82 protein-coding genes and 3 tRNA genes (1 of these 85 running past the window's edge) are annotated in these 92,565 nt (G+C 69.4%); 22 read left to right on the forward strand and 63 right to left on the reverse strand.

Annotated elements, in window-relative coordinates; all coding sequences use genetic code 11:
- From ACFU5F_RS04390 to ACFU5F_RS04510, 25 genes are all read right to left on the reverse strand, one after another.
- Window positions 1-1,495, reverse strand: the start of a protein-coding gene (locus ACFU5F_RS04390) for a hypothetical protein (protein WP_383881732.1). The gene continues 1,655 nt to the left of window position 1, outside the view; only the first 1,495 of its 3,150 coding nucleotides appear in the window; its start codon is at window positions 1,493-1,495; its stop codon lies beyond the left edge, outside the window.
- On the reverse strand, window positions 1,492-2,595 hold the full coding sequence (locus tag ACFU5F_RS04395; RefSeq protein WP_383881734.1) for a hypothetical protein: 1,104 nt from the start codon (window positions 2,593-2,595) through the stop codon (window positions 1,492-1,494). Before ACFU5F_RS04395 ends, ACFU5F_RS04390 begins: the two co-directional genes overlap by 4 nt.
- Before the next feature lie 57 nt (window positions 2,596-2,652).
- Window positions 2,653-3,582 (reverse strand): hypothetical protein, encoded by a 930-nt coding sequence (locus ACFU5F_RS04400; RefSeq protein WP_383881737.1) that lies wholly within the window; start codon window positions 3,580-3,582, stop codon window positions 2,653-2,655.
- A 15-nt stretch (window positions 3,583-3,597) separates the two neighbouring features.
- Window positions 3,598-4,494, reverse strand: coding sequence for a phage distal tail protein (locus ACFU5F_RS04405; protein WP_383881740.1), 897 nt, complete (start codon window positions 4,492-4,494; stop codon window positions 3,598-3,600).
- Window positions 4,494-9,311, reverse strand: a complete 4,818-nt coding sequence (locus ACFU5F_RS04410; RefSeq protein ID WP_383881742.1) for a phage tail tape measure protein — start codon at window positions 9,309-9,311, stop codon at window positions 4,494-4,496. Before ACFU5F_RS04410 ends, ACFU5F_RS04405 begins: the two co-directional genes overlap by 1 nt.
- Before the next feature lie 3 nt (window positions 9,312-9,314).
- On the reverse strand, window positions 9,315-9,620 hold the full coding sequence (locus tag ACFU5F_RS04415) for a hypothetical protein (RefSeq protein ID WP_383881745.1): 306 nt from the start codon (window positions 9,618-9,620) through the stop codon (window positions 9,315-9,317).
- A 26-nt stretch (window positions 9,621-9,646) separates the two neighbouring features.
- Window positions 9,647-10,249 carry a hypothetical protein gene (locus tag ACFU5F_RS04420; protein ID WP_383881748.1) on the reverse strand — a complete coding sequence of 201 codons (603 nt, stop codon included), beginning with the start codon at window positions 10,247-10,249 and terminating at the stop codon, window positions 9,647-9,649.
- A gap of 14 nt (window positions 10,250-10,263) precedes the next feature.
- The gene (locus ACFU5F_RS04425; RefSeq protein ID WP_383882074.1) at window positions 10,264-10,755 is read right to left on the reverse strand and encodes a hypothetical protein; all 492 of its coding nucleotides are present in this window, start codon (window positions 10,753-10,755) and stop codon (window positions 10,264-10,266) included.
- Between the two features lie 154 nt (window positions 10,756-10,909).
- Window positions 10,910-11,344: a hypothetical protein gene (locus ACFU5F_RS04430; RefSeq protein ID WP_383882076.1), complete on the reverse strand. Its 435-nt coding sequence runs from the start codon at window positions 11,342-11,344 to the stop codon at window positions 10,910-10,912.
- A gap of 75 nt (window positions 11,345-11,419) precedes the next feature.
- On the reverse strand, window positions 11,420-11,857 hold the full coding sequence (locus ACFU5F_RS04435; protein WP_383881751.1) for an HK97 gp10 family phage protein: 438 nt from the start codon (window positions 11,855-11,857) through the stop codon (window positions 11,420-11,422).
- Window positions 11,858-11,861: 4 nt separating this feature from the next.
- Complete coding sequence (locus ACFU5F_RS04440) at window positions 11,862-12,128, reverse strand: hypothetical protein (protein WP_383881754.1); 267 nt, start codon at window positions 12,126-12,128, stop codon at window positions 11,862-11,864.
- Between the two features lie 212 nt (window positions 12,129-12,340).
- Window positions 12,341-12,763 carry a DUF6093 family protein gene (locus tag ACFU5F_RS04445; protein WP_383881757.1) on the reverse strand — a complete coding sequence of 141 codons (423 nt, stop codon included), beginning with the start codon at window positions 12,761-12,763 and terminating at the stop codon, window positions 12,341-12,343.
- Window positions 12,760-13,203 carry a DUF6093 family protein gene (locus ACFU5F_RS04450; RefSeq protein ID WP_383881760.1) on the reverse strand — a complete coding sequence of 148 codons (444 nt, stop codon included), beginning with the start codon at window positions 13,201-13,203 and terminating at the stop codon, window positions 12,760-12,762. The genes ACFU5F_RS04445 and ACFU5F_RS04450 overlap by 4 nt, the downstream gene beginning before the upstream one ends.
- Window positions 13,204-13,990: 787 nt before the next feature.
- Window positions 13,991-15,874, reverse strand: a complete 1,884-nt coding sequence (locus ACFU5F_RS04455; RefSeq protein WP_383882066.1) for an ATP-binding cassette domain-containing protein — start codon at window positions 15,872-15,874, stop codon at window positions 13,991-13,993.
- A gap of 277 nt (window positions 15,875-16,151) precedes the next feature.
- Window positions 16,152-17,285: a hypothetical protein gene (locus tag ACFU5F_RS04460; protein ID WP_383881762.1), complete on the reverse strand. Its 1,134-nt coding sequence runs from the start codon at window positions 17,283-17,285 to the stop codon at window positions 16,152-16,154.
- On the reverse strand, window positions 17,269-18,099 hold the full coding sequence (locus ACFU5F_RS04465) for a thiopeptide-type bacteriocin biosynthesis protein (RefSeq protein ID WP_383881765.1): 831 nt from the start codon (window positions 18,097-18,099) through the stop codon (window positions 17,269-17,271). Before ACFU5F_RS04465 ends, ACFU5F_RS04460 begins: the two co-directional genes overlap by 17 nt.
- A complete protein-coding gene (locus tag ACFU5F_RS04470; protein WP_383881768.1) occupies window positions 18,096-18,998 on the reverse strand; it encodes an endonuclease/exonuclease/phosphatase family protein in 903 nt (300 codons plus the stop codon). The genes ACFU5F_RS04465 and ACFU5F_RS04470 overlap by 4 nt, the downstream gene beginning before the upstream one ends.
- Before the next feature lie 37 nt (window positions 18,999-19,035).
- Complete coding sequence (locus ACFU5F_RS04475) at window positions 19,036-20,280, reverse strand: lanthionine synthetase C family protein (RefSeq protein ID WP_383881770.1); 1,245 nt, start codon at window positions 20,278-20,280, stop codon at window positions 19,036-19,038.
- A complete protein-coding gene (locus ACFU5F_RS04480) occupies window positions 20,277-23,180 on the reverse strand; it encodes a lantibiotic dehydratase (protein WP_383881773.1) in 2,904 nt (967 codons plus the stop codon). Before ACFU5F_RS04480 ends, ACFU5F_RS04475 begins: the two co-directional genes overlap by 4 nt.
- A 75-nt stretch (window positions 23,181-23,255) precedes the next feature.
- Complete coding sequence (locus ACFU5F_RS04485; RefSeq protein WP_383881776.1) at window positions 23,256-23,441, reverse strand: FxLD family lanthipeptide; 186 nt, start codon at window positions 23,439-23,441, stop codon at window positions 23,256-23,258.
- 66 nt (window positions 23,442-23,507) lie between these two features.
- Complete coding sequence (gene fxlM, locus ACFU5F_RS04490) at window positions 23,508-24,713, reverse strand: methyltransferase, FxLD system (RefSeq protein WP_383881778.1); 1,206 nt, start codon at window positions 24,711-24,713, stop codon at window positions 23,508-23,510.
- A 104-nt stretch (window positions 24,714-24,817) separates the two neighbouring features.
- Window positions 24,818-26,155: a glutamine synthetase family protein gene (locus ACFU5F_RS04495; protein ID WP_383881781.1), complete on the reverse strand. Its 1,338-nt coding sequence runs from the start codon at window positions 26,153-26,155 to the stop codon at window positions 24,818-24,820.
- A 32-nt stretch (window positions 26,156-26,187) separates the two neighbouring features.
- The gene (locus ACFU5F_RS04500) at window positions 26,188-27,777 is read right to left on the reverse strand and encodes an amino acid permease (protein ID WP_383881784.1); all 1,590 of its coding nucleotides are present in this window, start codon (window positions 27,775-27,777) and stop codon (window positions 26,188-26,190) included.
- Entirely contained in the window at window positions 27,774-28,706 is a 933-nt protein-coding gene (locus ACFU5F_RS04505; protein WP_383881787.1) for a hypothetical protein, read from the reverse strand. The genes ACFU5F_RS04500 and ACFU5F_RS04505 overlap by 4 nt, the downstream gene beginning before the upstream one ends.
- A gap of 217 nt (window positions 28,707-28,923) precedes the next feature.
- Window positions 28,924-29,313, reverse strand: a complete 390-nt coding sequence (locus ACFU5F_RS04510) for an ATP-binding protein (RefSeq protein ID WP_383881789.1) — start codon at window positions 29,311-29,313, stop codon at window positions 28,924-28,926.
- 416 nt (window positions 29,314-29,729) lie between these two features.
- On the opposite strand from ACFU5F_RS04510, the gene ACFU5F_RS04515 reads away from it, so the two are divergent.
- Complete coding sequence (locus ACFU5F_RS04515; RefSeq protein ID WP_383881792.1) at window positions 29,730-31,067, forward strand: hypothetical protein; 1,338 nt, start codon at window positions 29,730-29,732, stop codon at window positions 31,065-31,067.
- A 10-nt stretch (window positions 31,068-31,077) separates the two neighbouring features.
- Window positions 31,078-31,641, forward strand: a complete 564-nt coding sequence (locus ACFU5F_RS04520; protein WP_383881794.1) for a GNAT family N-acetyltransferase — start codon at window positions 31,078-31,080, stop codon at window positions 31,639-31,641.
- A 42-nt stretch (window positions 31,642-31,683) separates the two neighbouring features.
- Here the strand turns inward: ACFU5F_RS04520 and ACFU5F_RS04525 are convergent, their stop codons facing one another.
- From ACFU5F_RS04525 to ACFU5F_RS04545, 5 genes are all read right to left on the reverse strand, one after another.
- On the reverse strand, window positions 31,684-32,502 hold the full coding sequence (locus ACFU5F_RS04525; protein ID WP_383881797.1) for a hypothetical protein: 819 nt from the start codon (window positions 32,500-32,502) through the stop codon (window positions 31,684-31,686).
- A 6-nt stretch (window positions 32,503-32,508) separates the two neighbouring features.
- A complete protein-coding gene (locus tag ACFU5F_RS04530) occupies window positions 32,509-32,835 on the reverse strand; it encodes a hypothetical protein (RefSeq protein WP_383881800.1) in 327 nt (108 codons plus the stop codon).
- Between the two features lie 360 nt (window positions 32,836-33,195).
- A complete protein-coding gene (locus ACFU5F_RS04535) occupies window positions 33,196-34,239 on the reverse strand; it encodes a major capsid protein (RefSeq protein ID WP_383881803.1) in 1,044 nt (347 codons plus the stop codon).
- Between the two features lie 12 nt (window positions 34,240-34,251).
- Window positions 34,252-34,665, reverse strand: a complete 414-nt coding sequence (locus ACFU5F_RS04540) for a head decoration protein (protein WP_383881805.1) — start codon at window positions 34,663-34,665, stop codon at window positions 34,252-34,254.
- Window positions 34,666-34,851: 186 nt separating this feature from the next.
- Entirely contained in the window at window positions 34,852-35,538 is a 687-nt protein-coding gene (locus ACFU5F_RS04545) for a hypothetical protein (RefSeq protein ID WP_383881807.1), read from the reverse strand.
- A gap of 186 nt (window positions 35,539-35,724) precedes the next feature.
- On the opposite strand from ACFU5F_RS04545, the gene ACFU5F_RS04550 reads away from it, so the two are divergent.
- The gene (locus ACFU5F_RS04550) at window positions 35,725-36,048 is read left to right on the forward strand and encodes a hypothetical protein (protein WP_383881809.1); all 324 of its coding nucleotides are present in this window, start codon (window positions 35,725-35,727) and stop codon (window positions 36,046-36,048) included.
- A complete protein-coding gene (locus ACFU5F_RS04555) occupies window positions 36,045-36,377 on the forward strand; it encodes a hypothetical protein (protein WP_383881812.1) in 333 nt (110 codons plus the stop codon). The genes ACFU5F_RS04550 and ACFU5F_RS04555 overlap by 4 nt, the downstream gene beginning before the upstream one ends.
- Window positions 36,378-36,455: 78 nt before the next feature.
- Here ACFU5F_RS04555 and ACFU5F_RS04560 read toward each other — a convergent pair whose 3' ends face one another.
- From ACFU5F_RS04560 to ACFU5F_RS04580, 5 genes are all read right to left on the reverse strand, one after another.
- Entirely contained in the window at window positions 36,456-38,291 is a 1,836-nt protein-coding gene (locus tag ACFU5F_RS04560; RefSeq protein ID WP_383881815.1) for a hypothetical protein, read from the reverse strand.
- Window positions 38,292-38,367: 76 nt separating this feature from the next.
- A complete protein-coding gene (locus tag ACFU5F_RS04565; protein WP_383881818.1) occupies window positions 38,368-39,024 on the reverse strand; it encodes a TIGR02391 family protein in 657 nt (218 codons plus the stop codon).
- 60 nt (window positions 39,025-39,084) lie between these two features.
- On the reverse strand, window positions 39,085-39,426 hold the full coding sequence (locus tag ACFU5F_RS04570; protein ID WP_383881821.1) for a hypothetical protein: 342 nt from the start codon (window positions 39,424-39,426) through the stop codon (window positions 39,085-39,087).
- A gap of 164 nt (window positions 39,427-39,590) precedes the next feature.
- Window positions 39,591-41,129 (reverse strand): terminase large subunit domain-containing protein, encoded by a 1,539-nt coding sequence (locus ACFU5F_RS04575; protein ID WP_383881824.1) that lies wholly within the window; start codon window positions 41,127-41,129, stop codon window positions 39,591-39,593.
- Window positions 41,126-41,662, reverse strand: coding sequence for a hypothetical protein (locus tag ACFU5F_RS04580; protein WP_383881827.1), 537 nt, complete (start codon window positions 41,660-41,662; stop codon window positions 41,126-41,128). Before ACFU5F_RS04580 ends, ACFU5F_RS04575 begins: the two co-directional genes overlap by 4 nt.
- Window positions 41,663-41,885: 223 nt before the next feature.
- Here ACFU5F_RS04580 and ACFU5F_RS04585 point away from each other — a divergent pair, with 223 nt between their 5' ends.
- Window positions 41,886-42,476 carry a hypothetical protein gene (locus tag ACFU5F_RS04585; RefSeq protein ID WP_383881829.1) on the forward strand — a complete coding sequence of 197 codons (591 nt, stop codon included), beginning with the start codon at window positions 41,886-41,888 and terminating at the stop codon, window positions 42,474-42,476.
- Between the two features lie 249 nt (window positions 42,477-42,725).
- Here ACFU5F_RS04585 and ACFU5F_RS04590 read toward each other — a convergent pair whose 3' ends face one another.
- The 9 genes from ACFU5F_RS04590 to ACFU5F_RS04630 form a co-directional block, all read right to left on the reverse strand.
- Entirely contained in the window at window positions 42,726-43,172 is a 447-nt protein-coding gene (locus ACFU5F_RS04590) for a hypothetical protein (protein WP_383881832.1), read from the reverse strand.
- Window positions 43,173-43,258: 86 nt separating this feature from the next.
- Window positions 43,259-44,704 carry a ParB N-terminal domain-containing protein gene (locus ACFU5F_RS04595; protein WP_383881835.1) on the reverse strand — a complete coding sequence of 482 codons (1,446 nt, stop codon included), beginning with the start codon at window positions 44,702-44,704 and terminating at the stop codon, window positions 43,259-43,261.
- Window positions 44,701-45,363, reverse strand: coding sequence for a ParB N-terminal domain-containing protein (locus ACFU5F_RS04600; protein ID WP_383869447.1), 663 nt, complete (start codon window positions 45,361-45,363; stop codon window positions 44,701-44,703). The genes ACFU5F_RS04595 and ACFU5F_RS04600 overlap by 4 nt, the downstream gene beginning before the upstream one ends.
- 54 nt (window positions 45,364-45,417) lie before the next feature.
- Window positions 45,418-45,699, reverse strand: coding sequence for a hypothetical protein (locus ACFU5F_RS04605; RefSeq protein ID WP_383881839.1), 282 nt, complete (start codon window positions 45,697-45,699; stop codon window positions 45,418-45,420).
- An 85-nt stretch (window positions 45,700-45,784) separates the two neighbouring features.
- Entirely contained in the window at window positions 45,785-45,994 is a 210-nt protein-coding gene (locus ACFU5F_RS04610; protein WP_383881842.1) for a hypothetical protein, read from the reverse strand.
- A gap of 236 nt (window positions 45,995-46,230) precedes the next feature.
- Window positions 46,231-47,148: a class I SAM-dependent methyltransferase gene (locus tag ACFU5F_RS04615; protein WP_383881845.1), complete on the reverse strand. Its 918-nt coding sequence runs from the start codon at window positions 47,146-47,148 to the stop codon at window positions 46,231-46,233.
- A gap of 10 nt (window positions 47,149-47,158) precedes the next feature.
- Window positions 47,159-47,476 (reverse strand): hypothetical protein, encoded by a 318-nt coding sequence (locus ACFU5F_RS04620; RefSeq protein ID WP_383881847.1) that lies wholly within the window; start codon window positions 47,474-47,476, stop codon window positions 47,159-47,161.
- A 60-nt stretch (window positions 47,477-47,536) separates the two neighbouring features.
- Window positions 47,537-48,712, reverse strand: coding sequence for a ParB/RepB/Spo0J family partition protein (locus tag ACFU5F_RS04625; RefSeq protein ID WP_383881850.1), 1,176 nt, complete (start codon window positions 48,710-48,712; stop codon window positions 47,537-47,539).
- Between the two features lie 163 nt (window positions 48,713-48,875).
- Window positions 48,876-49,046: a hypothetical protein gene (locus ACFU5F_RS04630; protein ID WP_383869434.1), complete on the reverse strand. Its 171-nt coding sequence runs from the start codon at window positions 49,044-49,046 to the stop codon at window positions 48,876-48,878.
- 338 nt (window positions 49,047-49,384) lie between these two features.
- Here ACFU5F_RS04630 and ACFU5F_RS04635 point away from each other — a divergent pair, with 338 nt between their 5' ends.
- Both ACFU5F_RS04635 and ACFU5F_RS04640 read left to right on the forward strand, forming a co-directional pair.
- Window positions 49,385-49,912, forward strand: coding sequence for a hypothetical protein (locus tag ACFU5F_RS04635; protein ID WP_383869431.1), 528 nt, complete (start codon window positions 49,385-49,387; stop codon window positions 49,910-49,912).
- A gap of 5 nt (window positions 49,913-49,917) precedes the next feature.
- On the forward strand, window positions 49,918-50,688 hold the full coding sequence (locus ACFU5F_RS04640; RefSeq protein WP_060904679.1) for a hypothetical protein: 771 nt from the start codon (window positions 49,918-49,920) through the stop codon (window positions 50,686-50,688).
- Here the strand turns inward: ACFU5F_RS04640 and ACFU5F_RS04645 are convergent.
- On the reverse strand, window positions 50,677-51,636 hold the full coding sequence (locus tag ACFU5F_RS04645; protein ID WP_383869428.1) for a recombinase family protein: 960 nt from the start codon (window positions 51,634-51,636) through the stop codon (window positions 50,677-50,679). The two genes, ACFU5F_RS04640 and ACFU5F_RS04645, sit on opposite strands and share 12 nt — an antisense overlap.
- 491 nt (window positions 51,637-52,127) lie before the next feature.
- Here ACFU5F_RS04645 and ACFU5F_RS04650 point away from each other — a divergent pair, with 491 nt between their 5' ends.
- Window positions 52,128-54,017 (forward strand): tyrosine-type recombinase/integrase, encoded by a 1,890-nt coding sequence (locus tag ACFU5F_RS04650; RefSeq protein WP_383881854.1) that lies wholly within the window; start codon window positions 52,128-52,130, stop codon window positions 54,015-54,017.
- Window positions 54,018-54,209: 192 nt separating this feature from the next.
- Here the strand turns inward: ACFU5F_RS04650 and ACFU5F_RS04655 are convergent.
- The 3 genes from ACFU5F_RS04655 to ACFU5F_RS04665 all read right to left on the reverse strand — a co-directional run bounded on the left by ACFU5F_RS04655 (window position 54,210) and on the right by ACFU5F_RS04665 (window position 54,610).
- Window positions 54,210-54,283, reverse strand: a tRNA-Ile gene (locus ACFU5F_RS04655).
- A gap of 175 nt (window positions 54,284-54,458) precedes the next feature.
- Window positions 54,459-54,531: transfer RNA gene (locus tag ACFU5F_RS04660), tRNA-Asn, on the reverse strand.
- A gap of 6 nt (window positions 54,532-54,537) precedes the next feature.
- A tRNA-Asn gene (locus tag ACFU5F_RS04665) sits at window positions 54,538-54,610 on the reverse strand.
- A 174-nt stretch (window positions 54,611-54,784) separates the two neighbouring features.
- Between ACFU5F_RS04665 and ACFU5F_RS04670 the strand changes: the two genes are divergently transcribed.
- The 4 genes from ACFU5F_RS04670 (at window position 54,785) to ACFU5F_RS04685 (ending at window position 60,452) form a co-directional block, all read left to right on the forward strand.
- Entirely contained in the window at window positions 54,785-55,090 is a 306-nt protein-coding gene (locus tag ACFU5F_RS04670) for a hypothetical protein (protein ID WP_037726468.1), read from the forward strand.
- 69 nt (window positions 55,091-55,159) lie between these two features.
- The gene (locus tag ACFU5F_RS04675; protein ID WP_383881858.1) at window positions 55,160-56,614 is read left to right on the forward strand and encodes an FGGY family carbohydrate kinase; all 1,455 of its coding nucleotides are present in this window, start codon (window positions 55,160-55,162) and stop codon (window positions 56,612-56,614) included.
- A 170-nt stretch (window positions 56,615-56,784) separates the two neighbouring features.
- Window positions 56,785-58,518, forward strand: a complete 1,734-nt coding sequence (locus tag ACFU5F_RS04680; RefSeq protein WP_383881862.1) for an ABC transporter ATP-binding protein — start codon at window positions 56,785-56,787, stop codon at window positions 58,516-58,518.
- Window positions 58,518-60,452: an ABC transporter ATP-binding protein gene (locus tag ACFU5F_RS04685; RefSeq protein WP_383881865.1), complete on the forward strand. Its 1,935-nt coding sequence runs from the start codon at window positions 58,518-58,520 to the stop codon at window positions 60,450-60,452. Before ACFU5F_RS04680 ends, ACFU5F_RS04685 begins: the two co-directional genes overlap by 1 nt.
- Window positions 60,453-60,586: 134 nt before the next feature.
- Here the strand turns inward: ACFU5F_RS04685 and ACFU5F_RS04690 are convergent, their stop codons facing one another.
- From ACFU5F_RS04690 to ACFU5F_RS04710, 5 genes are all read right to left on the reverse strand, one after another.
- Entirely contained in the window at window positions 60,587-61,912 is a 1,326-nt protein-coding gene (locus ACFU5F_RS04690; protein WP_383881868.1) for an RNA polymerase sigma factor, read from the reverse strand.
- 214 nt (window positions 61,913-62,126) lie between these two features.
- On the reverse strand, window positions 62,127-64,028 hold the full coding sequence (gene dnaG / locus ACFU5F_RS04695; protein WP_383881871.1) for a DNA primase: 1,902 nt from the start codon (window positions 64,026-64,028) through the stop codon (window positions 62,127-62,129).
- A 113-nt stretch (window positions 64,029-64,141) separates the two neighbouring features.
- A complete protein-coding gene (locus tag ACFU5F_RS04700; RefSeq protein WP_383881874.1) occupies window positions 64,142-65,407 on the reverse strand; it encodes an NAD(P)/FAD-dependent oxidoreductase in 1,266 nt (421 codons plus the stop codon).
- A gap of 125 nt (window positions 65,408-65,532) precedes the next feature.
- Window positions 65,533-66,858, reverse strand: a complete 1,326-nt coding sequence (locus tag ACFU5F_RS04705) for a deoxyguanosinetriphosphate triphosphohydrolase (RefSeq protein ID WP_383881877.1) — start codon at window positions 66,856-66,858, stop codon at window positions 65,533-65,535.
- Window positions 66,859-67,034: 176 nt separating this feature from the next.
- On the reverse strand, window positions 67,035-67,892 hold the full coding sequence (locus ACFU5F_RS04710; RefSeq protein ID WP_383881880.1) for a sirohydrochlorin chelatase: 858 nt from the start codon (window positions 67,890-67,892) through the stop codon (window positions 67,035-67,037).
- A 335-nt stretch (window positions 67,893-68,227) separates the two neighbouring features.
- Here ACFU5F_RS04710 and ACFU5F_RS04715 point away from each other — a divergent pair, with 335 nt between their 5' ends.
- The gene (locus ACFU5F_RS04715) at window positions 68,228-68,893 is read left to right on the forward strand and encodes a vancomycin high temperature exclusion protein (RefSeq protein WP_383882068.1); all 666 of its coding nucleotides are present in this window, start codon (window positions 68,228-68,230) and stop codon (window positions 68,891-68,893) included.
- 22 nt (window positions 68,894-68,915) lie between these two features.
- Here the strand turns inward: ACFU5F_RS04715 and ACFU5F_RS04720 are convergent, their stop codons facing one another.
- Window positions 68,916-69,443 carry a hypothetical protein gene (locus tag ACFU5F_RS04720; protein WP_383881883.1) on the reverse strand — a complete coding sequence of 176 codons (528 nt, stop codon included), beginning with the start codon at window positions 69,441-69,443 and terminating at the stop codon, window positions 68,916-68,918.
- A gap of 316 nt (window positions 69,444-69,759) precedes the next feature.
- Here ACFU5F_RS04720 and ACFU5F_RS04725 point away from each other — a divergent pair, with 316 nt between their 5' ends.
- Entirely contained in the window at window positions 69,760-71,874 is a 2,115-nt protein-coding gene (locus ACFU5F_RS04725; RefSeq protein ID WP_383881886.1) for a molybdopterin oxidoreductase family protein, read from the forward strand.
- 31 nt (window positions 71,875-71,905) lie between these two features.
- Here the strand turns inward: ACFU5F_RS04725 and ACFU5F_RS04730 are convergent, their stop codons facing one another.
- From ACFU5F_RS04730 to ACFU5F_RS04745, 4 genes are read right to left on the reverse strand one after another with little or no spacing between them, the layout of a single operon-like run.
- Window positions 71,906-72,346: a gamma-glutamylcyclotransferase family protein gene (locus ACFU5F_RS04730; RefSeq protein ID WP_383881889.1), complete on the reverse strand. Its 441-nt coding sequence runs from the start codon at window positions 72,344-72,346 to the stop codon at window positions 71,906-71,908.
- Window positions 72,347-72,394: 48 nt separating this feature from the next.
- Window positions 72,395-73,288 (reverse strand): TIGR03943 family putative permease subunit, encoded by an 894-nt coding sequence (locus ACFU5F_RS04735; RefSeq protein ID WP_383881892.1) that lies wholly within the window; start codon window positions 73,286-73,288, stop codon window positions 72,395-72,397.
- Window positions 73,285-74,439: a permease gene (locus tag ACFU5F_RS04740; RefSeq protein WP_383881895.1), complete on the reverse strand. Its 1,155-nt coding sequence runs from the start codon at window positions 74,437-74,439 to the stop codon at window positions 73,285-73,287. The genes ACFU5F_RS04735 and ACFU5F_RS04740 overlap by 4 nt, the downstream gene beginning before the upstream one ends.
- A 60-nt stretch (window positions 74,440-74,499) precedes the next feature.
- Window positions 74,500-74,940: an SsgA family sporulation/cell division regulator gene (locus ACFU5F_RS04745; protein WP_383881898.1), complete on the reverse strand. Its 441-nt coding sequence runs from the start codon at window positions 74,938-74,940 to the stop codon at window positions 74,500-74,502.
- Between the two features lie 310 nt (window positions 74,941-75,250).
- On the opposite strand from ACFU5F_RS04745, the gene ACFU5F_RS04750 reads away from it, so the two are divergent.
- A complete protein-coding gene (locus ACFU5F_RS04750) occupies window positions 75,251-77,014 on the forward strand; it encodes a sigma-70 family RNA polymerase sigma factor (RefSeq protein WP_383881901.1) in 1,764 nt (587 codons plus the stop codon).
- Between the two features lie 224 nt (window positions 77,015-77,238).
- Here the strand turns inward: ACFU5F_RS04750 and ACFU5F_RS04755 are convergent, their stop codons facing one another.
- Window positions 77,239-77,886 carry an NADPH-dependent FMN reductase gene (locus ACFU5F_RS04755; RefSeq protein ID WP_383881904.1) on the reverse strand — a complete coding sequence of 216 codons (648 nt, stop codon included), beginning with the start codon at window positions 77,884-77,886 and terminating at the stop codon, window positions 77,239-77,241.
- 310 nt (window positions 77,887-78,196) lie between these two features.
- Between ACFU5F_RS04755 and ACFU5F_RS04760 the strand changes: the two genes are divergently transcribed.
- Both ACFU5F_RS04760 and ACFU5F_RS04765 read left to right on the forward strand, forming a co-directional pair.
- Complete coding sequence (locus ACFU5F_RS04760) at window positions 78,197-78,727, forward strand: hypothetical protein (protein ID WP_383881907.1); 531 nt, start codon at window positions 78,197-78,199, stop codon at window positions 78,725-78,727.
- A 154-nt stretch (window positions 78,728-78,881) separates the two neighbouring features.
- The gene (locus ACFU5F_RS04765; RefSeq protein ID WP_383881910.1) at window positions 78,882-79,556 is read left to right on the forward strand and encodes a class F sortase; all 675 of its coding nucleotides are present in this window, start codon (window positions 78,882-78,884) and stop codon (window positions 79,554-79,556) included.
- Window positions 79,557-79,592: 36 nt separating this feature from the next.
- Here the strand turns inward: ACFU5F_RS04765 and ACFU5F_RS04770 are convergent, their stop codons facing one another.
- Window positions 79,593-80,381, reverse strand: coding sequence for a sulfite exporter TauE/SafE family protein (locus ACFU5F_RS04770; RefSeq protein WP_383881913.1), 789 nt, complete (start codon window positions 80,379-80,381; stop codon window positions 79,593-79,595).
- A 362-nt stretch (window positions 80,382-80,743) separates the two neighbouring features.
- Here ACFU5F_RS04770 and ACFU5F_RS04775 point away from each other — a divergent pair, with 362 nt between their 5' ends.
- Genes ACFU5F_RS04775 through nirD form a run of 3 tightly spaced genes read left to right on the forward strand, consistent with a single transcriptional unit; the run spans window position 80,744 to window position 84,921 of the window.
- Window positions 80,744-81,970 carry an NAD(P)/FAD-dependent oxidoreductase gene (locus ACFU5F_RS04775; protein ID WP_383881916.1) on the forward strand — a complete coding sequence of 409 codons (1,227 nt, stop codon included), beginning with the start codon at window positions 80,744-80,746 and terminating at the stop codon, window positions 81,968-81,970.
- Entirely contained in the window at window positions 81,971-84,574 is a 2,604-nt protein-coding gene (gene nirB / locus ACFU5F_RS04780; RefSeq protein WP_383881919.1) for a nitrite reductase large subunit NirB, read from the forward strand.
- A complete protein-coding gene (nirD, locus tag ACFU5F_RS04785; protein ID WP_383881921.1) occupies window positions 84,571-84,921 on the forward strand; it encodes a nitrite reductase small subunit NirD in 351 nt (116 codons plus the stop codon). The genes nirB and nirD overlap by 4 nt, the downstream gene beginning before the upstream one ends.
- An 18-nt stretch (window positions 84,922-84,939) precedes the next feature.
- Here nirD and ACFU5F_RS04790 read toward each other — a convergent pair whose 3' ends face one another.
- The 3 genes from ACFU5F_RS04790 to ACFU5F_RS04800 form a co-directional block, all read right to left on the reverse strand.
- Entirely contained in the window at window positions 84,940-85,872 is a 933-nt protein-coding gene (locus ACFU5F_RS04790) for an oxidoreductase (protein ID WP_383881925.1), read from the reverse strand.
- 285 nt (window positions 85,873-86,157) lie between these two features.
- Window positions 86,158-87,972 carry a SulP family inorganic anion transporter gene (locus ACFU5F_RS04795; RefSeq protein WP_383881928.1) on the reverse strand — a complete coding sequence of 605 codons (1,815 nt, stop codon included), beginning with the start codon at window positions 87,970-87,972 and terminating at the stop codon, window positions 86,158-86,160.
- The gene (locus tag ACFU5F_RS04800) at window positions 87,969-88,610 is read right to left on the reverse strand and encodes a carbonic anhydrase (protein WP_383881932.1); all 642 of its coding nucleotides are present in this window, start codon (window positions 88,608-88,610) and stop codon (window positions 87,969-87,971) included. Before ACFU5F_RS04800 ends, ACFU5F_RS04795 begins: the two co-directional genes overlap by 4 nt.
- A gap of 274 nt (window positions 88,611-88,884) precedes the next feature.
- Here ACFU5F_RS04800 and ACFU5F_RS04805 point away from each other — a divergent pair, with 274 nt between their 5' ends.
- Entirely contained in the window at window positions 88,885-90,543 is a 1,659-nt protein-coding gene (locus tag ACFU5F_RS04805; protein ID WP_383881935.1) for a winged helix-turn-helix domain-containing protein, read from the forward strand.
- Entirely contained in the window at window positions 90,540-92,207 is a 1,668-nt protein-coding gene (locus tag ACFU5F_RS04810) for a sensor histidine kinase (RefSeq protein ID WP_383881938.1), read from the forward strand. Before ACFU5F_RS04805 ends, ACFU5F_RS04810 begins: the two co-directional genes overlap by 4 nt.
- Window positions 92,208-92,565: the final 358 nt, after the last annotated feature.

The raw sequence follows: 92,565 nt of genomic DNA on the forward strand, positions 1-92,565 counted from the left end.
TACCGCCCGCGACCACCAGTTTGTCCGTGGAGATCGAGGCTGCCGCGATCTCGGTCGCCGTGACCGAATTCGCTGCGATCTCACGGCCCGTGATGACATCGGCCGCCACCTTCCCAGCGATCACCGAGTCAGCCGCGAGCGCGGCGGCGGTCACCGAACCGCTCACGAGGTTGGTCGCGTCGACGATCCCGGTCTTCAGCGCCTCGATGGCAACGGCGTCGACCTGCATGACGGCCGGGGAGCCGGAGACACCCATCGAGGCGTAGTTGAGCCACAAGTAGGGGGTGATGTATCGGACGGCGTCGTGCACGGTGCCGGGTGAGCGCGGGTCGTTGTTGGGGCCGGCGGAGCCCGCGGCTGCGCGGTCCTTGAGGTAGCCGACGACCGTGACCCAGCCGTCCGTGGTCGGCAGCGATCGATACGACGCCGCGATGTAGAAGTGGCTGTTCGGGGTGTTCGCCCCGGCGCGGTTGACCAGGGTGGTCTGGTCTGCGCCCACGCCGAGCACGCCGACGTAGAACGCGTCCGGGCCAGCCGCGAGTTGGGCTGTAGCTCTGATCCGGGCGCTGATCCGGTACAGGACACCGGGCTCGTACGGGACAAGGGTCGTGCCACGAAGCCGGATGAAGCCGCGGGCCTCACCGACGTTCCGGCCGGTGGGAGCGTCCGGTACGCCGGTAAGGTGCGCCCACGTGGCGTCGCTGCCCTGATCGGTGGTCTGCCAGACGGCGGCCTCGCCCATCATGTCGACGAGGCGCTGGCTGGTGGCGTCCGCGAGCGTGCCGCCGAGCGCGCTGAGGGTCACCGCGCCGCTCGCGACTTTGCCCAGCGTCACGGAATTGGCGGCGAGTTTCTCGGCGAGCACCGCGCCGTCCGCGAGCGCGGTGGAGTTGACTGCCCCGAGGGCGAGCGCGGCTTCGGTGACCGCGCCGCGGGCTAGCTTATTTTCGTCGATGATCGCGTTGACGAGGTCATCGGGGACGGCCTTGCGGGCTTGGACCTGCACAGCGGCCGAGGGCTCTCCGGCCGTACCGGAGGTGTTGACCGCGATCAGGCGCACCCACACCGGGTCGTAGGTGTCGGTGGCGAGGGTGACGCTTCCGCCGGCGGCCGTGTGGAAGGCGGCTACTGGGCTGCTGGTGTCCGGTTCGGCGTCGGCGGTCGTCGACAGGTGGACCTGGACTTCAGCCAGGTCGAGCGGAGCAGTCTCCGCGTCCGTCCACGTTCCGGGCCAGGTGACGGTGAGCCCGGACAACGCGGACTCCACCACAGGCGGCCTGGGGGTGGGAGGCGGCGGTCCGTTGTGGGCGACGAAACCGACGGTGCCGTCGTTCTGGAGGCCCAGGCTGCCGCGTAGAGAGCCGTCCTGGTCGTAGACCTCGATCGCCCCGTCCTCGATCGACGAGTACGCCATGCGGGCGGTGCGGGTGGTACGGGCCAGCTGCCGTTCCAGGACGGCGACGCGGGCGGCCAGGCGGGCGATGTCGCTGCTCACGCGGTGCCTCCCCCGTAGGTGAAGCGGTCCGCGCGCTGGAGTTGGATGACGGCCTGCTCCTGGTCCTCGCCGGAGGCGGGTCGGATCTGCCAGCCGACGATGCGGCACCAGGCGTCGAAGTCGGTCCACTGGTCGTGGACCCGGGCCCGTACGTCGTCACCGATCTGCCAGGATCCGAAGCGGGCCGACGGGTGATCGCGGACGGTGATCTCGGTGACCTCGCCGATGACCTGGCGGGAGATGCGTTCCGTGCGGGCGCGGGCGGCCAGCCGGTCGTTCGCCTTCTCTTCCGGCACCTCGAGTAGGTGCTCCAGGCGCAGCCGTCCGTCGCGCACGGCGTCCACGGCGCGGCGCCGGTTGCGGCCCTCGCCCGCGCCGAGGGCGATGACGACCTGGGCGAGGTTGTCGGCGTCGTACTCGACAGGGACGGACTTGACGATGTTCACGCCGGACTCGAAGTGGATGTCTGTGCGGCGGCGGCCGAGGCGGGGCCAGCCGATGCGGATGCGGCCCCGCGGGGTTCCGTTCTGCCAGGCGGCCTCCTCAGTCCACTCGGGGCCGCCTTCGACGGCGACCATGTCCTCGATGACGTCGCCGAGCGAGGGGGTGTCCCACCAGTCGATCCGGTAGGGGTCTTCCGGGGTGCCGACGGTGGCCTTGGAGGTGGTGGCGTCGACCTGGATGCCGAGCTGGCCGTCCGGCTGTTCTTGGCAGTACGCCCACACGTCGCGAATGACCTTGCACGGGTCGGCGTAGGTGTAGGGGCCGCGTCCGTTGAGCTGGCCGTGGAGGTCGTAGCGCCGGTATGGGTAGGAGCCCCAGCCGGAGGCCTCGATGCTCAGCTGCTGGCCCTCAGGGTCGGCTCGCCAAATCAGGCCGCCCCACAACAGTCGTCCGTCACGCTCTGCGTAGATCTTGGTGTTGCCGGGGCCGAGCTGGGAGCGGACCAGGTGGGCCAGGCGAGGTTCTACGGCTCCGGTGAGGCTTCCGGTCGCGGACAGTGCGGGACCGAACTCGACACCGGTCAGCGGCAGATCCCAGGCCAGGACCTTGTTGGTCAGCGCGTCGGTGGTGAGATAGCGGTACGACTGCGACGCCATCGGGCGCGTCCTTGCTCTCCCCCGCGCCGTGATGGGCTTGTGGTGGTGCGCGTCGTGTTAGAGGACGCCTTCAGTGAATTCGACGTCGGCGATGATCGATGTCGAACCGTCGACCGATAGGTCACCGGTCTCGGCCTTGGACATGTAGGTCTGCAGTGACAACGTCTGGGTGGTGCCGCGCTGCGCCCAACTGATGGTGATGTTGTCGGCGATGACGACGGTTTGGCGGCGGACGACGGAGCCCTGGTTGTCGTCGATGACCGTGTTCTCGCCGAAGTCGGAGCCGAGCTTCGTCTGCATGGCGGCGAATACGTCGGCTCGGGCCATGCGAAGCCCGGCGATGGTGACGACGACCTTGGCCGAGATGGCCCAGGCGGGGATCGGGACTGACCAGCTCGCCGCGGTCGGCCAGTTGCGCCACTTGTTGTCCTGGTACTTCAGCTCGCTCAGGGCGGACGGGTAGGCGGTGTAGAGCTTCCGATCACGCCGCGGGTTCGCGATCTGCCGCAGATCCGTGATCATGGCGTTGGTGATCGTGGCCGTATTCGCCGGGAGGTTGAGTCGTGCCAGCGGGATCGCCGTCATGCCGGACGGCACCGTCTTCGTGGAGGCGGAGACGCCGGACACCACGTGGAAGTAGCCGATGTCGTCGGCGGCGGGGTTCCGGTTTCCTTCGTACTCCGGGTCCTCGACGCGCAGGCAGATCAGGTCGGATCGAGCCGAGGAGCCCGTGGGGGCGATCGGCACGATGGCGTCACCCACGTTGTACTGGGTGTAGGAGCCCTGGCCCCAGGCCGCTCCTCCCACCACGGCCGAGCCGTCGCCGACACGCACGCCGGCACCAGGGGTGGCCCACTCTCTGACCTTCAGGTCGTTTCCTTCGGTCACGCCCGAGTTCCCGGACGCGAGGTCGCGGACCATCATCCGGAATGCGCGCGCGGGGTGGGTGCCGCCATGGGTCAGCATGGGCGGTTGGATCAGTGCCATCTGGTGGTGCTCTCCTTACAGGGCTGTGTAGGCGTCGCGCCACGCCACCGTGAGGCGGGTGGAGTTGGTGTAGTCCGCGCCGATCCACCGGACCTCGCTGGTTCCGGACGGAATCTGGAACAGGTCCAGGCGGGATTCCGGGGACAGCGCCGAGGCGGCGTTGCCGCCGTTGCGCAGGACCCAGCGCGTGCCGGGACGCGTGTCGATCTGAAGGGTGTCGTTCTCGCCGAGGGTCAGCGCGAGGTCGAGGATGCGCCCGGTCTCTGTGATCCAGATGCGGGGGTTCACTACCGGGCCCTTGATCTTCAAGGAGGGCCAGGCCGGCATGTCCCCATAGTTGGTGACCCAGCCCCTGCGGTCGGTCGGGTCTGCCACGCCGGTCGTGATCGGAGCGGCTACGGGGGCCTTGAAGCCGGTGCCTCCCGTGTAGGCCAGAGGCAGGGTGACCTGCTGTTCGGGCTCTCCGTGCCACCGCGGGTCGGTCGCCGCGAACTCCAGGGTTACGGGGATCCAGCCGTAGACGGCCTGCGCCATGGTCACGGCCTCGACTCGGCGGACCCGGCCGTAGAGCCGCTTGGTGCTGTCGCGGCCGGGCCACCGCAGCCGTAGGGTCTGCAAGGCACCCGCTGTCTTCCGCACCACGGGGTCGGCGGCGGCCTGGTCGAGTGCGGCGAGCGCGTCGGCGGCGGCCCGCGGGTCGCCTGGTGTCCGGATGCCGGCCTCGATCATCACCATGCGAGGGCTGTAGTAGTCCACGCCGGGGAACGAGCCGTCGTCCGTGGGCAACTCGACGTCCTGCGCGCGGACTTCGGGAGTGCCCAGTCCGGTGACCTCGCTTACCGGGTACGGCGTGCCGGGGCCCATGAGGACGCCGGCGAAGTCGATCTGCCACTCCTGGGTGATCGTCGCCATCAGATACGGCCTCCTCGCTGGGCGTTCCGCAGCCGCCGCATGATTTCCGTACCGACACGGTCCGCTGCCTTGGCGTCGGCGGCGCCGTTGACGGTCACCGGCATGGAGCCGACGAGTGCCGCGGGCTGCTCTCGTATGACGACGACCTGGACGGCGCTCGTCGGCTTGGCGTCGACGAGGCGAGCCGGGCCGGTGACCCCGTGGGGGGTGAGGACGTAGCCGAACCGCTGTGCAACATCGCTGAGGACGGCGGTGGCCGACCCCCGCTTGTCGGCGCCGAGCGGGACGAAGGCTTCGCCCCCGGTCTCCGGCTCGGCGAACTTCACGATGCCGTTCGACGTGGCGTAGATGCCGGGCGTGAGAATGCCGCCGTTCGCGTATGCCAGGTGCTTGGATGCCTTCGCAAGGTCAGACAGGAACTTGTCTGCCTTCTTGCCGAGGGCGCTCTTGATGCGGGCCTTGCCCGCGTTAGCGACGTCGATGATGTGGTCCTCGTCCATCTCGGTCGCTTCGGCCACGGCATGAATGCCCGTCTTCGACGACTTGATGGCACCGATGATCTTCACGAGGTCGGCCAGCTCCTCGTCTGACATCGTCGTGCCTGCCGACTTCGCCGCTATGTTGGCGTCTTTCGCCTTCTTCGGCGACTTCACGGCCTGGGCCGCCAGGTCCTCGGCGTCCTGGTCGCCCTGCTCAGCCAGCATCCGGGCGAGGTCTGTGTAGCCCATGGCGGCGAGCTGGGTGATGTTCTTCTCGAAGGTCTGCTGATCCTTGACCGCGGCCTTCAGCTGGCTCGTGTACGACGACAGGGACGCCTTGGCCGTTGCGGCAAGCGCCTCCAGGTCCTTCGCCATCGCCTTGACGTACTTGGAGCTGCCGGTCGCCATCTTGTGGGTCAGGTCGATACCGTCCTCACCCATCTCGGCGAGGGCGTCGGCAACGTCCTGGCCGGCGCGCCGGGCGACCGTGTCGAGGTCGCTGCGCCAACGGCGGGCTACTGCCACGGACTTGTGGAGGTTCTTGGCGAACTTGGAGAGGCTGAAGCGGTCCTTCTTGTCCCTGGAGTCGCTCGCGATCCCGGACAGGCTGAACAGCTCCGGCGTACTGTACGACCAGTCGGTCAGGCCGCCGTCGGCGTACCACTCCACCTGTCCGCCGAAGCGCCGGACGACCTCTCCGACGATCGCCTTGCTGCGATGCCGCTTGGACTCCGCCAGCGGTACGTACGCCTCTCCGCCCGTCTCCTTCTCCGCCCAGATCCGCATGCTCCCGGCCGGGGCGATTTGGGCGACGTGCTGTTCCTTGCGCACGCCACCATTGGCGTAGAACTCAAGTACCGAGCCGTTGGCCTGGGCCTTTGGCGCCTGGATCGAGTCGGGGACGCCGTTGGCGTCGCGGTCCCAGGAAGTGGCTTGGCGCTGGAGGAGGAGGGGAACGACGACGGGGGGCGGCTGGTTCGCGGTGACGCTGACGGTGACGGACTTGTGGCCCGGAATGTTCTGGACGGACACCCCGATGGCGTCGAGCTGAGTCTTCACAGCGTCCATGTCGCCGGACAGCAGGGCGGAGGTGAGGGCTGTGGCGGCCTCGCTGCCCTTGGTCTTCGCGACGGCCGCGATCAGGGTGAGCATCCCGGACCATTCGGAGTTCGCCTGGCCGCCCGCCGTTCTGAACGCGGCGACGACCCTGGAGAGGTCTGGCCCCTCGATGGGCTTGTCAGCGCCCCAGGTCGCCGACAGCTCGTCCATGACCTTGTCGACGTTCCCGGACAGGAGGGCATCGCGCAGGGCGTTGGCGGCGTCCCGGCCGCGCTTGCGGGCCACCTGGTTGATCAGGTCCATGCCGCGCGCGAACTCGTCACGGGCGTCTCGGCTGGACTCGCGTATCGCCCCGCCGAAGTCCTGCAGGGCCATCTGCTCGGTGACGTTCTTGAACTGGGCTGGGTCGTTGGTTTCGGAGGCCCGCGCCCATGCCCGCGCGGTCTTCTCGCCGTACTTCGCGGCGATCGCGGGCAGTTGCTCCAGGCCCACCCGGTACGCCTCCGTCGAGCGGCGTGCGTCCTCCTCGACGATGCCCTGCATCTCGTCGGCGACGTTCGTCCTGCCCTTCTTCAGCTGTCCGACGAGTTCCGCGAGCATGGGTGCGGAGTCCACGCCGAGTTCGGCGAAGTGGTCGACGAGGGGCGAGTATCCGGCCAGCCCCAGCTCGGACAGGTTCGTCTGGAAGTCCCGCTGTGCCTTGGCCTGTTCACGCAGCTCGCGCATGTAGTCGCGCAGGCTGACCTTCGCGTCATCGGCGCTCTTGCCCGCCTTCCGCATGGACTCGGCTGCCTCGGACTGGGCGTCCTTGAAGGCACGGGCCGGGTCGACGACATCGCCGACGGCCTTCGCCAGGGCCTCCATCTCCTTCGTGTACTGAGGGGCCCCGTTCTTGTCGAGCGGCAGCATCATGTCGAGGTTCCAGGCCGCAGCCATACCCGCCCGCGACTGCTTGATCTTGGACTCGATGATGTCCATCTGTCGAGCGAGCTCGGCTTCCTTCTTCACCGCGCTCGACCAGACCTTGTGCTGCTTGTCGAGCACTTCGACCGCGTCTTCGGCCTCGACCGATACGGCGCTGCCGAGGCTTCCACTGGGGTCGGTGACCGCGAACGATCCCTCGTTGCGGATGCGTCGGCGCAGTTCGGACAGCTTGCGTCCACCGCTGGCGACAGCGTCGATGGCGTCCTCGATGTCGACGCCGACCTTCTTCAGCTTCCCCGCATCATCGGAGTTCGTCAGCTGCTCGGTGAGAGTCCGAAGCGCAGCGCCGGACTCGCCTTCCTCACGCTCGGACTTGAGCGCACTGACCAGCTCCTCGGTGGCCTGCTTCGCCTTCTGCTTGGACGCCGCGTACGCGGCGTAGCCGATCGTGCCGACAGCGAGCAGCGCGGTCAGGCCCGACACTGCGAGCCCGGCCCCGGCCATGACTGTCGGCATGACCGTGCCGCCGGCGCGGGTCGCGGCGAGCGCCGTGCGGAACGCGAGAAGCTGCGCGTTGATCTTGGTGATCCCCGCGCTTACCAGGAGACTCGCCACCGACACGGCCATCAAGGCTCCGGCGAAGCTTTTGACGGGACCAGGCAGGTCATTGATCGCGCCAGCGAAGACATTGAGGGCGCCGCCGATCTCCTTCAATGCCGGCAGCAGCGCGCGGCCCAAGTCGATCCCGAGAGCGCGGGCCTGGTTGCTGAACAGCTGCCACTGGCCCGCGGTCGTGTCCATCTGGATCGCGTACGCCTTCTGCGTGGCGCCGGCTCGCTCGACCTCGTTCGCGATCCCCTCGTAGGTATCGGCGTAGTTCGCGCCATCGGCGGCCGCCAGGGCGAGAGCGGCCCTGGTGGCGCGGATGTCCCTCCACATGTTCGCAAGGTTTTCGGCGGTCCCTCCGGCGGCCCGGTTCAGCTTGTTGACCACCACGTACAGGCCGTCCTGCTCGACGGCGGACGCGGTCGACTCGTAGCCCAGACCCCTGATTTCCTCCCGCAGCTCCTTGGTCGGCTTCATCAGCCGGGTCATGAGCATGTTGAGGGCCGTGGCGCTCTCGGCGGCCGGGATGCCCGCCAGCGTGATCGCAGCCAAGGCGCTCGATAGGTCATCGAACTCGACGCCCGCCGCCGCGGCCATGGGAACGACGTCGCCGAGCTGCTGCGCGAGCTCCTCGTAGGAGATGACCCCCAGGTTGACCGTCTGGAACATCACGTCCATGACGTCGCTGGCGTCTTTGGCCTCCAGCCCATACGCCTTCAGCACGCCAAGCAACGCTCGGGCGCTGGTCTCGGTGGTGGTGAGACCTGCCGCCGCGCCCTGCGCCGCGACCTGGAGGATGTCCATGGCCTCGGCACCGTCGAAGCCGGTGGAGACAATCTGGTAGAGGCCGTCGGCCAGTTGCTCGGCGGTTTGCGGCAGCTTCGTGCTCAGCTCGACGATCTGATCGGTGAAGACCGCGATGTTGTCGCCGGTGATCTGCTGGGAAATCGTCATCACGTTGGCCATCGCCCGCTCCAGTGCGATGGCTTCGGCCACTCCCACACCCAGCGCAGCACCGAGCACGAGGCCCGTCTGCGCAAGCGACTTCGCCCGGGTGTTCATCGCGGTGATGACTTCGCCCTGTGCCCGGGCCACCCGCGCGGCGGACACTTGCGCGTTCCGGGCTGCGGTCCGCTGGGCCTCGTCGCGCGTGGCGACCGCAGAACGAGCACGAGTTTCTGCGTCAGCGAGACCGGTCGACGCCCGCGCCGCGAGCTGGTTGGCGCGAGTCGCGGCTCCGGCGGCGGAGGCCGCACGCAGCTGAGAGACGGCCGTGCCCTGTGCGTACCGGTCGGCGATGGCCTGCGCCCGCGCGGCACGCTCGGCAAGCTGCCCGGCGTTCGCAGCACCGCGCGCCTGCGCGGCCTGCGCTGCGGCAGCCGTACGCGCGGCGGTCGCCTGCGCGGCAGCCGCGCTCGTGGTGGCGGTGGCCTGCGCCATCTGAGCACGGGCCGCGAGCGACGAGGCGAGCTGCTGAGTGCGCTGGATGCGGGTGACCTGTTGCTGCGCCTGCCCAGCTCGCTGCGTCGCTCGGGTGACCTGCGTCTGCGCGCGCACCATCTGTGCGGACGCCTCAGCTTGGGCACGGGCAAGCCGCTGGGTGGCGGCCTGCACCGTGCCCATCCGGTTGCCGACGGCAGCGAGCTGCCCGTCGAAGGACCGCAGTTGTCCCGCTGACTGTCGCAGCCCGGACGTGAGCGCACCGTAGTTGGCAATGAGGTTGACGTAGAGGTTGTAGGCGCCGGCCACGTGCTAGCCGTCCTTCCGGGGCCGCAGCCCGATCTTGATGCCTCGCCCCTCCGCGCCTTCTGGTACCTGCTCCCGCTCCATTTCGATCAACTCGCACCCCGAGCAGCGGTACGTCTCGGGAACGTAGGCGAACCGGTCGCCGCCCTTCTCCTCACTCCACTCAGCCGCGCGGGTGCCACAGCCGTCGCACACCGCCTTCGTGAAGGCGAGGTAGGCCAGTGCCTTCGCCCGGTCCAGCGCCGACCAGCGCCCGTCACCGGCACCGACCAGTTGTGAGTGCGCGATGCCGTATCGATCGCACAGCTCCATCTCCGCCCGGAAAACCGGATCGGAGATCAGCCTTTTCCCAGATCCGACCTGAGCGTCTGGTTCACCAAAAGGGCCGCCGTGAACAGTGCCTTGGCTTCCGCGTCCGGCCAGGTGTCAAGCAGCTCCTGCGCGTCCGCCTCGGTCATGCCCTCGACGACCGTGCCATCCGCGTCGCGCTCGATGTGGCAGGCAGAGATCAGGGCCGCAGGGAACGTCTCGACGTTGTACTCCATGCCCTGCTCGGCCTGGGACTCCGTCGGCGGGTGATCCCGCAGCAGCTGTTCCCACACCGGGCGCGGAAGCGCCCGGAAGGTGAGAGTGATCGTGGCATCGTCCTGGGCTCGCTGCGCGGCATCAAGCGCACTGTCGGCAGCCAGGACATCGGGCTGCGAGGTGACCCATTCCTCGCGCTGCGCCTCGGGAACGCCTTGCTCGATCCCTTCGGCCGTCGCTCTCGTGCGAGCCTTCGCAAGGGCGAGCGCGGCGTCTGTGACGTCGCGCTTGACCCCCGTGTCGTCGCAGATCGACAGGGTGCGCTCGGGCAGAGTCCTGGCGCGCAGGCGGGCCATCTTCGCAGCCCAGTGCGCGTCCTTGGCGACCGCCGCCGGCGGCGGGGTGATGGTGGACATGCGGCACTCCTCCCTCAGGCTGCGGCCGGCACGGCCGCGTCGAGGGTGGGCAGTTCCGTGATCGAGAAGCTGACCTTGAACTTCGCCGGTTCGGCGCTGGTGGTGTAGCTCGGGCTGCGCGAGCCCACGCGGACAGGGAAGACGTCCATGCTCTTGGAACCCGGTACATCGCCCTTGCGCAGGATCGCGATGTACCCCTCCACGCCCTTGCTCAGGAGCGTTTCCAGGGTGTCGTCGACCTTGTCCTCGTAGAGGGTGAGGGCGCTGCCGTCGGCCTTGTCCTCGCCGGGGATGTTCGGCGTGAACGTGCTGGCCATGTCCGGGGTTTCCAGCGGGGTGTTCTCCAAGGAGAAGCCCTCGACGTCGGATACGGCACCGGATACGTCGGTGGCGTTGGCTCCGGTCAGCTCGGGCCGGGTCGGGATGTTGGTGGCCGCTTGGATGGTCTTGCAGAAGATGAACTTGGTGACGCCGCGGCGCATGAACCGCTGCTGGGTGGTGCCCACAGATTCTCGCTCTCCGGGGACGGCCCGGAGTACGCACCGGAGGCCCGTCCCCATCAGGTCGCGCGGGAGTGCGTGCGCGATCGGTGAGGGAATCGGCCCGTGCCGGTCGGCCGGGCGTCCGCGAGGGGGCCTCCGCGGTGAGGTAGCTGGTACGTCAGGACCCGAGAGTGGTCACGGTGAGGACGTACCGCTGGACATAACTGTATACGCCGCCGCTGACAGAGATCCCTTCCTCCTTGTCCAGCTCACGGCCCATCACGGCGCAGCCGGTGATCGTGATGGCGTTGGTGTAGGTCCCGTTGGAGCGCCCGAGGAGGGCGGTACGGACCTTGTCAGCCATCCACTCGACCTGTTCGGCGGTCGAGGCAACGGACGTGACCTGGATGAGCACGCGGGCGTCAGCGTCCCCATCGCCGTACGGTGGCCCGCTGGTGGTCACGCCCAGCGGGTAGAGCACGCTGTAGGGAATCGTGGCGCCGGTGGGTGTATTTGATGCTGTCGGGGCTGTCCCGTAGCCGCAGCTTCGGCCGGTTGCCGTGGCGAGCGTCTTCTGGGCTGCGAGGGAGACTTCTCGGCCGGAGACGGGCACCTACTCCTCCTCTTCTTTGGTGACGCGTCAGCTGACGAAGCCGACGTCCAGCCCCGCCATTTGGGTAGCTGCCGCTCACGGATCATCGCCGATGGTGTCGCCGAGCGCCGCGATGAACAGCGGCCGGATCTCTTCAACAGCTGGACCCACGTGCGGGTAAGGGGGCTGGTTGTAGACGCGCCCCAGAGTGTCGGCGCCGACGAAGCCGTACTCCAGGCGTCGCGCTTGGGGTTTGTTTGTGCCGACAACAGCCGTGACAGCGACCCCGTCCGCAGACACCTCGTGCGTCCAGGAGCGCCGATAGTCGCCCGTGGGGGCGTTCGGTCCCGGCCTGCCGCTGGCCTTGGCTTTGATCCGGGTCTCCAGCAGCATCGCGTAGTGCTGCACCGTGGCCGTGACCTCGGGCAGCGTGCGTGCGGCCCTGGCGTCGAGCTGCGCGGCGATCTGGGCTGCGTTGGAGTAGGCGCCCGCGAGCGGGTGGGCGTTGGGATGCGGGTTCAGCGAGGATGCCAATGGTTCACTCCCCGTCCTCCGGTTCCGGGCCGTCCCACTGGCCAAGGGCCCATTCCCGTAGCAGGGCGAGCGTGGCGCGGGTCAGCTCGTGCGGGCGGCCGTCCATGAGGTCGTGGCGGTCGAGCGCGGCCTTCTCCAGTTCGGCGGGACTGATCGCGGAGAGGAAGGCAGCCGCTGCCGGGCCAGGGCCCGGCGGGTCGCCGATGACGATGTGGGCCAGGCCCTCGAACACACCGGTCGCTGTGGATGCCGGGGAGAGCTCGATGACCATTCGCGGTACCTCGCCCGCTTGGTGGACCAGCGAGTACGAGGCAAGGTTCCGGGAGACGTCGTGACCGCCGATCTCCACTATGGCCGTACGGCCGCACCCGGTGACACGGACTGGCAGGGGTTCACCCTCAAGCAAGGTGCGTTCTGAACTCTGATGTGTTGGCACCTATATAAGCCTACGGGTATCCCCTGACAATCCAGCTCGCCGACCGCCTATGGAGGGGTGATCTCGTCGAGGCGGGTCACCCGAACGATCTCGACCGTGGACGCCTCCGACGGGTCGAGGACCTGCCATATCCGGTTGACTGTCGCTGCGTGTTCGCCCGCTGCGGCCACAACTTCCACACGGTCGTAGCGCGCCGGAACCGGCGCCGAAACCGGCGTGAGGAGCCGATACCAGCTGACGGTGTCGTCCAGCCATTCACGCCCGAGTACGTGCTGCGCGGTCACTTGGCCGTGGCCAGACAGGACAGCTCCCCGCCCCTCGTAGACCATTTCCGCCGGCACCGGCCCCAGGAGACCGGTCGAGGGGTCGAGTTGAGGGGTCCCCATCGGCCGGATGATCCGCACCGTGTCCACCAGCAGCGTCGACTCCAGCTTCTCCCGTTCAGCCCCGGTGTCGATCGGCGTGCTCACGAGGGGCTACTTGAAGTGCTGGACTGCGTGTTCTGGTCCAGGAAAGTCGTCCTGACGACTGCCAGGGTAGAAGTCTGCCCGACGTCGAGGACCCGCCACATGCGGCCGACCGCTGCGGGGTCTGCAGCGTTGACGACGCTCACCGTGTCATCGCGGGAAGCCACTGGGGCCTCCAGAGGTGTGATCAGCTTGTATTTGGATGTGGAGTCGTCTACGTACGCCTGGCCTTCCAGGTGCAGCACGATCCCCGGATCGCCGTTCGGGAAGATGCCGCCATGTCCTTCATAAAGGATGACGGGCGGTCCGGGCTCGTATTGGCCGGTGTCGGGGTTGAAGACCGGCTCACCCTCCCGGCTGATGCGTACGGTGTCGGTCAGGATCTTGCGCTGGATCAGTTCGCTGACAGCCCCCAGAGTCAGCCCCTCAGCAGGAACGCTCATGTGTTCGATCATAGGGCGAAGGGGGCCACTCCGGTGCGGCGAGGCGACCTTCGAGGACGTTGCACCGGTACTGGAGCTGGCGAAAGCGCGCCGGACGCCGGCGATCAGGTCCTCCGGATCGGCGAAAGCGCGGCGGCCGTACGGGCGGGCTTCGGGCCCAGACGGACGGGGCCCTCGAAACCACCGAGGACCCCGCAGCGTTACCTACCCGCCTCGTCCCTTTGCCGATAGGACAGAGGGTGCCCCTTGAGTAGACGAACGGCACCCTTCCGGCGAGCCGGGTCCCCGTGGAACAGGGCAACCAGGACGGCCAACAGGTAGACGATGACGTAAGCCCCCACGATGACAAAGATCATCAACATGGGGACTTCAGCGGTCATCTCGGACAAAGTGGCCTTGTGCACGCGTACCTCCCATTTTCCGCCCACCCGGTCGGAGATTCCACCGGGCGTTTAAGGCCCGTGGCTCCTGGGGTTTTGGGAGATGAGAGAACACATACCGACGAGGGACATGAAAGCCAGCCCGGCCTGCCTGGCGAGCAGTTCGCATATCCGGAGCTGACCCCGTGCCGCCCGACACCAAGTCCTGGGACGACCATAGAACTTTGGCGTCACTTGTACCACCGCGCCTGGAAGATGACCTTTCCTTCCAACTGCCGCCTCCCCGGCACGGGACTGAGGCCCGCCCCGCACCATGACGACATCACGCATGGGAGGTCAGTGGGATCCGTTGCCCTTGAGGTTGACAACAAGCAGCCCGGCCAGGTAGGTAGCGAAGTCCGTGGATGTTACCGGTCCTTGGCCAGGGCGACGAGTTCTGCGAACAGTCCTCCGGCGTTTACAAGGTCCTCGTACCTGCCCTGTTCGATGACTCGGCCTTTGTCCATGACGAGGATGCGGTCGGCGAGCCGTGTGTTCTCGAGTTGGTGGGTGACGACGATCGTCATGCGCTCGGCGGCGATCCGTTTGATCTCCAGGAAGATGGCGTGCTCACCGCGGGCATCCATCTGTGAGGTCGGCTCATCCAAGATCAGGAGCGGCGTTTGCCTGTAGAGCGCGCGGCCGCACACGAGTCGCTGCCACTGCCCTCCGGACAGCTCGGCGCCGCCGAACAGCTCCTTGGCGAGGAGGGTGTCGAGCTGGTGGGGCAGTTTCTCGATCGCTTCCCGCATACCGACGGCGTCGACGACGTCCCACACCGGCCCATCGTCGTACGTCTTGGGCTGACCGAGGGTGATGTTCTCGCGGACGCGCAGGGGCCAGCACGCGAACCCCTGCGGGACGAGCGCGGTGCGTTTCCACACGGCCTCGGGGGCGGCCCGGGCAAGGTCGATGCTGTCCCACAGGACGCGCCCCTTGTCGGCGAGGAGAATGCCGGTGATGAGCTTGGCCAGGGTTGACTTGCCCGAGCCGTTCTCACCGACGATAGCCAGGATCTCGCCGCGGCGCAGCGTGAGCGAGACCCCCGCAACGGCTGGTTCCTCCTTGCCGGGGTACTGGTACACGACCTCGTCGAGGCGGATCTCGTCCACGCGTTCCGGGATGGTCAATTCCCCGCGCTTGGGGGCTCGTTCGATGGCCATGTCGAGGAAGGACCTCATGTCGGCCAGGTAGAGCGAGGTGTGGAACATCGCGGCGCCGTGGATGACGAACTGGGAGAGCGAGGCCAGTGTGGTCTGGACGGCCACCAAGGCAGTGGCCGCGACGGGCAGGGCGACCCGGCCGGTGGTGGCCAGCCAGGCGAGGGTGGCCCAGGTACCCAGTTGAAAGATTCCGCCCAAGGCGCTGGTGGCCAGGACGATGCGGAGCATCCGCGGGGCTGCGGTCACGGTGCGCTGGTCGATCCGGTCGGACAGAGCGCGATACCAGTAAATGAGGTAGTCGGTCATGCCGTTGGCGCGGACCTCGTCGCCGTAGCGGGAGTAGGTGGCCCACCAGCGCATCATGGAGCGCACGTTGCGGTCGCCGACGTTGAGGTAGTGGGTCTCGTAGTCCACGCGTGCGGACAGCACTGCGCCGGCGCCGGCCGGGAGCACGGCCAGCAGGAGCAGAGGCAGCATCAGCGGGTGCAGCGCGGTGATGACCCCGCTCGCGGCGATCATGCGGATCAGGGCGGACATGAACCGCTGGGCATCCTGCACCATCATCCGGGTCCGGGTGACGCCGACTTCGGCGGCCTCCTGCCGGTCGGCGAACCCGTCCTCGCCGTACGCGGCTGACTCCACGCGGCACACGGCGGCGACGAGGGCAACGTCCGCCTCGGTCATCAGCAGAGGTGTGATCCGTCCGTCGGCGTAAGAGGACAGAGCTCCACAGATGCGGCCAATGCCCGCAGCTGTTGTCACCACTACCAGAGCGGGCAGTGCGGCGTGCAGACGTCCGGAAACTGTGCCGGTGGCGAGGAGGTGGGTCATCGCCTGGGCGGTGAAAGCTAGGACGACACCGGCCGCGATGCCGGTGAGCAACTGGCAGACCAGGAGCAGCACGACGCCGGCCCTGTCGACGGCCCACGCCATCCGCGCGGTGTGCCCGAGCACGGAGGGAAGGCGTCGGCACATTGCTCCGAAACTGGCATCTGCAAGCGGGTTCTTCCCGTACTTGCCCTCGAAGGTGATGCTGGCCGGGGGTGGAGGGGGCGGCGTCTCCTCGTTTGCAGTCGAGGCGTCAGTCACAGTCACCTGTATCCCTCCTTGGGGGCTGTGCCGCACCTGGATGGCTCGGCATGCACGGCATAACGACATGCCGCGGGATTCGAACGCGCTCGCTTTCGGACGTGCAGGGGCCCTTGAACCGCAAGGGGTGAACCTGTGACCGCCGTGCCGGGGCGGCCCAGGGCCGGTGCAGATATGACCGAATCGCCGATGCCTGTGGCGCATGTGACGCATGTGACGCATGAGTTTCGGGCGGTGATCGGCTCGCGATGGCACCAAGGGCCTCGGCAAACCAAGATCAATCTTGCCCAATTGGGCAAGATTGATCTTGGAGGGTAACGCTTTCCCGGATTGCGTGATCGCTGGCACGCACCGCATGGTCCAGTTGGTCACGCAACTCATCGGGGATGGTTCCTGCTCGGAGTGCGCAGGCGGCGAGGAGAGTTCGGACTTCCTGTGCCTCTCGATCGGTAGCGAGGGCGGCACACAGGGGGTGTGCCAGGATCTCTCGGGCGGCATAGCCGTCGGAGGTTTTGATCGCCCTTCGGTGCAACTCCTCGACCGCGAGGCGTGCTTCAGGCCCTTCGGGCAAGGTGAACAGGTCCAGCGTGGCGAGCCCGAGCCGCGTGTTGAACACGGTCAGGTCGTCACCGTCTAGAGCCCCGAGGTGCTTGGTCACCAGGTTCTGCAGGGTGTGTTGCCAAGGCAGTCCTGAAGTTCGGTGGCACACGATGCTCAGGCAGTCGGTCACGGCGACTTCCCAAGGTTCACCAGGCTTCGTGTCGGCCAGGAGGCTGTTGGCGCGGACGGTGTCTCCGACGGTGAGAGCGGCGAGGACGGCGACCTGGCGGCCGTCGAGCATGCGCTGTCCGACTCCGTGGTGTGCTTCGACGTGGGCGAGTGCTTCAGTCCAGCGGCCGGCAGTGGTCAGGGCGCGCGTTCCGTCAGCGAGTAGGACTCGCCATAGCCAGGCGCGGACCTCTTGGCGGTCTCTGGCTGTTGAGGTGAGGCCGGATGGCACGGCCACGTCCTCGAACAAGGTGGTAGGGGTGTTGGTGCTGACCGCATCGAACAGCTGGAGGAGCGTACGACGGCCGTCGTCGTATTGCCCGGCGCGGATGGCGAGGCGGGCGAGGTTGATGATGGGTTCTAGGGCTCGGATCGCGGCCTTGCCGGGCAAGGGAGCGGCGTCTAGGTAGGCGGCTGCGTGCTGGCGGCACAGCGTGTGGGCCATGTCCGGCACACCAGTGTCGGAGGCGATCAGCGCGGCCTGGTTGTAGACCGTGGAGGCCATGCTCGGGTCGCCCGTCTTTGCCGCGCTGTCGGCGAGTTCGACGAGCGCACGAACACGCTGGGGCAGGGGGAGGCAGGCCGGGCGGGGGCGAGCGATGAGGGGGAAGCGCCGAGCCAGGGCGTCAGGGATTTTCCACACGGACCGCGACGCTCCTTTCCGTGGTGGGGTCCGGGCCGAAGACAACGGTCTTCGCGGCGGCGGCGAGGGCGGCCTGGGTCGCGTAGGGCAGGCCGATGCGGTTCCAGGCAAACAGCGCGTGATGGGCGAGCACGTCGCGCAGCCCGCGGTGAAGCAACCCCAGCTCCATGAGGTGGACCAGATCCCGCCCGGCGTCGCGATAAGCGCGGGCCCAGTCCGCAAGGTGGGCCAGCGGCCCGCCGGTACGCATCAGCTCCTCCCCGTTCACGGAGATCAACCGGTGTACGGCAGCTTGGAGTTGCTCGCGGCTCTCCGGTGTGGCACCTGGGGGCGTCTCGCGGTGGGCGCCGACGCGGGCCCAGACGTCGCCTTGTTCGTACCAGTCCAGCCCGGCGGAGCGCATCAGGATGCTGCACAGCATCAGGGACGTCTCACGCCGGTGCGGGCCGCCCTTGCGCTGAAGGTGTTCGAGCAGACTGCGGCTGTCGTGGTGGAAAAGGCGGTGCGCGCTGGCCATGGCTTCGGTGCCACCGAAGGCATGCTCTTCGGGTTCGTAGACGATCTCTGTCCACGCAGTGATGGCCCCCTCGGCAACCAGCGTGTCGAGGCCCTGGGCTATGTGCTCTGCTCCTCCGGCGGCGGACAGGTAGCGCACCCGCCAGCACGGGTGCTTGCGGATGATGAACCACCGGGCCAGGGCGCCTTCGTCCTCGCCCACGCGCAGTATGGGGGCGAGTCGGGACACAGCGATGGTCTCGGCGTTCTCCCATTCCGGGAACACGAGATTGGCCTGGCGCCAGGCCGACAGGGTCATCGGAGGGCCTCCGCGGTGTGTGCAGCGGCCAGAGGCAGTGTCAGCACGCGTTCGAGGCGCACCCGGTAGAAACGCAGGATCAGCAGGGAGTGGTCGGAGGCTTCTCGGGTGTCGTCGTTGTCGACGACTTCGACGCTGTGCAGAGCGGAGGCGAGGCCGCCTGTCCCGTAGGCGCGGTCAATGCGCTGGGGACCGCCTTGGTCGGGCTTGCACTGTCCAGCGGTGGCGTTGAGGGCCTCGGGCTGGCCGAGATGGTCGGCTGAATAGCGGGCGAGGTCGAGGTAGCCGGCGTCGGTCAGGGCGGCGTCGGGGCGGGTGTCGCTGCGGCGGTGTCCGTCGGCATCGAGGTAGGTCCGGTGGACCATGTGTGCTCGATCGGTCACCGCGGCCCAGTCGGGCAGGGCGAGGCGTTCGGGATTGCGCGGGTAGCTGTTGGTGTCCCCGGCGGCGAGAGTGACTGCTCCCGCGTGCATGGCCGTCCAACACGCCTCCGTTAACCGCTGGTTGGCGTCGAAGCAGCACATGTGGAGGGAGATGAGATTGAGTGGCACCGGACAGGTGCCGAGCCGCGCGACCACGTGGCAGGGGTGCAGCCACCACGGCTTGGCGCGGGGGCGTGCTTCGACGACGTCGAACATCGTGGGGCGGAGGTAGACCGCGGTCGCGATGTCGGCGTCCGCGTACGGGTTGCGCGCGGAGAGGAAGCCTCGCAGGCTCAGCCGCTTCTCCGTGGCGTGCAGGAGTTCACTGCCCCGCTCGCGGCTGAACTTGGCCTCCTGCTGGAGGAAGATGTCCGGCTCGTACTCGGTGAGGACGTCGAGTGCGAGATGCCGGCGTTCGCCGTTGCGGCCGCCGTCACCGTCGATGTTCCACACGGCAGCGGTCACGAGGTCGGTCACTTCAGACCTTTCGGTATCGGTACGGATCGGCGCGGTATCACGCCAGAGCGAGGAAGGTGTCCCAGTGCGGGGCGGGCGCACGGCCCGTGCCAACGGTGTGCAGAGCGAGTGCTGCTCCGGCTTGGCCATCGAGGAGTTCCGGGTTGGGGTCGCTCTGGCTGAGCGCGGTGATCAGGCGATCGGTCAGCCGCGGCAGCTCGGCGCTGATCTCGGGGTTGTCCGTCTCTGTGGCCATCCGCCATGTCGCGTGCAGGAGTCCCGCCATGCCGTGGCACAGCCCGGTCTCGGGGAGCGTGTCCAGTTGGAGGGGGTCTTGCAGGGCAGCAAGAATGGCGTTCTCAGCCATCGCGACGCGTGCCGGGTCTCCGAGGGCGAGTCCGGCCAGCTGCTGGGCACGGGCGGTGCCGCTGACGCCGTAGCACCAGGACGGCCGGGGCCGAAGCGAGGAATGGACCTGGTCGTCGGTCACCTGCTGGATCGAGAGGTGTCCCGGCCACCAAGGCGCGGACTCGTCGTCTTGCCGCCACTGGTCCGTCCAGGAGCAGATCCTCGTGATCGCGTCGGCCGTGCCCGGCACGGTCAGTCCGCCGAGCAGGGCCTGCGAGAGGACGGCGAGGGTGGAGCCGATGCCGTGAGCGAGCCCGATGTTGCCGTGCCCGCCGGGGTAGTCGTGGTGAAGGACCCCGCTGGGGGCGACGTCTGTCCACCACGGCGGCAGCCCGGCCGGGTCGGGGATGGGCTCGGTCAGGCGTACCAGGTAGGCGATTACGTCCGAGGTGATTGCGTGGTGCGGGTGGCGGCTGAGGTGATAGGCGCCCAGGCCGGACAGGCCGCGGATCAGGTCGAACTCTTCCATGAGAGGGCGCTCGGCACGGGTGATGCGCTGGTGGGCGGCGGCCAGCCGGTTGCGGGTAAGGGTGAGAGTGGCGGTGTCCAGACGGGCAAGGACTGGCAGGTAGCGGCTCGATGCGCTGGCCGCCCGATGCATCACGTACGCGAGGGCGGGAGCGCCGAAGTACAGGTTCGCGTTGGCTGCGGCGCTGACTTCACCGTGCACGGCCGCCTTCAACCAGGCGTGTGCGGTGGACCAGTCTCCGTGCCCGGTCCGGGCGCGCTCGATGTGCAGCAGGGCGATGCCCGAGGCTCCTCCGGCCAGCGACTGGGGCCAGGACCGGCCGCCATCGGGACGTCCGCCGGGCCACGCGGTGCTCGGATCGGCCAGCGCAGCGGCCAGACGGTCGACGGTTTCCAGTGCGGTGAGGGCGGGAGCGGTGGTGATCACGGTGTACTCCTTGCGCGGGCCGTCCAGCTGAGGGCAGCGGCTCTGGCCAGGTGAAGGTGGGTGCGTTCCTCGGGCAGTCCCGGCCCGCGCATCCGGACGTGGTGGAGGTGCAGCAGGTCGGGCAGCAGCTCGTCCGGACGGAAGGCCGTGTCCGTGAGCGCGCGGCGGTAGTCGGCCAGTGCCCCACGCCGTGCGGACCAGGCAGCGGTGACGTGCTCGCTCAGGCCGGCCGAGGGCATGTTCACGAGGTCGACGGCTTGGCGGTAGACGGTGCGGGGCGGGGCGTCCGGATCTGTGCGCGTGTGTTCGATCAGCCAATGCATCGCCGCGGTGCTGTCGCCGAGCACGCCCACGGCGATGTCCACCATGCTCGCGGCGGTCACCGCGCGAAGTTCGGGGACCTCTGTTCCGGTCTGGGCGGCGAGCTGGGCTACGGCGGCGGCCGAGTCGGCGGCGAAGTACCGTTCGGCCGCGTCGAGGGCGGTGGGGCCGCCGAATCGGGCGGTCTCCGGGTGGTAGGTCTCCACACCGGCGTGCGTGATCAGACCGTGTTGCCGCAGGCGGCGCGTCCACTCGCCGATCGACTCGAAGACAGCGCCGAGGGTCCCGGGCTGGCAGGTCAGGCGCACCCGAAGGTGGTCGCCGGGGTCGCGGTAGCGGATGAACCACCATTGGGGAGCACCCAGTTCGTCCAGCAGGGCCGCCAGGTGCCGGGTCAGGATGGCGTTCTGCCGGTCGCGATGGCCGTGGAGGTGAAGAGAGATGCGGTTCTCGCATCCGGGCAGGTGACCCTGCTCCCGGTTGACCGCGCCGCCCGCCACGCGGACGGGGATGATGTTCTGCTCGGTGCTCAGGGGGATGACGACTTCGTGGGCACGGCCTCCGGTCCAGCCCAGGTCCTTCGCACGTGGTGCCGGGCACAGCGTCACGGTGCCGTCGCGGTCCAGGTGGGCGCGCAGCAGGGCCCGGTGGGACGGCTCCGCCAGGTCCAGGGCCATGCGCTGGTCGTCCTCGCTCAGATACACCCGCTCAGGCAGGTGGACCTCGCAGCGCCATCGGGTCAGGGCCTCGTCCCACTGCGGCCATGGTGCAAATGCGGGAGGCAGGTCCTCTCGCGTCAGGAGCCAGCGGGCCGGGGACAGGATCGTCCGGCCGTAGCGCAACGCGGGCAGGAACGGCAGGCTGGACGCGGCCGTCCCCCACCTGAATCCGGTGCACGGGACTGCCAACGCAGCGGGCGCCTCCGTCAGGAACCGGCACAGCGGGTGGGAGTGGTGGCCCAGGTCCACGGCGTTGAGCAGCAGCGTGTGGACGGGACGGCGGTGGGACAGCGAGACGAGGTGCAGCTGTTCGGCGTCGGCGGTGACTGCGAGGTCTGTGACGGGAACGAGGCGGGTGTCCGGGCTGTGGTAGTCGCCGAGCGAGATCACCCACTCGGTCGCCTGCGGGGCGCGGGCGACGTTCTCGGTTGGCGCCGACAGAGGGGTGGAGCTGATCTGCGCGCTGAGCGCGCCTTGATGCACTGGGGGTAAAGCGTCGTAGGTCTCGGTCATGCGGCGGCGGTCTTCGTAGTCGAGCAGATGCAGAAAGCGGCCGGTGGTCGCTCCGGCCGAGCGCGCCACCCCGACCACGTTCAGGGTGAACTCCCCCTGGTGGAGGGCGGCGACGCTCTCGGCGTCAATACGGACGGTCAGCTCCGTGCTCGGCTGGACGGGACGGCCCGGATCGACGGTGGACAAGTCCTCGATCGCCGCATCGTCGAGCTGGATTTCAAGGCGGCGCTGCATGCCGGCGGTGTGCGCGAGTTTGATGAGGCGGCCGACACGGTCGGGCAGCGGGGAAGCCGTCGGCGCGGTGGTGGCACCGAGGTAACCGGGCGGATAGCCGAGCACGTCGATCGCGTCCAAAACGGGGACGGCCGCCCGCGGCCCGTACCGCTCCAGGAAGCGGCGATGCCACTCGGTCCAGCCGGTCAGGGACGCTTGTGGCGCGAGGCGGATGAGCGCCTTCGCCGCCGCTGCCGCCTCCTGCACGACGGCCGTAGGTACGGTCAGGTCCCAGTCCACCCGCAGGTCGGGCGCGGACCTGGGGGTGGACCGGATCTCTGCTGCCTCCGTGGGCGGGAGGTGGGCTGCCTGTTCGACGAGGGCGGTGAGCGGGTCGGTGACCGTCATCGCCGGGCGGAGACTCGTGAGCAGGACCCGTTGCCTGACCAGGTCTGCGATAAGGCGGTCGATCACGGAGGGCGGCGCGCTCGGGAAGCTGGTCGACAGCTTCACAGCGAGGTCGCTCCACAAGACCGGAGTCTGTGCCCCGCCCAGGGCCTCGCGGACCGGTGCGGTCAAGCGGACCTGCACGTGGTCTGGGCGTCGATCGAGGGTTCCGCTCGGGCGGTGCTCGATCACCACGTACCCGTCGCGTTCGACGAGGAGGCTGGAGGCGAGCAGCATCAGGCGGGGCCGCAGCGCCGGGTGCTGCTCGAAGTAGTCGATGAGGGCCGTACTGTGTGCCGCGTCTGCTCTGGCGGTGGCGCGGTGATCGGTGCCGACGCGGAGCGCGGGCACCGTACCTATTCGTACGGCCGCAATGCCGGCGAACAGGCCGAACGGAGTTGCCCGAGTGCGAGCACGCAGCAGATAGCGCAGCACGGCGACAACCGTGCGCCGCACGGCAGGGACCGGGACCAGCTGGCCGGCGCAGATCTGCTCCACCCGGGTCGCAAGGTCGGGGCTGGCTGCCCTGACGGCGGCCGCGAAGTCGGTGTCGTTCCAGGTCCGTTGGAGCCATGCCTGCCAGGACGTCGGGTCCGCGAACGCGCCGGTAAGGTCCGGCCATACCGTCGGGCGGTCGGGATGCCATGCAGATGCCCGGACCAGTGCCGCATCAACGTGGCGATACATACGCCCCTCCTGGGACTGCGCGGTGCCCGGCCGCGCTCATGGTGCGGCCGGGCACTGCGGTGGACGCGGTCGGTGTTACGCCGGGCAGCTCGTGCACGCGGTCGCGCACGTGGAGTTGCAGCCGTCGTCCGTCATCCTGATGAGCTGGTCCGCGGAGGGACCGCCCTCGACGATGGAGATGTCCAGGGCGAAGTCAGCGAACTCCTTCGCTTCGGCGGCCGGTTGCGTGGATATGGCCGGTCGCTCCAGTTGAACGGTCATGTGTGCCTCCTTGAGGTAATGGGGGATGGTGCAAAGGTCCCGGAGCCCTCGCTGGGCCCCGGAGTCTCAGGTCCAGGACGCGGTGACGATCCCGTGCCGCCGCAGTACGGCGTCCTGCGGCAGAGGCGACGGAGCGGGGCCCGGCAGGTACCGGAACGTCGCAGCTCCCCGCCGACGGTGATGTTCGGCCCAGCGGCGCAGCAGCTCCGCGTACTGGTCGGCGAGGGCTTCGGCCTGCGGACCGTGGGCAATGACGCCGCTCTCGAAGCCGCCGGTGGCCTCGTTGTCGCGGCGGGTGCGGTAGGCGATGCTGTCCTCGCTGACCAGGGCGGGCACCCCGAACTGGACCGCCGGTGTCACCAGCCCTCGCTCGACCACGTCCTTGGCCGCGTGCAGCCGCACCGCACGCGGCAGGTTGAGCGTGAGGTACAGATCCAGCTCGTCTGGCAGGTCCCATGCCGCACCCGACCAGCGCACCAGCTGGGGGGTGTCCAGGGCATGGTTCAGCGCCTGCGCGTTGAGGGGCACCCGCACGTCATCGGTCTGCACGACGACGCCCTCCCGCAGCAGCACCTTGCGTTCCTCGGCGGCGCCCTCGCCCTGCATCGGCACGAAGTGCGCCAGACGGTAGGAGCGGCTGAGCAGGCCCGCACCGTCACGGTCGAAGGCGATCGAGCGGGTTGTGCCGCACACCGTGAGCGGAACGACGAGCCTGCCCTTCTCCGTGAGCCCGTCGATCCACGACGGGGGGACGTCCCACGCCGCCGCGGTGACGATGATCCGGTCGTAGGGCGCTCCGTCGGGGACACCCCTCTCGCCATCGGCGAGGACCGTCTTCACCTGCCGGTATCCGGCCTCGTCCAGGCACAGGCGGGCACGGTCGACGATGTCGCGGTCGATGTCGACCGTGGTGACCTCACCGTCGCTGCCCACGAGTTCCTGGATGTAGGCGGCATTGACGCCGCCCGAGCCGATCTCCAGGACCTTCATCCCGGGCGCGATGTCGGCCTGCTCCAGCATCACACCCTGAAGGTGGGCAGCGGACATGACGCTGACGTTCAGGCCGCTCTCGTCCTTCTTGACCGGCACAATCCGGTGGAGATCGTAAACGACCTCCAGGGACGCCTCCGGCGCGAACCGGTGCCGGGGCACGGCGGCGAAGGCCGCAGCAACCGAGTCAGAGGTGATCGCGTCCTGGTCACGAAGCGCGCGGACCATCTCCGCACGCCACGCGCCGGGATCGCGATCGGTCGAGTCATCGATAACAGGCATCCGTTTACCTATTTCTGTTGAGGGGTGGGGCTTGCGAAGGCACAGATGGGCTTGGTGGTCAGCGAGGACGCTAACCAGAACGCCATCGCTTACGCGCCGGTCACTCAGGCACGGTCGAACCACCGTTCCCGCTCGATGTCGGTGACTTGTCTGCGCTGTTCGGCGATCTCGACCTCGGCTGCGATGGCGTAGTGCCGCACTACCTCGGCTCCGAGCGCGCTCGTCGCGAAGTTGCTGCCGTCGAAGTACGCCAGCGCCTCGGCGAGGTCACGTAGAACAGGCACCGCCTGCCGGTCTGCGTAGGCGTCGCCCCGGCAGGGTGCGGGCGGGGTCAGCTTCTCGGTCAGGCCGTGCACGATCGCAGCGATCGAGGCAGCCAGCGCGAGGTACGGGTTGGCGTCGGCGCCAGGTAGGCGGATCTCCAGGTGGGTGCCCTCGCCGTGACCGGTTACCCGGACGGCGCACCCGCGGTTGTCGTGGCCCCAGTTCATGTACTGAGGTGCGAAGGAGTGCGCCGTCGCGTACCGCTTGTAGGAGTTGGGGTTGGGCGCGTACAGCGGGGCGAGGTGCGGCATTCCGGAGAGCAGTCCGGCGATGCTGTGGCGCATCGTCTCGGGCAGCTCCTCGCCGGGGACCGCGTCGAAGGCTGGGGCGCCGTCTTTCCAGAGGGACAGGTGCAGGTGCAGCCCGCTGCCCACGCCGGTGAACGGTGCGCTCATGAACGTGGCCGACAGAGCCTGGCGTCTGGCCAGGTGCTGCACGGTCTGCTTGTAGACGGTGTAGGCGTCGCAGGCCTGAAGCGCCGGGCCGTAGGGGAACGTGATCTCCACCTGGCCGGGAGCGCCCTCTGTCTTGGTCGCCTCGATCGGTACGCCGGCCTCGGGCAGAGCGTCTTCCAGGTACCGGAAGAAGTCGCTCAGTGCCGGCGGATGGTCGAGGGCGTAGTCGAGGTTGTGCTGCACCATGGGCTGAAGGCCGTTGCAGAGAACGAACTCACTCTCCAAACCCACGCGCGCTGCGAAGCCGAGCTCCCCCAGCCGATCGAGCTGAGTGCGGAGCATGCGGCGCGGAGCGATCTCCAGGGGCGTCCCGTCAGGTTGGACGGCCTCGCAGTGAACCAGCGCCAGGCCGGGCATGTAGGGCAGGACACGCAGCGTGTTCAGGTCGGCGATCATGCCGAGGTCCTGAAAGCCTTTGTCCCAGCCCGTGAGGTCGAAGCCGCCAAGGGGGTCCATGCCCACGTTGGTGGCCAGAATGTAAGCGCAGGCTTCCGACACGTTGAGCCCGTCGGTGATCCGGTCGAGAAACACCCGGGCGCTGAGCCGCTTGCCTTTGAGACGCCCCATCATGTCGGGGACGCACACCATGACGGTGGTGATGTCCTCACGATCCACCGCGGTCCGGAAGTCCTCGGCGGAGATGAGACCGGCGAGCCGGGACATCTCGTAGTTCGGGTCAGTGTGCTGGCTGCTCATCAGACCACGTCCTCCGCCAGAGAGGCGTGCGTGGCGGTGTCGCCCAGGGCCGGGATGCGGTAGTTGCGGCGGCCCTGAGTGGTCCACAGGATCCAGGCCAGCGTGAGCACGGCGATCAGGGCGACGCCCGCGTAGTTGAACGATGAGGTGGTGATCGGGGACACCTGCGGCAGGCAGAACAGGACGGTGACGACGCCGACCCAGGTCACAGCCGTCCAGCCGATGGGCTTGCTCCACCGGCCAAGATTCCACGGTCCGGGCTTGAAGTGGTCCCCCGCGCGCAGCCGCAGGTAGACGGGGATGGCGTAGGCGGGGGTGATGCCGATGACGTTGATGGCCGTAACTGCGGCGTACGCGGTCGGCGAGTACAGCGACGGTGCCGCCAGGACGAGCGCGACTCCTACCGACAGCCACACGGCGGCAACCGGCGTCTTGGTGCGGGTGCTGACGCGGCGCCAGGTGGCGGCGAACGGAACTGCGCCGTCGCGGGAGAACGCGAACACCATGCGGGAGGCAGCGGCGGTCTCTGCGTTGCCGCAGAACAGTTGGGCCACGATCACGATCAGCAGAAGGGCCTTGGCGCCGGAAGGGCCGACGACGTCAAGGAAGATCTGGGCGGGCGGCACGCCGGTGGCGCTGCTCTGCGTGCCCGCGTAGTCCTGGATGGAGAACGTGAGCCCGGCCAGCAGGATGAACCCGGCGATCCACGAGACCCAGATCGAGCGGACGATCCCCCTCGGCGCCGATATCTGAGCCTGAGTGGTCTCCTCGGACAGGTGGGAGGAGGCGTCGTACCCGCAGAAGGTGTACTGCGCCAGCAGAAGCCCGAGCGCGGTCACGTACAGGCCGTTGCTGAAGCCGGTGTCGTTGTTGAACGTGGTGAACACGAAGTTGGCGCTCTGGTGATCGGCCGAAGCGAGGATCAGGACGCCGACGATGACTGCGACGCCGACGAGGTGCCACCACACCGAGACCGAGTTCAGGAGGCTGACCAAGCGGACGCCGGCCACGTTGAGCAGGGCGTGCAGCAGCAGGATCCCGGCAAAGATCATCATGGTCTTCTCGGGTGTCGGCGTGAAGCCCCACTGGAGGTTCGCGAACGCGCCGACGAACGTGGCGGCGCCGTAGTCGATGCCGGCGATGGCTCCGAGCAGCCCGAGCAGGTTCAGCCAGCCGGTTACCCAGGCCCAGCGGGGCCCGCCGAGCCGGTGCGCCATGTAGTACAGCCCGCCCGAGGTGGGGTAGGCGGAGGTGACCTCGGCTAACGACATACCGAGCAGCAGGACCATCAGACCGACGCCGACCCAGCCCCACATGATCACGGCCGGTCCGCCGGTGTTCAGGCCGAAGCCGTAGAGAGTCATGCATCCGGACAGGATGCTGATGACGGAAAAGGAGATCGCGAAGTTGCCGAACGGGCCCATGCGACGCGCCAGTACGGTCTGGTAGCCGAGCCCGGTCAGGACGACATCGTCGTCGACCAGCCGGTGGGCGGCACTTCTCGGAGACACCGAAAGAATCCTCTGGGTCGAAAGGGAAACAGGGGGGTGGTGCTGGGAACCGCCTCGCGGTGGGGGTGCTCGACTCATCTGCTGTACCGCTCGCGCTTCATCGCGTAGTTGCGCGCCTGCAGGAAGTCGTCCTGCCACCACCGGCTTTCGCTGACGTGCTGCCAGGGCGCGGGAGTGGCGAAGGGGCCGATCGCCGTGAACACCTCTGCCGCGCCGGGCAGGCCACAGGCAGTCAGCGTGTAGGCCAGATAGTTAAGATCCAGCAGGGAGCAGGTGCTCATGTCGGTGACGTGGGCGAACCATCCGTCTCTCGCCAGCTCGACGTAGTGCCGGACCTGGTCGTTGGTCCAGAACCCCAGCGTGCTGGCGACCTGTCCGCCTGCCGTCCGCATCCGGTAGTCCTCGACGTATGCGTACAAGGGGAGGTTCAGCAGTACGGCTCCCGGCTTCGCCTGGGAGGCCACCCACCGCGTGAAGTCCACGGATCCGTTGCCGCGGGCCTGGAAACACTGGAGCATCCGGTGATACGCCTCCCTGTTGGACCAGTCCCGCCGGTCTACCTGCCACAGCAGCGGCCACGGTCCCCGCGGCAGCATGGCCTCCGGCGGATTCGCCCAGTGGTCAACGGAGTGCCACTGCCTGTGGTCGACGTCCAACTGAGCGAGTGCCAACAGGCACACCCACGGAACGGGGTCAGCCGGCCAGCGGCGTGCGGCGTCCCCGCATGCCGCACGCGCGGCGCTGACCCTGGGAAGCAGGGTGTGACGGTCTGTCGTGCTGCGGTGAGCCGCCAGAACCCGGTGGGTCATGACCCGGGCCCGCATCATCAGGGCGTTCGCGTCTCCGGGTTCCTCTGCGCACCAGGCCGCGACGGCGTCACCTTTGGCGGCGCCTGCCGCCAGGACCTGACTGCGGGACGTGCGCAGCGCCCAACTGCGGGTGTTGGCGAGCAGAGCCTTGGCGGAGAGCCACCGGTCGAGAAGGAGGTCTTCCAGAGCCAGGCGCAAGTCTTCGTCGTATCCCGCAGGATGAGGGGTCAGGGGCATGTCAGTGCTCACCATCGGAGCACCCCGCGTTGTGGAGCTGGTGGTGAGCAGGGTGAAGAGCAGGCGTGCCTTGAGCACGTAAGAGGGACATCAACGCCTCGTGTGGGGGTTGGAAGACCGCCGGGCGGCAGTCGGGCACAGACCTTGGGGAGGTAGGCGGCTGCGGCCCGGCGGCCGCTCAGGGGGCCTCGACGGTCGGGAACGTCGGGCTGTGCTCGCCGGGCTGCATTCGGACCCGGATGGTCTTGCCGCTGCCGGACTCTGCGGGGAACCAGGCGACCTCGCCGCCCAGTTGTCGCACGAGCCACAACCCCGTCCCGTCGCTTCCGGCAAGGGCTTCGTCGAGGCCATCGCGCCCGGGGCGCGGGTCTGTCACGTCAAGGAGCAGCACGTCGTCCTCGTCAACGTGCATGGTCAAGGTGACCATGCCTCTGCCGACGTGGTGGACAGCGTTCCGGACGATCTCCGTGATGACCCGTACGGCGGCCTCTTGTGTCCCCGACCAGCCCATCATGCCAAGGCGGGTACGGGCGTGCAGGCGAGCAAGCCTGGGGACGCAAGACTCCATGGCCCAACTGTGCGTCCAGATCTGCGGACGGACAGGGGCCGGCTGCGCGTCGGAAACACGTGCCCGACCACGCTCTCGCTCGGCGTTGAAGGACTGAGCCTCGGTTGTGCGTGCGTCCGCTGGGGGAAAGGCGAGAGCGGCGCTCACCATCTGCGCGTTCACGGGGACCTCTGTTTCCACGATTGTGCTCGCTCGGGCACTCTCTGCGAGGGCTGGTACGAGCGTTGCAGCCGTGGCCTTGCGGATCCATCCCCGTCTGCCTCTCGGATCTTGGTACAGCGGTGACCTGGCTTCTCGCCTGTTTCTCGGATCCTTCTCGGATTAGCTAAGTACCGTCTGTACTGGGCAAGTTGTTGGGGCGGAGCACTTACCGTCGTGCTTGAGACGTGCTGAATGAAGCGGATGGGAGGCACCAGGTGGTCACGTTCTTCCAGCATTGGCTCAACGAGCGCGAACTGCGTGACTGCAAGGACTTCCTCCCCCCGTTCAGCAAGGCGGCCGAGGGGCTGGGGCTGAAGGGCCTGGAGCCCGCCCAGTCGACCTTTTTGGCCTGGTACTACGGGAAGCGGAAACCTCAAGGCGACTTCCGCAGGGTGATCGTCGCCATGACCAACTACAGCATCGACACGCTGTGGACGGAGGTCCCCGAGGGAACCACGCCGGACTTCGCCCCGCTGGCTGGCACGTCGTCCACTGCACATGCCAAACCCGGCATGGACCTGAGAGACATGAAAAGGAGCGGCGAGATGGCCGTTCGACGTGCGAGGCAGTACGTTCTCCACACGGATCGGGACAGGCTGGGAGAGAACACGCTCCCCTTGCTTCACGACCAGGTGGCGCAGCTCGTTACCGACTACCCCCGGGTACCTCTCTCGGAGATCTGGGACTCCCTCCTGGACGTGCAAGACGAGATCATCTGCAACCTGGAGACCGGTAAGCACCGGCCGTCTCAACTCCGCGACCTCAACTTCATGGCCGCTATCACGGCGTTCCTCGTGGCCAAGGGCTTCAACGACATGGAGGACCGCGATCAGGCGCGGACGATGAGTCTCCTGGCTGCGGCATTCGCCAAGGACGCCGAACACACGGGACTCATGGCCCTCGTCAGTGGACTGCAGTCCCTCATCGAATACTGGGCAGACCGGCCCGGCGACGCCCTGTTCTACGCCCAGAAGGGCGCGGCCCTTGCCACGGACCTCCGAAGCACGGTCGGCCTGTGGCTCCATGGCCTCCAGGCTCGCGCGGCAGCCGCCCTCGGCGACAACGAGACGGTCCAGGCGTCGAACCGAACGGCTGACGACCTACGAGAGCACGTCATACCCGACGAGCTCGATCAACTCGGCGGCCTCCTCACCTACTCTCTGGAGAAGCAGCGGTACTACGCCGTGGAAGCCTCGGCCCTCCTCGGCGACGGCAACGCGAACCTCACCGCCCAAGCGGAGCTGGCCGTGCAAGGCTTCCGCAACCCTGAGAACCCCAACTGGGCGTTCGGCGATCTGGCCGGCGCGCAGTGCAACCTGGCCCTCATCCACATCCACAGCGGCGACGTCGACGGAGCCGCGCAGGCCATCCGCCCCGTGCTGGACCTCCCTGCCAGTTTCCGGAACAACGGCATCGTCGTCTCGGCCCTGCGCGTCCGCCAAGCCCTGACGACGAGCGGCGCGCGCACCGCTCTCACGGCCCGTGACCTGCGAGAAGAGCTCGCGGTTTACCCGCCCCGACGACCAGCACTCCCCGGCGGAACACAGCGGTAGGGTTCCTGCCATGTACCCGGTCCAGCGTTCCAGCCAGCGTCTCGGCCTCCGCGAACTCACCATGGATGATGTGGACGGGGTCTTCGCGATCTACGGCAATCAGGAAGCGACAGAGCACCTGTCGTTCGAGCCGCGGACCCGCGAGCAGGTGGGCAACATCGTGGCCCGGTCCATCGGTGCCGCAACCGAAGATCCGCGCGGCGAGTACGCGCTCGCCGTGGTCGAGCGAGACACGAACAAGCTGATCGGGTTCGGCAGGATCGCAACAGACCCCCACCAGCAGCGCGCAGCCACAATGGGCTTCGCGCTGCGCCCGGATGCCTGGGGCGTTGGCTACGGACTGGAAACCGTGCGGCTACTCCTCGGTCTCGGGTTCGAAGACCTCGGCCTACACCGCATCTGGGGCGCACGCTCTCCGCGCAACGAGGCCTCGGCGAAGACCATGTCCGCCGCCGGCATGGTCGAGGAAGGCACTATCCGCGAGCACATCCAGAAGGCCGGTAAGTGGCGAGACTCCATCGTCCACTCGATGCTCGACCGCGAATGGCTCGCCATCCAGGCAGCAGGGTCCTAAACAGCCAGCCGCCCACCGCAGAACTTGGCGGCTCGAACGGGCTCACTCCGCTTCTGTGACGTCTGGACGAGGCCCGAAGCCGCGCCGACAGCGCGGATGGGAGATCGGCCACTCCGCAGCATCTTCGATGGTCCGCAGTGTGCGGTTGGCCTTGTCGGTGTCCTGATGGGTGGTCCAGCCGCAGTCGAGCCCATCGAAGACTTCGACCATCGTGACGCCCGCCTGGCGGGTCCGGTTGAGGGTGCCGGCGTTGTAGGCGACGGCGGACTTGGCGAGGGTGGCGGCCTCGGCCCAGGCGCGTACTGGGACGCGAGCGCCGTTGCGGTAGACGACGTGGGTCAGGTTGTGCTCGGCGGCGAGTCTGACCGCCAGATTCTTCGCGGCCTGCTTCGCCGTCATGTTGCCCGCCGCGAGCAGCGGTATCTCTCGGCGGGCCGCCTCTCGCACCGCCCGATAGAACTGGTTCGCCATTCGCTCGGCTTCCTGGGAGCGGCGCAGGAAATCGGCGTAGGAGTCGGACGCGAGCGACTGTAGGGCGTCCCGGTGGAAGGTGGTCCAGGTGAAGGTCACGTCGAGGGCGTCAGCGGCGGCTTGAGCGCCGACGGCGTACAGGTGGGGTAGCTGCCGTTGGACGAACTGCCAGGCCTCTTGGTCGACGCGCTGGCGGAAGGCGCGGATCGCTTGCTTGAACTCTTCCAACGTCGCCACGGTGTGCGGCGTTCTCGGGTTGTCGGCGAACTGACTGAGGACGGCGCGCTGTTTGGCGGCAAGTCGCTGCCAGGCGTCCTCGAGTACGGCCGCGACGCGGCGCGCGATCTCGTCCGGATTTCCGGGCACCAGCGGTGACCACTTGTACGGCATGCCGGTCTACCTGCCCCGGCGAGTGCGCAGCAGCGGCGCGGTCACGAGGTCGGTGCTTTCCTCTCCCTCGGCCAGTTCGTCCGGCGCAACTAGGTCCACGAGCGCGGTGATCTGGCGTTCGAGTCCTGCGAGGTTGTTGCTCTGGTCGATGGTGACCACGCCGTCCACCGTCATGCGGAGCGGGTCGGCGAGCAGCTTCGCGCGCCGCTCGGCTAGGACCTCGTTCGCGACAGCGCGAGCCGACGTGAGCCGCGCGTAGCGTGCGTCAAGGTCGGAGGTGTCAGTGGTGGGGCCGAGCTGAGCCAGCAGCCAGGCGCGTACTGCGACATCCACGGGTTGCTCCTGTCGTACGGTGTGAGGCTCGGCGGGGTGGCGGTGCCGAGCCTCACTGGTGATGTGCCGCTACCTACGCGCCTGCGCCGGCTGTCTTCGCGGCGCGTCGCCTCGGGGTCTTCGCAGGCTCCGGCTCCGGCTCCGCCACTGTGGGCGTGTCTCCGGCCTCACCGTCCGGGCCGGTCGGATTCGGCGTGTCCTCGCCCCCAGGAGAGGGAGCCTCCCCCGACCACGCGGCCGGATTCGGGATGAGCGGGGCGAGCCGCTCGGGAACCTCCTCCCCCGCCTCCAGCCGGATCGGGCCCTGCTCGGGGTCTCGCAGGAATACGGTGCTCGCCAACTTCGCCATGACCGCTCCCGTTAGAAGACCGTCGCGGCGATGTGGATGTCCGGCACGTACAGCACGGGCATCGCAGCAGCGGCGGAGATCGTGGACAGCTGGACGGGGGTACGCGTCTGAACGTGGGTGGTGATCACGATGCCGGGGGCCTCCTCGGCAGTGATGACTCCCTTGCCGCGCAACTCGATCGCCTCGGCGGTCAGACCGTACTGGGTCTCGCCCCACTGTTCGCGGCGCGGCGGGATCATCGCCCACAGCGACTCCGGGGTCGTGCGCACCAGCGTGTCGCTGCTGTCGTACGCCTGCACGTCGTAGGTGGTCACGGGCGGCAGGTTGTACTTGGCGCGGACCCGGTTGACCTCCTCCGGAGCGAGCATCCCGCTCGGGATCTGCTCGGTGGACGGCGAGTTGTGGAACGCGGCCCGGTACTCCGCAGTGGACCCGAGCAGCGACAGCGCCTTCTCCGAAGAGATGACCCGCTCGGGGCGCGGCGCCCCGATGCTCTTCAGGTACTGGATCCACGCCAGCTCGTCGGTGATCGGGGTAGCCGCATCCGATTGGGACCACGGCACCGCCACCATCGGCCGGTTGGCGGCCGGCACCTTCCAGTCCACGTCGAGGGCGACTCCGGGCAGGGACACCACACCGGTGGACAGCATCTGTCCGGCGGCGATCTCCATGGCGGCCTTCGTGGCTTCCACGTGCTGTTCGAGGTCGTCGTAGAGCAGGTCGAGGAACTCGCTGGTGTCCTGACCGCGATCGACGGCAGCCAGGATGATCTGAAGCTCGGAGAAAGGCAGTTCCTGGCCGACCCAGGGCAGCATGCCTTCGTTGATGACCTGCTCGGCACGCCGCCTGGCGAGCGTCGGCGCGGCTTCCCACGCTCGGAACTTCGCCGCGTTGACGCGCCGCTTGCTGCTCTTCGTACGAAACTTGACGTTGTCGATGTTGCGTTCGGCGAACACCTCCCGCGTGAGGAGGTAGTCCTCCGGCGTGGTGATCGCTCGAATGAACGCCTGGATGTCTTCGGGAACGATCGCCTCAAGAAGCTTCTCAAGTGCCATGGGGCTGCCTCCTTACCGGTAGTGGATGAATGCGGTCGTGTTCGCGGCGGCGGGGGGCGCGAAGGTGACGGGCAGCTTCGACGCCTGCACCTCGCCACGCCACAGCAGTGCGCCCGCGGTCTTCGTAGAGCCGGGGGTGAACGCGGTCTCAGCAACGAGGAATCCGGCGAGGATCTGCGTGCCGTCACTGGCTGCGGAGTTGTAGGGCGCGTACAGGCCGGACGCGGTGATCTTGCCGAGCGGGATGCCGGACTTGATGATGTGGCGGGGCTGGTTCTGCGTGCCCGTCGTGTAGTGGGTGCCTGCCGTCAGCTTGCTGGTGTCGATGGGGATCGTCTGGGCTTCGTGGACGCCGTCCAGTGAAGCGAGCCATGTCCGGTCGTCGGTGACCGTCGTGACCGTGGTGAGGACCTGGTAGTCGCTCACGATGTCTCCCTCGTGGGTGCGGATCGGATTCCTCCCGCACCCGGCGCAAGTTGCAAGGGGCGGTGTCCACGAAATGACGACGGCCGAGCCGCGCCAGGGCGTGGTCCCTGATCAGCCCGACCAGCGTCCGGAAGGGCGTCCACGGTTTGAAGGGCGTGGTCCCGGAGCCATGTCTCGTTGGCGTGGTCAGTCGCTGATGAGCCCTCGCCGCCGGGCCATTTCGAGACCCGCCGCTCCACGCCTACGTGGAATGCCTCCGCGCTTCGGCGGGCCGCTGGCGGGAGATCCGCCCGGAGCGGGCGGCACGGTCTCCCGGGCAGGGCCGAACAACTCGGGGCGTCGCTCCTTGAGTTGCTCAGCGGCAGTGGTGACAGCTGCCTCGTCGGCATCGGGCTGGTCGTGCAGGGCACGGTCCATCAAGAGGACCGCGTCATCAAGGTCGTCCCCCGTCGCGCCGAGCCCTCCGAGAGCGGCACGCCGGATGGCGGCACGCTCCTTGGCCAAGGCCTGCGCCTCGCGCGTCTCCGCTGACCTCAGCTTCTCCTCGGCGGCCTGCTCACGGCGTTCGATCTCGGTCAGCGCAGCCTGCTCGGCGTCGCGCTTCGTGGTGATGAACTCGGTCAGGGCCTCGGAGCTGTCGAACCCGAGGTCGCCGAGCAGCTTCTTCACGGCCGCCCGGCCGCCCTGGGTCTTCTCGCGGGCCAGCAGCCGCGCGAGGTCTTCCTGCGTGACACCGCCGTTCGGGGCGCCGCCCTCGTCACCGGGCTTGTTGGAGTCGTCGTCGGGCGAGGCCCCGAGGATCGGAAAGATCGGCCGCCCGTCACGACGGTGCCCGACCGGTTCGAGCGGGTTGCAAAGCGAGGGGCGCGTCATGCGTGAACCATCCACAGGTCTCCAGCGCCCCCGCGCCGTTGATCAGTCTAGCCAAGCCGTGCCATGAGCCAAGTCGTCTTGACCGGGAGAGGTCGACCGTCCTCGTTCCGGTCGCGGCGGGCCCTCAGAACACATAACGTTGGTGTGGTCTAACCTCAGCATATTTCGCGTCATTCAGGAAGTGAAATGGCGAAGAAGCTAAGACCTCGCCCGAAGGTGAACCTACTTCTGACGAGCGTAGGAGTGATCCTGGTTGCAGTGGCAATCGTAGGTTTCTTCAGGAATGGCGGGGCGACGACAATTGGCGTATTCGTGGTGCTCGGCGCGGCGCTCATTCTCATGGGCGTCTTTGAGCCTCGAATGGAGGGACAAGCCTCAATTTCACTAACCGGCGCAAAATGGACCCTCAGATCGATTGAGGCAACGCCGGAAGCCAAGCAGAGGATCGACGAGGCAGAAGTAGAGATTGCTGCTGGAGAACTCGTAAGTGCTGAGGATCTGACACCATGAGCAACGTCGATATTCGCTTTACTTCCCGGGCTGTGGAAGCCATCCGGGAACTCGCCCCGGAGACGGTAGCAAGGAAGTCCATCCTTCACGAGCTGGAGGAAGGTCTATCCCAGCTACACGATCCAGAGGATGCAGAGCGACCAGCCTTCCGTATCGAGGGAACAGATCCGCAGTATTTCGCCATGCAATCCGGTGATCGCGTAGCTGTTTTCCGCCCACTTAGTCGCGTTGAGCGTGAAAGGTTCGACACGCAGGCTGATCAAGCGTTTATTGTCGTGGATCTGCTCACACCGGAGTCTCTTATTGTTCCCGAAGGGGAAAGTAACTGATACGGTTGAACTAACGGCAAGTCCGTCTTTCGCAGACCGGCGATGGTAGGGCAACCGCACGCACAGAAAGCCCGCGCCCTACTCGGTATCCCGGTTCTCAACCTCGACAAGCGGCGCAGACAGGACCCCGCTCTCGGCCTCTGGCAGTCCAAGGAAGGTACGGACAGCTGCATTGTCACCAGTCGCATCGGCGAGACGGGCTGCGGCTTCGAAGGAGCGAGCCTGTATTCGGACGATCTCCGCCTGCGCGTCGTCGATCGGATACCCGGCGTCGATGAGCATCCGGACGCCAGTCTCGACGGACAGCACCCCTGCCTGAACGCCCGTGACCACCTCGTCGAGGACGGCGGCGCGGTCGGTCGGAGTGTGCGGGCCCCACATCAGCCGGGCGGGCAACGACTCCCCCGCGGGCCAGCCTTCAGCCTGTCCGGCTTGATGGAGGCGCTGCACCATGCGCAGCAGCACGGCGTACTTGTGATTACGGACCAGGCGCATGGCGGCAACGAGCGAGTCGAGCGGGCCCAGTGCAAGCTGTAGTGCGTACCCGGATGGTAGGGCGGTCGGGTCCAGAGTGCCGAGGCCGGCGGCGGTGAGACGGCTGTTCGCTGCAATCCGGTCGAGGATGTGGTCGACGCGGGCACGGAGTTCGGCGAGTTGGGCCGACGTGTCGAGGACGTCCATGCGTCCGTTGTCGTTGAGCTGCCAGACCGTCCCCGCCCGGACTTTCACCGGTAGCGGTTGGCCGGTCGCTCGGTCGATGGGCAAACGGGCTCCGGCCAGGCCGATGATCGGCGAGCCGGTGGTGGCCGACGCGCCGGATCCATCGGTGTCGGTCGCGGACAGTTCGTCCAGGGCCTGGAGGACGGTGGCCACGGTCGGCTTCCCCCAGTGTTCTCCGCTGGCGGGGATGCTGTTCGTGATGTGGACGACGGGTATGAAGTCCACCATCAGGTCGAGCCTGTCGAGGACTTCACCGTCCGAGCGGATCCGGTAGCGGGCCTTGTGCATCGGCAGGTCGTACAGCAGGTCGGCGTGCGTGAGGTCGTCCAGGTCCCATTCCGCGTCGGTGAGGAAGCACGTCCACGGGGAGGGTCGGTTGGGTGCCCAAGGGTAGGTGCGGGTGATGATGCCCGTGTCGGCGTTCCGCGCGTCGCCGCTCACCAGGATCGGGTCGCCGCTGTCGGTGTACAGGTACTCGCGTGCCGGGCTGCCGTCCTTCGCTGCGCCGCGACGACTGGCCGGAGTGATCGGGCCGAGTTCATAGGTAACCCGCCGAAGCCTCGTCTTGAGCCCGCGCCGTTTGTCATCGGGCAGCTCCCACGCCAGGTGAACACGTAGCGGGAACTCGGCGCCGTCCTGCTCGCCGTCCTCGGGCCACTCCGGGAAGTACAGACCCGGATCCCACGTGCGCAGCACGGCCCGTCCCTTCGCGGGATCCCAGGCCAGGGTGTAGACGGCGTCGCCCAGCAGGATCGCGGTTCGCTCGGCCTGTTGAAGACGCAGCGGCAGCAGTTCCTTCTCCGCCCACGTCCTCAGCTTGTCCTGAACGGCCAGCGCGGCAGCTGCTTCGGCAGTCGGCTCGTCATCGGTGTGCTCCGCACCAGCGACGCTGATGACCTGCTCGGATCCGAGGAGGTAGCCGAGCGCGGTGTCGACCAGCTTGGAAGCATCACCGAGTTCCCTTCGCTCGACGCCCGCTTCGTCATCGCCCGTCACCGCGGCGAACTGGCCAGCCTGGTTGGAGTCGTACGCGGCCAGGAGCCGGTAGGCGGCCAGGCGTCGCAGGTCCTCGTCGGGCACCCAGGATCGGGTCAGTTCCGCCCAGGTGTTACGGCCCGGTCGGCGCGGGTCGGCCATGGCTGGCTTGTAGTCCAGCCAGCTCCAGACGTCGGTGATCAGCTCGCGCAGGCCCACAGTGCCCCTCCAGGCAGTCGGCCCCGCGCCGCAGGATCAGGTTACGGGGTCGGGGAACCCTGAGCCGCCTTAGCCTTCAACTCGGCCTTTGCGTGGTCCAGCCGGCGCATAAGGAGGCTCGCGAACGTGAGCATTTCCTGCGCTTCCTCCGGATCATCCACGTAATGGGACCGTGAGCCCTCGGATTGCGCAGACCTGCCATGGCGCCCTTGAACAAGTCACGGAAGCCATCGCGCTCGCTCGGCAGCGACGGACCGGTGGCCCGCGTCACCACGAGCTTCGGACGCTCCGACCCCAGCGCCGCCCCCATCAGCTTCACCCCGATTTCGGAGGACCCAATCAGGCTCTGCACCCGGTTTTCGACAGCTTGGAACGCGCGCATCACCGCGTCAGCGTACTGATCATTCTCGAAGCGTGAAGCGGCTGCAGCAGCCACTTCGGGGTGGAGAGAGACCGACACAACGAGCGAGGGCACGGTCGGAGCCGGAGGCGGCTCAGGAGCCGGAGGCGCCAACAAACCCTGTCGCGTCTTCCAATAGGCCTCCGGCGAGTCTGTTACGCCGAGGAAAGCACGGATGCGACGGTCGAAGGCAAGGTCCCAACTGTTCTCCTGTGCGATATCACCGACCTGAGCGGGCTGAACAGTCGTACCGCTGAAGGCGGGTTCCTGGCGGGCCAAGAGAACGGCGCGGTAGACAACACGAGGGTCACTAGACGCAGCGTTCTGCCCCATCCACCACACTGGAAGGCTCTTAATGTTGATGTTGCGGATTGTAAGTTCGGTGCGGAGACCTCACTCCAAATCGACAGCCAATTCCACCAGTCGAAGGTAGATAGCGGTCTCCGGTCCGGAGTCCTTGCAATTGAGGGCGCCCGCGAAGGTGAGACTTAGGCGTTGATCAGCGTTGACGCTAACGGGCACATTCCAGCTGATGCCGTGCACCAGATCACTGGACAGTTCGGCCAGAGCGTCTTCCAAGTGAACTCCCGCCCGGAAGAGGAGTGTGTCGATTTGGTCCGTCGGCGGCCAGTCGTCGAACGCCTTGAAGTACGCCCACACGGCTTCGAGGAGTGCCTTGCCCTTGTCACCGGTCGGCTCAGACACTCCTGCCGCGGTCGCCCCTGTCTGGCTCATGCGCACCCCCACGGCTGTTCACGACGGTTCGCAGGTTAGCTGCTGCCCGTGCTGGCGGCCTACCGATTAGTGACCTTGGGAGAGATAAGGCCACAGAACAGGACTCCAGCAGGTGGTCCGTGTCTCCCCGCCGGGCAGTTGCCTCTACGGGCAGTTTCCCTCGTTCAACGGCGGCCGTCGAAGCGGTCGTCGTCGGTTTCGTTCGGCAGGGTGTCAAGTTGGTCGGGGTCCGCTAGTTCCGTCAATCCGTGCACCGCCGCGTCCATGCGGTCCGGACTGTCCATGCCCTCGACCCAGGTGACCATCTGGCCTTCCAGGTCGGGGTATTCGCCAACGTGGTGCACGAGCTGCTGTTCGTACAGCTGGGCCACGGGGGCGGCCCGCAGGCGTTTGCCGACCTTGGCGGTGACCTCCAGGATCATGGGCATGAGGAGCCCCTTGGTGACGCCCTCGCGGCGCAGCTGCTCCCATGCCTGGGTGACGATCTGCCGCGCCATGTCTCCGCCGTAGTTCTTCTCGACCACGATCGCGTCGGCCTTGAGTTCGAGGGCGAGACGGCATGCGGCCAGGCCCCAGTCGTTGGCGCCCATTGAGCCGGATCGGTCTGCCAGTACGTACAGCTGCCGGTCGAAGTCGCGGCCGACGCCGATGACGCCCGTCTCGTCGCCGATGGTGGACTCTCCGCCGGCGGGGTCGACGGCGACGACGATGCGCGCCATGTCGAGGCCGGAGAACTGGACGGCGTTGATGCGGGCGGTCTCTATCCACTCCCGCCTCCAGACGCCCCCCTCCGGCGGCCGGGGCTTCTGCAAGTACAGGGCGGCCCAGACGCGTTCGCCGACTCGCTTGCGGGTCTTGGCATGGTGAGTGACGTCGAAACGTTCGGGCCACAGTGCTTGACCGGGTATGCGGCCGAGCGGGTCGTCGGGGCTGTCGGAGATGGCTGGGAGGTCGATGACCCGCCAGGCGTCGCGCTCGGTGGCGAGGATGCGTCCGGCGAGGTCGTCTTCGTGCCAGCGGGTCTGGATGAGGCAGATGGCGCCGACTGGTTCGAGTCGGGTCTGGAGTACGGAGGTCCACCAGTCCCAGGCGCGCTTGCGCATGGTGGGGCTGTCGGCGTCGGCCATGTCCTTGACCGGGTCGTCGACGATGGCGATGTGTGCGCCGCGTCCGGTGAGGCCGCCGCCGATACCGGCCGCGAGGAGGCCGCCTTCGCCGCCGACGATGTCGAACCTGTTGGCGGCCTGGCTGCCTGCCTTGAGCTGGATGCCGAGGTCGTCGCCCCAGGTGTTGATGGCGTCCCTGATCCACCGGCCGTGGTCGTCGGCCAGGTCGGCGGAGTAGCTGGCGATCATCATGCGGTGGCCGGGGTTGCGCCGCAGGTACCAGAGGGGCGCCCAGCGAGAGGCCCGTCGGCTCTTGCCGTGCCGCGGGGGCATGGTCAGCATGACGCGATCGCATCGGCCTGCGGCCATGTCGATGAACGCCTGGTCGATGAGATCCAGGTGCGGGGCCTGCATCTCGCGCCCACCGGTGAGGACGGCGGCGAGTGAACCTGGGGAGCGGTCCATGGCGAGTTCGCGTTCGACGCGCACCAACTCAGCGCGCAGAGTGGGAGATGCGGCCCGCGCGATGGTGCGACGCTGCGCTGGTGGAAGGGTCTTGTAGTGGGCGATGACGCTTTCGTGGTCGCGCGGGGTCATGCGCCGTCCGGATCGGTGAGCGCGATCAGGGCGTCGAGTTCGTCGACGGTCACGTTTTCGACCTGGACCGGTCCGCCGTCGGGGCCGGACAGTTCCGTGCGGACGGGCATGTCAAGGCCGAGCAGCCGTGCGCGGCGCTCCATGATTCGCAGGGTACGGTCGATGGCGGCGAGGTCCTGGTCGCGGACGGCTTTCTTGTAGGCGACGAAGAACAGCCGGTCGAGCCGGTCGGCTTCCAGGGCGCGCAACTCGTCTACGTCATCGTTGAGTTCAGCGCGGCGGTCGGCGAGTGCGGTGCGGACGTCCCGGCAGGCGGCGTGAATCAGGGCTTCGTTGGTGGGCGGGTCCTGGTTCTTGCGGTACCGCTCGACTCCGTAGCCCTGCGGGTAAGCGATGCCGTCGGAGTTGACGGTCGGGTCGGCGGCGAGCTTGCGGGCGATCGTCAGCCAGTCCACGCCGGCGAGACGTAGATCGATGGCGTCCGAGCGGCGGCGCGCGATGGCCGCACGCGCGGCTTTGTCGGGGCGTCCCACGGCGGGCTCCTCCACAGCTCGGGTGCGCCCCCGCGCCCATAGCCATGATCGCGCATTGAACAGTGGCCAGCGACACCCAGCACGCCTGGCCAGCGTCAATTTGCTTCTTATGAAGGACAGTTGTGTGCCCGGCCGGTACGCTCGCCTCGTGCGGGCGGTCAACTTGGGTTCGGGTTCTGGGGTTCTGGTAGCGCCAGGCCTGGTCTTGACCTGCGCTCATGTTGTGACTGCGGACATGACGGTGGTCCATTCAGCGCCCGAGTACGACGTCGCGCTGATCAGGTGGACACAACCGGAGCATGATGCGCCATTCGAACAGCGTCTAGCCGTCCGGCTATTTCAGCTCAAATCGCTGACCGATGCGCTTCAGCCCCAACTGCCAGGGCAGGATTGGGGCGTTCTCGCGGAGAGCGACGGATGCGAGAAGCTGCGTCTTTCTTCGGAGAAGGACCTCGGCGTACCCGCGATGGTCGCTGCACCAGCGCCTGTCGAAATGATTCGGCTCGCCGTAGCCCTGTCAGGCGAGGGGCCCTTTGAGGCTCAGCACATCCAGCAGCTGATCACCGAGATCATCCGTGATCTGCAGGATGCGTTCGCGTGGATACGGATCAAGATCTCACTTCTCTTCCTTTGTCCTCCTCGCCCGCCAACGGCGAAGCCCTGCATCGCGTCCGCCCCCTGCGGTCTCGCGCGCCTCAAGTCGCCCAGCGTGCCTCGTGCTCCTGGAGCGACCCAGAAGTCCCGCGCCAAATCCGTTTGGGGCGCTCACCCAGTCTCCTCGGCGACAGAAGCCGGAGGAAGAAGAGCGGCATAGCGCCCCGCATGCTTCGAACATGGGGTGGCACAATGCCGCAATTCGACATTCCTACTGACGCGCCGTGGTGGGCGGTTATCCTTTTGGCCGCCTTCGTCATCACTGGAACATTCGTCCTACGATCCCTGCCACGCGACTCACAACACCGGCTGGACTGGTGGCGCGAGTTCTTCAACTTTCTTCGCCGCAAGGAGCATGCACCACCGCAAGGACGTGATCAACGCGACAAGGACGAGCACAACTCCTAGCTCACAGGAGTGGCAGTTGCTCGCCCAGCCCCGGCCGCTTGGGCGGTACATACTCGGGTGGCGCGTCCGGAGCATCACGGTGGGTCCGGAGCCACCATGCGAACTGATAGTTGCGGCAGGTACGGAAACGCATCGATCGTCGGCGCGGCTCGCCCTCGGGGATACTGTGCTCGCCCCATCCGGTGATGGGGCGAGCATTGTTGAGGCGCACGTACAAGCCGGGCACCAGGGCAGGGCCCTCCCACTGCTCTCCTGGCGCGCCCTCGAAGGCAAGGTGTGCGTTGTCGCTCCACTTCCAGGGGTTGGGTAGCGCGCACAGGTACCAGGCCAGCGGCGGGTTGTGCTCGGGGAGTTCGAGGATCTGGTGCCGGCGGCTGATGTCCAGCCGGGGGCGGTCGGGCTGGCCGAAGCTGCGCAGGCAGTGCTGGTCGAGGGCTACGTGCCGCACGCCTGCCAGCCACATGATGTGGTACCGAGTTCGAGATTCAATTTGGACCCGTATTCGCTGTGACATCCGTTCCCCATTTACCCGTTTTAATTGGCGAGAGATTCATTTCTCCCTACTACCAATTTTATCAAATTTCCCACCAATTCCAGATGCCTGTCATGTCGGAAGCCGTTCGGATAAGGCATATTGAATTCCTCTTCGAATGCCTTCTCATATTCCTCCTTGGGGAGCGCGATGGGGCGGCGGCAGGTGGCCTTGATGTTGGAGCCGCTGAGGTCGGTGACCTGGACGTCCTCGAAGTAGCGGCGGAGCAGCGGCTCCAGGGTCTCGGGTGTGTGGAATCGCAGCTTCTGCCACTTCCCCTTGACGAAGTTCATCTCGACGTTGTCCTCGTCGAGGAAGCTCATCTTGGTGGTGGCGGTCTGGGAGGTGACCCGCTTGGCCTGCTCGTCCCGGAGTTCGCGGGCGAGGTTGCGTGTGCCCAGGCACACGACCCCGTCCACCGAGCAGAGGGCGTTGACGGTGGTCATCACCCAGTGCTGGTAGTCGAGGGTGGTGGTGGCGTTAATGACGGAGTCGAGGACCACCACGTCGTAGAGGCCGTTGGCCTGGATGTCCTTGTCGATGTCGCGGATCATGCCGACGACGGCGCGGATGTCGACGGCGTATGAGCCGTCCCTGCAGCGGTAGGGCTCGTAGTCGTGGATGTTGAAGCCCTTCGCGCGCAGGTGCTTGGCGTAGTCGCCGTATCCAGCGCCGAAGTCGACGACCCGGTGGGTGGGCTTAAGCCAGGGCGTGACCAACTGGTCCCAGGTCTCGGAGCCGTAGGCGAGCTTTCCGGCCTTGGCCTTGGATGAGAACTTGCGGAGCCTCTTGGGCTGCACGATGTGCTGGTTCCACACCGGGGCCTTGCTCTCGATGGCAGTCCAGTCGTAGACGCCGTACTCGCCGGTGAGGTCGGCGTGGAGTTGGGCGGCGTCGGCGGACGTGACGGTCCAGGCGAGGAGGTCGAAGCGGTTGATGGAGGCGACGACGGCGTATTCGGCGTTGAGGACGATGCGGCCTTGGTCGTCGATGACGACGCTCCCCCAGGGGCCGTGGCCGGCGGTCATGTGCCCGATGGCATTGACGAAGGAGAGGTTCTTTCGTTCCGCGACCCGGATGGTCTGCCATGGAATCCACGACCAGGCGCCGATAACGCCGGGCTCGGCGTAGACGACGCTGGCCTCGGTCTCGACTCGGTTGTGCAGCAGGTTGAACTGGATCTCGTCCTGCAGTCTGACCTTCGTGCCCAGCATGACCGCGGGCGTGTGCGTCAGGCCGATGGCCTGGAGGCCCTTGGTTCTCTGGTGGCCTGCGACCAGCGTGCCGTCGGCGTTGAGGATGACGGGTTTCACGACACCGTGGCGACGTAGTGACGCCTGGAGCCTGACGAACGCCTCCTCGCTGAGGTGGCGCGGGTTGTAGTCGGCGGGGCGAAGCCGGTCGAGCGGGTACGCCTCGTAGAACGTCGTGGTGGGCGCGCTGCTCATGCAGCCTCGCCCTCCTCGTGGGCCTGCTGCAAGACGTGCCAGCCGAAGCCGAGGTCGCTGTTGGTGTCGTCCACGAACTTCGTGTAGATGGCGTTGAGGGCTTCGACCTCTTCGGAGGTGATCCGGACCCGCTTGGACTCCCACTGGAGGTAGCCCCACTGGAGGTAGTCGACGGTGGCTGCGGCACCGGTGCCCGCGCCGTCGGATGTGAGTTCCAGCGTCTCGGGCAGGGAGGTGTCATCGAGGAGCCGGTCGACGCTCTCGCGGTCGTAGCCGGTACCGGCCAGGTCCGGGATCTCGGAAAGGATCTCGGCCAGGAGGACGCTGTCGTATCCGGCGAGGTCGTTGGTCCGGTTGTCGACGATGACGATGCGGGCCGCCGCGTCGTCGTCGACGTCGACCCAGGTGACGGCGATCTGCTCCCAGCCGAGCTGCTGGGCAGCCGCGTAGGTGTGGTTGCCCGCCAGGATCTCGTTGTGGCGGCCCGTGTGGGTGCCCTTGTTGACGACGATCGCGCGGTACTGGCCGTTGAGGGTCAGCGATTCGGTGATCGAGGGGAGGTCGCCGTTGCGGGGGTTCCGGTAGTACGGAACGAGGTCCTCGGTGGGGACGGCGAGCGGCAGGAGCAGTTCGGGAATGTTGGCGGGCGTCGGGGTCACTGGGCGTCCCTTGTGTAGGCCGTTCCCCGCGCCCTACTAGCTCAGACTAGACGATCACGCCGGGCCGCGGCGGTCGCCGGGGCAGGGCTTCAGCCGGTTCGTTAGTCGCCGACCGCCCACCCATCGCTGAACGTGGTGGATGGCGGCGGCCACCAGCCCGCAGGTGGGGAAGGCCAAGAGGCTGGCAAGAAAGACCCCGCCGCCGCCAAGCTGTACGACGACCCAGGCGGCAACGGCGATGGCCGCCATGAGTAGGACGGCCATCGCGTCGGCGACGAAGCGGAGGAGGGTGTGCATCACCGGTTGTTGCAGCCGCAGATGCCGGTCGGCAGGCACCAGGATTCACAGGATCGGCACCACACCGCACCGGGTACGGGAGGTGTCCGGCGCTCCGGCTCAGCGGGCGGTGCCTGCTTGGTGGTCATGTTCCATGTCCTTTTCTTCGTCGGGAAGTTGTGGCTGCTTCGAGTTCCGTGAGGTGCCGGATCGCGTCTGGATCGGGGTCTCCTGGGACTTCGAGGCCCGGGTCACGTTCAGCGAGGGCCTTGATCGGCGTCCCGTCCCGCTCGACGAGGAGACGTTCGTACAGTTCGCGATCTTCTGGGTGCCCGGCGAAGTCCTCTGTGTTCATGGCGCTCCTGAGTGCACGGGGACCCGCCCCCGGCGTGAGGCGGGGGCGGGTCCGGTCGTGATCGTGGATCTTGGCTGCGCTCCGGCGGCTCCGCTCAGGTGCGGGGCCGGTGCCTGGCGGGTAGGGCGCGGGGGATTGGCCACCCGCCAGGCACCGAAGGGGAGTGCCGCATGCCACGGCACGTTGGTGAGCCGGTTCCTCGGCTGAGGTCGCCCCCACCAACGAGATAGAACGTATCACGCATCAGTGTTGGGATCTATTTCTAGCCCTGGTGCAGCCCCGGACTCGAACCCGTCGAGCGGCGCTGTGCCGTGAGCCGTCGGCGCGTCCGTGAAGAACAGCTCCTGCTGGGCCACTGCGGGCCTTGCAGTGAAGTCCTCGCGCCTGGGCGCCTGGGGGTTGAACCGAGAGGGCGGCGCAGGCTCTCGGACAGGGATGACGGCAACCACCGTGGACACGCCGACCGGGAACGCGTCGTCGGGCAGTTCCGTGATGGTCCCTCGCGCCTCCCGGACCCGTGCCCGGAAGTCCTTGGTCTTACGGTCGCTCCGGTACGGGAGGCTGCCATACATGACGGCCACGACCAGGCCGCCCGGCTGCACGAAGCGCAACGCCCGCTGGACGTGCCTGATGTCCTGCCGGTCAGCGAACGGCGGGTTCATGATGACCCGCTGGTAGCGGCGCTGAACCTTCACGCTGAAGAAGTCGGCGGCCGTGACCTCGCGGGCGTAGCCGCCGGCACGGATGTGCTCGGCGCGAGCAGTGTCGAGTTCGATGCAGTCGACCACGGCACCGCGGGCAGCTGCGGCCTTGGCGATGGCACCGCGTCCGGCCGACGGCTCCAATACCTCGCAACCGGCTTGGAGTTCCGCCAGGTCCAGGAGTTGTTCGACAACGGGCTTCGGCGTGGGGAAGTACCCGCGGTCGACGTCGGTGATCACCTCGCCTGTGGCGAGCAGCCCCGCGATGGCGTCGGCAGCGGCGAAGGGGAAGATGTGGGCGCGCTGGTAGCGGTTCCAGGTGCCGCCGACCGCCTGCAGGGCCAGGTTGACCCGGTCGTACAGTTTCCGGTCGAGCGTGCCGTTGCGACGGAGCATCAGACCGTCGACCGTGGCGGAGCGGATGACCTTGAGAACGTCGGTATCTATCTTCACGGCTGCCTCCTCACTCGCTGGCGGTCTTGGCCTCGGCGGCGAGCAGCGCCGCTTCGAGCTCGACCAGACGGGCCGTGACCATGAGGTGGGTGCGCACGTACACCGAACTACCGGCACCCTTCATGAGGTCGGAGGCGGCGAGCAGGGTGAGGTTGTATGCCTCGTTCAGGGCGGCCCCGTCATTGTCACGGCGCGCCTTGAACAGGTACGCCGCAGCCGTGCGGACGAGCTCGGCCACCTCGGAGTCGTACTCCTCGAGGGCGTCGGCCGAGGCCGGCACGTCGAACAGGTTGTGGTTGATGTTGCGCATGGTCCGGATGTCGTTCATCACTGCAGGGCTCCATAGAGAAGGGGGCGGCCCTCTGGGGGCCGCCCCGGGACGGACGGGTCAGGCTGCGACGGCGACCAGCTCGGCCACCGCCTCGGCCTCGGCCTCGACGTCGTCCTCCCCCGGCTCCGCCGGGCTCTCGGGCTCCACGTCGGCGGCCGGGGTGGCCTCGGTCTCCGCGTTGGCGTCGGCGGCCGGGGCGGCCTCCGCCTCCGGGGCGGGCTCGGCCTGCGTCTCCGGTTCGGCGTCGCCCGCAGCCGGGTCCAGCTGGGCGAGTACGGCGTCGGCCTCGGCCACCAGGTCGGGCGCTGCGGCGGCGGGGTTGACCATAATCTCGCTGGCGTCGGCGTGAGCCTTCGCCTGGCGGAGCTGGAACCGGGCCTTCTGCACGACGTCCGCGACCCGGTCCATCTGCTCAAGCCGCTTGCCGACCTCCCCCGCCAGGGTGCGGGCCAGCTCCATGGGGTCCGCCTTGCCGATGCTGTCCAGCAGCGCCCACATTCCCTCGATGGCGTCGAGGTCACTCTTGGTCTTGGCCTGCGCGCGACTCCGCTCGGCCTTTTCCTCGGGGGTCATCTCTTCGACGTCGACCATGGAGTCCTGGGTGGCCGCCTTCTCCTGCTTGCGCATGGCGTAGGCGATGTGGACGAGCTGGTTGTCGTTCTTGTCGCCCTTCTTCCAGTCCTGGAAGACCGCCTTCTGGTTCTCCTTCGAGAGCGCGGCGATCTGGACGGCGGCCTGGGTGCCGATGTGCCCGAGGTCGACGGCCGCCTGGATCTCGGGGCGCAGAGCGAGCAGGGCCAGGCGCTGGTTGACGAACTGGACCGACTTGGAGAACGCCTTGGCGACGCTCGCGGGCGTGGCGCCCTCCTCCTCGTCCAAGACCTTCTTGAAGCCGCGCGCCTCCTCCAGCGGGAGCATGTCCTCGCGGTTCAGGTTCTCGGCCATCGCCTTCTTGAAGGAGTCCATGTCGCTGATCTCGGACTCGCCCTCGGGCAGCAGGATCTTCGCCTCGATGGTGATGTTGTCCGCGAGTTCGTTGGCGCGGAAGCGGCGCTCGCCGGCCACGAGCTCGTAACCCTCCGCCACCTTCCGGACGACGATCGGCTGGAGCAGGCCGTGCTCCTTGATCGACTCGGCCAGCTCGTTCAGCGCGTCCTCGTCGAAGGTCTTGCGGGGCTGGTTCGGGTTGCGGTGGATCTGGCGCATCTTCAGGGCGGCGTACTTGTGCGACATTTTGATCTCCAAGAGGTCGGTGGGGGCTTCTTCTTCCCCCCTTCCTTGTGGTTCTATTCTATATGCATTCAGAGTGGAGGTCCACAATTTTCGAGAAGTTTTCGCAGGTCAGACGCGTGGGGGCGGGCCCCTCGTGGAGCCCGCCCCCGACTACTCACGCAGATCAACTTGCAGTAGCACCGCTCACACGCTCCACGTCACAGCCGACCCGTTTCGGATCGACGACCGCCAGAGCCCCAAGCGCGCCGAGCGCCGCTTCGCCATCCAGAATGACGTTTTCCGTGCCACCCGACTCCTCCAGTCGGGCTAGCACTCGATCCAGCTCGATCCCCACCCGCGCCCTCCCGGCGTTACAGCGTTCCGCCTCCATGACGCGCGGCCCACTTAGATCCCCACACAAGCGAGTTAGCGGCACACATCGAGGCCCATCTGGGCGCCTGTCGCGATCCTGCACCCTAGGAGGCGAAGTGAGGTGGCGGCCCCGCATGCCGAGCACGCGCTTACTACGCTTTACGTTATAGATCTTGCTTCGAGCGTCACCTATTGTCAACCAACATAGACATTGCAGTGCACCGTCCGCCACAGCTGCCCCACAGTGATACTGAGTGCGCACAACATCCACCGTCCACCGTCAGGTCGGGCCTGCCCGCATCACGAGGAGTAGCCAGCACAATGCCGCTCGGCCCGGACACCCCCCTCGCCAGCAAGCTCGCTGTGCTACTCAGCAGGAAGCGTGGCACGGACGGGAAGACCCCAAGCACGCGCGCCATCGCCGCCGCCACGGCCGAGACTCCCGGCGGCAAGCCGGCGATGACCCACCAGGTCGTGAACGACCTTCTGAACGGCGTCAAGGCGAACCCATCGAGCGCCCAACTGGCCGGACTCGCAAGGGCATTCGACTGTCCGGTAGCTTACCTACTCCCCGGTTACAACGGACTGACGTCCCTATCGGTCTACGAGGAGTATCAAGACGCACGCGAGGCACTTCGACTCATCCACGACCTGGGCGAAGCCGGGGCTGCCGAACTTCTGGAGGCCGCCCGTGAGATCCGTCTGCGACACGGACACAGCGATCTCCATGTCCCGGAAGTGCCCGAGCCTCTTCCCCCGGCCGCGGAACCACCGCGGCCCGGCCGGCGGAGGCGTCTCAGCTTCACCGAAGCAGCCGAGCGCGCCGTCTCTGACCTGGAAGGAACCTGAACCAAATGGACGGCCTAGTCTTCGGCCTGTGCGCTCTGATCGGCCTGGTGGGCACCATGCTCTCCGCTCGGGAGGCCTGGCGTCAGCGTGACCGAAGCGACTACCGCGTAGCCCGTTTCACCCGAGCGGTGGCTATCGGCATCTGCACTTTAGGCGTCACCCTCGCCGTCCCAGCGGTAGAGGACATGATCGAGTCTGTGACCGGCATGAACAATGCCGCCAAACTCGGGGCCCACATCTGCGCCGTCGTGTGGTGCGGCAGTCTTCAGCTCATGCTCGTGGACTGGTCCTACAACCATGAGGTATTGAAGGCCAGCCTGTTCGCACGTGGCGCCCTGGCAGCGTGTGTCCTCCTCGCGATGCTGCCGCTGTTCATCAACACCACGGACGAGACCGTGGAATTCACGACCGAATACGCAACAGTGCCAGGCGTCACCGTCTACCTCATGGTCTACCTGGGCTACGTGGCGATCACGTGCGGCGAGATCGCGTTTCTGTGCACCGGAATGGCTCTCGTTGCCCGGCGCGGAGGACACGCCTGGTCGGCTCGCGGCCTCGCCCTGTCGTCGATCTCCGCGATCCTCGGAGTGGCCTACGCCGCCAGCAAGGGGTCATACCTGGTGACCCATTACCTGGGCCATCCCTGGCCACTGCGGTACGAGGAGATCGTTTCCCCGCTCTTGGCGGGACTCGCCGTGATCTCACTGATCACAGGGCTGACGATGGCGATGGTGGGTAGGCGGCTCGCATCGCGGGTGGCGACCTCAGCCGCCTGACATGCTGGAGAGCTTGCGCCAGTGGAGGACGACTCGCCCCGGCTCAATGGTCCGAACACCGCGGGCGCTCGCCGGGAAGACCTCGACCTTCTCCATGAGCAGCACCACGAGACCCCTCTTCGACGCGGTGGGCGCAGTGTTCCACCACTTCACCAGGTCCTTGGCATGACCCAGTGAGAAGTTCGCCATCTGCTCCGCGTACCGAAGACGCGGACGGATGTCCTTGAGATTGGCCGCGATCTCCCGTTCTCCGGCTACGAGCGCCTCGCTGCTGATCTGGCGGTTGCCGTAGAGCCTCCCGAGCTCGGCTTGGCGGCCCTCCAAATCCTCGATCTCCTGCTTGAGCTCGTCGGCCTTCTTACGCACGGCCTCTTGGGCCTTGGTGATCTGGGCTCGAATGCCGGGCTTGAGGAGCTCCGCCACGACGTTCTCTCCGACGTAGTCCTCCAACAGCCCGGCATCAATCCGGACCTCGCCACAGCCGCCGATCCCCCTCCTGTCCTTCGGGCGACAGCGGTATCCGGGCGTGCCCACATTGGTACGGGCGCCCCCGAGATCCTGTGTGCACTTGCCACAGGTGCTGCCCCCGCCGGTCAGGAGATAGTCGAAGGCCGGCTCAGCGTCCTTCGTACTGCGAGCCTTCTCCCGCTCGAGAAGGGCCTCGAACTCTTCGCGCGTGATGGCTCCGGGGTGACCCGCGTCGACAAGTTCGCCGTCATCGTCGTAACGCAGTCCGGCGATCGCCGGGTTGCGGAACAGGCGTCCAACCGAGGCGTCCTTCCACTCCCCGCCGAGGGTTCCCCGGTAGCCCTCACCGTTCGCCCACACGGCAACGTCCTGGTTGGACTGATTGCTCAGCGCCCGGCTCACCATCTGGCGGAGCGGGTCCACTTCGTCGTCACGTAGCCGACGACGTGAGGCGTCATCGAAACCGTAGAGCCGTGGCATGCGGTGGTCCGTTCTCGTCTCGTGCGCCCATAGCCGCCTGATCCTAGGCCACGGCACAAGTCCGAGCTGTGACCTAGCGAGGCCAACAGACCCAAGGGCTACCAGGTCACTGCACCAGTGGCGTCACCCCAAGCACTTGCCAGAGCGCAGCAGTGGGGACTCTCACCGTGCCGCCCAGTGGGAGCGTCTGCACGGGGAAAGACCCCTCCTTGATCAAGTTGTAGGCCTTGTGCGTGCCGATCCCCAGCGCCCGCGCAGCCGTCACAACGTTCACGGTCGGTGGCAGCGCGAGTAGTTCCTCCAGGGTCATCGAACTGGCCCCGGCGTCCGTAGCTACAGATGCGTCCTTCGTTGTCATTCCCGTTGTCGCGTTCTCCCCCACGCCAACGTGCCATAAGGATACGCCAACACTGGAGTGTTGGGGCAAGATGGGCGTCGGTTCGACAAGGACCGACACAAAAGATCCACACGCCACCACAAAGGGGAGAAGCGTGTCAGAGGCGAGCTACTTCCGCCGCTGCCAGTGCAAGGTGCCGGCGACAGACGACTCCGGGGAGGCAATATTCAACGACGACGGCTCAGCGAAGCTCCGAGACATCGGGCTGACGTGCCCTGATCTCAAGCGAAAGGGCCACGGTACGTGGTACTTCTCGATCGACTTGGAGCCCGGTGAGAACGGCAAGCGACGCCGCATCAAGCGGGGCGGATTCGCCACCAAGGAGGAGGCCAAGGCCGAGGCGAAGAAGGTCGCTCGTGACTCGGACCGGGGCACCGACGTACTCAGCAATGCGACAGTCGGCGAGGACCTCACAGCGTGGCTCAAGCGAAAGAAGGCTCTGGCCCGCACAACGCGGCACAGCTACGAGGAGCACGTCGCGAACTACCTCGCACCGCGCCTGGGCCACGTCAAGCGGCGAGACTTCAAGCTTCGCCATGTCGAGGCCATGTTCGACGCCATCGAGAAGGAGAACGCCGAGCGACTACTGCACCACGCCCGCGTGGTTGAGCTCCAGAACGCCCGTGACACGGCCTACACGGCGTGGGTGCGCGCGGCCGGGAAGAGAGGTGAGCGGCGCGTCACCCGCCGAGCCTGGCTCGATGCCAACGCCGCCCTGAAGGCGGGCCGCAAGGGCGTGCGCAAGATCACCAGTGCCGCGACGATGCATCGCATCAACGCCACCCTCAGTTCGTTTCTCAACACCGGGATCAAGCGGGGTGAGTACACGACCAACTGGTCCCAGATGGTCGAGCTTCCAGCCGCGAAGCGGCCCAAGCCGCTGGTGTGGACGCCAGAGAGAGTCGAACAGTGGAGGCGGACGGGTGCCAAACCTGGTCCAGTCATGGTCTGGACTCCCGAACAGACCGGACAGTTCCTAGACTTTGTCAGCGATGACCGGCTGTACGCCCTATGGCACACCTTCACCTTTCTGGGGCCCCGACGCGGCGAGATGTGCGCCCTGCCGTGGCAGGAGGTGAGCTTGGCCTCTCCATGGATGCGCATCTCTGCGCAGATCGTCGAAGTCGCTTACCGCCTGTACGGGGAAGATCCAAAGGCAGACAGTGTCCGCACCATCTCGCTCAGTGCGGAATCAGTCGAGGTGCTGCGCGCCTGGCAGGTCGCCCAGGCGAAGGAACGCGAGCAGTGGTCCGGCCAGGAAGCCAGGGTCGAATCGGACCGCGTTTTCACGCAGGAGAACGGAGAGTCCTACCACCCTGACTGGGTCAGTCGGCGCTTCAAACGGCTGGTCGAGTTGTCGGGACTTCCGCCGGTCCGCCTCCACGATCTCCGGCACATTTCGGCCACCCTGTCCCTTCTCGCGAAGAACGACATCAAAGTGGTCCAGGAGCGTCTGGGGCACAGCTCGCGTCAGATCACGTCAGACACGTACACCAGCGTCCTGCCACAGCTCATGCAGGCAGAAGCCGAATCGACTCTCTCTGTAGTGCCTCGCGAGACAGCTCTCGCCTACGAAGTGGTGCGGCCCTTGAAGATTCCGGCGAAGATCTTCAACCACGACATGGCCGTGCTCTTCGTCCACGGCGCCAGCAGCGGCGGCCTCTGGACCATCGGGCTAAAGGCCCGCGCGAAGGGGGCCGCCCTTGGAGAGATCCGGGCCACAGTCCGCACACCGGAGCAGGCGGCTGCGGCGACGGAGAAGTGGTTGCGGGAGTACTGCGCGAGCACCGGTTGCGAGATCGTCCATGTGGAGAACTGGAACGATCGTCTCTCGGAGGAGCAACGGCCGCACGCGATGCTCAGCCGAGTCGTGATCGACCGAGCGGGGCCGAACGCCGTCGGCTGGGTTCCGCCGCAGCCATCCGCGCCAGACTCCAGCGGCCAGACCGACTCAGCAGAGAAGGCGCCAGAGAAAGTGGCGTGACCTACAGATCCGGGTTTCACCACCCGCTTGTGGTCCCCAGTGGTCCCTGGAGCACCAACGAGTGACCTTGTGGTCCCTCGGTGGTCCCTGGGACACCAACGAGTGACAGGCAAGGACCGCCGAGACCTCTCAAGTCCCCCGATCTGCCAGCGAAGTTGCTGGTCAGAAGGTTTCTCCTCGCGTAGCGAAGAGTGGGGCGGGTGGGACTCGAACCCACGGCCGACGGATTATGAGTCCGCTGCTCTAACCGGCTGAGCTACCGCCCCGTACGGCGTGTCGCGTACATGTGTGCGCGCCGTCTGCCGCAGCATAGCCGCTCATACGATCTCCTGCTTCGGATGGTCGGCCTTCGCATGCGCTTCTTGACCTTGAGGACTTCGGCGGCGCGCACGCGGTTCCCCCGGACATGAAAAAGGACCCCGACGGGGTCCTTCCTCACTGCTCTCCCGACTGGACTCGAACCAGTAACCTGCCGGTTAACAGCCGGCTGCTCTGCCAATTGAGCTACGGAAGATCGAAGCTCCCCCGACTGGACTCGAACCAGTAACCTGCCGGTTAACAGCCGGCTGCTCTGCCAATTGAGCTACGGAGGATTGCCTCGGTGCATCGAACGTACCTCCCTGGGTATTCGCCAGGGGGCGTGCGCTCGCTGCGACACATACATTAGCGCAAGCAGGGGGGTGCTCCGCCAATCGGTATCTCCCGCGCCCGTCGCCCGCGCAGGGCACGCAAGGGACCGACGCAGACGTAAGGGAAGGGTGGCCGCCATGCGCTATCGGCTCACGTTCTTTGCCGGACTGGCCCTGGGCTACGTACTGGGCACGAAGGCCGGACGCGAACGCTACGAACAGCTGAAGAAGTCCGCGCGCCAGGTCGCGCAGAACCCCGCGGTGCGCAACACCGCCGAGTCGGCCGCCCAGCAGGGGCGTGTCTACGCGGGCAAGGCGTACCACGTGGTCAGCGAGAAGGTGGGGGACCGTGTGCCCGACCTGGTCGCCGAGCGGGTGCGCTCGCTGCGTGAACGCAACGCCAACGGCTCCGCCGCGGACGACTGGGGCACGAGCAATACCTAGGGACCGAATCGAGTCGGCCGGACCGACGCGCGGCGCCCCCACCCCTTCCGGTGCGGCAGAATTTCTGCCATGGGGATAGTCGCCGGGCTGGACAGTTCGCCCGAATTTACGCGCATTGTCGTCTGTGACTCGGACACAGGGGCCGTGCTCAGGCAGGGGTATGCCCCGCACCCGTTGGAGCCGGCCGAGAGCGGGGGGCGTCCGGCGGACGTCGACCCGCAGGCCTGGCTGCTGTCCCTGGGCGAGGCGGCCGGCGGCGGGCTGCTGGAGGGTGTGCAGGCGATCGGGGTCTCGTCCCAGCAGAACGGGCTGATCGCGCTGGACGCACAGGGCAACAGCGTGCGCCCGGCGATGGTCGGCGGCGACAGGCGGACCCAGGTCGCGGCGGCCGACCTCGTCGACGCGCTCGGGGGCCGCGGCGCGTGGGCGGAGGCCGTCGGCTGTGTGCCGGGGGCCGCGCAGCCGGTGACGAAGCTGCGCTGGATGAGCCGTACCGAACCGGACGCCGCGATGCGGACGGCCGTCCTGCTCCAGGCGCACGACTGGCTGGTCTGGCAGTTGCTGGGGCGGCCGGTCAGGAGGACGACGGACCGGGGCGGGGCGTCCGGGACCGGGTACTGGAACGCGGCGACCGGGCAGTACCGCACGGATCTCGTCGAGATGGCGCTCGGCCACCAGGTCATGCTGCCGGAGGTGCTGGGCCCCTCGGACGCCGCCGGTACGACGCCGGAGGGGCTCCTCATCTCCGCCGGCACCGGGGAGACCATGGCCGCCGCGTTCGGGCTCGGCATCGGGCTCGGGGACGCGGTCGTGTCGCTGGGGGCCTCCGGGTCCGTCATGGCCGTGCACACGACGGCGCTCGTCGACTCCTCCGGGATGATCACCTCGCTGGCCGACGCCACGGGGATGCATCTGCCGGTCGTCACCACGCTCAACGCCGTACGGACGCTGCGCGGGGCCGCCGAACTGCTGGGTGTGTCCGATCTGGAGGCGCTGTCCGACCTGGCGATGAAGTCGACGCCCGGGTCGCACGGGCTGGTGATGCTGCCGTACCTGGAGGGTGAGCGGACGCCGAACCTGCCGCACACCGCGGGGACGCTGGCGGGGCTGCGGCGGGAGTCGATGAAGCCGGAGCACTTCGCGCGGGCCGCGTTCGAGGGCATGCTGTGCGGGCTCGCGGACGCGCTGGACGTGCTGCGGGGGCGGGGCGTCGACGTACGGCGGATCTTCCTGCTCGGCGCGGCGGCGGAACTGCCGGCGGTGCAGGCGGCGGCGCCGGCGCTGTTCGGGGTGCAGGTGGTGGTGCCGCAGCCGGCGGACTACGCGGCGGTGGGCGCCGCGCGGCAGGCAGCCTGGGCGCTCGGGGTCTCGCAGGGGGCGCTCGATCCGCGTACACCACCGATGTGGCCGGGGGCGGCGGCGCAGGTGCTGGACCCCGGGGACGAGTTGGCGGTGGGGCAGGCGGTGCGGCAGCAGTACGTGGCGGTGCGTGAGCAGACCCACCCCGGGGCGTTCCGGGTCTGAGGACGCGGCCGCGGCTGGGGATGGGGCGGTGGCGGCCGCCTGCGCGGCCGGGTCATGAATGCGTCAAGGCTGCTCCGTCGGGTTAATTCGGTTGAGGTAACGCGGGGAGAGTGTCCGACGATGGGGGGTGGTGCGTCCCGAACCCCTTCCCCGACCCCGAGAGACCTCGCGTGCTCATACGATTGCTGAGAAGTCATCTTCGTCCTTACCGGACACCGATCACCCTGCTGGTGCTGCTGCAGTTCGTGCAGACGTGCGCCACGCTCTACCTGCCCACGCTGAACGCGGACATCATCGACCAGGGCGTGGTGAAGGGGGACACGGGCTACATCCTGTCCTTCGGCGCGCTGATGATCGGTATCTCGCTGGTGCAGGTCGTCTGCAACATCGGTGCCGTGTACTACGGCGCCCGCACCGCCTCGGCGGTCGGCCGGGACATCCGGGCGGCCGTGTTCGACCGGGTGCAGTCGTTCTCGGCGCGTGAGGTCGGTCACTTCGGGGCCCCGTCGCTGATCACCCGGACGACGAACGACGTCCAGCAGGTGCAGATGCTGGTGCTCATGACGTTCACGCTGGTGGTGTCGGCTCCGATCATGTGTGTCGGCGGCATCGTGCTGGCGCTCGGGCTGGACGTGCCGCTGTCGGGGGTGCTGCTCGCCGTCGTACCGGTGCTCGGCATCTCGGTCAGCCTGATCGTGCGCCGGCTGCGCCCCCTGTTCCGCACCATGCAGGAGCGGCTGGACACCGTGAACCGGGTGCTGCGGGAGCAGATCACCGGCAACCGGGTGATCCGGGCCTTCGTGCGGGACGACTACGAGAAGGGCCGGTTCCGGAAGGCGAACGTCGAGCTGACGGAGGTCTCCCTCGGTACCGGGCGGATGCTCGCGCTGATGTTCCCGATCGTGATGACCGTCGTCAACCTGTCGTCGATCGCGGTGGTGTGGTTCGGCGCCCATCGGATCGACAGCGGTGGCATGGAGATCGGCGCGCTCACCGCGTTCCTCGCCTATCTGATGCAGATCGTGATGGCCGTGATGATGGCCACCTTCATGTTCATGATGATGCCGCGCGCCGAGGTGTGCGCCGAGCGCATCCAGGAGGTGCTCGACACCGACACCAGCGTGGTGCCGCCGGTCGCGCCCGTCCGGGAGCTGCGGCGCCACGGGTTCCTGGAGGTGCGGGGTGCGGGCTTCCGCTATCCGGGTGCCGAGGAGCCGGTGCTCCGGTCGATCGAGGTCGTGGCCCGGCCCGGTGAGACGACCGCCGTCATCGGGTCGACGGGCAGCGGGAAGTCGACGCTGCTCGGGCTGGTCCCCCGGCTGTTCGACGTCACCGAGGGCGAGGTGCTGGTGGACGGCGTCGACGTGCGGACGCTCGATCCGCAGCTGCTGGCCAGGACCGTGGGCCTGGTGCCGCAGAAGCCGTACCTCTTCTCGGGGACCGTGGCGACGAACCTGCGGTACGGCAATCCGGACGCGACCGACGAGGAGCTGTGGCACGCGCTGGAGGTGGCGCAGGCCAAGGAGTTCGTCGAGCGCCTGGAGAACGGGCTGGACTCGCCCATCGCGCAGGGTGGGACCAATGTGTCCGGCGGCCAGCGGCAGCGGCTCGCGATCGCGCGGACGCTGGTGCAGCGGCCGGAGATCTATCTGTTCGACGACTCCTTCTCCGCGCTGGACTACGCGACCGACGCCGCCCTGCGCGCGGCACTGGGGCGGGAGACCGCCGACGCGACCGTGGTGATCGTGGCCCAGCGGGTGGCGACCATCCGGGACGCCGACCGGATCGTGGTCCTCGACGAGGGCCGGGTCGTCGGCACCGGACGCCACCAGGAGCTGATGGCCGACAACGAGACGTACCGGGAGATCGTCCTCTCCCAGCTCACGGAAGCGGAGGCAGCCTGATGGCCGGGCCGTTGGCACGGATGGCGGGGGCCGGCGCCCCCGACCAGCACTCCATGGACTTCAAGGGGTCCGGGAAACGGCTGCTCGCGCAGTTCAGGCCCGAGCGCTTCACCATGTACGCGATGATCGTGTGCGCGGTGCTCAGCGTCGGTCTGTCGGTGCTCGGGCCGTGGATCCTCGGCAGGGCGACCGACCTCGTCTTCGCGGGGGTCGTCGGCCGGGAGATGCCGGCGGGTGCCACCAAGGCCGAGGTCCTCGCGTCCATGCGCGAGCGCGGGGACGGCGCGGTCGCCGACATGCTCTCGGGCACGGACTTCACCCCGGGCAAGGGCATCGACTTCGACGCCGTCGGCACGGTGCTGCTGGTTGCCCTCGGCATCTTCCTGGTCGCGGGGCTGCTGATGGCGGCGGCGACCCGGCTCTCCAACCGGGCGATCAACCGGACCGTCTTCCACATGCGCGAGGAGCTGCAGGCGAAGCTGTCGCGGCTGCCGCTGTCGTACTTCGACAAGCGGCAGCGCGGCGAGGTGCTGAGCCGGGCGACCAACGACATCGACAACATCGGCCAGACGCTCCAGCAGTCGATGGGGCAGCTCGTCAACTCGCTCCTCACCATCATCGGCGTGCTGGTGATGATGTTCTGCGTGTCGCCGCTGCTGGCGCTCGTCGCGCTGGTGACCGTACCGGTGTCGTTCGTGGTCGCCACCCGGGTCGGCAAACGGTCGCAGCCGCACTTCGTGGCGCAGTGGCGGGTGACGGGCAAGCTCAACGCGCACATCGAGGAGATGTACACCGGGCACACGCTCGTGAAGGTATTCGGGCGGCAGGAGGAGTCGGCGAAGCAGTTCGCCGAGGAGAACGAGCGGCTGTACGAGGCCGGGTTCAAGGCCCAGTTCAACAGCGGGATCATGCAGCCGCTGATGTTCTTCGTGTCGAACATCAACTACGTGCTGGTCGCGGTGGTGGGCGGACTGCGGGTCGCGTCCGGCGCGCTGTCCATCGGTGACGTGCAGGCCTTCATCCAGTACTCACGGCAGTTCTCGATGCCGCTGACGCAGGTCGCCTCGATGGCGAACCTGGTGCAGTCCGGCGTCGCCTCCGCCGAGCGGATCTTCGAACTGCTCGACGCGGAGGAGCAGGAGGCCGACGCGGTGCCCGGGGTGCGGCCGGAGGAGCTGCGGGGGCGGGTCGCGCTGGAGAACGTCTCCTTCCGGTACGAGGCCGACAAGCCGCTGATCGAGGATCTGTCGCTGGTGGTCGAGCCGGGGCACACCGTCGCGATCGTGGGGCCGACCGGGGCCGGCAAGACGACCCTGGTGAACCTGTTGATGCGGTTCTACGAGGTCACCGGCGGGCGGATCACGCTCGACGGGGTCGATGTCACGTCCATGTCGCGGGACGAACTCCGGGACGGGATAGGGATGGTGCTCCAGGACACCTGGCTGTTCGGGGGGACCATCGCGGAGAACATCGCGTACGGGGCGCCCGCGTCGCGGAAGGTGACGCGGGGGGAGATCGAGGAGGCGGCCCGTGCCGCGCACGCGGACCGGTTCGTGCGGACGCTGCCGGACGGGTACGACACCGTGATCGACGACGAGGGGGCCGGGGTGAGCGCGGGTGAGAAGCAGCTCATCACGATCGCTCGGGCGTTCCTGTCGGATCCGGTGATCCTGGTGCTGGACGAGGCGACGTCCTCGGTGGACACCCGGACCGAGGTGCTGATCCAGAAGGCGATGGCCAAGCTGGCGCACGGGCGGACGTCGTTCGTGATCGCGCATCGGCTGTCGACGATCCGGGACGCGGACACGATTCTGGTGATGGAGAAGGGAGCCATCGTGGAACAGGGGGCGCACGAGGAGTTGTTGGCGGCGGACGGGGCTTATGCGCGGTTGTACAAGGCGCAGTTCGCCGAGGCTGTGGCGGAGGTGGACTGAGGGGGCGGGCTGAGGGGTGCGCCGTCGAGTGCGGGTGAGTGGGGGGCTGGTCGCGCAGTTCCCCGCGCCCCTGGAAAGCAAGGGCTGCGCCCACTGCTCTCCAGGGGCGCCACAGGCCCAGGCGCCTGCACCCCTCAGTCCAGGTAACCCCGCAGCTGGTCCGCGAAGGCGTGGTCGCGGAGTTTGTTGAGGGTCTTGGACTCGATCTGCCGGATGCGTTCTCGGGTCACGCCGAAGATGCGGCCTATCTCCTCCAGCGTGCGGGGACGGCCGTCGGCGAGGCCGTAGCGGAGTTGGACCACCTTGCGTTCGCGTTCGCCGAGGGTGGAGAGGACCGCCTCCAGGTGCTCCCGCAGCAGCAGGAACGCCGCCGACTCCACGGGGCTCGCCGCGTCGCCGTCCTCGATGAGGTCGCCGAGGGCCACGTCGTCCTCCTCGCCCACGGGGGCGTGCAGGGAGACCGGTTCCTGGGCGAGGCGGAGCACCTCGCTGACGCGCTCGGGGGCGAGATCGAGGTGGGCGGCGACCTCGTCCGGGGTGGGCTCGTAGCCGCGCTCCTGGAGCATGCGGCGTTGCACGCGCACGACCCGGTTGATCAGCTCGACCACGTGGACCGGGACCCGGATCGTGCGCGCCTGGTCGGCGAGGGCGCGGGACATGGCCTGGCGGATCCACCAGGTCGCGTACGTCGAGAACTTGTAGCCGCGGGCGTAGTCGAACTTCTCGACTGCCCGGATGAGGCCCAGGTTCCCCTCCTGGACCAGGTCGAGCATGGTCAGGCCGCGGCCGACGTAACGCTTCGCCACCGACACGACGAGCCGCAGGTTCGCCTCGATGAGGCGGCGCTTGGCCATACGGCCCATGACGACGAGCCGGTCGAGGTCGAGGGCGAGCCGGGTGTCGAGGTCGGGGGCGTTGCCGAGGCGCTCCTCGGCGAAGAGACCGGCCTCGACGCGGCGGGCCAGCTCCACCTCCTCCACGGCCGTCAGGAGGGGGATGCGGCCGATCTCGCGCAGGTACTGGCGGAACAGGTCCGAGGACGGACCGCTGGTGTCCGTGCGGACGCGCGGCAGTTCCACGGGTTCCGGCTCGGAGGGGTCGGCCGGCTCGGCGGCCTCGGCCCCGGCGCTCGGCGGCCCGTCCAGGTCGGGCGGGCCGTCCGGGGCCGCCTCGGGGTGGTGCGCGGCGCGGCTCTGGGCGGGCACCGCGGTGATCACATCGGTTTCCGGGTCCGGCTCCGCGCCGTCGGTACCGATGGCCGTACGTGTGTCGTTCTGTACGAGGGTCTGGGTCTGCACGGGGGCGACCTCCAGGAATGTCGCTGCCCGGGCGTGCGGCAGCGGTACGTCTGGGATGGCGCGGGCGGCCTCTCCGCCGTCCATCCCGTACTCATCGAGCGGAACCGCGGGGATCTCGGACCCATGGGGGACGGGTCGGCCGCGCTCCGAGGACTCAGGCACCGGAACCCAGTGTGGAGTACGACACACAGCCGAAACGAGGGGCGTGCGGTGACTTTTTGCGTCCGGTCCGTGACCGCACGGTCACCGTGCCGTGGGAGTGCGCTGCTGGGAGGGCCGTACACCGCTCACGGGCCGGGCACGTGGGGGTGGCTCCGGCGCGGATTGGCATGTGCTCCGGGGACGTGCACGGCCCGGGGCGCGTGCCGGCACGGGCTCAGAGCGCCTCCGCGCCCCGCTCCCGCAACGCCTGGTCGTACTGCTGGAGCACCCACAACTCGTTCTGCACGGCGGCCAGCTGGGCCGGGTCGCCCTGGGCGGCCGCGCGGGCCAGGCTGCCCTGGACGTCGCGCACCCGGCGTTCCACGGCCCGACGGCGCACGGTGACCAGTTGCGCGCCCGCGTACACCTCGTCGACCGTCTTGCGCATGATCGCCTCGACCGCCAGCTCGGTCACCATGGCCCGCACCGTGTCGTCCGGCGCCGCCTCGCGGACCCGGATCAGGTACTCCTGCGGGTCCTCGGCGCCGTACTCGACGCCGCCGGCCTCGATGATCGCCACGCGGACGGCCGCGTAGGGGGCGGCGGTGAACTCGTCGACCCCGTACGCGTCGAAGGCGGGGGCGACCAGCTCCGGGCGCTGGAGGGCGAGTTTGAGGAGTTCGCGCTCGGTGGCGAACACCGGGTTGCGCAGGGTGAGGGCCGGGCCGGAGGGGGGCCGGGCGGTGGACTCGTACGGCTGGGCCGTGCGCTGCGCGGCCGGGGCGGGGCCCTGGCCGCCCCGGTCGCGGGCCCAGCGGGCCAGCTGGGCGACGCGCTTGACGACGAACTGGGTGTCGAGGATGCCGAGCATGCCGGCGAGCTGCACGGCGACCTCGTGCTGCGCGCCGCTGTTCTTGATGCGGGCCACGACGGGTGCCGCCTCGTCGAGGGCGGCCGCGCGGCCCGCCGGGGTCTCCAGGTCGTAGCGGGCGACGATCTGGCGGAGGGCGAACTCGAAGAGCGGGGTGCGGGGTTCGGTCAGCTCGACCACCGCGTCGTCGCCCTTGGCGAGGCGCAGCTCGCAGGGGTCCATGCCGTCCGGGGCGATCGCGATGTACGTCTCGGCGGCGAACTTCTGGTCGTCCTCGAAGGCGCGCAGGGCCGCCTTCTGGCCGGCCGCGTCGCCGTCGAAGGTGAAGATCACGCGGGCCGAGCCGTTGTCCATGAGCAGCCGGCGCAGGATCTTGATGTGGTCGCCGCCGAAGGCCGTGCCACAGGTGGCGATGGCCGTGGTCACCCCGGCGAGGTGGCAGGCCATGACGTCCGTGTAGCCCTCGACCACGACGGCCCGGCTGGCCTTGGCGATGTCCTTCTTGGCGAGGTCGATGCCGTACAGGACCTGGGACTTGCGGTAGATCGCGGTGTCCGGCGTGTTCAGGTACTTCGGCCCGTTGTCCGACTCGTAGAGCTTGCGGGCACCGAAGCCGACCACGTCGCCGCCGATGTCGCGGATGGGCCACATCAGGCGGCCCCGGAAGCGGTCGATCGGGCCCCGGCGGCCCTCCTGGGACAGCCCGGACAGCAGGAGTTCCTTGTCGGCGAATCCCTTGCCGCGCAGGAAGCGGGTGAGGTGGTCCCAGCCCTGGGGGCTGTAGCCGACACCGAAGTGGACGGCGGCGGCCTGGTCGAAGCCGCGCTCGGCGAGGAAGATCCGGCCGGTGTCGGCCTCGGGGCTGGTGGCGAGCTGCTGCGCGTACCATTCGGCGGCGAGCTTGTGCGCCTCGACCAGCCGGATGCGCTCACCGCGCTGGTGGGTGGGGTTGTACCCGCCCTCCTCGTAGCGCAGGGTGATGCCGGCCTGGCCGGCCAGGCGCTCGACGGCCTCCGAGAAGGACAGGTGGTCGACCTTCATCACGAACGTGATGGTGTCGCCGCCCTCCTGGCAGCCGAAGCAGTGGAAGAGTCCCTTGCTGGGGCTGACCTGGAACGACGGCGACTTCTCGTCGTGGAAGGGGCACAGCCCCTTGAGGTTTCCGCCGCCCGCGTTCCGTAGCTGGAGGTACTCGGACACCACGGCGTCGATCGGGACCGCGTCCCGAACCGCCTTCACGTCCTCGTCGTTGATCCGTCCTGCCACGCGGAGATTCTACGGTGGCCTACTGACATGGCTGTGCCGCGGAAGGGGCGCGGGGAACTGCGCGACCGGCCGCACCCGGCCCGCAGTCGCCCTGCGCCCCGGACCGGCACCCCCTAGGCGATCAGGCTCTCCAACGGCACCTGGGGATTCGCGAGCGCGTCCACGTCGACCCGCTCCCGGGACCGGATCAGCTTCTGGATCGGGTCGGTGACATCCCACACGTTCACGTTCATCCCGGCCAGCACCCGCCCCTCCTTCACCCAGAACGCGATGAACTCCCGCTTCCCCGCGTCCCCCCGGATCAGCACCTGGTCGTACGAGCCGGGCGGCGCCCATCCCGAGTACTCCATGCCCAGGTCGTACTGGTCGGAGAAGAAGTAGGGCACCCGGTCGTAGGTGACGTCCCTGCCGAGCATCGAGCGTGCGGCGGCCGGTCCGCCGTTGAGCGCGTTGGCCCAGTGTTCGACCCGCAGCCGGGTGTCGAAGAGGGCGTGCGGGAAGGAGACGACGTCACCGGCGGCGTAGACGGCGGGGTCGGACGTACGGAGCCCCGCGTCGACGACGATGCCGCCGCCGTGCGCGCGGTCGGCGATCTCCAGGCCGGCCGCTTCGGCGAGACCGGTGCGCGGGGCGGCGCCGATGGCCGCGAGGACGTCGTGGGCCGGATGCTCCTCCCCCGTGTCGGTGCGGGCCGCGAGGACCATTCCGTCCTGGCCGACGATCTCGGTGAGCCGCGCGCCGAAGTGGAAGCGGACCCCGTGCTCGCGGTGCACCTCGGCGAAGAGGTTGCCCAGCTCGGGGCCGAGCACCCCGTGCAGCGGGGTGGCCTCCGGTTCCACGACGGTGACCTCAGCGCCGTACTCGCGGGCCGCGGCCGCCACCTCCAGGCCGATCCAGCCGGCGCCGGCGATGACGAGGTGGCCGTTGTCCCGGCCGAGGGCGGCGAGGACTCCCTTGAGGCGTTCGGCGTGGGCGAGGCGGCGCAGATGGTGGACGCCCGCGAGGTCGGTGCCCGGGATGTCCAGGCGGCGGGGCTCGGCGCCGGTCGCGAGCAGCAGGGTGTCGTACTGGACGAGGGTGCCGTCGTCGCCGAAGCGGACGGTCTTGGCCGTACGGTCGATCGCGTCGACGGTCTGGCCGAGGTGCAGCTCGATGTCGTGGCGCGCGTACCAGGAGGGTTCGTGGACGAAGACGCTGTCGCGCTCCTCCTTGCCGAGGAGGTAGCCCTTGGACAGCGGCGGGCGCTCGTAGGGGTGGTCCCGTTCGTCGCAGATCAGTATCACGCGGCCGGTGAAGCCCTCCGCTCGGAGCGTCTCGGCCGCCTTCGCGCCGGCGAGACCACCACCGACGATGACGAATGTCTGATCCGCGTCGACCACTTGATGCCTCCTCTTGAGGGTGCGTCCACATGCGAGCGTCCCGCACACAGCGTGATGCGGGAAGAGGGAGTGACCCGATCAGGCCACAGAGGGTCACGTGTGCGTCATATGCCCGTATATCCCTGTCACATCCGTCCCGTCAGTCTCGCGTGCAACGTGCGGGCGGACGGGTCGGTGAGCGAGGCGATCTGGTCGACGATCACCCGCTTGCGGGCACGGTCGTCCGGCGCCGCGTCGAACAGCGCGTGGAACTGGGGTTCGAGTCCCTCCGGCGCGCGGGCGGTGAGCGCCTCGGCCAGTTCGGCCACGACGATCCGCTGGTCGGCGCGGAGCCGTTCCTGTTCGGCGCGCTGCATCACGTACCGGTCGGCGACGGCCTTGAGGACCGCGCACTCCAGACGTGTCCCGAGCGGGACGACGAGTTCGGCGGCGTACCGGGTGAGGGGGCCGCCGCCGTACGCCTGCCGGGTGGCGCCCTCGGCTGCGAGGCAGAAGCGGCCGATGAGCTGGCTGGTGGCGTCCTTCAACCGGGCCTGGGCGACGGCCGTCCCGTCGTAGCCGTGCGGCCACCACTCCTGGTCGAGCAGGCGGTCGAGGGCCGCGGCGAGTTCGGCCGGGTCGGTGCCGGCGGGTGCGTACCGGCCGCGCGCGACCTCGAACACCGCCTGCCGTTCGGGCTCGGCGTGCAGGCAGCCCGGGTCGATGTGGCCGGCGTGGAGGCCGTCCTCGACGTCGTGGACGGAGTACGCCACGTCGTCGGACCAGTCCATGACCTGGGCCTCGAAGGTGGTGCTGGTGCCGGGGGCGTCCTTGCGGACCCAGTCGAACACCGGGCGGTCGTCGTCGTAGACGCCGAACTTGGAGGACTGCGGGTCGGTGGGGTGGGCGCCGCGCGGCCAGGGGTACTTGGTGGCGGCGTCCAGGGCGGCGCGGGTGAGGTTGAGGCCGACGCTGACGAGTTCGCCGGTGGTGTCCGAGGGGACGAAGCGTTTGGGTTCGATCCTCGTCAGCAGGCGCAGGGACTGGGCGTTGCCCTCGAAGCCGCCGCAGTCCTCGGCGAACTCGTTCAGCGCCTGTTCGCCGTTGTGGCCGAACGGGGGGTGGCCGAGGTCGTGGGAGAGGCAGGCCGCCTCCACGAGGTCCGGGTCGCAGCCGAGGGCCGCGCCCAGCTCGCGGCCGACCTGGGCGCACTCCAGGGAGTGGGTCAGGCGGGTGCGGGGGCTGGCGTCCCAGGCGAGGTTGCGGGTGCCGGGGGTGACGACCTGGGTCTTGCCGGCGAGTCTGCGCAGGGCCGCGGAGTGCAGGACGCGGGCCCTGTCGCGCTGGAAGGCGGTGCGGCCGGGGCGTTTGTCGGGCTCGGGGGCGTAGCGCTCCGCGGAGGACGGGTCGTAGGCGGCCGGGGTGTCGTGGTGTGCGGGGCTGTCGTTGCCGGGGGGTGTGGTGCCTTCCATGATTCGACAGTACGGGGAGGGTGTGACAAATGGGTGCCTACTCGCCTGCCGGGTTGGGCTGTCGGGCGGGTGCGGGTGCGTCGTGGCTGGTCGCGCCCACGCGGCGGAGCCGCTCATTCGATACAGCCCCGCGCCCCTGACGGGGCGCTGCCGTCGGCCCGGGGTTCTGTGGCTCCCTACGCCGATGCCAACGCCGGCAGTGGACCGGTCCTGGTCAGTGCCTCGTCGTAGCGGTGCAGGATCAGGGTGGTCATGGACGGGTGGGCGCCCAGGGGGGCCGCCGCGATCCATGGGGCCGCCCCCGCGCACTCCCGGGCGAAGCGGCCGGGGGCGGTGAAGTAGGAGGCCACGGCGGTGCGGGTCCGGCCCGCGGCGGCGAGGGCGCGAACGGCCTCGGCCACGGTGGGGGCCGCGGCGGAGGCGTAGGCGGGGACGACCGGGACGCCCAGGCGGTCGGCGAGGAGCCGGGCCGTGCGGCCGGTGTCCTCGGCGGCCTCGGGGTCGCGGGAGCCGGCGGCGGCGAGGACCACGGCGCCGGTGCGGCGGCCGGCGAGGCTCGTCCGGGCGGGCCAGCCGGCCTCGAGGAGGCGGGCGCGCAGGGTCTCCACGAGGAGGGGGTGCGGGCCGAGGGGGGCGGCGAGGCGGGCCCGGGCCCCGGCGGCGGCCGCCATCTCGGGGATGTCCCGCTTGACGTGGTAGCCGCGGCTGAGGAGCAGGGGCACGAGGACCGCTTCCCGGTCGCCGAGGGCGGCGAGGGTGTCGGGGAGCAGGGGTTCGTTCAGCTCGATGTGGCCGAGGCGCACGTCGAGGCCGGGGCGCTGTGCGCGGACGCGGTCCATGAGGGCGCGCACGGTCGCCAGGGCGCGCGGGTCACGGCTGCCGTGGGCCACGAGGACCAGGGCGGGCGGTGCCGGACGCCGGGTTCCGTCGCGGGAGACGCGGCTGAGCTGGAGGGCCAGCTGATCGGTGATCAGGTTCATGATGTGCGCCGTACTGTCGAGGTCCGCGTTCGACTGGGTCGTCGTCGCCGTCATGGGTCCATGGTGCCGGGGGGAGGTTGCCTGCCCGTTGCGCGGTGGTCACGGGTCTTTTCCAGCGGTTCACCGCGCGCAGTGAGGGCGTGTGAACCGATGTGACCTGGCGATTCGACTCGTTCGAGTGAACCTTGTCACGCCTGGCGGTGAACCGGAGCGCAGCGGATGACGTCTTCGTTGGTCGGAAGGACGGGCGCGGTGGGGTGCGCCCGAAACAAGCAGGACACATACAAGCAGGACACAGACGAGCAGGACACAGACGAGCAGGACGCATCGCGGGACGCCTTCGGGGGTCCGGGACAGGGGGGTGGGCCGCCGTGAGGCGTGTCGGGCGGGTGGTGCGGCTGCCGCGTACGCGGCGGGGCCGGCGGCGGACCGTGCAGGCGGTGATGCTGCTGTGCGTGCTGGCGCTGCTGCCCTCGACCTGGATGTTCACGGCGGCCGGCGACCGGCTGCGGACCACGGCCGACGTACCGCGCACCGACGTCGCGATGGTCTTCGGCGCGGGGCTGTGGCAGGGCGAGCCGTCCCCGTACCTCGCGCGCCGGCTGGACGCGGCGGCCGACCTGTACCGGTCGGGGCGGATCAAGGTGGTGCTGGTGACCGGCGACAACAGCCGCGTGGAGTACGACGAGCCGGACGCGATGCGCGGCTATCTCACCGAGCACGGCGTGCCCGACGACCGCATCGTCAGTGACTACGCCGGGTTCGACACCTGGGACTCCTGCGTCCGCGCCAGGAAGATCTTCGGCGTGGACCGGGCGGTGCTCATCAGCCAGGGCTTCCACATCCGCCGGGCGGTCGCGCTGTGCCAGGAGGCGGGCGTGGAGTCGTACGGCGTCGGCGTGCAGGACCGGCACGACGCGACTTGGTACTACGGGGCCGCCCGTGAGCTGTTCGCGGCGGGCAAGGCGTCCCTGGACGCGCTGTTCGAGCCGGACCCCCGTTTCCTCGGTCCTGAGGAAACGGGGGTCTCGAAGGCACTGGCGTCGGCGGGCTAGCGCACGGGGCCGGTTGCCGCCGTCAGTGCTTGACGGTGCCCCAGGTGCCCTGGTCCACGGCGCAGCCCCACTTCTTGCCGTCCGTGGTCTTGCCGTGGACGGCGAACTTCACCTCGTAGAGGTCGGTGCGCAGCATGCGGGTGCTGACCTTGAAGGCGGCGCTCTTGCCGGGCTTCAGGGTCTTGGCGGAGACCTTGACGATCTGGTTGGTCTTCTGGGTGATCTTGGCGCCCTTGGTCGTGACCGTCGCCTTGCCGAAGCGGAGGCTCTTGGTGTTGGTCACCTTGAGGCTGACGTCCTTGAAGGTCACCTTCTTGCTGGAGTTCTTGAGACCGAACCGGAGACCGCCGTTGGTCACCCAGTTGTTGTTGTCCACATAGAACTTCTTCAGGTAGGTGATCTTGATGGGGCAGCTCGCGGCGGTCTGCGCGCCGACGCTGGGCTTGGACCCGGTGGACGCGGCGGACGCGGCACCGGCGAGGCCCAGCTGGGCGGCGGTGAGAGCCCCGGCGGCCCCGAGGACGGCGACGGTGGTGCGCATACGGTTCACGGTGGTTCCTCTTCCCCCTACGGCCCTGGCTCGGGCCCTGTGACAGGACGTGCGCCACGCGGGGTTCACGGCACGACCCCCGTCGTCCGTGGCGCCAGTAGTTCTTAGCACGCACGGGCCGAACACGTGGACGGTAAGTGCTTGTCCGGCCGCCTACGGTGACAGAACCGGGACATCGGCACCCCGTTCGTCCCTGTCCTTCCGGACCCGGCGCCGGGCTCCTCACGTCCGGCCCGCGGGCGCCGGGAGGTTGCCGTGCCGGTCGCGTAACGGGGGGCGCCCCGGCGCGTAACACGGGCGACGCACGCTGGGCGGTATGCCGAACTCCGCGACGCCCACCCACTGCCCGTACTGCGCCCTGCAGTGCGGGATGAACCTGACGCCCGGTGCGGACGGGACCGAAGGGGTCGTAGTGGTCACGGAGCGCGCGGACTTCCCGGTGAACCGGGGAGCGCTGTGCGGCAAGGGCCGTACGGCCCCGGCTGTGCTCTCGTCCCGGGTCAGGCTGACCGGTCCCTTGGTCAGGCGGGCGGGCATCCTGGAACCCGCCTCCTGGGACGAGGCACTCGACCGGATCGCCGAGGGGCTCACCCGCACGCGTACGGAACATGGTCCGGACGCGTGCGGAGTCTTCGGCGGCGGCGGGCTCACGAACGAGAAGGCGTACGCGCTCGGCAAGTTCGCGCGGGTGGTGCTCGGCACCTCGCAGATCGACTACAACGGCCGCTTCTGCATGTCCTCGGCCGCGGCCGCCGGGATGAAGGCGTTCGGGCTCGACCGGGGGCTGCCGTTCCCGCTGGAGGACATCCCGCGGACCGGGTGTGTCGTCCTCGTGGGCTCCAACCTCGCGGAGACCATGCCGCCGGCGCTGCGCTACTTCAGCGAGCTGAAGGAGAACGGGGGCACGCTGATCGTCATCGATCCGCGCCGCACCCGTACCGCCGAGCAGGCCGATCTGCACCTGTCCCCGCGCCCCGGCACCGATCTGGCCCTGGCCCTCGGCCTGCTGCACCTGATCGTGGCCGAGGGGCGCACGGACGAGGAGTACATCCGCGAGCGGACCAGCGGCTGGGAGGAGGCCCGCGCGGCCGCCATGGCGCACTGGCCGGAGTACGTGGAACGGATCACGGGGGTGTCCGTTCCCGAACTCCGCGAGGCGGTACGGCTGTTCTGCGAGCCGGAGCACGCGATGGTGCTCACCGCGCGCGGCCCCGAACAGCAGTCCAAGGGCACGGACACCGTCGGCGCGTGGATCAACCTCACGCTGGCGACGGGCAGAGCCGGCCGGCCGCTGTCCGGGTACGGCTGCCTCACCGGGCAGGGCAACGGCCAGGGCGGCCGCGAACACGGACAGAAGGCCGACCAGCTGCCCGGCTACCGCAAGCTGGTCGACCCCGAGGCGCGGCGGCACGTCGCCGAGGTCTGGGGCGTGGACCCCGACAGCCTGCCCGGTCCGGGCCGCAGCGCCTACGAGCTGCTGGACGCGCTCGGCGGTGACATCAAGTCGCTGCTGCTGATGGGCTCCAACCCGGTGGTGTCGGCGCCGCGCGCGGCGCACATCGAGGAACGGATCAGGTCGCTGGACTTCCTGGCCGTGTGCGATGTGGTGCTGTCCGAGACGGCGGCGCTCGCGGACGTCGTGCTGCCGGTGACGCAGTGGGCGGAGGAGACCGGCACGACGACGAACCTGGAGGGCCGGGTGCTGCTGCGGCGGCGGGCGGTCAGCCCGCCCGACGGGGTCCGCAGCGACCTGGAGGTCATGCGCGAACTGGCCGACCGGCTGGGCGTCGAGAAGGGCTTCCCGACCGATCCCGAGGAGGTCTTCGAGGAGCTGCGCCGGGCGAGCGCGGGCGGGGCCGCCGACTACTCGGGGATCACCTACCGGCGGCTGGCGGAGGAGAACGGAGTGTTCTGGCCCTGCCCCGCGCCCCCGGCCGGGGCGGGGGCCGCGTCGCCCGCCGAGGCGCACCCCGGCACCCCGCGCCTCTTCCTCGACCGGTTCGCCACGGAGGACGGCCGGGCCCGGTTCGCGCCCGTCTCGCACCGGGCGGCGGCCGAGGAACCGGATGCCGAGTACCCGGTGCTGCTCACCACCGGGCGCGTGGTCGCCCAGTACCAGTCTGGCGCCCAGACCCGGAGGGTCGACGAACTGAACGCCGCCGCGCCCGGCCCGTTCGTGGAACTGCACCCCCGGCTGGCCGAGCGGCTCGGCGCGGCGGAGGGCGACCCGCTGGCCGTGGTCTCCCGCCGGGGCCGGGCCGTGGCCCCGGCGCGCATCACGACCGCCATCCGCCCCGACACGGTCTTCATGCCGTTCCACTGGCCGGGCGAGGGCCGCGCCAATACCCTCACCAACCCGGCCCTCGACCCCACCTCCCGCATGCCGGAGTTCAAGACGTGCGCCGTGCGGGTGGAGACCGTGGGCGAGTGAGGCAGCGCCCGCCGGGCGCGTCCGCCGGTCCCTACGCGGACGGCGGCAGGCGGCGGGCCAGCCAGTCGCCGTCCACGATCAGCCTGCCCCGGGCGCGCAGTCCGGCGGCGACGGCCGGGGCGGCGACGTACACCCAGGCCCGTACGGCCGTGCCGTCGTCGAGGGTCGCCGCGCGCTCCACCCGCTCGTAGAGGTTCGCGGGATCGCCCGGGGAGTACTCCTCCAGCTCGTCCAGCAGGCGCAGGAGTTCGGCGTACGACTCCGGCCGGGCGGTGACGAGTTCGCCGGTCACCGAGCCTCCTCCCCCGTGGTCCTCGCCGGTCTCCTCCATCGCGTAGGGGTATCCGGGGCCGTCGTACAGGGTCAGGCCGGGCATCCGGGCCGGCCGCTCGGTGCGGGTGCGGCCGCGCAGGAAGAGGTCGTGGTTGACCTCGCCGGGGCGGAGGGTGCCGTAGACGAAGAAGGGGAGCACCGTGTCTCGTCTCCAGAGGTGCGAGGCGCCGGATGTGGGCCGGGCGGGTCAGGAGGAGGACGGGAGGGGGAGGCCGTCCGTGTAGTCGTTGTACGGGCGGGGGACCTTCTCGATCCCGTGGGCGTCGACGGCCGCCGCGGCGGAGCTCGTTCCGAGGGTGCCGGCCCGGTGCCAGGTGCCGGTGAGGGTGACCCAGGTGTCGGCGGGCGGGGCGGGGGTGTCGTGGACGCGCACCTTCACGAACTGGGCGTCGGCGGCGCAGCAGCTGAAGATGACGCGGGTGAGGTACCAGCCGCCGTCCCCCTTCCTGCCGCCGGTCTCCTTGTCCGGGCTGACGAAGCCGGTCAGCTGTACGGTGCGGCCGTCGATGGCTCGGGCACGGTCCTGCTGCACCCGGCGGGTGAAGTCCGTGAGGGTCATCGGGAGCGGTGAGGTCCTGGGCAGCGGGTCGAAGTCGCCCTGCTCGGTGACCGTCACCGCCTTGGGGGGCTCACGCGAGGCGGTGTACGCGCCGATGGCCGGCGGGGCGTAGAGGAGCAGGCTCAGGGCGGGGAGGAACAGGAGCCAGGCGACTCGGGGCGGGGTGGAGTGGTCGTGACCGTGGTGGCCGTGGTCGCTGTCGTCCTCGTCGTGCGCGTCGTCCTCGTCGTGCGCGTCGTCCTCGTCGTGCGCGTCCGGCACGTCGTGCTGCTCGTGGTCGTGCTGGTGCGTGTGCGTGCGGGTCCGGTCGTCGTCGTGGCGTTGCCGGGCGCCGGTTCCGCGCTGCTTCCACAGGGACCATGCCTCGGCCGCGGCCAGCACGAGCAACAGTGCCCCCGAGGCCACGAGGAGGGGGTACATGCCCTTCTTGACGTACCTGAGGTAGTGGTCGGTCAGGAGGGTGGCGTGCAGGAGACCGAGGCCGCTGAGGAGGAGAAGGAGCGCCTGCAGGGGTCGTTTCACAGCAGGACGGCTCCGATCAGGACGCTGCACAGGATCGCGACGACGACCGTCGCGGCGGAGAAACGGACCGCGAAGGCCCGGCCGAAGGTGCCCGTCTGCAGGGCGATCAGCTTCAGGTCGACCATGGGCCCGACCACCATGAACGTCAACCGCGCGGTGGGTGAGAAGCCGGTGAGGGACGCGGCGACGAAGGCGTCGGCCTCCGAGCACACCGACAGCAGGATGGCGAGCGCGGCGAGGAACAGCACCGACAGCCAGGGCGAGTCGGCGAAGGCGTCGAGCACGGTGCGCGGGACGAGGACGTTGAAGGTCGCCGCGGCCATCGCGCCGACGACGAGGAAACCGCCCGCGTGCAGGAAGTCGTGCTGGAAGCCGGTGCGGAACTCGTTCCAGCGGCTCTGCCCGGGTCGGTGCCCCGAGTGCCGGGCGATCGGCTTGAGCCACTCCGCACGCCCCAGCCAGAGCCACAGCCAGCCCATCGCGGCGGCGGTGGCGAGGGAGGCGAGCAGCCGGGCCAGCACCATCGCGGGGCTGCCGGGGAACGCGATGGCCGTGGCGGTCAGGACGATCGGGTTGACGGCGGGGGCGGAGAGGAGGAACGCGAAGGCGGCGGCCGGGTCGACCCCCCGGCGGATCAGGCTCTGCGCGACCGGCACGGAGGCGCACTCGCAGCCGGGCAGGATCACCCCGGCGGCACCGGCGACGGGGACCGCGAGCGCCGGTCTGCGCGGCAGCAACCGCGTGAACACCCGCGCCGGCACGAACGCGTTGATGGCACCCGACAGGGCCGTCCCGAGCAGCAGGAACGGCAGGGCCTGCACGGCGATGGAGAGGCAGACGGTCCGCCACGCCTGTACGGCCGGGTCCTCCATCCACCTCCCCGCGGCGAACAGCGCGAGCCCGGGGACGACGGCCGCGCCGAGGAGCAGCAGGGGCCAGTGACGGGGCCAGTGCTGGTCGGCGGACGCGTCAGGGGGCACGTCGGTGGGCGCGTCGTCACCACCGGCGGGCCCGTCGGTGGTCCCGGCGGACGCCTCCGTGGTCCCGGCGGGCGTCGACGGCCGGGCAGCCGCCTCTCCCGGCCCGGCCGCCACCGCTCTCTCCGGCTCGGCCGTCACCGCCTCGTCGGCCGGTTCATCTGTCTTCTGCATGCCACTCCGAACATCCGGACGTTCGGGTCGAACATAGCGGGCCCCGCCGAGCCGCCCGCCTCAGACCCCGTCCAGCAGGGACGCGAGGCCGTCGTCGAGCGCCGGACCCAGGTTCTCGCCGCCGAGGGGGAGGACGGCGTACGAGCGCCGCAGGAAGCGGCGGAGGGTGGGGGTGTCGAAGCGGATCATGGCCATGCCGTGCGGTGAGCGGAGTTCCACGACGGTGTGGGCCGGGCCGCAGGGCCACAGGCGCACGTCGCCGATGCCGGCGGCCCCGGTCAGCCCCTCCGCCAGCAAGGTGCGGGCGAACGCCCACGTCACGCTCACGTCACCGGCGGAGACCCCGGCCGGGAAGTCGATGTGGACGGCGAGGGGGTCGTCCGGCGCGTACCGCAGGGTGGTGCGGACCGGGACCTCCTCGTAGGCGGGGGTGATGAGGCAGGCGCGGGCGCGTTGCTCCAGGGCGGGGGGCGTGGGCATGGTGGGGTGCGCGGGGTGCATGGGCGGTCTCCAGTTCAAGCACGTCCGGTGCTTCGGGGCCCTTCGGGTGTTCCAGGTACGTCGGGCACTTCGACTTCTTCGCGGGGACCGGACTCCTCGGATGCCCGGAGACCGCGGGTTCGTGTGTTCGTCAGTTGTTCCTTCGGGTGACGCGAGGGTCGCGATCGCGCCAAGACTCCCTGTATTACGCCGCCTTCGAAGTAACCCGCTGTGATGCGCGTCACTTTGTGTGATTACTTGAGATTTTTGTCATCTCAACATACAAAATCAGCCACACCCCATCAGCAGGTGACTGGAGAGCGTTCCTGCCATGACCGACGGCCCGACCTCGTCCGCGACCGCCGCGTACACCCGGATCTTCGAGGAGCAGCACCCGCGCCTCGTCGCGTACGCGCGCTCCCTCACCAGGAACTCCTGGACCGCCGAGGACCTCGTCGCGGAGGCTCATTTCCGTGTGTGGCGGCGGCTGTCGGCGGGGCACGAGATCGACAACGTCCCGGCGTATCTGACGACGACGGTGCGGCACCTCGCGACGGCCGTGGGCACCGCCGCCGCGCGCGAGACGCCGCTGGACCCGACGGCTCCCGAGCGGGTCGAGGCCGACGTACGCGGGGCCGGCACCGCCGACCCCGCCGAGCAGGTCTCCTCCGTCGATCTGCTGGTGCGCGTGCTGGGCCAGCTGCCCGAGCGGTGGGTACGGGCGCTGTGGCTGGCCGAGGCGGAGGGGCAGCCGCTGGAGACGGTCGGGCAGCGCATCGGCGCCAAGCAGGGCGCGACGGCGGTGTTGTTGCACCGGGCGCGGGAGGGGATGCGCCAGGCGTTCCTGCGCGAGCAGCCCGGGGCGCCGGCCGATCCGGCGTGCCAGGTGCGGTGGGGGCGCATGCCGGCGTATGTGCGCGGTACGGCGACCTCGCGGCAGTCCGAGCAACTGCTCGGACACGTGGACGCGTGCGACGACTGCCGGGCACGGCTCGCGGTCCTGATGCGCACCAACGACCGGCTGCCCGCGCTCGCCGGCCCGGCGCTGCTGGTGTTCGTGGCGGGCGGGGGCGGCGGCAAGCTGCTGCTCTCCCTCACGGCGGGTTCCACCGGTACGGCCGCCGCGCTGGGCGGGGCGGGTGGGCACGCGGGTCAACTGCTGCACGCGGTGCGGCAGGTCGCGACGGGCGGGATGGGCAAGGCGGGCGGAGCAGGCGGGGTGAACGTCCCCGTGGTCGCCGCCGTGGGGGTGGCCACCGCGGCCGCCGCCGTCGTGGCCGGGGTCGCCCTCGGACCGCTCGACTCGGACACGGCCCCGGCCCGGCGGGCGCCGGTCGCGCAGGCCCCGGCGCCCCACCGGCCCGAGGGGCGCTCGCCGGAGGTCGTCGAGCGCCGGGGTGGCGTGGCGGGGGCGGTGGTTTCACGCCAGGTGGTGGCGTGGGGGGTGGACGGCGCGAGTTCGTCCTCCACGGGGCTCGGTGGCCTCGGGGGTGGGCTTGGCCGAGGTGGGGATGACGGGGTGGTGTCGGGGGGTGAGACTCCCGGCTCCGGCGAGCGGGTCGAACCGCCGGTGGAGAGGGTGCCGGCGGGGCCGGGGGTGCCGCCGGATGAGCAGACGCCGCCTGGGGAGGAGGCACCGCCGGTGGAGGAGGCGCCTCCCGCGCGGGAAGCGCCGCAGTCTCCGGAGGCACCCCCGGTGGACGAGGCACCCCCGGTGGAGGAAGCGCCTCCCGTGCAGGAGGCACCCCCGGCGGAGGAAGCGCCGCCCGTGCAGGAAGCACCCCCGGTGGAGGAGGCCCCGCCCGCAGAGACGGCACCCCCTGAGGAACAAACGCCACCGGTGCAGGAGGAGCCGCCTGCCCAGGAGACGCCCCCGGCGGAGGAAACTCCTCCCGTGCAGGAAGCACCCCCGGTGGAGGAGGCCCCGCCCGCAGAGACGGCACCCCCTGAGGAGCAAACGCCACCGGTGCAGGAGGAGCCGCCTGCCCAGGAGACGCCCCCGGCGGAGGAAGCGCCGCCCATCGAGACGGCACCACCCGTGGAGGAAGCGCCTCCCGTGCAGGAAGTGCCTGGAGGGCCTGGGGGCGGCTGCTGAGACCGGGGCCGGGGGCAGTGTCGGACTGGTGGGGGTGCCCCTCTCGGATTCTCGCCCCCGCCGCCCCTGCCCGTCCCTCTCCCAGGGGGGCTGCGCCCCTTCGACCCCCTCTGCGGTTGTGGATGGGTGCGGGTGAGTCGTGGTTGCTCGCACAGTTCCCCGTGCCCCTGAAAAGCGAAGCAGGGTCACCGCCCCGCTCCGCTTCTCAGGCCGGCCCCGCCGCCTCAACCCCCGTACGGTCGCCGCTCCTTCGCCTCGCGGAGGGCTTGGGCCCACCAGGCGAGCTGGTCCAGCATCACCCGGGCCGCGGAGTTCGGTGCGGACGGGGCCTTGAGGTGGCCGGTCTCGTCGAAGGCGGCGTGGGCCTGGTGGAAGGAGACCGTGTCGCGGACGGTGACGGCGTGGAGTTCGGCGAAGACCTGCCGGAGGTGCTCGGCCGCGCGGAGACCCCCTGACACACCGCCGTAGGAGACGAGCGCGACCGGCTTGGCGCGCCATTCGTGGAAGTGCCAGTCGATGAGGTTCTTGAGGGCCGCCGGATAGGAGTGGTTGTACTCGGGCGTCAGCACGATGAACGCGTCCGCCGCCGCCAGCTTCGGCGTGATCCCGGCCAGCCGCGCCGTGCTCTCGGGGGTCGTCGCGAAAGTCGTCGGCAGGTCGGCATCGGCGACGTCCACCACCTCGACCTCGAAGCCGTCGTGCTGCCGCACCCTGCCCAGCAGCCACTCGGCGATCACCGGGCCGAAGCGGCCGGTGCGGTTGCTGCCGATGAGCAGCGTCACCCGGACCGGGGTGGCGGAGGAGCCGACGGGCGCGATGTCCGTGGCCGAGGCAAGCGTCGTGTCGGTCGTTGTGTCCGTTGGGGTCTGCATGAGGAACACCCTCGTACCTCGACTTTGCTTGAGGTCAAGCCCTCGCCGTCCCCCCGGCCCACCGACCCGTCGAAGCCGCGCACGCCACCCTCGGTCACCCGTTCACACCCCCGGCCGCCTTCTCATCGCGTTCTTCTCAGCAGCACACCCACCCCACCGCGGTGACCAGCCCAAATGCCTCTCCACCCGCCCTCCCCCCGAACCCTCCTGACACCCGTTCACATCATTTCTGACGGTCCATCAGCAAGCGCGCCGGCCGGTGTGCCACTTACCTCAAGGGGAACGGAGGACTCTCGGAGGAGCCAGCACGATGCGACGTACCGCCCGGCCGCTGACCGCAACCGCGCTCGCCGTCGCCCTCGCGGCCCTGGCCGCGGCACCCGCGTACGGCGGTGAGGGCTCCGGGCGGCTCGACGTCTCGCCGGCCGGTGCCGTCCCCGGCGACGAGATCACCGTCCGTACGACAGCCTGCGGAGCGGACGGTACGGCGACCGGCGACGCCGGAGCGGTCGGCGCCGGGCCCTTCTCGCTGACGTCCCGCGGCGGGCCGCGGCGGCTCGACGGGCGGTTCGAGGTACCGCCGAGCGCGCAGCCGGGGACGTACGAGATCGTCGCGACCTGCGCAGGCGGTGGCCGTCGGGTCACCGGCGACCTGGTGGTCTCGCTCACCGGCACGCGCACCGTGCCGCCGGCGTATCCGAGGGGAAGTGTGAAGACGGGGGTCGGTGGCGCACTCGGTCCCGACCCCGTGCAGACCGCGGCGGGCGTGGCGGCTCTGGCCGTCGCCGCCGCGGGCGGTACCTGGCTCCTGCATCGCCGGGCGAGAGGCGACGGGATCTGACGGACACCCTCCGCCGTCCGTCCGCCGGTACCGCAGCCCCCTCCCCTCCGGGTCCGATGCCCCTCGGCCCGGAGGGGAGGAACAAGGGCCCGTCCCGCGAGGGAGGAACAGGGGCCCGTCCCGAACGCCCGCACGGCCGTGAGGAGGTGTCCTCGTGCGACGGCTCCCCGACTCAGCGATAGCCGGGGTCACCGTGGTGGCCCTCTTCTGCGGCGCGTGGCTGGTGCGCGGCGGCACCGCCTCGCACCCGCCTCCCCAGCCGTCCGCGGCGCAGGCCCATCCCCGGCCCGGTACGGCGACTGCTTCGGGGGAGCCCGGGAGTGCGCCGGGAACCCCGGGGGCCGACGGGCCGGGGGCCGTCCCACTGCCGCCCTCCCCTCCCGACCGCATCCGTATCCCTTCCCTCCGCGTGGACGCGCCGCTGATGGGGCTCGGCCTCACGCCGGCCGGCAGCCTGGACGTGCCGCCCGCCACGCGGGAGAACCTCGCGGGCTGGTACGAGGCCGGGACCAGCCCGGGTGAGCGGGGCACCGCGATCGTCGCGGGGCACGTGGACAACGCCGACGGTCCCGCCGTCTTCTTCCGCCTCGGCGCACTGCGGCGGGGCGCCACGGTCGAGGTGGACCGGCGGGACGGCGGTGTCGCCGTGTTCACGGTGGACGCGGTGGAGGTGTACGACGCACGGGACTTCCCCGACGCGAAGGTGTACGGGGCGGCGACGAGGCCGGAGTTGCGGGTCATCACCTGCGGCGGGGGATACTCGCGCGCCACCGGCTACCGGGGGAACGTGGTCGTCTTCGCCCACCTCACGGGCAGCCGGCCCGGCTGATCACCGGCACGGCGCTCGGCGCCCAGCGCGCGCCGCTCAGGCCACCCACTGCTCGTACGCCATCTTCGCCACCAGCGTGAACACCACCGTCAGCAGGACGACCCGGACGAAACCGCTGCCCTTCTTGAGGGCGGTGCGGGCGCCGACGGTGCCGCCGACGAGGTTGAAGACCGCCATCAGGGCCGCCAGCTGCCAGTACACCGTGCCCTTCCAGGCGAACATGGCGAGGGCGCCCGCGTTGGTGCAACAGTTGACGATCTTCGCGGTGGCGGAGGCGGTGACCAGGTCGAGGTGGAGCAGGGCGGTCAGGGCGAGGACCAGGAACGTGCCGGTGCCCGGGCCGACGAGACCGTCGTAGAAGCCGACGCCGACGCCCGCGAGACCGATCGCCGCGAGGACGCGCCGCGCGGAGACGGGGCCCGTGGCGGGGGCCGTCGTACCGAAGGAGGGGCGCAGGATCACGAACGCGCCGACGGCGAGCAGGACGACCATGACGACCGGCTTCAGGACCTCGGTGCTCAGACCGGCGGCCACGAAGGCGCCGGCCGTCGAGCCCGCCAGCGCGGCCAGGCCGATCCGTACGGCGATCCGCACGTCGACGGGCGTGCGGCGGGCGTAGGTGACGGCCGCGCCCGTGGTGCCGACGATGGCGACCGCCTTGTTGGTGCCGAGCGCGTACTGCGCGGCCGAGGCGCCGTTCGGCAGACCCAGGAGGAGGGCGGGCAGGAGCAGCAGCCCGCCGCCGCCCACCACGGCGTCGATCCAGCCGGCCGCGAGGGCCGCGAGGCAGAGGACTACGACCATGGTCAGCGATATGTCGGGCACGGACGCGACCCTACGTGGTCCGATAGGTGTGCCGTCCATCGACCTGAGGAGGTTCTGAGGTTCGGCGCCCGGCCTCCTCCCGGCAGGCCCCCGGATGTGTCGCCGTGACGCCCGTCCGACGTGACCTACGGCACCGGACCTCGGCGCGCCCCTGTCTCCCGGTGTTCCGTCCACCGCTCCCGTATACGCCCGCCAGGAGCCCGTATCGGCAGGTCAGCAGCGTGATCCCGGGTGTCCTCACACCCCACCCCGTCCTTCCGGAAACCCCTCACACTCCGCTCGGGGGCACGGGGAGGGCAGCGTTCCTCGTGGGAAACAGACGCGATGCGGCCGGGTAACACCGGCACCGCAGGCTCAAGGACATGACCTCGAATGAGCGTGTGGTGGTGATCGGCTCCGGCCTCGCGGGTGTACGTCTCGCCCGGCGGCTCGGAGAGCTGGGCATGCCCGCCACGCTGGTCGGCGAGGAGGAGCACACACCGTACAACCGGGTGCTGCTCGCCGAGGTGCTGGCCGGGCGGTACGCCCCCGAGGTCATCGCGCTGCCCGCCCCCGCCGGGCCCACGCGGACGGTGAACGGCCGGGTGGTCCGCATCGACCGCGAGATGCGAGCCGTACATCTCGCGGACGGTACGGAGATCGCGTACGACAGGCTGGTCCTCGCGACCGGCTCCAACCCGGTGCTGCCGCCGCTGCGCGGCCTCTGGGACCCGGAGCGGCACGAGTTCCCGGACGGGGTGCACGCCTTCCGGACCATGGACGACTGCCTGCGGCTGTCCGAGTCCGTGCGGCCGGGGGCGCGCGCCGTCGTCATCGGGGGCGGGCTCCTCGGAGTGTCCGCCGCCCGCGCGCTCGCCCTGCGCGGCGCCCAGGTCGTCCTCGCCCAGCAGGGCGAGCGGCTGATGGAACGTCAGCTCGACCCGTCCGCCTCGAAGCTGGTCCGCCGCCACCTCACCGACCTCGGGGTGGAGGTGCACACGGAGACGCGTGTCCGGGCCGTGCGCAGCGTCGGCGGGACCGTGCGGTCGGTGTCGATGGCCGACGGCTACACGCTCGACGCGGACCTGGTCGTCATCGCCTGCGGGGTCCACCCCCGGGTGGGTCTCGCCCAGGAGGCGGGGCTCGCCGTGCACAAGGGTGTCATCGTCGACGAGGAGCTGCGCAGCTCCGACCCGCACATCCACGCGATCGGCGACTGCGCCCAGTTCGAGGGCACGGTGTACGGGCTCGCCACCCCGGCGCTCGAACAGGCGGACGTCCTGGCCGAGTTGCTGGCCGGAGACGTCGCGTCCCGCTACACCGGCACCCGCGCCCTGACCCGGCTGACGCTCGCCGGAGCGGACTTCCTCGACCTCGCCGCATTCGGCGAGCCCGAGCCGCTGCCGGGTGACGACGTCATCCAGCTCGCCGACGCCACGCGCGGCACCTACCGCAAGGTCGTCGTCCGCGACGACCGCCTGGTCGGCGGGGTGCTCGTCGGCGAACTCGGCACCGTGGGCGCGCTCGCCCGCGCCTGGGAGGGAGCGGAGCCGCTCCCCGCAGACGGCGCTCCCCTGCTCCACCTGCTCACCAACGATGGAGGCTCCTGAATGTCCGCCACCCTGGGGCCCACCCCCACGATCGTGCTCGTCGGCCACGGCATGGTCGGCCAGCGCTTCCTGGAGGCGCTCGCCGAGCGCGGCCTGACCGCCACGCACCGCGTGGTCGTGCTGTGCGAGGAGCCGCGCCCGGCGTACGACCGCGTGGCGCTCACCTCGTACTTCGCGGGCAAGACGCCCGAGGACCTGTCGATGACCGACATGGCGTTCATCGAGACCCACGGTATCGAGCTGTTCGTCGGTGACCCGGCCGAGACGGTCGACCGTGAGGGGAAGAAGGTCACCGCGCGCTCCGGGCAGGTCTTCGAGTACGACATCCTCGTCCTCGCCACCGGCTCCTTCCCCTTCGTCCCGCCCGTCCCCAACAAGGACGCCACCGGCTGCTTCGTCTACCGCACCATCGAGGACCTGCTCGCGATCGAGGAGTACGCGAAGACGGCCGAGACCGGTGCCGTGGTCGGCGGCGGCCTGCTCGGCCTGGAGGCCGCCGGCGCGCTGAAGGGTCTCGGCCTCACCTCCCACATCGTGGAGTTCGCGCCCCGGCTGATGCCCGTGCAGGTGGACGACGGCGGTGGCGCCGCGCTGCTGCGCACGATCGAGAACATGGGCCTGAGCGTGCACACCGGCGTCGGCACGCAGGAGATCGTGGTCGACGCGCAGGGTGCCGTCACCGGGATGAAGCTGTCCGACGGCAGCGAACTCGCCACCGACATGGTCGTGTTCAGCGCCGGTGTCCGCCCCCGCGACCAGCTCGCCCGCGACTGCGGTCTGACGGTCGGCGAGCGCGGCGGCATCAGCGTCGACGAGCAGTGCCGGACCGTGAGCGACCCGCACGTGTTCGCGATCGGCGAGTGCGCGCTGGCCGCCGACGGCCGGGTGTACGGCCTGGTGGCCCCCGGTTACGAGCAGGCCGAGACGGCCGCGGCCACCATCGCGGCGGACGAGGCCGCGTTCACGGGTGCCGACCTGTCCACCAAGCTGAAGCTCCTCGGCGTGGACGTCGCCTCCTTCGGTGACGCGCACGGCACGAGCGCCGACTGCCTGGACGTCGTGTACTCCGACTCCCGCTCGGGCGTCTACAAGAAGCTGGTCATCGGCCGGGGCGGCGAGCTGCTCGGCGGCATCCTGGTCGGCGACGCGGAGGCGTACGGCACGCTGAAGGCCTTCACCGGGTCCGTCCCGCCGGTCTCGCCCGAGTCGCTGGTGCTGCCCGCCGGCGCCGGGGAGTCCGTGCAGCTCGGCCCGACCGCGCTGCCCGACGACGCGATCATCTGCTCCTGCAACAACGTCCGCAAGGGCACGATCCGCGACGCGGTCACCGAGCACAAGTGCACCACCGTGCCCGAGGTGAAGAAGTGCACCAAGGCCGGTACGACCTGCGGCAGTTGCGTCAAGGTCCTCGGCCAGCTGGTCACCGCCGAGCTGGAGGCGTCCGGCGTCGTCGTCGACAAGGGCCTGTGCGGCTGCTTCTCGCAGACCCGCGAGGAGCTGTACGAGATCGTCCTCGCTCTGCGCATCAACACCTACCAGCAGCTGCTGGACCGCTACGGCCGCGACGAGGCGCGGGGCGGCGACGGCTGCGAGGTCTGCAAGCCCACGGTCGGTTCGATCATCGCCTCCCTCGCCCCGACGATCGGCGCCAGCAGCTACGTCCTGGAGGGCGAGCAGGCGGCCCTGCAGGACAGCAACGACCACTTCCTGGCCAACCTCCAGAAGAACGGCTCGTACTCCGTCGTCCCGCGCATCCCCGGCGGTGAGATCACTCCCGAAGGCCTGATCGTGATCGGGGAGATCGCCCGCGACTTCGGCCTCTACACGAAGATCACGGGTGGTCAGCGGATCGACATGTTCGGTGCGCGTGTCGAGCAACTGCCCGTCATCTGGACCCGGTTGGTGGATGCCGGCTTCGAGTCCGGCCACGCCTACGGCAAGTCCCTGCGCACGGTGAAGTCCTGTGTCGGACAGACCTGGTGCCGCTACGGCGTCCAGGACTCGGTCCGCATGGCGATCGACCTGGAGCTGCGCTACCGGGGCCTCAGGTCCCCGCACAAGCTCAAGTCGGCGGTCTCCGGGTGCGCCCGCGAGTGCGCCGAGGCCCAGTCGAAGGACTTCGGCATCATCGCGACCTCCGGCGGCTGGAACCTGTACGTCGGCGGGAACGGCGGCGCCACCCCCCGCCACGCCGACCTCCTGGCCCAGGACCTCGACGACGCCCAGCTGATCCGGCTGATCGACCGGTTCCTGATGTTCTACATCCGCACCGCGGACCGCCTGGAGCGCACCTCGACCTGGCTGGAGCGGATCCCCGGCGGCCTGGACCACGTGCGGGACGTGGTCGTGGAGGACTCCCTCGGCATCTGCGAGGAGCTGGAGTCCCTGATGGCCGACCACGTCTCGGCCTACGCCGACGAGTGGGCCTCCACCATCAACGACCCCGAGAAGCTCGCCCGGTTCGTGTCCTTCGTCAACGCCCCGGACACCCCGGACCCGGTCGTCGGCTTCGTCCCCGAGCGCGACCAGATCAAGCCCGACCTGCCGCTGCTGTCCATCGGCCTGCGGCCCGCCGATGTCCTGGAAGGAAGCGCCCAGCGATGACGATCGCCCCCGAGAAGACCGATGTGAAGGTCCAGCTGCGGCTGGCGGACGGCTGGTTCACGGTCTGCGACCTGACCCTGCTGACCCCGGGCCGCGGCGTGGCCGCCCTGCTCCCCGACGGCAGCCAGGCCGCGCTGTTCCTCGACCGCGCGGGCAGGCTGTACGCCATCGACAACCGGGACCCCTTCGGCGGTGCCGCCGTCCTCTCCCGGGGTCTCACCGGCAGCCACCAGGGCCGCCCGTTCGTGGCCTCACCGCTCCTGAAGCAGCGCTTCGACCTGGCGAACGGGCAGTGCCTGGACGACGAGGCGGTACGGATCACGGCGTACGAGGTGCGCGCCGCGTAGGCCGGACCTCACCGCCCGTCACGCCTTCAACTCCGAGCACCTGACCCCGGTCAGGTGCTCGGAGGCGGTCCAGAGGCGTTCGCCCGCCCGGTCGTCGAGGGTCCAGGGCGCCCGGGGCGACGGACGCGGGGCGCCCCACATCCCGAAGGCCGGGCCGATGAAGGAGTCGGGGCGTACGGCGGGGGCGGTCGCCGCGTACAGCGTGGGCAGGGCGCCTCCTTCGGGGGTCTGGGCGAAGAAGCGGTTGCCGACGCGCATGAAGCGTTCGACCCCCTTGCGGCCCTCGGTGCTCGGCCCGGCCGTCTGGAGGTTGGTGGACGCGTACCCGGGGTGCGCGGCGGCGGCGACGACCTCCGAGCCGTTCCTCGCCAGTCGCCGGGCCAGCTCGTGGGTGAAGAGCAGGTTGGCGGCCTTGGAGCGACCGTATGCGAGCCAACGGCCGTACTTGCGCTCGGTGTTGAGATCGTCGATGTCGATGTTCGCCCGTAGGTGCATCAAGCTGGAGACGGTCACGACGCGGGCGCCGGGTGTGGCGAGGAGCATCGGCAGCAGCAGGCCGGTGAGCGCGAAGTGGCCGAGGTGGTTGGTGCCGAACTGCGTCTCGAAGCAGTCTGCCGTGCGGCCCTCGGCGACGGCCATCACGCCCGCGTTGTTGATGAGCAGATCCAGACGGTCGCCGGCGCGTGCGTAGGTCTGCGCGAAGTCCCGTACGGAGCTGAGGTCTCCGAGGTCGAGCCGGATCAACTCCACGCTGCCGTCCGGGACTTCGGCGGTCATCCGCTCCAGTGCGGCGGCGCCGCGTTGTTCGCTGCGGCAGGCGAGGACGACATGGGCGCCGCGGCGGGCGAGTTCGCGGGCGGCGACGTATCCGATGCCGCTGTTGGCGCCGGTGACCACCGCGGTGCGGCCCCGCTGATCGGGAATGCCGTGCACGTTCCAGCCGCCGGTCATGGCGCCACCTTCCCGAAGCGGTCCTGATCGCGTTCCAGCGTAGTCTCGCCGAGGGGGTTGCGGGAGGGGCCGGTGTTGGGCGCGGGTGGGGTGTTGGGCGCGGGTGGGTGGGGCTTCTCGCGCAGTTCCCCGCGCCCCTGAGAAGCAGGGCTGCGCCCCGTGCTTTCAGGCCCGTGGGGGCCGTTGGCTTTCAGGCCCGTGGGGCCGTGTCTTTCGGCCCGCAGGGCCTGGGCTTCCAGGGGCGCGGGGAACTGGGCGACCAGCCCCCACGGACCCGCAGCCGTCCTACGAGCCCGGCCGTCCCAGTGGTCGGGTGTCCAGATAGAACCACTCGGCGTCGGGGCCGGGCCCCGAGCCGGGGCCGGGCGGCATCGGCCCGGTGCCCCCCACCGCCGCCGAACCGACCGTCGCGTAGTCCCACACTCCCGACGGGTCCACCTCCACATCGGGCACCCGCTCGGCCGCCGCAGGCACCCCCGCGGAGAGGTCCGGCATGAGCAGCTCCACCCGCACCCCCGCACCCCGCTGCTGGGCCACGAACTCCTCGACCTGGCTGCGGCACGCGTGGTCGAGGTGGGTCACCCCGAGCAGGTCGAGCCGGATGCGCGGCTTGCCGGAGGCCGCCGCGCCCTCCAGCGCGTCGATCAGCTTCGGCAGCCGCAGGAACGTCGCGTTGCCCGCCATCACGACCTTCGCCGTGTCGTCCTCGATGTGCTGCCGGACGACGGTCTGCGACATGCGCAGCGCGGCCAGCACCACACCCGCCGCCAGCCCGAACAGCACCCCTTCGAGCAGCGCGGTCGCCGTGATGACCAGGGTCGTCAGCGTCATCACCGCGAACTCGCCCCGGTCCTGCCGCCACATCTTCGGGAACTCGTCCGGCGCGAACAGTTTCCACCCGCTGTGCACCAGGACTCCCGCGAGCACCGAGATCGGGATCAGCGCCAGCACCTGCGGCAGGAGCAGCGCGAAGGCGAGCAGCCACAGACCGTGCAGGGTCCGGGAGAGCCGGGTCTTGGCTCCGGCCTGCACGTTCGCCGAACTGCGCGCGACGACCGCGGTGACGGGCAGCGCGCCCAGCAGGCCGGCGATCGTGTTGCCCGCGCCCTGCGCGACCAGCTCGGTGTTGTAGCGGGTGCGCGGGCCGTTGTGCATGCGGTCCACGGCAGCGGCGGTGAACAGGCTCTCCGCCGACGCGATCACGGTGAACGTGAGGATCGCCGTGATGACCCCGGCACTGGCCAGTCCGGACAGCTGCTCCGGCCCCGGCACGTCCACGGACGCCAGCAGATTGCCGACCTGGAGCGTTTTCACCTCGACGCCCGGCAGGGCGGCGACCGCGATCCCGATCCCGACGGCCACGAGCGCGGCCGGCACCTTCCTGACCGGCCCCGGCACCTGCTTCCACACGAAGCTCAGCACGATCGTGACGACCCCGAGCCCGGCGGCGACGAGAGCCTGCGGGTCGGTGACGGTGTCGGCGATCAGTCCGGGGACGCCGGCCATGTTCTCCAGAGGGGTGCCCGGCGCCTTGGCGTCGGACATCGGGTACAGCTGGCTGAACATCAGCGGCAGACCGATGCCGGCGAGCATGCCCTGGACGACGGCGAGGGAGATCGCCTGGAACATCCGGCCCAGTTTCACCAGGCCCAGCACGATCTGGAGGATGCCGGAGAAGAGGACGATCACGCCGAGCATCGCGACGCCGAACTCCATGACCGTCTCCGCCACGAGGGCCGCGAGACCGGCCGCCGGCCCGCTGACCTGGAGCGTGCTGCCCCGTACCGCGCCGACCACCAGACCGCCGATCACGCCGGAGATGATCCCCAGCTCGGCCGGCACGCCGGAGGCCACGGCCACACCGATACAGAGCGGCAGCGCCACCAGGAACACGACGAGGGACGCGGTGATCTCCGTACCCAGGTCGATACGGCCACGAGGGGGCGCGGCGCGGTCGGCCGGGGGGCCGTCAGGCTTCGGCGGGACGGCACTGAACTCCTTGCTGAACTCCTTGCTGAACTCCCTTCCGGCGCCGGACTCCTGCCCGTCGAAGGCCCCTCGGGGGCCCGCGCCGTGGCGGCGGCCGTGCGCGCCACTCATGAGTCGTGCACCTGGAAGTCCCCGTGGGCATCCAGTTCGTGGACCCTGCCGGTGTCGATCTCGTAGTACCAGCCGTGCAACCGGAGGCGTCCGGCGTCCAGTTGCCGCCGCGCGCCCGGATAGCCACGCAGGACGGCGAGCTGGTTGCGGATGTTGAGCTGAACGACCTCGCGCAGGGCGGGGTCCTCGGACGACGAGGTGGACTCCGGGCCGCTGCCGGCACCGCGTTCCCCGAGGACCGGTTCGAGCGCGGGCCGGGCGTGGTCGAGCCAGGCGTCCACGCTGGGCAGGCCGGACAGGTCGGCGCCGTACGTCAGCGCGCCCATCGCGCCGCAGTGGGAATGGCCACACACCACGATGTCCTGAACGCCGAGCGCCTCCAGCGCGTACTCGATGGTGGCGGCCTCACCGGAGGCGGCCCCGTACGCGTCGTGCGGCGGCACGATGTTGCCGGCGTTTCGCAGCTCGAATATCTCGCCGGGCCGCGCCCCGGTGATCAGGGCGGGAATCACCCGCGAGTCCGAGCAGGTAATGAACAGCGCCTCCGGAAATTGCCCGACGGCGAGTTTCCGGTATTCGTCGCTCTCGAAGTCAACCCGTCGACTGAACGACCGGGCGCGATCCAGCAACGCCTTCATCCTGCCTCCCTGAAGCGGTTCCGACCAGCACTTACGACCGTAGGGGGGCGATGACCAGAGAAAGGTTAAGCGAACACTAAAACGCCGCCAGGTTTTCCACAGATTTCGGCCACACACCTCTTCTCCGCAGGTCGGGACGTCGAATGCGAGCAGTTTCTGAGGGTCATTTCACAATGCTTCGGATTCCTCGCACGTTCTTGTTCTGCTTCTTGTAGCGTGGCGCCCCACAGCACGGGTCCCGTGTTGTCCCGACTTTCTGGAGAGACAGGCGGCCATGGGCGTACGAGTGCTGCTCATCGAGGACGACGAGACGATCGCCGAGCCGCTCGCCGACGGGCTGCGGCACTTCGGCCTGACGGTCCACCACGTGGCCACCGGCGCGGACGGGTTGAGAGGTCCGTACGGCGATGTCGTCCTGCTGGACCTCGGCCTGCCCGACATGGACGGCATCGACGTCTGCCGCGGCATCCGCCGCACCTCCGACGTCCCCCTCATCATCCTCAGCGCGCGCGGCGAGGAGGCCGACCGCGTCCTGGGCCTGGAGCTCGGCGCCGACGACTACCTGGCGAAACCATTCAGCATCCGCGAACTGGTCGCCCGTATCCGGGCGGTGTCACGCCGTCACCAGCGACCGGGAAGCGGTACCGCGCCCGACGTGGTCGCCGGGGTCGTGGTGGCCGAAGCGGGCGTGGACACGGGGACGACCGAGGCGGGGACCGGGACGGCCGGGGCAGGGACGGGGACGGCCGGGGGCGGTCCCGGGGCGGGTACGAGGACGGGTGCGGGCATCGGTGCGGGCGCCGGTGCCGGTGCGGGCGCCGGTACGAGTGCCCATGCCGGTACGAGGGCCGGCGCCTGGGGCCGGTCCGGCGGCGGAGAGAGGTCCGGAGCCGGATTCGGAGCGGGTGCCGGGATCGGTTTCGGGGCGGAGAACGACTTCACCGCCCCGAGCACATTCGAGACACCGAACGGCTTCGCGGGAGGCGACGACGCACGTCGCGTCGGAGACGAGGGGCCGGATCAGGGCGCCGTCGGGGCTGCGGGCCGTGGGGACGGTCCCGGCGACCGGCGCGCGGGCCGCCACAGGGCGGGGGGTCTCGGCGCAGGGGCGCGTGGGGCGCAGTACGACTGGTCGGCGGCGTACGAGGCGCGGGCGCAGGAGGCGGAGGCGCCGGGGGAGGCAGCGCGCGGGACTTCGGACCGGGCCGGGTCGCCGACGTACGGAAGTCCTGCGTACGGGAGCCCTGCGTACGACAGCCCGGCTCACGAAGGTCCGGCGTACGGCGCGCCCGCCCACGGAGCCCCGCCCCACGGCTCCCCCGCCTTCCCGAACCCGCCGTACGGCACTCCGGCGCACGGCACTCCCACCCTCGGCAACCCCCTCTACGAGCCCCCCGTCCCCCAACCCCCCGCCTACGCGCCCTCCGTCCCCCATCCTCCCGCCTACGAACCGCCCATGTACGAACAGGCCCCGCCCGAACCGCGTCCCCCCTCCGGGCGAGCCGCCGACGACGAGGGCGGCTCGGCGCCGCCGCAGCCCGGTCCGCTGGTCGTGGACCGGCGGACCCGTCAGGTGTGGGTGGGCGAGGTGCCCGTCGCGCTGACGCCGAAGGAGTTCGAACTGCTGGCCCTGCTCACCGAGGACCCCGGCGCGGTGTACTCCCGGCAGCAGATCCTCAACCGCGTCTGGGACGATCACTACCAGGGCCCGACCAAGACACTGGACGTCCATGTCGCCACGCTGCGCCGGAAGTTGGGCGACCCGGCCTGGATCCAGACTCTGCGCGGGGTCGGCTTCCGGCTGGCCGTACGCACCCCCGGGCCGGCCTCGGGTCCGGGCCTGGGCAGGCCCCCCGGTCACGAGCAGGGGCCCGGCCGTGGGCGGGGCGCGGGCTCCGGGAGGCACCGCACCTCCGGGGCCAGGGCGTCATGACCCGACGCCTGCTGCTGAGCTACCTCAGCCTCGCCGCCCTGGTCCTGCTCTGCCTGGAGATCCCGCTCGGCTTCGTCTACTCGCGGGCCGAGCGCGAGCGGATCGTCAACTCGGCCAACGACGAGGCGGAGTCGGTGGCCGCGTACACCGCCCTCTCCCTCGCCGCCGGACGCCAGGACGAACTCGCCGAGCGGGCCAGGCACTGCGCCGAGCGCATCGGCGGGAAGGTCGTCATCGTCGGCGCGGACGGCAGGCTGCTGGCGTCCTCCCACGCGCTGTCCGACGACGAGGAGAAGACCCTTCCGTCCCAGCCCGAGATCTCCGCCGCGCTCCGCGGCCGCGCCACCACGGACGTCCGTACGACGACGACCGGCGGCGTCCACTACCTGGCCGTGGCGGCTCCGGTGGGCCACGCGACACCGGACACGGGCGCCGACCGGCGCGACGACCAAGGCGATGACCCCACCCCTGGCGCCGGCTCGGTCACCGTCGTCGACCCAGCCCCGAACCCGCCACGGACCCGTACCCAGAAGGCGGCCGCGCCCCCTGGCACGACCTCGACCGCCGCCGCGACGGCGGCAACCACCGGCACCGCGCAGGGCGCCGTACGCGTCACCCTCCCGACGACCATGGTGCACGCCCGGGTGTTCGCGGTCTGGCTGCTGCTGGTGCTGGCCGGACTCGCGGTGCTCACCGCGGTGGCCGCGGTGGCGTTCGCGTTCGCACGCTGGACGGGGCGCCCCATCCGGCAACTGGAGGAGGCCACGCACCGGCTGGCCGAGGGCGGTACGGCCACCTGCGTCGTGGTCACCTCGGGCCCGCCGGAGGTACGCAGCCTCGCGGCGGCCTTCAACACGACCGCGGCCCGCCTCGAACACCTGCTGGCCTCCCAGCGGGCGTTCGCCGGCGAGGCCTCGCACCAGCTGAAGACCCCGCTCGCGGCGCTCCGGCTCCGGCTGGAGAACCTGGAGCCGGACATCGCCCGCCGTGCCCGCCCCAGCCTCGACGCCGCCGTCACGGAGACGGACCGCCTGGCCCGGATGGTCGAGGGCCTGCTGGCGATGGCCCGTCTCGAGGAGGCGGCGGCCGTCCCGGCCCAGGTCGACCTGGGCGCGATCTGCGCGGAGCGGCACCGTACGTGGGGGCCGTTGTTCGAACGCGGCGGGGTCTCGCTGGTCCTCTTCGCCGGAGTGGTCGGCCCCGTGACGGCCGTCCCCGGCGCCGTGGAGCAGATCCTCGACAACCTCCTCTCCAACGCCCTGCGCGCCTCCCCCGCCCACAGCACGGTCACCATGGAGCTACGGCTCCACGTCCCCGCCCGCCGCACGCTGCGCGAGGCCCGGCCCCACTGGGTCGACCTCCATGTCACCGACGAGGGCCCCGGTATGACGCCCGAGCAGCGCGCCCGCGCGTTCGACCGCTTCTGGCGCGCCCCCGGCGCCCCCAAGGGCGGTACCGGTCTCGGTCTCTCCCTGGTCCAGCGCCTCGCGCACGCCAGCGGCGGGGAGGTGACACTGCGGGAGGCGGCCACGGGCGGGCTGGACGCCGTGGTGCGCCTTCCGTCGGCGGAGCCGCCCGGCCAGACCCCCGCCGCCGGCCATGGGCACGGGTGCGCAGGGCGGCCGGGGCAGCGCCGCCGAGAGGCACCGCCGCTGCCGGCCTGAGCACACCGCGCGCGCCACGCCCCGGTGTCCCCGTGTCAGATCCGTATGCCTCCGGGGAGCGCCGCCGTAGAGTCACGAGTTGTCCATGCTCTGTCAATCAGAGCGCCCTAAGGTCCATCAGCGCGCGACCCCGCCGCCGACCGGCAGGCGGACCGTTCGAGGTACCCCTTGGAGCGACAGTGGAACGTCGTACTCTCCTGCGCGCGGCCGTGCTCGGCGGCACGTCGGCCGCCTTCGGCGGAACCCTCTGGCGCGGCGCCGCGGACGCGGCGCCCCCCCCCCCCCGCGCCCGCCCCGACCGGGCGCGCCGGTGGGCCCCCCCCCACCGCCGCAGGCGCCCCACCCGCGGGAACACCCC

This window comes from Streptomyces sp. NPDC057438, assembly GCF_042802995.1.
Taxonomy (GTDB): Bacteria; Actinomycetota; Actinomycetes; order Streptomycetales; family Streptomycetaceae; genus Streptomyces.

Coding starts and splice junctions, on each gene's coding strand:
- ACFU5F_RS04395 (WP_383881734.1), bottom strand. CDS start 2,595: ATGGCGTCGCAGTCGTACCGCTATCTCACCACCGACGCGCTGACCAAC.
- ACFU5F_RS04400 (WP_383881737.1), bottom strand. CDS start 3,582: ATGGCACTGATCCAACCGCCCATGCTGACCCATGGCGGCACCCACCCC.
- ACFU5F_RS04405 (WP_383881740.1), bottom strand. CDS start 4,494: ATGGCGACGATCACCCAGGAGTGGCAGATCGACTTCGCCGGCGTCCTC.
- ACFU5F_RS04415 (WP_383881745.1), bottom strand. CDS start 9,620: ATGGAGCTGTGCGATCGATACGGCATCGCGCACTCACAACTGGTCGGT.
- ACFU5F_RS04420 (WP_383881748.1), bottom strand. CDS start 10,249: ATGTCCACCATCACCCCGCCGCCGGCGGCGGTCGCCAAGGACGCGCAC.
- ACFU5F_RS04440 (WP_383881754.1), bottom strand. CDS start 12,128: ATGGTCATCGAGCTCTCCCCGGCATCCACAGCGACCGGTGTGTTCGAG.
- ACFU5F_RS04450 (WP_383881760.1), bottom strand. CDS start 13,203: ATGAGCGTTCCTGCTGAGGGGCTGACTCTGGGGGCTGTCAGCGAACTG.
- ACFU5F_RS04465 (WP_383881765.1), bottom strand. CDS start 18,099: ATGACCCTGTCGGCCTGGCGCCAGGCCAATCTCGTGTTCCCGGAATGG.
- ACFU5F_RS04480 (WP_383881773.1), bottom strand. CDS start 23,180: ATGTATCGCCACGTTGATGCGGCACTGGTCCGGGCATCTGCATGGCAT.
- ACFU5F_RS04485 (WP_383881776.1), bottom strand. CDS start 23,441: ATGACCGTTCAACTGGAGCGACCGGCCATATCCACGCAACCGGCCGCC.
- fxlM (WP_383881778.1), bottom strand. CDS start 24,713: ATGCCTGTTATCGATGACTCGACCGATCGCGATCCCGGCGCGTGGCGT.
- ACFU5F_RS04495 (WP_383881781.1), bottom strand. CDS start 26,155: ATGTCCCGGCTCGCCGGTCTCATCTCCGCCGAGGACTTCCGGACCGCG.
- ACFU5F_RS04500 (WP_383881784.1), bottom strand. CDS start 27,777: ATGAGTCGAGCACCCCCACCGCGAGGCGGTTCCCAGCACCACCCCCCT.
- ACFU5F_RS04510 (WP_383881789.1), bottom strand. CDS start 29,313: ATGGAGTCTTGCGTCCCCAGGCTTGCTCGCCTGCACGCCCGTACCCGC.
- ACFU5F_RS04520 (WP_383881794.1), top strand. CDS start 31,078: ATGTACCCGGTCCAGCGTTCCAGCCAGCGTCTCGGCCTCCGCGAACTC.
- ACFU5F_RS04525 (WP_383881797.1), bottom strand. CDS start 32,502: ATGCCGTACAAGTGGTCACCGCTGGTGCCCGGAAATCCGGACGAGATC.
- ACFU5F_RS04535 (WP_383881803.1), bottom strand. CDS start 34,239: ATGGCACTTGAGAAGCTTCTTGAGGCGATCGTTCCCGAAGACATCCAG.
- ACFU5F_RS04545 (WP_383881807.1), bottom strand. CDS start 35,538: ATGACGCGCCCCTCGCTTTGCAACCCGCTCGAACCGGTCGGGCACCGT.
- ACFU5F_RS04550 (WP_383881809.1), top strand. CDS start 35,725: ATGGCGAAGAAGCTAAGACCTCGCCCGAAGGTGAACCTACTTCTGACG.
- ACFU5F_RS04555 (WP_383881812.1), top strand. CDS start 36,045: ATGAGCAACGTCGATATTCGCTTTACTTCCCGGGCTGTGGAAGCCATC.
- ACFU5F_RS04565 (WP_383881818.1), bottom strand. CDS start 39,024: ATGGGGCAGAACGCTGCGTCTAGTGACCCTCGTGTTGTCTACCGCGCC.
- ACFU5F_RS04570 (WP_383881821.1), bottom strand. CDS start 39,426: ATGAGCCAGACAGGGGCGACCGCGGCAGGAGTGTCTGAGCCGACCGGT.
- ACFU5F_RS04575 (WP_383881824.1), bottom strand. CDS start 41,129: ATGACCCCGCGCGACCACGAAAGCGTCATCGCCCACTACAAGACCCTT.
- ACFU5F_RS04595 (WP_383881835.1), bottom strand. CDS start 44,704: ATGAGCAGCGCGCCCACCACGACGTTCTACGAGGCGTACCCGCTCGAC.
- ACFU5F_RS04610 (WP_383881842.1), bottom strand. CDS start 45,994: ATGAACACAGAGGACTTCGCCGGGCACCCAGAAGATCGCGAACTGTAC.
- ACFU5F_RS04620 (WP_383881847.1), bottom strand. CDS start 47,476: ATGAACGACATCCGGACCATGCGCAACATCAACCACAACCTGTTCGAC.
- ACFU5F_RS04625 (WP_383881850.1), bottom strand. CDS start 48,712: ATGTCGCACAAGTACGCCGCCCTGAAGATGCGCCAGATCCACCGCAAC.
- ACFU5F_RS04635 (WP_383869431.1), top strand. CDS start 49,385: ATGCCGCTCGGCCCGGACACCCCCCTCGCCAGCAAGCTCGCTGTGCTA.
- ACFU5F_RS04640 (WP_060904679.1), top strand. CDS start 49,918: ATGGACGGCCTAGTCTTCGGCCTGTGCGCTCTGATCGGCCTGGTGGGC.
- ACFU5F_RS04645 (WP_383869428.1), bottom strand. CDS start 51,636: ATGCCACGGCTCTACGGTTTCGATGACGCCTCACGTCGTCGGCTACGT.
- ACFU5F_RS04670 (WP_037726468.1), top strand. CDS start 54,785: ATGCGCTATCGGCTCACGTTCTTTGCCGGACTGGCCCTGGGCTACGTA.
- ACFU5F_RS04675 (WP_383881858.1), top strand. CDS start 55,160: ATGGGGATAGTCGCCGGGCTGGACAGTTCGCCCGAATTTACGCGCATT.
- ACFU5F_RS04685 (WP_383881865.1), top strand. CDS start 58,518: ATGGCCGGGCCGTTGGCACGGATGGCGGGGGCCGGCGCCCCCGACCAG.
- ACFU5F_RS04705 (WP_383881877.1), bottom strand. CDS start 66,858: ATGGAAGGCACCACACCCCCCGGCAACGACAGCCCCGCACACCACGAC.
- ACFU5F_RS04710 (WP_383881880.1), bottom strand. CDS start 67,892: ATGACGGCGACGACGACCCAGTCGAACGCGGACCTCGACAGTACGGCG.
- ACFU5F_RS04725 (WP_383881886.1), top strand. CDS start 69,760: ATGCCGAACTCCGCGACGCCCACCCACTGCCCGTACTGCGCCCTGCAG.
- ACFU5F_RS04740 (WP_383881895.1), bottom strand. CDS start 74,439: ATGCAGAAGACAGATGAACCGGCCGACGAGGCGGTGACGGCCGAGCCG.
- ACFU5F_RS04745 (WP_383881898.1), bottom strand. CDS start 74,940: ATGCACCCCGCGCACCCCACCATGCCCACGCCCCCCGCCCTGGAGCAA.
- ACFU5F_RS04750 (WP_383881901.1), top strand. CDS start 75,251: ATGACCGACGGCCCGACCTCGTCCGCGACCGCCGCGTACACCCGGATC.
- ACFU5F_RS04755 (WP_383881904.1), bottom strand. CDS start 77,886: ATGCAGACCCCAACGGACACAACGACCGACACGACGCTTGCCTCGGCC.
- ACFU5F_RS04760 (WP_383881907.1), top strand. CDS start 78,197: ATGCGACGTACCGCCCGGCCGCTGACCGCAACCGCGCTCGCCGTCGCC.
- ACFU5F_RS04775 (WP_383881916.1), top strand. CDS start 80,744: ATGACCTCGAATGAGCGTGTGGTGGTGATCGGCTCCGGCCTCGCGGGT.
- nirB (WP_383881919.1), top strand. CDS start 81,971: ATGTCCGCCACCCTGGGGCCCACCCCCACGATCGTGCTCGTCGGCCAC.
- nirD (WP_383881921.1), top strand. CDS start 84,571: ATGACGATCGCCCCCGAGAAGACCGATGTGAAGGTCCAGCTGCGGCTG.
- ACFU5F_RS04790 (WP_383881925.1), bottom strand. CDS start 85,872: ATGACCGGCGGCTGGAACGTGCACGGCATTCCCGATCAGCGGGGCCGC.
- ACFU5F_RS04795 (WP_383881928.1), bottom strand. CDS start 87,972: ATGAGTGGCGCGCACGGCCGCCGCCACGGCGCGGGCCCCCGAGGGGCC.
- ACFU5F_RS04800 (WP_383881932.1), bottom strand. CDS start 88,610: ATGAAGGCGTTGCTGGATCGCGCCCGGTCGTTCAGTCGACGGGTTGAC.
- ACFU5F_RS04805 (WP_383881935.1), top strand. CDS start 88,885: ATGGGCGTACGAGTGCTGCTCATCGAGGACGACGAGACGATCGCCGAG.
- ACFU5F_RS04810 (WP_383881938.1), top strand. CDS start 90,540: ATGACCCGACGCCTGCTGCTGAGCTACCTCAGCCTCGCCGCCCTGGTC.